The following is a 113,743-nucleotide window of genomic DNA, read 5'->3' as shown; positions in this document are numbered from 1 at the left end:
CGGTTCGAGCCTGCTGTTGGACACGGTCACCGATGTGCTGCGGCTGGCCTGCGGGCTTGCGGGCGGCGACGTGACGCTGCGGGAGCCGACTCGGCTGCGTACGCTGCCCAGGGCGGTGCGCCGGTCGCTGCTCGCGGGTCTTGACGCGGTGGTCGCCGCGGCGCCGGCCAAGCTCGCGGACGTGCACGCACACCGCGAGATGTGGAAGCGGCTCGGCGAGCGACTGCACCCGCACGAGTACCCGCAGTGGCCTTGCGCGGCCGATGTGTTCGCCGTCGCCCGGGGCGAGAAGGCGGCACGCTCTCTGGACGGCCGGGTGGAGGAACTGCTCGGCGTCGGCGACGTCACCGGCGCGGTCGAGTTGCTGAACGCCGCGCCCGGCAAGCTGTTTCGGTGCCTGGACCGGTTGCTGCGCACTGCCCTCACACAGGACGAGCGCGACGCCGTGGTGGCCGCGGCCGAGCGGGTCGTCCCCGACGTTTCCGGTCGGCTCGTGCTGTCGGTGCGCCAGCACCTGCACAACCGTGCGGAGGACACCGGCGAGCGGCGGGTGTTCGTGAACCGCTCCGGTCGGGCGTGGGTCACCGAGGACACCCGGCCGCCGGTGCTGCCGCCCGAGCGTGAGCGGCTGATCGCCGCGTTCGACGAGGAGTTGCGCCGCAGGCTGCCCGCCGTGGACCACCTGTTGATCGATCCCGACGTCCTGGATGTGGCGCTGCCGCTCAGCGGCAGGGCGACCGCGTCCGGGCTCGGTGTGCTGCCGCGTGGCTCGGTGTCCCCGGTCGACGGGGAACTGCTGCGCTTCTTCGTGTACTGGAAGCAGACAGGGCGCAGCACCGACTACGACCTGTCGGCGCTGCTGCTGAACGCGGACTACACGACCGACTCCTGGTTGTCGTACACGAACCTTCGAGCCCTGGAGGGAGAGCACTCCGGTGACATCACCGACGCGCCGGACGGGGCCTCGGAGTTCATCAACCTGCGACTGGGCGCGGTGCGCGGCGACTACGTCGTCCCACAGGTCAACATCTTCTCGGGGGAGGGATTCGAGGAGGTCGAGGAGTCGTTCTTCGGGTTCATGCTGCGCGAGGGCGAGCAGAGGGGACGTCCCTTCGAGCCGCGCACGGTGCGTATGAAGTCGGAGCTGCGCGGTCCGGGCCGGGTGGCGCTGCCGCTGGCGTTCCTGCGCGGGGGTGACGGCAGATGGCGTGCCAAGTGGCTGCACCTGTATCTGACGGGGACCCCGGCGTCGAACCGGGTGGAGGACAACCGGGTGACGGTCGCGACGTTGCTGCGCGGCATTCTCGAGCGCGAGCAGCTCACGGTCCGCCATCTCACCGATCTGATGACCGCCGGCACGACGAACGTCACCATGTGGGACGGGAAGACGGTTCCGGCCGGGCCCGTCACCTACATCGGCCTGGAACGGCCCGACGGGCTGCACCCGGAGTCGCGGATCGTCACTCCGGAAAATCTGCGCGACCTGATCCCCGCCTGACTGCTAACGTGGCCGTGGCGAGGCCATGAAGGGGCTTCCTTCTCCACACTCCTTGAATTAGCCCCTTCGCTTTCCTCGCCGTCAACTTGACCCGGCACCGCGCCGGGCCCGATCAGGGCCGCTCGATCAGGGCCGGGCTTCCAGGATCGACTTGAGGGTGGACAGTTCGGTGTCGACCAAGGCGATCTGGTCGTCGAAGAACTGGTCGCTGAAGGTCGGCGGCTGGTGGAAGGTGATCATGAACTCGGCGCCGTCGCCGTTGGGAACGACGCGGGCGGGTACCCGCCAGGACGCGGTGTCGTCCAGGTAGTCGTGGTCCAGAACGCCGTGTTCGGCGTCGGCGCGCAGGCGCAGCCTGGCCGGACCCATCGGGGTCGTCATGGCCCACCAGTCGGGGTCTTCGGTGGGCTCGATCGACTTGATGTTGACGACGGCCCACTTCGACCAGTTGGCGGGATCGGCGAGGAAGGCGAAGACCTCCTCGACGGGGCGGTCGATGCTGACGGTCTTGGTGAGGGAACGGGCGGTCATGGTGACTCCTCGGAAGGTGCGGGGCGTGGTGGCGCCGAGTCGATTTCCCCCACGAGGCCGCGCATCCACCCTTCCAGCTGATGCCGTCGCGCGGCATCGAGCGAGCCGAAGAAGTGGGCGTCGTTCTGGTCGGCCAGGTCGGCCAGCACGGGAACGAGGGCACGGCCCTCGTCGGTGAGAACCAGCAGTACCGTGCGCCGTGAGGCCGGATCGGGCTCGCGGCGGATCAGGCTCTTGGCGACCAGGCGGTCCACGAGCCGGGATACGGCTCCGGGGTCGATGGCCATGTGGCGCGCCACCGCCTTGGTGGTGACGTGACCGTGGAACACGCTCGCCATCACCCCCCACTGGGAGGCGGTGACGTCGTACTGGCCGATCAAGGCCTCGAAGCGGGCATGGACCTCGTCGGAGAGGCGTCGCAGCCAGTAGCCGAGATGATCGTGCAGTCCGTCTGGTGTGGTCACATGTCGATTATTCTTGCCCAGTCAATCATTGTCAAGGCAACGATGCGCGAAGGGTGCTTTCCTCACGACGCCGAGGAGAGGGGGCGGGGCGGCAGGAGCGCCGATGCGCTTCCGGCGTGCCAGGGCACCCCCGTGACCCTGGCACGCCGTCGGGGCCGAAGCCCGTTGAGCGACCGAGATCAATGATGCGCGGGTGACTGGGGAGGTGTCATTGGCGCAGCGTCCACGGCCCTGTGCACGGCGTCCACGGCCGTCCGGTTCAAGGCCCGCTCCCGCACCTCGCTGGGAGCCATGCCGTGTGCGGTGCGAAAGGCCCGGGTGAAGTCGCCGGGGCGGGAGTAGCCCCAGCGGGCGGCCACGGCCTGGATCGGAAGCGCGCGCAGACCGGGATCGGCGAGGTCCCGGTGGGCACTGGCCAGCCGCTGATCGCGTATGTACGAGGCCACCGTCAGCCCTTCGTCCTGGAAGAGGCGGTAGAGGTGGCTGCGCGAGATGTGATGAGCCTCGGCGACCTTCGCGGGGGTCAGCTCCGGGTCGCCCAGGTGGCGTCGCACGAAGGACTTGATGCGCAGGGTCAGGGTGCGGGCGTGCGTCTCGGGCGACAGCCCGGGCTCCGCGTCGAGTACGTGGGCGAAGACCGCGGTGACGAGATCGGTGACGACCGTGCCGAGCCGCTCCGCATCGGACGCCCGGTAGGCGGAGGTGTCCGAGGTCAGCTGCACGAGGAGCCCCGCGAGCAGGGCGCCCATGCCCTCCCGGCCGGATATCCGGCGTCCGACCACCCGGTCCGCCCGCCCGGCCGGGAGGCTCACGGCGGCACGCGGGATCTCCACGCCGACGATGGTGACCGGGTCGGGTCCGGTGGATATCTCGTAGGACCGGGACGAGCAGTTCACATGGAAGTCGTCCATGCGGTACGCCACTTGCTCCTTGCCCCAGCTCGCCGCGCCGTCACCGCGCCGCAGCAGGGACAGGTGGAACACCTCCGGGTCCGACTGGCGCACGAGCCTCGGCGTCCGATGGAAGACCAGGTGGTCGAAAGTGGCGGGCCACACCGCCACCTCCCCCAACCCGATCACTCGCTGGTGCCCCCGGTAGTCGGCGGTGCGCTCGCTGGTCAGCCGCATCGGCGCGTGGGTGTCCCCCAGGCGCTCCGCCCAAGCCTCGAAGCGGTCACCCACTGGCAGATCCTGGGTGGTGAAGACGGTTTCGGGCAGCACGGCCGTAGTCAATCACAGGGCTGGTCACGGGAACTTGCCAGGAGCGGAAGCTTCGTCTTTAATAAATGAACAGCCATTTATTAATGAGAGGTGGTGTCGGTGGGACGTCCCCGAGGTGTCGCGGACACGGTGATCCTGCGCGCGGCTGCCCAGGTCATGGGCCGAGTGGGCCCTGCGGGGCTCACACTGGCCGCCGTGGCGCGCGAGGTCGGGCTGGTGCCCGGCACCCTCGTGCAGCGTTTCGGGTCCAAGCGCGGTCTGCTTCTGGCACTCGCCGACCAGTCCGCCGAGGACGCGAGCGAGTTGGCTGGACGAGTCCGTCAGGCGTCCGACACGGCGCTCGACGCGCTGACGGCGCTGACGGTGGAATCCGTGGACGCGATGACCACGCCGGAGAGCTTCGCCAATCATCTGGCGTTCCTGTGCATGGACCTCGCCGATCCGCAGCTCCACGAGCGCGCCCTGGCCGTCCACCACGCGCAGACGCGGGCGATCGAAGCACTGCTGGCGGAGGCGGTGGGCGCGGGCGAGCTCCGCGCCGGAACCGATGTCGCGGCGCTGGCCCGCACCGTGCGGGCGATCACCGCCGGTGCGGGCCTGACCTGGGCCCTCGAACGCGAGGGCAGCCTCGGGCAGTGCCTCCGGCGGGAACTCGACGCCGTGCTGTCCCCGCACCTGCCCACCCCCGGATCGCCGCCCCGCAACAACCCTGACCTGGAGGAAGCATGACGACCGACACACGCCCGCTGGCCGGAACGGTGGCCCTGGTCGCCGGCGGTACCCGGGGCGGCGGGCGAGGTGTCGCCGTCGAGCTCGGGGCCGCCGGGGCGACGGTGTATGTGACCGGCCGCAGCAGCACGGGCGGCCGCTACGGTCTGGACCGTCCCGAGACCATCGAGCAGACCGCCGAACAGGTCACCGCCGCCGGGGGCTTCGGCATTCCGGTCCGGACCGATCACAGCAGTCCGGACGAGGTGCGGGCCCTCGTCGACAGGATCGCGGCGGAGCAGGACGGGCGGCTCGACGTCCTCGTCAACTCGGTGTGGGGTGGCGATCCGCTGACCGACTGGGAACACCCCCTGTGGGAGCAGGACCTGGAGACCGGCCTGCGGCTGCTGCGGCAGGCGGTGGAGACCCATGTGATCACCAGCCGGTTCGCGCTTCCGCTGCTGGTCGCCCGCAGGAGCGGTCTGGTCGTGGAGGTCACCGACGGCAACACCGCCCGCTACCGCGGCTCGTTCTTCTACGACCTGGCGAAGTCCGCGGTGATCCGTCTCGCCTTCGCCCAGGCAGCCGAGCTGAAGCCGCACGGTGTCGCGGCCGTGGCGGTCACTCCCGGCTTCCTGCGCTCTGAGGCCATGCTGGAGCACTTCGGCGTCACCGAGTCCAACTGGCGTGACGGCGCGGCCCAGGACCCCAACTTCGCCCACTCAGAGACGCCGGCCTATCTCGGGCGCGCGGTCGCCGCGCTGGCCGCCGACCCGAACGTCATGACCAAGACGGGGCGCGCACTGGCCACATGGGGCTTGTACCAGGAATACGGATTCACCGACACCGACGGCACCCAGCCGGACTTCGCCGCCCACTGGGCGAAGAACCTGGAAGAGGACTACGGCCCCCTTGGCGACCCGCTGTGACAGGACCTGACCGGTCCGGTCCGGTCCGGTGTGACGATGATGCGATGAAGAGCCCTGATCCCTTGCTTCGTCGGCGCCTGTTGCTCGAGTCGCTGACCGTGCTGGCGGCCGACGCACGGGTTCAGGTGGCCTGGCTGACCAAGTACGAGATCGGGACGGATGAAATCGCCCTGGACTTCGAGCACGCCTTCGCCATGGCTGAGGCCCTGGTGGAGGAAGGACGACTCGATCCTGGTGTCCGGCCTGATCTGCGGGAGACCAACGCCCTCCTCAGTACGATGAGCGGGGCCGACAACGCTGAGCGATGGAGCGAGGACGCGTTGTCCGTCGACGAGGGATGGTGCCGGGCACGGCAGGTGGCGTCGTGTGCTCGTCGCTGAGGTGGGTGCATGGCAGCGGCCGCTTCCAGGGATTTGCGTCATCAGGTAGCCGCAGACACGGTCGCTACTCTCCGTGACGACCGGGGTGCCTCACAGGTATCGCCGCGCGGGTTTAGGCCGGCCGTCCAGGGTCACGCGGACTACGGCCACGAGTGGCTCGCCGTGCCGTGCGTGCCGCTGCTTCGTGTCACGAGAGGGAAGGCAGGCTCATGACGGAGATCCCGCGCTTCACCACGACGGATTCCGGCGCCCCGGTCGAGAGTGACGAACACTCGCTCACCGTGGGGCCCGGCGGGCCGATCGTGTTGCAGGACGCCTATCTGATCGAGCAGATGGCACAGTTCAACCGGGAGCGGATCCCCGAGCGGCAGCCGCATGCCAAGGGAAGCGGTGCCTTCGGGCGCTTCGAGGTGACGCACGACGTCAGCGCCTACACCAAGGCGGCCGTCTTCCAGCCGGGCGCCCGCACCGACCTGCTCATTCGCTTCTCGACGGTCGCGGGCGAGCGGGGCAGCCCGGACACCTGGCGTGACCCGCGTGGTTTCGCGGTGAAGTTCTACACCAGCGAGGGCAACTACGACATGGTCGGCAACAACACGCCGGTCTTCTTCGTGAAGGACCCGATGAAGTTCCAGCACTTCATCCGGTCGCAGAAGCGGCGTGCCGACAACAACCTCCGCGACCACGACATGCAGTGGGACTTCTGGACCCTCTCCCCCGAGTCGGCCCACCAGGTCACCTGGCTGATGGGTGACCGCGGCATCCCGCGGACCTGGCGTCACATGAACGGCTACTCCTCCCACACCTACATGTGGATCAACGCCGCGGGTGAGCGGTTCTGGGTGAAGTACCACTTCAAGACCGACCAGGGCATCGAGTTCTTCACCCAGCACGAGGCCGACCAGATGGCCGCGGTGGACACGGACTATCACATGCGTGACCTCTTCGAGCACATCCGGGACGGGGAGTTCCCGAGCTGGACGCTGTACATGCAGGTCATGCCGTACGAGGAAGCGGCGGGCTACCGGTTCAACCCGTTCGACCTGACCAAGGTCTGGCCGCACGCCGACTACCCGCTCATCCCGGTCGGCCGTATGACGCTCGACCGCAACCCGACCGACAACCATGCCGAGATCGAACAGGCGGCCTTCCAGCCCAACAACCTGGTCCCCGGTATCGGGCCGAGCCCGGACCGGATGCTGCTGGCCCGGCTGTTCTCCTACGCGGACGCCCACCGTCACCGGATCGGCGCCAACTACCAGCAGCTGCCGGTGAACGCCCCTGTCGTCGACGTCCGCACGTACTCCAAGGACGGCGCGATGGCCTACCGGAAGACGACCGATCCGGTGTACGCCCCGAACTCGAAGGGCGGCCCGGCGGCCGACACGGCCCGTTTCGGAAGCCCGCCCAGCTGGGAGGCCGACGGCGCCATCACCCGGGCGGCCTACGTCTCCCACCCGGAGGACGACGACTGGGGCCAGGCCGGGACGATGGTGCGTGAGGTGCTGGACGACCAGGCCCGCGACCGGCTGGTCGACAACGTGGTCGGTCACCTCCTCAACGGTGTCGGAGAGCCGGTCCTGGAGCGTGCCTTCGCGTACTGGTCGAACATCGACGAAACCATCGGCAAGCGCATCGCCGACGGGGTGCGGGCGAAGGCCGACGAGAAGGATCCCAAGGCGGGTGAGCAGGGCAACCCCGCACGGCGGTCCATGCAGGACAAGGCCTGACGTCCTCCCCCGTACAGAGACGGTCGTTAGCCCACCCGAGCCTCCTCGGCCGTGGCACCGGACGCGCGGCGGTGCGCCTCGTGGCCGCCGCCGGTCCGATGGGTCATGTTTGCTGACCGTCGACCCGGCCCTCCCTTGCGCCGGCTCGGCCGGACGGCGAAGGAGGGCCCGGTGGGTGAGCTGTACATCGACGTCGAGTGGAAGCGGGTGGCGGCGGGCGTCCGGGTGGTGAACGCGTCGGTGTTCCCGGCGCCGCCGACCGTCGCCCGCCCGGGTCCCGTCGGCCCGGAGGCGGGGCGGTGACCGGCCCGCAGCCCGCCGTACCGGCGGCCGACGGCGCGCAGGGGGAACCCGGTTCGGAGTTCCGCAAGGACATGGGCCCCTGGGCCAACTTCGCCCTCGGTTTCACCTACCTGTCGCCGGTGGTGAGCACGTACACCCTCTTCGGCACCGCGCTGGCCACCGGTGGACCGCCGATGATCTGGGCGTTCCTGCTCGCCGGGTGCGGCCAGTTCCTCGTCTCGCTGGTGTTCGGCGAGATCGTCGCCCAGTATCCGATCGCCGGCGGCGTCTATCCCTGGGCCCGGCGGCTGTGGGGGAAGCGCTGGGCGTGGATGACCGGCTGGGTGTACATGTGGGCGCTGCTGGTCACCATCACCGCGGTCGCCTACGGCGCCGGTCCCTACATCGCCCTTCTCTTCGGCTTCCGGCCCACCGTGCACACCACCGTGCTGTGCGCGGCGGCCCTCATCGCCGTCGCCGTCCTGATCAACTACGCCGGTACCAAGGCGCTTTCCGCCGCCGCGGTGATCGGCTTCGGCGGCGAGCTCATCGGCGCCCTCGTCGTCGGCATCTACCTGCTGTCCTCGCACCGCGCACACGGCATCGGCGTCATCCTCGACAGCTACGGCGCCGAGAAGAACGGCTCCTACCTGCCGGCCTTCCTCGCGGCCGCGATCATCGGCTTCTATCAGTACTACGGTTTCGAGGCCTGCGGGGACACGGCCGAGGAGGTCGCCCACCCGGGCCGGGTCATTCCGCGCGCGATGCGCCGGACCATCTACGTCGGCGGCGCCGCGGCGACGTTCACCTGTCTGTCCCTGCTGCTCGCGGTCACCGACATCCGGGCGGTCATCGAAGGCAGGGACACGGACCCGGTGGTGCGCGTGCTCTACGAGACGATGGGCGAGACCGGCGCCCGACTGGTGATGGCCGTCGTACTGATCTCCTTCCTGTCGTGCACCATCAGCCTCCAGGCCGCCGCCGGACGGCTCATCTACTCCTACGCCCGCGACCAGATGATCGTCGGACACCGACTGCTGCGACGGTTCTCGCACACCCGTGCGGTGCCGGGCTATGCGCTGCTGGTGGCCGCCGTGGTACCGATGCTCATCGCCTTCGGCTCGCTGGTCTCCGCGGACGCGCTCACCAGGATCGTCTCGTTCGCCATCCTCGGCATCTACGGCTCGTTCCAGATGGTGGTCCTGGCCGCGCTGCGCGCCCGGCTGAAGGGGTGGCGCCCGAGCGGTGAGTTCACGCTGGGCCGCTGGGGCCTCGCGGTGAACATCGCGGCGCTGGCCTACGGCGTCTTCGCCATCGTCAACATCTCCTGGCCCCAGGAACCGCAGGAGCCCTGGTACAACGACTGGATCGTCCTGTTGTGCGGAGGCGTGGTGGTGGCCACCGGCTTGTTGTACATGTTCACCACGCATCACTACGGGCGGGGGAACGCGCCCGCCGGAGACGCGGTACCGGCAGGGCGGCCCATCGGCGCGTCCCGCGGCGGCCCGCACCCGTGACCGCGGCGGATGCCCGTCCCCGGATGCGGGGACGGGCATTCGTCAGGGAAGGGATCACCTGTCGGGGGGACCACCTGTCAGGGGTCAGGCCGTTCGTCTGATCAGTTCCTCCAGCGAGGTGTCGGGCCGGGGCAGTTCACCGTTGGGGGTGAGCTTGTCGACGGCCCGCGGCAGCGTCTCGGCGAGCTGGCTGGCGGCCTCCTGAGTGGAGACGCCCGCCTGGTCGGCGGCCTTGCGCAGGGCGTCGTCGGGCAGCGCCTCGGCGATCTGGTCACCGGTCACCGGCTGGTTCTGGCCCGTGCCCACCCAGGACTGGGCCTGCTCCATGAGGCCGCTCTTGGTGAGCATGTCCAGCAGGCCGCTCAGCGGGTTGCCGCCGTTCTGGCCGCCCTTGCCGCTGAGCGCTCCGAGCAGGCCGCCGAGGATGTCGCCGGACGCACCGCTGCCGTTTCCGCTGCCGGTCCCGCTGCCGCCCAGCAACCCGTTGAGCAGCTTGCCGAGGTCGAGGTCCGTCATGGTCGCGCCTTTCGTGAGGGGAGATACGCGAAGATCACGTATCTCCCCTCACGATCACCGCGACCCGCTTCGGCCGCAAACGCGCGGTGAGGCGCCCGCCTGCGGACCCTCGGTCGGCGTCGCGTACGGCGGTGAGGCCGTTGAACACACCCACGTAGGCGGTGCCGTCCGGTCCCAGGGTGATCGGCGCCCAGTTGTTGTCGTAGCCGACGCCGGTTCCCACGAGCTGCCTCCAGCGGGTCCGTCCGGTACGGAAGTCCACTGCGGTCAGGTACCAGGCATCGATGCCGAGGGGGTCGGCGTCCTTGGTGTAGAGGTAGATCAGCCCATTGCCGGTCGACAGCTTCGGCACGGTGGACGGCGAGTGCTCGCCGCTCTGCCACACGGTGTCGCATCCGCTGCCGTCCTCGCGGACGTCGATCCGGGTGACCCCGCCGGGGACGCTGCGTCCGAGGGTGAGCGACGTGATGTTCTCGTAGCCGTAGTTGTTCTCGACCACGAGGCTGTTGCCCCAGCTGATCAGGGAGTTGTCCGTCGTGGACGCGCCGGATCCGAAGACGGGGATCTCGCACACCAGTCGCCGTCCGGCGGGTACGTCGGCGTCCCGCCGGTAGACCAGGACGTGCATGCGGTCGTCGGAGTTGTCGGTGATCGCCGTGTACCGGCCGCCGTCGCCGAAGATGTCCGGCGTGGTCCCGGAGCCCTGGTTGACGGAGCCGGGTTTGGTGCCGGTGCCCCGGTCGTAGGTCTCCCGCCACACCACCTCGGGGGTTCCGTCCGCCGCCGCGGTGAACTCGTAGAGGGCGTGGTCGGAGACGATCGACACACCGTCGGCGGCGACGGCGAAGGAGTTCTGGATCTCCTCCCCGGCGAGCTGGACGGAGCGGATGGTCCCGGTGGCGGGGTCGACGGTGCCGATCCGGCCCTGCCGGGTGACCCACCAGATCCGGCCCCGCCAGTCCGGCATGACGGAGGTGACCGGGTCGCAGGTCCCGGTGGGGTGAAGGTTGGTCCACGTCACGCAGTCGTGGGGTACCTGACCGGTCAGGTCCCAGTCGTCGGTGACGGTGAACTCCCAGTCCCCGTCCGGCTTCTGCCGGTGGGCGAGGCGGATGACGTGCTGGCGGGAGTCCGCGAGCACGAGCCGGTCCTGGTCGTCGAGGTACGAGTACGCGCCGCCCGAGGTGTCCTTGAAGATCCGCGAGAAGTCCAGCCGAGTGATCGCCTCCACCGTGGACGGGCGTTGCGGCAGCTTGTACTCGGCCAGGGTGGTCAGGGTGTGCGGGTCGAGCAGCTTGACCAGGAAGCCGGTGAAGGTCCCGCACACGGTGACGATCCGCCCCGCTCGGTCGAAGGTCACGTTGGCGCACTCCCCTCCCAGGAGCGCCATCCGTTCACTGTCGACCTGCGGGCGGTCGCCGAGCGGCCCGGACCACGGGTAGGTCGCGCTGCCCCAGCCGTCCGCGTGCATCCCCGAGCGTCCGTTCGGCGCGAGGTGGGGATGCTGCGGGGGCTGGGTGCCGGGCAGCGGCAGCGCGGTGGCCGGGGCGCCGGTGTAGGCGTCGACCAGCCGGTGGCCCGGCGCCTTGGGGATCGGGTCGGCCAGGGCGGGCGCGGGTACGGTCATGACCGTACCCGCGGCGATGGCCAGGGCCAGAGCACGGCTGAGTGTCCTGCGGGACATGCGACTCCTCGGGGTGCGTACGGCGGATGGTCGCGCCGCGGCGACCATAGGAGCGCCGGCTCCAGGAGTCCACGAAAACGTGAGGATTGTTCATGATCCTGCAATGACCCGTGCGTGAGCACTGAGTGCCGCCCCCGAGGCGGCTCGGCTCAGCGGACCGTCACGCTGAAGACGGGCGAGACCGTGCTGCCGTTGACGACGCGCAGGTCGTTCTTGCCCTTCAGGCCGAGCTTGACGCCCAGCGAGTAGGAGCCGCTTCGCGCGATGGGCGCGGACGCGGGCAGGCTGACCCACTTGCCGTGCTGCTTCTGCTGAAGAGTCACCTTGCTGCCCGTCTTCAGACCGGTGGTCTTGCCGGTGACCCGGAACAGCTGCCAGGCCCGGACGGACGACACCGAGGGCGTCGCCGTGATGCCGGCCTTCACGGCCGGAGCCTTGTGGGCGGTGACAGCGGGTGACGTCACGTGCGCGGCCGGGGTGGCCGCCATCGCCGTACCCGCGAGGGCGAGAGAGGCCGCGCCCAGGACGCCGACGACGGAGATACGCAGGGAGTGCCGCTTCGAGACCATCACAGATCCGTCCCTTTCCGGGGTGATAACAGCGCTTCGCGCCGAAGATGAGCTACATACCGTTTGGTGTAGTCATTGGTTAGGACGGCACGGTCGGCGGACACGTTCATCGGCACCATGTCGCTGTCTTGTAACAGGCACCGGCACACCCGGGCCGCCTGCGGTCAGCAGTGCACGGTGAGGCGGACCACGTAGGCGTCGGGGTCGAGGTCGTTGAGGTAGGCGTCGGCGAAGGGGTAATAGTCCGCCGGGCCCGACTCCAGGCGGCGGCCGTCGAGGGTCACCAGGATGTTCGACGGGATCACCCGCGCGGCCTCCGCGCGGGCGTAGGCGTCGGGGTCGTCGCCGAAGTGGTCAGCGGGTTCCGCGTGCATGAAGCACAGGCCCTCGGACATGAGGAGATCGTCGAGGGCGCCGATCAGCGGCTGTTCCCGGTGGGCGTGCCAGCGGTCGGGGTGGTCCGCGAACACCTCCACGGGAGCCGCCGGTGGCAGGGTGCGGGCGAGGCGCCGCCACTCGTGCCAGGCGGCCCTGGCGCGGGCGGCGACCTCCGCGCGGGGAGTGTCGAAGTCGAGCAGACCGCGCGGGCCGCCGTCGCAGCGGCCGGGGGGCAGCTCGCGGGGGTCCCCGTTCGGGTGGTGGAGCGTGCGGACGAGGCGGGGGTCGTGGCCGGCACCGGACACGACGAGGAATTCCCAGCCGGAGTCGCGGGAGCTGGGCCACCACCCGTCCCACCACTCGTCCGCGTGCGCCGTCATGGCGGCGTCGATCGCCTGGGGGACCCGGTCCCGGGGTACGGGAGGCAGGCAGAGGGTGACTGTGTCCTTGGCCATGGTGCCGTGGTCGTCTTTCGGTCTTGCGGGTCTCGTCTTGCGGGCGGGGCCGGGGCCCCTCGCGCGGCGAGGGGCCCCGGCCGGGGGTCATGCGCAGTTGACGTTCGGGTCGCAGATCCCGGCTTCGTTGGCGTCGTCGATGGCGTCCTGTTCGTCGAGTCCTGTGAAGTCGAAGGGATCGAAGCTGTCCTTGAACGTCTCCCAAGCACCCCGTTTGAAGCCGTAGTCGCGGATGTTGATGGCTGCCGAAAGACCACCGAAGACGGGTCCGAGCAGGCCCACGGCGCGCACCTTGGGACCCTTGGGTCCCCGGGATCCACCGCGGGCGTCCGTCGATCCGTGCGCCGGCACCAGCGACACGGCGCTGCTCTGGTTGTCGAAGCCTCCGTTGGGCGAGATGACCCGGACACGGCCGTCGTTCTTGTAGTGCTCGGCCACCATCTTGGCCTGTTTGTCGTCGGCGGCAACGAACACGACGTTGTCCGTCTGGTGCTTCTTCGTGCCCATCTTTCCGTCGATGTCGCCGGTGATGTCCTTGAGCGCCTTGTCCGAAGAGGTGGCTTCGACGGCGTCCCAGATCTCCACGGAGACGACCTTGCCCTTCTCCCAGGTCACCTTGATGAGGTCGGCGGTGGTGCCCAGTTTGACGTGCTGCTTGTTGGCGGGGTCGTCCAGATAGCCCTTGGCCAGCTTGTTGTCCTTGCCGAACTTGAAGTAGGTCTCGTCCTGGTAGAAGTAGCGCGCTCCCGTCCGCGTCTTCTCGTCGTAGAACTTGCCGCCCTTCTTCAGATCGCCGTTCAGCTGCTTGTAGGCCGCCCTACTGGACGGGGCGTCCCAGTCGTTGGTCGTCGCGTGCGGGATGCCGTGCTCGTCGTAGAAGATGTGGTGCTCGTTCGACGTGCCCTTGTTCTTCGTGACCTGCGTGTGCGCCTTCTTCTTCTCGATGATGATGTGGCCGCCGATGCACTTGCCCGGGTTCTGCTGGCACCAGGCCATCAGGTCCGGGTCGTACAGGCCCGACGGATCGCTGCGGTTGACCGGGTTGTTGCGCGCGTAGGCGTAGCCGTTCATCTGTAGCGGGTCGCCGATGTCGAAGACCGGGTCGGCGCTGATGAACCGGCCCAGCGCGGAGTCGTACTCACGCGCGCCCAGGTGGGTCAGACCGGTGCTCGCGTCGTCGACGCCGCCGACGAAGCCACGGCGGTCCGGCCAGGCACCCGGTTTGGCGCCGCGCAGTTCACCGAAGGGCTTGAAGGCCCGGCGGGTGACGGTCTGACCGGCGCCCAGTTCGACCGCGATGTCACTGCTGCCGTGCTGGTCGCCCAGCAGCACGCTCAGTTTGTGGCCCGTGGCGGAACCGCTCGTGGTGCGTACGACGGTCGGCGCCGCGTCGTTGCTGTAGGCGCGGGTGGCGCGGACCGCCTTCCCGGTGGCGTCGGTGGTGATCTGGGTTTCGCCCAGGAAGAGGGTGCTGCCGGTCCTGGTGCGTTCCAGCAGGCGGTTGCCCTCGGCGTCGTAGACGTAGTCGGTGTTGCCGCCGACGGTCCAGCGCTGGGCGCTCGTGCCGTTGCAGGTGTAGACCTGGAGGTCGGTGCTCGGCGCGGTGTTGGCGCCGGGGATGTCCAGGCACCGCTGGGCGGCGGTGTTGCGCAGGCTGCCGTCGGCCCCCAGGGTCCACTGCTGGGCCGGATCGGCGGTGTTGCAGGTGGCCAGCTTGACGGGGCTGCGCTCGGTGGTGCCGGATGCGGCCGCGCACTTGCCGACCGCCTTGAGCTGCCCCTTGTCGAAGGTCCACTGCTGTGCGGCGCTGGTGTTGCAGGTGTAGATCTGGATGACGGTGCCGTCGGCCGAGTTGCCGCCCGCCACGTCGAGGCAGACTCCGCCCAGACCGGTGATGTGGTCGGACGTGCCGGTGCCGTCGCTCGTGCTGTCGAGATGGTTGTCGGCGGTCCAGACGAGGGACTGCGGCTGCGCACCGCCCGGGCGGGTGGTGGTGTTGCCGGACGCGTCGTAGCCGTACGCCTCGGTGACGGGCGTCTTGCCCGGCAGGGTGAGGACCGAGGCGGTCAGGGTGTGCGGCTGCGGAGCGGCGGGGTCGTTCGTGCCGTAGCGGTAGGCGCGGGTGGCGGTGACCGCCGCGCCGCCGTCGTGCTGGGTCAGTCCGGCGCGGTTGCCGACCACGTCGAAGGTGTACGCGTCCCAGTACGCGGTGCCGCCCGAGGCGAGCGTGGCCGTGTCCGGGGCGGCGTTCGCCAGTGAGGCGGTGAGCTGCGAGTCCGGCGCGGTCGCGTCGGACACGGCGTCCGGTGCCTCGGCGACCGGGCCGGTCGAGGGCTGGGCGTCGCCGCGGTAGCCCCAGGTGCTGCCGGAGGCGGACCTGCAGCCGGTGCCCGAGCCGTTCGGCGTGATGGAGGAGGTCCAGGCATGGACCATCTCGCCCATCACGTCGTACGTGAAGCACTGGGTGTCCCAGCTGGTGGCCGTGGCCGTGGCGGACTGCGTGGCCAGCGAGGTGATGTTGCCGCCGAGGTCGTAGGCGTAGCGGGTGTCCGCGACGCGGTACGGGCCCGCGGTCTCCCGGTCGCTCACGCTGCGCTGGACGCGCCCGGTGTGCTCGTCGATGAAGTTGGTGGTCCAGACCCGGTACGGCTGAGGGCCGTTGACGGTGCGCAGGACCTCACCGAACGGAGAGTAGCTGACGTCGGCCGTGTACCAGGTCAGGCCCGACGTGGACTCCGGCTTGCCCTCCTTGTCGTAGCGGGTGATGACCCGCTCCTCGGCCAGGCCGCCGGGGGTGGCCGGCATGGTCACGGAGAGCGGCTTTCCGGTACGGGTGTAGTCGTAGCGGTACTTGTAGGTGCCGGCCAGGCCCTTGGTGGCCGTGGTGTCGGGGATGACGGTCTCGGCGCCGGTGATGTGGTACTCGGAGTCGTAGCCGGTGACGCGGTTGACGAAGTCGCCGGTCGGGTCGTGGCGGACGGACTCCGACAGCTTGCCCTTGGCGCCCGGCAGCTTGTCGAACGTCCACTCCTTCACGGGGGCGGCGGTGGGGCTGCCCTCGCGGACCGCGGTGACGCGGTTGCCGGCGTCGTAGTCCGTGTACTGGGTGACGCCGCGTGCGTCGACGGTCTGCACGACCCGGTCGAGGTCGTCGTAGTACTGCTTGACGGTGCCGGCGTCGGGGTCGACGCTTCGGGTGAGGCGGCCGCGGGAGTCGTAGGCGGAGGTCCAGGTGTTGCCGGCCTCGTCGGTGACCCTGTCGCGCTTGCCGCGGACGTCGTAGTGGTAGGTGGTGCTGCGGCTCTTCTTCCCGGCGGTGTCGGTGGCGTGGTCGATGTGCGAGGTGCGGCCGAGCGCGTCGGCGAAGACCGTGACGGTCTCCTTGGCGTCACCCGCCGGGTCGGTACGGACCCAGTCGGGACCGTACTCCACCTTGTCCGACCACTTCTCCACCCCGCTGTGCACGGTGGTGGTCTTCACTGGGCGTTCCTGGCCGTCGTAGAACTTCAGCAGTTCGCTGGGGTAGAGCGTGTCGCTCTTCGCCTTGAACTGGTCCGTCGACGGATCGCCCTTGACCAGGTAGGCGGAACGCTCGCGGGAGGCGAGGCCGTGGTCGTTGTAGAAGGTGTCGGTGATCACGCGGCCCGGTCCGTGGGCCGGGGCCTGGGTCTGGATCTGGCGCAGGAAGCCGTCGTAGAGGACGACGTGCTTGCTGTAGGAGCCGTCGTCCCTGAGGGATTCCGTGGTGACCGCGGTCAGCCGGTTCTTGGCCGCCAGCTGGTAGCTGATCCTGACGTCGGGGTCCTGGGTGCCCGAGGAGTGGGACGGTCCCCACCCCTTGACGAACCGGCCGAAGGCGTCGTACTCCGAACGGGTGACCTTGCCGTTGGCGTCGGTGACGGTCAGCTCGCTGCCACGGCCCGGGTCGAGGGTGGTGAGGGTGCTCAGCCCGAGTTTGTCGGTCACCTTCGTCGCGGTGACGGGGCCGCCGATGTCGCCGGGCGTGTACTCGGTGCTCGCGATCTGGTCGGCGGCGTCCTTGACGGTACGCAGACGGCCGAGCGGGTCGTATGTCTTGACCGCGGTGCGTATCCAGCCGGTGCCGGCGGCGTCGTTGCTCTCGACCGTGGTGGGCAGGCCCCTGGTCGGGGTGTCGCCGTAGGACAGGGTGTCGTAGGTGGTGCGTTCCGCGCTGATCAGTTCGGTGGCGGGGTCCGCGTCGGCGTAGTCGGCGCAGGAGGTACCCGTCTTGCGGACCAGCTTGGGCAGGCCGATCAGGTTCGCGGTCGTGTTGTTCAGGTACTGCGACACCGTGCAGGACTGTTCGCCGAGCTTCTCGCCGCCGGAGCCGTCGGGGTTGACGACGGCGGTCTCCACCTGGCTCGGCAGCCCGTAGGTGTCGTCGAAGTCGGTCACCGTGCGGGTGGCCCGCCAACCGCTGTCGAGCTCGGCGATGTCGTCCTCGCGCCGGACGCCGGAGCGCTGTGCGGTCAGCGGGGCGAGGTCTCCGTCACGGGCCCGGGAGGCGGTCGCCGCGGACGACCAGGGGAAGTTGAGGGTACGGCCCACGACCTTGCCGCCGGCCTTGTCGTACTTGATCGACTCGGCGATCATGCCCGCGTACTCGGGCTTGTCGACGCCGAGGGTGTACATGCCCCTGGAGTCCTTGATCGTTTCGCCGGTGCCGCGGAACCAGTGGGTCTCGGTCTGGGTCTGCGTGCCGTCCCCGGCGGCCGAGCCCTTGCGGGAGATCACCTTCCCGTAGCCGCTCCACACGCTGTACGTGCGCAGTTCGGGCTTGGAGAACTCGTCGCCGTCCTTCGACCAGGCCGGGTCCTCGTAGGTGTAGTGCGTGTTGATCTCGGCGCCGTTCGTCGTCATCTTGTCGTACTCACGGACGGAGTCGACGACGTACTTGTTGAACCAGGCGATCGGCGGGGTCGTCAGCTCGCCGTCCGGCGACCAGTGCACCGGGAAGCAGGTGTTGTGGTTGTCCTTTGGCGCCACGTCCGGCTCGGTCTTGCAGCCGCCGCGGTAGGTGATGTCGATGTCCGCGCCCGCGTCGGTGGTGATGGTGCCGATGCGGGGGCGGGTGAAGCCGGGGCGCTTGTCGGTGCTGCTGCGGCGTACCAGGTTGGGGAGCTGCTTGTCCTTCAGATAGTCGCCGAGCGGGTCGTCGGCGTCGACCGTGTACGGCGCGAACGTGGTCGGGGACGGTTCCTTGACGCCCGTGGAGTCACCGGGGGCGAAGGCACGGTGGGAGATGGCGCTGAGCCACAGGCCGGGACTGGTGTCGTACCAGTCGCGGGGGAAGCGCTGGTCCAGCTCCCAGGAGTCGACCTTGCCGAGTTCGGTCTGGCCCGACCGGGCGGCGTAGGTGGTCACCGCGTCGAGACGGGTGCGGATCCAGAAGGAGGGGAAGGCGGGGCAGCGCTTGGAGGTGGACTTGCAGTTGAGGTTGCCCGGCGAGTCCCACCACTTCTGGTACGACTTCGGGTCCTTGGTCTTCTCGAAGTTGTCGGGATCGCAGACCGTCTCGCTCTCCAGGCAGCGCTCGGCGGTCTCGAAGACCACCTTGGCCGCCGGGGAGGTCAGCGAGGAGGGGCGCAGACCGTACTCGATGGAGACCGGGTAGCCGCCGCGGACGTAGCTCTCGGGCGACTTGGTCTTCTTGTTGACGGCGTAGTGGTTCGTCTCCCGCTTCCAGTTGACGATCATCGCGTTGCCGTGCACGTCGACGACCTTGTCCAGGCCCCAGTGCCAGGCCTGCTGGAGCTTCTTGCCGGAGGAGTCGGTGCAGCGCGAGGCGGCGAAGGTGGCGCCGTGGCAGGGCTCGTCCGGGTGGTTGCCGAAGACGGGCACGGTGAAGACGGAGTTGGTGTCGGCGTGGCCGCCGCCGACCTTGTTCAGGCCGTAGTAGTACTGGGTGCCGTCGGTGGTGGTGACGACCCAGTACTCACCGTTGTCGTCGCCGTTGTCGCCCCCTGTCCTCAACTCCACGCGGGTGCCGTCGTCGTGCTCGGGCTTGTACATGTTGGTGTTTCCGACACGCACCAGCTCGCCGCTCGAACCGCCCAGCGACATCACGGCGTTGTAGGAGACCCAGCACAGGTCGGACGTCTTGTCCTTCTTCGCCGTGTTGTTGGGCGCGCGGTGCTCCGCGTCCTCCTTGGTGTCGTCCTTGCAGGAGCGGTAGCGGCGCTCGATGTGGCCGGGTTCGTAGTCCCAGCCCTCGCCGATCCAGGAGGTCTGCGGGGCGTTGGTGGCGGTGCGGCCGTCCACGGCCTGCGAGGAGTAGGAGAGGCTGACGTCCGGCGCGGGTCCCGCGGGGCTCGGCGGCACCGGCATGGGGTAGCTCCAGCTGAAGCCGCCGGAGGAGTTCCCGGCGGCCCACTTGCCGGCGGCGGACAGCGGGGTGGCTTTGAAGGAGCCGCTCTCGCCGGAGCCGGAGTCGACCGCGCCGACGACGGCCGTGCCGGAGCCCGCGGCGGTCGGCGTCGCCCGGTAGGAGGCCTGCATCACGCCGGAGCCGGAGGTGGCGTGGCGTGTGGCGGAGGCGGACTGGGCGGTGGTGCCGTCGGCGGCCGGGTCGACGGTGGCACTGACGGTGCCGGTCGCGGTGTCGTTGACGGTGTCCAGTTCGGTGTAGGTGCTGCACTCCTCCACGTCGGGGGTGGTGAGGTAGCACTCGGGGAACTGGACGAGTTCGAGCCGGGAGGCCCAGTCGGCGCCGTAGAGGTTGCGGAAGGCGTCGTACTTGAGCTCGACCTGGACCGGGAGTTCGCCGCCCGGTGGTGTGGTGACGGTGATCAGCGCGCCGTCGATGTCGAGGCCCTCGGTGGTGGCGCGGTCCTTGAGGCCGACCTGCCAGGTGCCGGTGGGGGCCGGGGAGTCGGGGGCCTGGCCGATGCTGACCGGCAGCGGTCCGGCCTGCTTCGGCTCGGCCGGCTCGTCCGTCGCGGTGGCGGCCGTGACGGCTTCGGCGGCCCGGGCACCGTCGCCGCCGGAGTAGCGGGCCGGAGTGACCGGCGTTCCGCCGAAGTTCACCGGGTAGGTGCCGCTCTGCGGCGGGACCACGGTGTCCTCCGGCGGTTCCTCCGAGGCCGTGGGGGCCCGGTAGACGAACCCGGACCGGCTCGCTGTGAGGGATTCACCGGAGACGGGGAGGTCTTGCTGGAGGTCCTCCAGCGGCACGCCGTCACGAGTGGTCGGCGGGGGTACGGCGATGGCCTGCGCGGGCAGCAGCGTGACCATCAAGGCGGCGCCGACGGCGGAGCCCGCCAGGGCTCGCAGTCGGCGCCGATGAGAGTGCCGGAACACGGAAGAGGGCCCTCCAGGCCGAAGTGCGTCGCGCCGACATGGGCGGACGCACAGAAGATCCATCAGAACAGGCAGATTCTGTGATCCACGTGTGGAGAAAAGCGAGGTTCCCCGTGTTCAAGTGATCATGATCACGCCAACGTTTGCCCCATGGGGGCAAGTTGCACGCCATATCCCGTCAGGTCCGCCCAGGGCGGGGAGGTTGGAGCCACTGCCTCACCAACTGGACACTGGTCGCCCTTCCGGACGCATCGGCACGTAACGGGGCGCAAAATAGTCCCTGTTGGGGGGCCAGTGTCCGAAATGACGCGTCGTCACCACTGCTGTCGGCCCGCCGGCCTGGCCGACGTGTCCTGCGGCCCCCTACCCGTGCGCACCGCGTGTCACACCTGTCGCCCTGTCCGACGCGGGATGACGGCGACGGTCGGGTGAGCCATGATCTGCTCGCCCGCACCGGGCCGACATACCGCTAGGGGATTCACGCAACATGAGCAGTAGATGGCGACGCCTGCCCTGGCGTCGGGCCACTGCGGGGACCGCGCTGGCCGCCGTGCTGGCGTCCGGACTCGCCGTCGCGGGCTGGTACGCCGACGAGGATCCGCCCGCCGGGGCGAAGCCCGGGGCCAGGTCCGCCACCGCCCGCGGCACGGAGGCCGAGGCCATACGGGCGGCGGCCTCGTCCGGCGAGGCCGTCGAGGCGATGGGCCTGCGCACCGCCTACTCCAGCACCTGGGCCACGCCCGACGGCATCCTGCACCGCCGTACCCACAGCAGTCCGGTCCGGGCCAGGGTGCACGGGCAGTGGAAGGCCATCGACACCCGGCTGGTCCGGGTCGAGGGCGGCTGGTCCCCCAGGGCCACCAACACGGGCATGGTCTTCTCGGCCGGCGCCGACGGCACGCGCGGCGAGCGGGCCTCGCGCCTCGGGTCGGTGCACCGTTCCCTGCTCGCGACCCAAGTGGTGACCGGGCGTGCGGCCGGGGGGTCCGGGGTCCAGGGCAATCCACTGGCGTCGCTGACGGTGGACGGCCACGAGCTGGTGCTGACCTGGCCGTACGCGATACCCGAGCCGATCGTTGACGGATCGCGGGCCCTGTATCCGGAGATCCTGCCGGGCGCCGATCTGGTGCTCAGCGCCGACGACGACGGCTTCGGTCAGGTCCTTGTCGTCAAGAACGCCCAGGCGGCCAAGGACCCGCGGGTGGCCTCGCTCGCGTACGGTCTCTCCTCCCCGGACCTGACCTTCGGCCTCGACGAGCGCAGCCGCGTGGTCCACGCCAGGGACGGCAAGGCCACGGACGTCGCCCTCTCCCCCACCCCGCTGATGTGGGACTCGGCCGGCGCCACCGCCAGGACCGACGGCGGCCTGGAGGTGTCCCCCGCGCCGGGCGGGACGACGGTGCGGCCCACCGGCGACGACACCGAGGACGCCGGGGACGCCGGGGAACCGTCCGCGGCGCCGGACTCCCCCACCACGACCCCGAAGCCCACCGAGACCGCCGGTGAGCCGGGCGACCCGTACCACGACGTGCGTCCGCCCGCCACCGACGAGGCCGCCGACCCCACCCTCGCCCCGCCCGGCCAGGGACTTCCCTCGCGGTCCGCACCGGCCGAACCGTCCCCGCCCGCGCCGCACACCGGCGCCGCGGCCACCCTGGACCTGCCCGGTCTCGCCGGGCCGCAGCCCGACTCGCACGGCACCCTGGTGGGCATCGAACTCGGCGACGGCAGGCTCACGCTGACGCCCGACCAGAAGCTGCTCACGTCCGACGACACGGTCTACCCCGTGTTCATCGACCCCTCGATCAAGAAGCACACCGACGACTGGACGACGGCGTACAACCGTCACCCGGACGCGACCTTCTACAACGGCAAGGGCTTCAACTCCGGGACCCACGAGGCCCGAGTCGGCTTCGAGTCCGACACCTGGGGCACCTCGCGGTCCCTCTTCGCGATCGACTGGGACGCCTCGCTGAAGGGCTCCAAGGTCTACAGCGCCACCCTCACCACCCTGGAGACGTACTCCTGGTCCTGCGACGGCCGGGTCGTCGAGGTGTGGGAGACCGGTCCCATCTCCTCCGGCACCAACTGGTCCCACCAGCCGTCGTGGAAGAGGAAGCTGGACTCCAAGGACGTGGCCCACGGCTGGAAGGCGTCGCGCTGCCCCGACGACTACGTGGGCTTCGACGTCAAGTCGCTGGCACAGGACGCCGTCGACGGCGGCTGGAGCAAGGTCAACATCGGTATGCGGGCCGCCAACGAGAACGACCAGTACGCCTGGAAGAAGTTCCAGGCCGACGGCGGCGACGACCCGTACATCGACCTCGACTACAACCGTCCGCCGAAGGAGCCCACGGGGCTGGACATGGACCCCGAGCTCTACTGCGACACCAGCGAGCCCTACGTCCAGGTCGGCCGGTCGGCGGTGGCGTTCTGGGCGAGCGCCTCCGACCCGGACGGCAACCTGTCCAAGATCCACTTCGACCTGTGGCCGACCGGGGGAAGCGGCAACCTGATCGCCGACCCGGACATCGAGGTCGGCAACACCCACGGCACCAGTGCGCGCGTGCACACCGCGGAGGTCCCCGCGTCGAAGTTCGTCAACGGCAAGACCTACTCCTGGCAGGCGCGAGCCATCGACAAGCGCGGTCAGTCCTCGACGAACGCGCCCAAGGGCGACCTGCCGTGCCGCTTCGTCTACGACGGCGCGCGGCCGACCTCGCCCACGGTGACCTCCAGCGTGTTCCCCGACGCCGACGCCAACCACGACGGCGACCAGGACGACAACGGCGACAGCAGATGGAGCAGCACCAGGTTCGGCACCGCCGGGTCCTTCACCTTCAAGTGCGCCGACTCCGACGTGGTGCGCTACGAGTACGGGTTCAACGGCAACTACACCTTCACCAAGAACCGCACGATGGTGGGGGCCAAGCCCGCCCCGTGCGGCTGGGCCTTCCCGGACTCCGTCTCCGTCAAGCCGCCGCAGGCCGGGCCGAACCTGCTGTACGTCCGTGCGGTGGACGACGCCGGTAACGTGTCGGAGCCGACGAAGTACTTCTTCTACGTCACTCCGAACGAGAAGGCGGACGCGCCGGGCGACATGACCGGTGACAGGCTGCCGGACCTGTTCGTCATCGACGGCAACAACGACCTGCGGCTGTACCCGTCGGCCGGCACGACCGACCTCACCAAGGGCACCGGTGACCTGCACGCCTCCATGGGCGGCGCCTACCGGGAGAACCCCGAGGCGGACCCCGGAGACACCACCCCGGAGGACGAACCGGCCTATCTGCCGGTGGACACCGGTGACTGGTCGGGTGCCCTGATCACCCATCTCGGCGACGTCTACCGCGGTGACGGCCTCCAGGACCTGATCGCCCGCCGCGAGGGCAGGCTCTGGGTCTACCCCGGCGACGGCTACGGCGGCGTCGACGTGGACCGGCGGCAGGAGATCCTGCTGCCCGCCGGGTCACCCGACCCCGCCACGTACACCCAGCTCGTCTCGGCGGGCGACGCCACCGGGGACGGCAAGCCCGACCTGTTCGTACGCGTCGACGGGGCCCTGTGGTTCTTCACCGGCTACAACGGCAGCACCTTCGCCGGAGTCACCAAGCTCGCGTCCACGGCATGGACCGACCGCGACCTGGTGACCGCCCAGGACATCTCCGGTGACGGTGTGACCGACCTGCTCTACCGCAGCGACACCTCGGGCCGGCTGCTGCTGCGCCTCGGCAAGCCCGCGGCGTCCGGCGGTGTGGACATCTCCTCGCTCGCCGCGGCGGTGGACTCCGCCACCGGCGAGGACGGGATCTACGGTTCCGGCGGATGGAGCCGCGCCGCGATACGGATGATCTACGGCACGCCCGACGCCAACGGGGACAAGATCCCCGACATGTGGGCGCTGACCGCCGACGGCGTGGTCCGCTTCTACCCCGGCGGCCGGACCGTGCACGGCACACCCGTCACGGTGATCAGCGGCGGCTGGACGGCCAAGAAGGCGTTCGGCTGAGCGTAGGCGGAACAGCGCGACGGCCCGCTCCGGTTGTTCCGGGGCGGGCCGTCGCCTGTCGTGCCCGCGCTGACCGGTCACCCGTGTGGACCGGTCAGCCGCAGGCGCGGTCGGGCGGCGTCACCTCTTCTCCCGGCGGCACCGGCCCCGGCGGAGTCCCGTCGCCGAACGGGCGGCCGCCCAGTTCGTCCCGGTGATGCGGGGCGAGCCAGGCCGTCAGGTCCGGGCCGAGGGGAACGATGCCGCTCGGGTTGAGGCGGGTGTGGACCAGGTAGTAGTGACGCTTGATGTGGTCGAAGTCGACCGTGTCGCCGAACCCGGGCGTCTGGTAGAGATCACGGGCGTAGGCCCACAGCACCGGGTCCTCGGCGATCTTCCACCGGTTGCACTTGAAGTGGCCGTGGTACACGCAGTCGAACCGCACCAGCGTCGTGAAGAGCCGGATGTCGGCCTCGGTGATCGTGTCCCCGACCAGAAAGCGGCGGTGGGCCAGATGGTCGGAGAGCAGCTCCAGCCGCCGGAACACGTCGCGGTACGCCTCGTCGTACTCCGCCTGGTTCACCGCGAAGCCGGCCCGGTACACACCGTTGTTGACATCCCGGTGGATCCCCGCCATCAGCAGGTCGATCTCGTCGCGCGGCTGCTCCGGGTAGAGATCGGGGGCACCGGCCCGGTGCAGGTCCTTCCACTCGGTGGCGAGATCGAGGGTGATCTGCTTGTAGTCGTTGGTGACCAGCTTCCCGCTCGGTACGTCGACGATCGCGGGCACGCTGACCCCGCCCGGGTATCCGTTCTCGCGGGCGTCGTATGCCTCGCCGAGGTACCGGATGCCGAGCACCGGGTCCCGGCCGTCCGGGTCGAGAGTGAACCGCCAACTGCGGTCGTCCTGAAGCGGATCGACCACCGCCATCGGCAGGGCGTCCTCCAGGCCCAGCAGCCGCCGCGTGATCACCGCGCGGCTCGCCCAGGGGCAGGCCCGGCTGACCACCAGCCGGTAGCGCCCGCGCTCGACCGGCCAGCCGTCCCTGCCGTCGGCGGTGATCCGGTCCGTGAAATGGCTGGCGGAACGCTTGAACGGCTTGCGTCCGTATGCGGCGTTCCCGTTCCCTCCGGCGTCCGAGGCGCCGTCGTCCTGTCCCATGTGGTGCTCCTCACCTGCCTGGGCCGTCCATCGCCCGGAGTTCGGACACCGGCCAAGCATCCATACCGTCAGCCCGACGCGACACGGCGCCCGGACCGGAACGTCACCCACCTGCCGCGCGGGCGTCGCCCGGACGGCGTGCGGCGGTGACGCGGCTCCTCCACGTCGACGGCGAGACCGGCGCCGAGGAGAACCACCGCGAGAAGGAGAACAAGAAGCGGGGGAACCATAGTTGTCAACCTCCTGACCAGCCGGTGCCCCGCTCCTGTGCCGCCACTCACCCCGGCGCCAGGAGACTCGTACCCGGGCCGTCGAGCTTGCGTAGACTGAGGGGAACGGTGCCGCCCCCAAGGGCACCGCCTGATTGCCGCCGGATCGGGAGGCCTGTTCGTGACCGAGTACCCGGGCACCGTCGAGGAACGGAACCGGCGGCTGGCACACGCCGGCGTCGCCCGTGCCGAGACCCTCCTCGCGGCGAACTACGGGATGTCCCGGCAGGAGGCGTTCGATCTGCTGCGCCGCACTTCCCAGCGGTTCAACATCAAATTGCACACCCTCGCCGAAACCGCTGCTCGGATGCCCGCACCGGAGGCGGGCGGCCGGGTGCCGCAGCGTCAGTACGCGGCCGCCCCGCCGGTGCCCGCCGTGCAGGCGCGGGGAGAGCGGCTCGGTAGCGACAGCGCCGTCCTCAAGGCCGCGCTGCACCGCACGCTGGGAATCACCGGTGCGCGGATGGGCAATGTGCAGTTGGTGGAGAACGGCTTGCTGCGCATCGAGAAGCACACCGGGCTGAACCGGCGTTTCACCGACTACTTCGCCTTCATCGAAACCGCCACGACGTCTTGCGGCCAGGCCGCCGAGGAGAGCCGGCAGATCACCGTGAAGGACGTCGCCGCGTCCGACACCTTCGACGAGACGTCCCGGCTGACGATCCTGCAGACCGGCAGCCGCGCCTGCCACAGCGTTCCCCTGGTCGGCCTGGACGGCAGCGTGGTCGGCATGATCTCCTCCCATCACGAACAGACCCTGCACGGCCTCACCGAGGCCCAGTTGACCGCCCTCGAACAGGTCGGCAGCCAGGTCGGACGCTGGCTGAGCTGGCACCGCGACACGGCTGTCCGCATCGCGCTCGACCATCTCCACACCAGCGTCGCCCACCGGAACTGACCCGCCGATCGCGGACGGGCCCGTCCCGCCGTCGCGGCGGAACGGGCCCGGGGAGCGGTCGGGCTCAGTTGGTGCACACGGTGCCGGAGGCCGGCAGCGTCCCGGTGGTCAGGTAGCGGTTGGTGGCGTCCCGGACGCACTGGGAGACCAGGAACATGCTGTAGTCGTCGCCTTCATGTCCGAGGACGACGCTGCCGGGCAGCTGAGCCGCCAGGGCCGAACCCGCCTGGTACGGAGCCAGGGCCTGGTGGGTCGACTGGAGGATCAGCGCGGCCGGAGCACCGTGCACCTTGGCGCCCGCCTTGACGGGCTGTGCCGGAACCGGCCAGCCGAGGCACTCGGTGATGGCCTTGTAGGAGCGCACGGCACCACCGAGGTGCGGGGACACCCGGGCGAGGTCCTTCCGCAGCCGGGTGAGCTGGGCGAAGGTCTGCACCGGGCGTGCGTTGTCCAGGCAGGCGGGAACCTGGACCTGCACCTGGTCGAGGGTGTCGTCCGGGTCGTGGGTGAAGTCGTCGGAGTCGTTGCCGTCCTTGGCCTTGGCGATGGCCCCCGCCAGCTCCGGCCAGGCGGGATACGTCAGGGTCAGGTAGTCCTGCGTGGCCTCACGGATGTCCTCGCCGGTCAGCGGCTGGTGGGCCCGCATCCCGGTGGGGATCGGCGTCCGGTCGGCCTTGGCGATGAGGGCGTCGTACTCGGCCCCGACGTTCTTGCCGTGCAGCGCGCACTTGTCCGACGAGTCGCACCAGGCGGCGAAGCGCTTGAAGGCGGTCTCGGCGGTGGTCGCCTCCTGGACCACTCGGGAGAGCGGCGAGCCGGTGTCGTCCAGGGCGGTGTCGAGGACCATGGTGCGCAGCTTGCCGGGGTAGAGCTTGGCGTAGGTGCGTCCCAGCAGCGTGCTGTAGTGGATGCCGTACCAGTTCAACTGCCGTTCGCCCAGCCCCTTCCGAACCGCCTCGAAGTCCCGTGCGGTGCTGGTCAGGTCGACGTGGGCGGTGAGCCGGCCGTTGCGGCGCAGGCAGTCCTCGGCGAAGGCCCGGTTGTGGGCGACGAGTGCGTCGTAGGCGGCCTGGCTCCGGGGGAAGTGGGTGATTCCCGCGGGCTTGGGGGATTCCCCGCAGACGATGGGCGTGCTGTGTCCGATACCGCGCGGGTCCACCGCGACGAGGTCGAACTTCTTGGCCATGTCACCGGCTTGGCCCGGGAAGAAACCCGCTCGCATCGCCAGCCGGAGCTGCTCGATCGAGGAGCCGCCCGCACCGTCGTTGAGGAGCAGCGAGCCCTGGCGGTGGGCCCGGTCGTCGGCGGGGCGGCGGACCATGGCGAGACTGAGTCTGCCGTCGTGGGGGCGGGACCAGTCGACGGGCACCTGCATCGTGCCGCACTGCATGCCCTTGAAGTCGGCGTCGGCGCAGGCGTGCCACTTGATGCCGTCGGCGGTGTCCTGGTAGCCGGACTCGTCGGCCTGTGCGAGCGCCGGTACGGCGACAGCGGCCACGAGCGTGGAGAAGGCGGCGGCGATCCAGCCGGCGCGCTTGCGGTTCATCGTCATTTCGTGTTCCCAGGTTCTGTCGTTCTGTGCCTGGAGTCGTACGGACTCGAGGCGTGGTGCTTGGTGCGTGTGCAGGGTGCGTTGGGCGCGCTGCTGCGGTAGGGCTGTTGGCGGTGGGTCAGCTCCTTATCTCGTCCTGGTCGTTGTCGGGGATCCAGGAGCCGTGCAGACCCGCGCTCACCCGCTGGGGCAGGTGGACGGTGGCGATCCGGTTGAGGCCGCAGGCGTCGAGGACCAGGAGTTGCGAGGCGTCCTGCTTGAGGTCGGAGACGACGGTCAGGAGGTAGCCGTCGTCCTCGTGGGTGGCTCCGGCGGCGGGGACGAAGACTGCCTCGCTGGGCAGACGGGCGTCGCCGACCTGGTGGATGCGGCGGGCGCCGGTGGTGCGGTCGTACTTGACGATGCCGTAGCCGCCGAAGCCGCGCTCGTCGGGGAAGGAGATGGCGTATTGGTAGCGGTTCTCGACGCCCAGGTAGTCCTCGTTGAGGGTGGGGAACTCCACCGCGAGGTCGTCGATGATCTGCTCGTCGACGGTCCCCTCCGCCATGTCGATCACCCAGCGGCGGGTGTAGGAGCGGGTGACGGGCTCGGTACCGCGTTCGGGGGCGCCGATCCACCAGTTCCAGGAGAGGTGGAAGCCCTCGCGGTCCACGGTGGGGCCCTCCAGGACGATGCGGCCCTGGCCGTCCTCGTAGGCGTTGGAGACGTGCAGCATGTTGCCCGGCTCGATGGAGAACCAGCGGATGTTCCGGGCACCGTCGGCGCCGCGCGGCATGACCCCGATACGGGACGGGTGCTGGTCGCTCCAGCCGTACGGGATGCCCGAGTGCTCGGTCGGGTCGAAGGTGACGTTGCCCTCGACGAAGACCACGTGGTGGCGGGTGATGGCGAAGTCGTGCTTGAGGGAGGCGGTCGCGTCCGGGATCTCGGCGCTGTGGACGATCTCGCCCTTGGCGTCGGAGACGTAGTACGTCAGGAACGGCGGGAACGGCGAGGACCCGAAGAAGTGGAGTTCGCCCGTGGCCGGGTCCTCCTTGGGGTGCGCGGTCATCGCGGTGCGCAGCTTGCCGTTGAAGTCGAAGGCGCCGACCGTCTCCAGCTCAGGGGTGAGCTCGAAGGGGAGGTTCGCCTCGCACAGGGCGAGCAGTCGTCCGGCGTGCTCGATCACATGGGTGCCCGCGGCGCTGGCGGTCAGGTCCGGGCCGCGCTCGGTCATGTAGGGGGCGCCTTCGAGAGCGGGGGTGTGCACCCAGCGGTTGCGGTACCACTCGGCGCGTCCCTCGCGCAGCCGGATGCCGTGGACCATGCCGCTGCCCTTGAACCAGTGCGTCGGGGTGACGCCGGGCTTGGGGTTGTGGCCGTTGCGGAGCAGCCGTCCGGTCAGCTCGGGCGGCAGGTTGCCCTCGACGGTGAGCTCGGTGGCGGTGATCTCGTCGGCGACGGGGGTGAAGTGACCGGTCAGGTACGGCTTCGCGGCGGTCATGGCCAGAACCTCTCTGGTGGGATGGGCGTGGAATTTCCCCGGCTGCGCGAGGCTCGGTCAGGCCGCGTGCTCGGAGCGGGACTTCAGGTGGGAGAGCCAGTTCTCCAAGGAGTCGTGGAGCGCCTTGGTGAGGTGGTCGACCGCGCCTTCGACCGGAGCGCCGCTCCAGGACTCCTCGGTGCGGACGACGACCTGGCCGCCGTTCTCCTCGAACGTCCAGACGTGAATGCCGGTGATGCCGTCGGCGGGGCCGCCCCACACGATCCGCTCGCCGGGGACCAGTTCGCTCACGGTGGAGGTGATCTCCAGACCGTGGGTTCGCCAGCTGAAGGAACTGCCGGGGGCCAGGGGGCCGTTGAGCTCGGCCCGCTCGATGTCCGGGTTCCAGACGGGCCAGGCCGCGATGTTGGTGTGGGCCTCCCACACCGTTGCCAACGGGGCGTCTATCACGGTGCTCAGGCGGACCACGACCGGGGCGGTCTCGTCGATGGTGATCATCTCTGTGTTTCCTTTGTTCGGGACATGAGTCCGTTCAGGACTCGAGTCGGGGGACGGCGGGGAGCCGGGGTGGTACGGCTGATCCGGTGGCTCGGCCGCGCCGAGGTCGGTTCAGACGGTCTGCGGGTCGGCGGCGGGGTGCGCGGAGGCGTCGGTGGTCCGCGAGCCGGAGCGCCGGGTGAGCCACAGCGCGAGGAGGGCTGTCGCGGCCAGAGTCGCGGCCGAGGCCGTGAAGGCGGTCCGGTATCCGGCGGTGAGAGCCTCCAGACGAGACTCGCGGGCGGGGGCGTGGGCGGTGACGGAGCCGGCCAGGGTCGCCAGGGCGGCCAGACCGATCGCGCCGCCGACCTGTCGTGTGGTGTTCACCAGTCCCCCGGCCAGACCGGCGTCCTCTCGCGGGACCCCGTCCACGGCGAGCGCGGTGAGCTGGACGAAGGCGATGCTGAGGCCGAGGCCGACCAGGATGCTCGGGCCGAGGATGTCGGTGAGGTAGCTTCCGTCGGCGCTGATCCGTGACAGCCACAGCAGTCCGGCGGCCTCGGTGAGCAGGGCCGCGGTCACGGTCGCGGTGGCTCCGATGCGCTGGGAGACGCGTGGGGCGAGGGAGGCGCCGAGCATGTTGGCCGCGGCGAGTGGGAGTTGGCCCGCTCCGGTGGCCAAGGGACCGGATCCCAGGACCTGTTGCTGGTAGAGCGGCAGGAAGTAGAACAGGGCGATCCACACGGACCCCAGCAGGGCCATCAGCAGGTTGCCCGCGGCGACCCGTCCGGTGCGGAACAGCCGTCCCGGTATGAGCGCGTTCGGCAGGCGGCGCTCGATCACGGTGAAGGCCGCGAACAGCAGGGCGGCGGCGCCGAGGGCACCCAGCACCCGGCCGTCGGTCCAGCCGGCGCCGCGTGCGGTGGTCAGGCCCCAGACCAGGCAGGTCAGGGCGAGGCTGACGGTCACGGTGCCGAACAGGTCGAACCGTCCGGCCGCACGTCCGGCTGTCCGCGGCACGAGTACCACCACGGCGGCCAGGACCAGCAACGCTCCGAGGGCGACCGAGTGGAAGATCCAGGGCCAGCCCCATGCCTGGGTGAGCACGCCGCCCAGCAGGACGCCGCCCGCTCCCCCCGCGCCGGAGACCGCGCCCCACACACCCAGTGCCCTGCCGCGCCCCGAACCCGACGGGAACTGTTCCATCGCCAGGGCGAGCGCGGCCGGGGCGATGGCGGCGGCGGCGAGACCCTGTACGGCGCGGGTGGCGATCAGCACGCCCGAGGTGGTCGCGAGTCCCGCCGACAGCGAGGCCGCGGCGAACAGCGCGAGGCCGGCGATCAGCACCGCGCGGCGGCCGAGGAGGTCGGCCGCTCTGCCGCCCGCCAGGAGCAGTGCCCCGAACGCCAGGCCGTAGGCATTGACCACCCAGGTGGTTCCGCCGTCCGACAGACCGACTCCGCCGCGGATCTGCGGGAGCGCCACATTGACGATCGATGTGGCGAGCATGACGGTGAACTGGGCCGCGGCGAGGGCCGCGAGCGCTGCTCCCGGCCGGGGGGCGCCGGGTGCCGTCCGCCCTGTCTGCGTGTGTGCGACGTTCATGGGGCACAGACTCGTGCCGGACGGTGTCCACATTCCAGGCCCGGCGGTGCCGGGGACTGTCCACTCCTGTCCACGCCTGCTCAGCGGCCGTCGGCCGGGCGGGGCACGCTCACCGTCGTCGTGACGCGGACCAGGCAGGGTGTGCTGGGCGTCGAACCGAACCCGAACCGCACGGCCGGTTCCACGGGGGCGAGACGGCCGAGGTCGTGCCCCTCGTGACGGGCGCTCACCGCGGTGATCCGGTGCAGGTCGCGTACGCCGTACCACTCGCGACGGCCGCCCCCGGCGGTCCCCCGGGTCCGTACGCCCAGCAGCACGCGAGCGACCGGGTCGGTCACCGCCGTCCACCAGGTCCGGGCGGCCAGCGCGCCCGGGACGGCCCTGAGCAGGAGCCCCGGTACGTTTCTGCGGCCGACCGTCAGGCACAGTTCGAGCAGTGAACCCGCGGTGACGGTCCAGTGGGTGCCGTTGACGCGGACCCGTACCGGCATCACACGTACCTCGTCGAAGGTGTAGGTGCGGGCGATGAAGTCGGCCGTGCGCCGGGTCGGGGCCAGCAGCAGGCGGTGGCCGTCGTTCCGCTCCAGCATGATGTCGGTGAACGGGCCGAAGGGTGAGCGCGGCCAGTGGCCGACCACCAGCCGGGTACCGGATGCCGTGCCGGTGCCGGCGATCCAGCCGTCGAAGCGCAGCCGCTCGGCCCGGGGCGCGCGCCGCCGCGACGGGTTCATCGCCCGGGGGCGGCGCGGTGCCGTGGCGGGTACGGACGATGCCATGGCGGGCACGGGACGTGCGGCCGTGTCAGCCGGCCTGCCCGAAAGGGGAGGACGAGCCCTCGCTGTCCCGGTGCGTACGACACCACACGCACCGACTCCCCCACGGGCAGGCACCGAAACCCGCGGTGCCGATTCGCCGCGCCCTCAGCCGCCCCAGACCGACCAGGACAGCCCTCCGTGCGCGGATGCCAGGACGGCGAGTACGACGAGGTCGGCGATGCCCAGTCCCAGGCCGAGGAGTGCCCGGAACCGGCGTGGTGTGTCCCGGCGCAGCGCCATGACGGCGAGCACGATGGCGATGGGCCCGAGCACGAGGTTCAGGGCCAGCAGCCCGACGAGCCCGAGGACGAAGGAGGCCACGGCCATGCCTTCGGTGTCCTGCCGGCCGGTCGGGCGCGAGGAAGGGGCGGTCATCCGCATGGTCAGGCCCTCCTTGTCCGGTTGCGGCGCCGTCGTTCGCGTCCGGAGAAGACGACGAGCCAGATGGCGATGAGCCCACCGAACACCAGCGTGAGGGGCCAGGGGAGATAGGCGGCCGACCCCACGACGATGCCCAGCAGAAGCAGAGCGACGACCAGGAAGAGCATCCCTACCTCCTCAGCCCGGTGACGACGGTGACGGACTCTGGTTCCCCGTCCCGCCGGTGCGGGGGATTCTGCGCACGGTTATTCGTCAACGTGTTCATGACATCGCCGGTTACCCGGGGACGGCCGTCTCAATGCACCGGACCCGCACGGGACCCCGATCAGACCGGGCTGGACGGATGTGCCGCCGTCGCCGACCTGGGCGGCCAGGCCTGCGGGGAGAGGATGCCGAGGACATAGGCCCGGGCGACCAGTGCCGGGCGGGTCGCGGCTCCGAGGAGTTCGCGCAGACGGCTCAGGTGGTAGTCCACCGTCTGCCGTGAGAGGTGCAGTTCCTCGGCGATGTCCGCGTTGCTGCCGCCGGCCGCGAGCAGGGCGAGTATCCGCACCTGGGCCGCCGTCAGGGCGGGCTGGGCCCGGTCCCGCAGACCCAGGTGGGTGACGACGGCCCATACGCCGGAAACCCTGGACGCCCTGGTCACATGGGGCACCGTGTCGCAGACGGCGGTCAGCTGGATGCGGGCCCGCCGCTGCCAGCCCTCCGCGTCGACGAGTACGGCGGACACACGGGCGCTTCTGCGCCGGCCGGTGATCAGATCGCCCCAGGTCCGTTGCAGGGTGGCTCGTTCGGGCGTATCGGCGAGCAGGGTGTCCGCAGGCAGCCCGATCAGGTCGGACAGGCGCACCCGCAGGACTTCGGCGACCGCGGTACCCGCCTCGCTCACTCGTCCGCCCCGGGTCAGGCGGACGCAGGCCAGTCCGCTGTGGTCCCGCAGTGCGCGTAAGTCCGCCTCGGCCCGGTGTCGTTGGTCCAGCACCTGGGAGTAGTCGGTGACGTCGACGTAGATGCCCGCCACACAGGGTGTCGCGCCCCAACGGACCGGGAAGCGATAGCCCGCCGCGTGCCCGGAGCAGCCGTCGGCGCGCTGGTAGGTGAGCGTGTGGCGAACGGGCCTGCCCTCGGTCATGACCTCCTGGTCCAGGGTGAGGAAGCGGGCGACGTCGGCGGGTCCGTCGAGGTCGGCGAGGTGGCGGCCGATCACGGCGTCGCGTGTCGTGCCGTACAGGTGGGCGTAGGCGTGGTTGGCCCACACGTAGTGGCCGGTGACGTCACGGACGAACGCGGCGGCCGGCGCGAGGTCGGCGAGCGCGGCGTAGGGGTTCCGGTCGGGCGGCCCGCCCGCCTCGGTCGGCAGCGTCCTGAAATCGACCTCGTCCACGGCCCAACTCCTTCAATCCTGTACGACATCACTTTGAGTGACACCTCATGCGTAACCCGTAGCACTCGGGGCAGGCGAGAGAGTCGGGCGCCCCCCTGCTCCACACCGCCCGTTCGCTAGCGCATCACGGCACCTTCACAAGACGCCAATCGTGAGGGCGGGTAGGGCATTTGCCTGAGTGGTTCGCGTAGTACAGCCGCTTGGAGGTGAGTTGGGACTGGTTCGCTTGAAGGAGGCGAATTGACGGGTCGTGGGTGCCCTCGACACAAAGGAGTTGGATTTCCGTGAGCAAGGTGCTCTACGTGCATGCCAAGGGCGGTCCGCCGGTTGGGCACGCTCTGACGCGGGTGGCCGCGAGGTCCGCGGTGCACCTGCTGGCACTGAGCGAACTGCCGCCCGGCGTGGCGGACGGCGCCGCCGGGCTGTGCGCCTCGGCGGTCACCGCGCCGGAAGCGGACGGTCGCGACCTGGTCGAACTCATCACCTCCCGGGCGCGGGAGGTCGGTGCGGACGCCGTCCTCACCTTCTCGGAATACGCGGTGGTCGCGGTCGCCGAGGCGTGCCGGAAACTCGGTCTCAAGGGTGCGGGGGCCGCCGCCGACCTCGCCCGCGACAAGCGGCTGATGCGGGCCACATGGGACCGGCACGGCATACCCCAGCCCCGGTTCCGCGCCGTGACCAGCCTCTCCGAGCTGGAGCAGGCGACCACCGAATTGTCATGCCCGCTACTGCTCAAGGCGGCCTGGAGCGCCGGTTCGACCGCGCACCAGATCATCGACAAGCCGGAGGACGCCCCGCACGCCTGGCGGCGGTCGCGCGAGGTGATGGCGGAGTCTGCGCAACTCGGCTTCGCCGAACTGCATGTCAGCGGCGCGTCGGAGGACTTCATCGTCGAGGAGATCGTCACCGGGTGCGCCGAGGAGTGGTTCGACGGCCCCGGCTGGGGTGACTACGTCAGCGTCGAGGGTGTGGTGGTCGACGGGGTCTTCCGCCCGGTCTGTCTGAGCGGGCGAATGCCGACGGTGGCGCCGTTCACCGAGCGGGCGGGCATCACTCCCGCCGCCCTCGGGAACGGGGCGCAGCGCGGGATCGTGGAGCTGGCCCGGCGTGCCGTGGACGCGCTGGGGCTGGAGAACTGCGGCACCCACACGGAGATCAAGCTGGGCGCGGACGGCCGGATGTGGGTCATCGAGACGGCCGCGCGGTTCGGCGGCGCGATGACCGTGCCGCAGATCGAAGAGGTGTTCGGCCTCGATCTGGTCGGCATGTTCACCGATCAGCTGCTCGGCGGCTCGCCGTCCTGGCCCAAGCGGGCGCTGACACCCGCGGACGCCACGGGCGCGGCCGGTTCCCTGGTGGTTCTCGCCGTCAACGGCGACGGCACCCCGTGGTCGCGCCGCCATCGGTGGGACTCCTCGGTGGTCGTCCGCACGGCTCCCGTCGGGACGGGCAGCACGCTGTCCGTGGTCCGCGAGAGCTCCCTGCCGGACGGCTCCCCGGTACCCGTCTACGACCCGGCCGCAGGCGCCAACACCATGGCGGGACTGTGCCTGTTGTCGGCCGACCGGCCGCAGTCCGTCGTCCGCGACTTCACCGCCCTGGTCGACGCGCTGCCCCGCATCCTGCCCACGGACATCACCGAGGGGGTCCACGCATGACGCTCGCACCGGACGAGGCCCGCGTCCCCGACGCGGCGGCCGACCGAACCGTCGTCGGCGCCAACCTGTCGCTGCCGCTGTTCCGTACGCTGTCCGGCGTACTGGCCGGGCACCCGTATCTGAAGGTCGTGGTGGACCGGACCGAGGACACCTGGCATCTGCTCGACACCCGGGTGCACCCCTTCCACGTCGACTACATCGCGACCCGTGTCCTCGGCATGACGGCGGACGAACTCGACGCGCAGCTCGACGCGTTCAACGCGTCCGTGTACATGGCGCCGGACCGCCGCTTCCTGCTGGGCGTGCTGTCGCTGCACTGCGACGAGGAGACCGACGGCTCCGAACGGCCCTTCCTCGTCCTGGAGACGACCGAGGCGGACACCATGCACGGTGCGCTGCTGGAGGACTTCTACCGCTACGTCCGCCACCGGGTGGACGGGCGTCTCCCGCTGCTGCTGAAACCGGCGAACCACGGGCAGGAACACGAACTGGCCGCGGTGAGCGAGACACGCATCCCGCGCATCCTCAGCCAGGAGCTGTTCGGCAACCGGACCCGGACCTGCCTCAACCCGGGCGTGGCCGAGGGGCGGTTGCGGTACTTCCGCAGCCTGGACGAGTACCGGAGTGCCGCAGCGGAGCTCGGCTGGGCGGACATCGTCGCGATGGCCTGCCTGCCGGACGACGTGCCGCGGGTCGCCGGGTTCGTCAACACCGAGCCCACGACGCCTCTTTCGCACACCAACGTCCTCGCCTCGGGCTGGGGCATCCCGAACGCGATCGTCCGCGACCTGGACGCCCTCGTGGAGCAGGACGGGCTGGCCGACGCCTGGGTCCGCTATCGCGTGCAGGAGGACGCCATCACGCTGGAGCGGCTGGCCGGTGCTCCCGAACTGGAACGACCGGTCTGGCACCAGCAGCGCATCCGCATCGACGCCCCCCTGCTCGGGGACGCGCCGATCATGGCGTTGCACCGGCTGCGCCGCGCCGACCGCGACAGCTACGGCACCAAGGCCGCGAACCTCGGCGAGCTGCACCATGTCCTGGACAGCCGTACCGCCGACCTGACCGCGTTCTACGCCCGACCGCGTCCGCCGCGACCGGATCTGCTTGCCCACCTCGCCTCCCGTCTGGGCGAGCCGGGAGCGCCCGTGGAGCGGCTGCGGGTCGCGGCCGCCGAACGGGTGGCGGAGACCGTCCGGGCCCCCGAGGGCGTGGCGCTGCCGTTCCATCTGCACCATCTGTACCTGACCTCGTCGCCCGCGCTGCAACAGGGCATCGGCAAGCTGAAGATGGCGCTCGAACTCGACGCGCTCGACATGGTCGACTCGCTGTCCCTGGATCTCCAGCATCTGATGCACAGCATGCCGATGCCCGACGAGGTGGCTCGCGCCATCACCGGCTCGGTGCCACGGCTGCTGGCCGACGGGCGTCGTCTCGTGGTGCGGTCGTCCTCCAACGCCGAGGACCTGCCCGGCTTCTCGGCGGCCGGGATCTACGACTCGGTGACGACGGTGCGCGGGGCGGAGCAACTGCTCGACGCCGTCCGGCATGTGTGGGCGTCGCTGCTGTCGCCGCGGAGCGTGCGCCTGCGGCATGAGGTCGGCATCTCCCTGGACGACACCTACATGGGGGTGATCATCCAGGAGTACGCGCCGGCCGATCTCGGGGGTGTGCTCGTCACCTGCAATCCGACGCGCCGCGAGGACTTCCGCAACGTGTACCTCAACTGCACGGCCGGTTCCCCCGAGCGCGTGGTGGACGGCACCGTGCTGCCGCATCAGTACCTGTACAACACGGTCGAGGGCGGCGGCCGCACGGTGGACGTCGGCTCGTCGGGCACGGACCTGTCCGCCGACACGCGTACGTCTCTGTCACAACTCGCCCTCGTGGGGCGCCTGTTGCAGTCCCACTTCAGCGAGGACGACCCCGATGGCGCGCTGGACATCGAGTGGCTGATGACCGCCGAGGGCGCGTTCCGGCTGGTCCAGGTCCGACCCTACGCCCGGTGAGCCGCCGTATGCCTTCCCTGCGGCGCCGCGCTCCACACGCGGACCTGACTCCCGCCGCCCGCCGTATCATCCGCCTCAACAACGGGTTCCAGCTGCTGTTCAACCTGCTGTGGTGGATGCCCGTGTTCTACGCCTACCAGCGGGACGCGGGCCTGTCGGACGGGCAGATCTTCGGCATCCAGAGCATCTACTACATCGCCTTCTGTCTGTTCGAGATCCCCACCGGGCTCGTCGCCGACCGCATCGGCGCCCGGAACTGCCTGCGCGCGGGCGCGGTGGTGATGACGGCGGCGAACATGATGCCGGTGCTGGCGCCCTCGTACACGGGCTTCCTCGTGCACTTCCTCGCCATCGCCGCCGGACGTTCCCTGACCTCGGGCGCGGCGAGCGCCTGTCTGTACGACGGGCTGCGCGCCGAAGGAGCGGGCGCGCACTACCTCCGGGCGGAGGGTACGGCGCGTGCCCTCGGTCTCGCCGCCAAGGTCGTCTGCTGGCCGCTCGTCGGACCGCTGATGACCCTGGCCCCGCAGACCCCGTACGTGCTCAGCGCGGCGAGCGCGGCCGGCTCACTCGGCTGTGCCCTCGCCCTGCCGCGGCTCGCCCCGCCCGACCCCGGTGGCGCACCGCGCGGGACCGGGCGGCGCGGCGGAACCCTGCTGCGCGACACCGGCGCCGCCCTGCGCACGCTGCGGTCCTCACCGTGGCTGGCCCTGCTCATGGTGCAGGGCGTGGCGGTGTTCACGCTGTCGCGGATCTGCCAGGTCAATCTGTTCCAGCCGGTGCTGCTGGGGCACGGCATCGGGGAGAGCACCCACGGAAGTGTGCTCGCGGCGATGACGGTCGCCGAGGCGGTGGCCTCCGCCCGCCCGCAGTGGCTGGGGTCCCGGCTGTCGCCCGCGGCCTGGGTGTCCCTGCTGAGCGTGGCGCTCGCCGCCGCCCTGGCGGGCACGACCGTCGGCGGGCCCTGGGCCGTGGTCGGGCTGCTGTGCGCGTTCGCCGCGCTCACCGGGTTCTGCTACCCGGTGCAGCGCAAGCTCATCAACGACGCCATTCCGCCGGGTGCGCCGCGGGCCACCCTGCTGTCGGTGGAGAGCATCGTGGACCGGGGCGTGTGCGCTCTGGCGGCGGTGGCCGCGGGCGCGTATCTGGCGGCGGGCCGGCTGGACGCGCTGCTGTGGCAGTCCGCCGCGGTCACCTGTGTGCTCATACCGTTGATTCACCTGGTGCTGCGCCGCATGGACCGGGCGACGGCCGAGCCGGGGACACCTGCGGGGACCGCCGTGGGCCCGGGCTCCCGCCAGACCGGCACCCGGCCACCGGAGGAACCCGTTCCGCTGCCCGTCGACGAAGGTGCGGCGCCACGGCCCTGATGACGCCCGGGCTCCATCTGGACGCGATCGCCGCGAGGCCGGATCATTCAGTTCCGGGCATCGCGTGATGCCGGATCACTCGCGGCGAGGCAAGTGACGGAGGCGTGGGCGCATGGGATCCGAGCTGCACTTCGGTCCGCAGGCCGAGGACAAGTGGTATGCGATCAGCCGGCGGAACGCACGGTCCGTGCAGACCACCGTGGGCTGGATCTTCTGGGATCCGGGGGCGGTGGCACGCTATGAGGCATGGGGTCTGGACGGGTTCCTGGCCGGGCCGATCGGGTATGTCGCGTCCCGTGGCGCACCGCTCGCCCCGGCGGGAGCGGAGGCGCTGATCGCCTCGTTCGGCACCATCAGCGCCGCGGGCATCCGGCTGGCGTTCGACCTGGTGAAGAGTCCTGACGCCTTCCGCGACTTCTGGAGTCTGCGCGACGAGGCGGTCGAGGAGGGCCTGCGGTCGCACGCGCCCGGAATCGTCGAGCCTCTGTGCGACACGGGGCCCGCGCTCTGGGCGGTGGTCGAGCGGCTTCCCCTGCTCGGGCGCACGTTGTTCGGAGCGACCCTGTCCATGCCCCGGCCGGAGTCCCCCCTGCTGTCCGGCTGGCACGCGGTCAACCTGCTGCGGGAATGGCGAGGGGACACGCACTGGGCACTGGTGGCGGCGGCGGGTCTCACCTCGTCGGAAGCGTCCATCCTGCACAACGAATGGCTGGGATACGAGGACGACTGGCTGAGCAAGTCCCGAGGGCACACCGGGGACGAGATCGACGCGGGCTGGGAGTCCCTGACACGCAAAGGGCTGGCCGCGGACCGGCGGGCGCTCCCCGAGGGCCTGCGGCTTCGCCAGCGGATCGAGGATCTCACCGACGAGCGGACCGTCCTTCCCTGGCAGCTCCTCGGCGAGCACGCCGCACACGAGTTCGCCGAACGGTTCGAGCCTCCGTGCGAGCTTCTGCTCGCCCGCGTGGACGAGACGGCCGGCCCCCAGTACCAGCCGGCCTCACGTCAACGCGCTGCGGGCTGAGGCCGCGCGGTGGCGCCGGGCAGGTCCTCGCGCACCGTGCGCCGACCGCTCGCCGGGGAGGTTTCCGGTCAGTCGCTGTCGATGCCCGTGACGGCGGGCGGCCCCAGCGGGGCCTCGCCGTCCGGGATTCCCACTTCGCGCAGCGCACCGGCCAGCTGCTCCGTGGCGTCCATCGCGGCCTCGTACCGGTCCGCGGCATCGACTTCGAGGCGTACCGAGAAGGTGTTGTCCTCGTTGACGGTCAGCAGGTCCAGGCCCTCACTCTCGCTGAGACCGGTGTGCTGTGACGACAGCCTCTCCTTCAGCGCCGTGCACGTGGCGGTGGTGATGCCGGTGGTGAAGGTGCCGGGGACTGTGATGACGAAGGTGGTCATGGATGACTCCTCGGAGTGACCTGCCGCATGCCTGACCTGTTCCGACTGCCCACCCCTCCCGCTCCGAACCATGCGGAGCGGAAGGAGGGCCGGGCCGTCCGGGCGCGGGCGTGCCGGGCGACCCTGGGCCCACGCGTCACCCACTCCTCCACACGGTCCATGCCGTACAGCAGCACCCCCACAACCGGCAGCAGCAGACAGGCGATCACGACCACGGCACGGACTCCCTCCTGGCAGGTGGTCATCGATGGGTGCCCTTATCACCGTTGGCCATGGCCTCGCGCATGTGAAGGTATCGTGCCCACATGACCGATGATCAGCACAGGATCCCGGGCCACCCGCTGCTGCGCCGTCCCGCGGAGGGTGAGCTCCTGGACGTCGCCGGTGTCGCGCACTTCTTCCGCCTCACCGGGGAGCACACGGGCGGGCACTTCGCGCTCGAGGAGTTCAGCCTCGCCCCTGGCACCATCGGCGCCCGGCCACATGTGCACGAAGGTCACGACGAGTACTTCTACGTTCTCGAAGGGGAACTGACACTGCACACCGGCGACGGTGAGGTGTCGGCCGGCCCCGGGCATGTGCTCGCCGCGACCCGCGGCACTCCGCACGGCTTCCGCAACGCGGGAACGGTGCTCACCCGCGCCCTGTGCCTCTACACTCCGGCCGGATACGAGAACTACTTCCGCGACGTCCACGCCGCGGTGAGCGCCGGGGCCGTGGCCACCGACGAACTGCTGGCCGAGTTCCGCAGCCGCTACCGGACGAGCTCACACCCGGTCTCCCCCGAGGCGCCATAGCCCCCGGGAGGCGGACCGCAAGCCGTGTCACGAAGTGTCACACCCCCGAGGGGCTCAACTTCATGCGTGCGTGATTGAGGTTCCTCTCCACTCGATCACGCTCGCCTTCGGGGAGCGAACTGTTGCGCAGGAGTTTTTCGCAGCACTCCTGCGCCTCTCCGTACCGGCCGGTCCAGTAGGCGGCGATGGAGAACTCGTCGAGTGCGCGCCAGGTGTACCAACCGGGCTCGACGAAAAGAATGTCGTCCGGTCGACGGATACGGATGGCCGAGCCCGCGAACGCGTACGCCATCTGCCAGTGCCCGGCCTGCCGGCACACGCGAGCGAGCTCACCCGGGGCCTCGGCGCGGACCGACCTGCCCTCATAGGCACGAATGTACCGGTCCATCACACTGCCGAAATCATGCCCCAGCTGCTCCGCGAGGCGCGCGGCGTAGAGGTTGGAGCAGAACACCTCCTCCACCCAGCCACCCATTCTTGCTCGGCGATCGTAGGCTTCGAGGGACTTTTCGGGTTCACCGGCATCGCGCCAGCTCTGGGCGAGATAGAAGACGTACCGTGCGTTGTCCGGCTCCTGCCGCAGCCCCTCGACCAGGATCGCAGCGTCCCGCAGGTACTTGGCACGTTTCCCGTGCTCCTTCAGGCGCGCTCCGCCGCCGAGGGAGCGGATGTTGAACCCCTCAATTTTCGCCCGGTCGTGCTTTCTTTCGCATTCAAGGTACTCGTGCATCACTCCTACGTAGCGCCAGGCGAGTCGGGTGGACACCAAGGCGGGACGCCAGTGAATCATCGGCCCATCATGGAGTGCCACCATGTAGGCGTCGCGGGTAAGTTTCGGCATTCGAAAACCAGGATCGATCTCCATTTCGTCGTCGGCGTCGATGAAAAGGAGGTACATCGCGGAATCCCTGGCCAGTTCGATTGCTTCGGTGCGACTTTCCCCGAAACCCTTCCATGGCCGCTCGTGGAGTTCCCCGGGAATGTCGGAGTACACATCCCGGATAATGTCCTGGGTGCCGTCGGTGGAACCCGTGTCAACGATTACCCACGTATCGATCAAGGGACGAAGCGAGTCAAGGCAACGTTTGATCACGTGAGCTTCGTTCTTGACGATCATGTTGAGGCAAACTCTCGGCTTCATCCGCTTCTCCAGGATTCCGATCCGCCGTGATGTCATTTCTGTGCCGCATCCGGCCTGCTTGCGCAGGGCAGGGGAAAATCAGTTCAGCGAGGCGAGATAGCGGTTGGGGGTGTCAGGGGTGATGACATCACGCTGTACCAGTTCGGCGAGGCAGCGGTGAGCGAGGTCGTTCGAGCCATAGACATGGTGGGCGATCAACGACATGTGCTTGAGCTGCTCGTCGGTCATCGACTCCAGATGCCCGAAGTCACGTACGTACACGACGTCCGCCTCCAGCAGTTGATGCTGTGCCCGGCGGAAGTCTCCGCCGAAGACCACCGGGGCGATCGGCCAGTGCTTGGTGGCTGCGAATGTGTGCGGAATGAATCCCCGGGAGCGCAGTTCCTGATCCACGTCGCCGAATACCGGCTGGTCCTCGTACAGGGGAACGAAGGAAACCTCTGTGTGGACCGCTACCGCCTCGGCCAGCTTCTGGCCGGCCCCCTGGAAGACCATCAGCTCTGCTCCCTGGATGTCGATCTTGAGGAGATCGAAGGCGCCAACCTCCTCGACCTCGTCGAGACGACGGGTGGGGACGGGGATCTCCTCCAGTACCCGTCCCCATTCACCGAAGCCGTTGAAGAGCGCGAGCCGGTTCGGATCGGGCCGGAAGAGACTGGTCATCCCCGAGGCAACGGCGACGCGGAGTGTGTGGGTGTCGCCGTCGCCCAGCGCGTGAGGCAGGTATGTCTCATTGGGTCCTTTGCGGCGTTGCAGTTCGGCGAGCGCCTCCGGCTGGGGCTCGAATCCGGTCACCCGGCACAGGCCGGCCTCCAGCATGCCCTTGTACGGCGGGTCGCCGTCGATGGGGTTGGCTCCGACATCCACGACATGGGTCGGCCTGACTGGTTGCAACAGGTCGCGCAGGGCAAAGGGAGCCTGTGCTCGGGCTGTGACGGTCACGCCTCGGCCACCTTCCATGCCCTCCCCGGCATACGCCGGGCGAGGGCGAAATTCTTGGAGATCCGGTCATGCTGACCGCCGAAATGGGACGCAGGCGACGTTAGGCGAGACGGCAGCCGGTTGTCCTGTGGCACGCCGCCGGGTGCTGTCACGTTGTCGGGTGCGTGAATGTCCGACGGTTTTCCGGAGTGTGGTGGGGCCGAGTCACGGGCCCCGCGTCAGACGGCGGTGGGTCGGCCGGCCGACCACTCGGCGGAGGCACTTCACCCGTTTGCGCCGGCGGGTGGGCCGATGGCTGTTCCCGGCACAGTCCTCTTCCTCTGACCGGCCGTCCGGTCCCAAGGCGAATAGTTCGAAGGACCATCACATGTCTGCCGGGAAGATCACTCGTTCTCCCACAACTCGCGGGGGTTCTCAGGAGATGGATGGAACACCGGCGCTGGCATACTGGGCGATCGGCATTGCGTGTCGCTCAGAAAGGTCCATCATGACCGTCTCCACCACCGATCCCAGCGAATCCGTGCAGTCGGTGCTGGGGAGCGAGACGGACAGCGAAGCGGCCAAGGCCGGCCGACTCCGTATCACCTGGTGGATGTGGACTCTGACGGGGGCGCTGTTCTTCCTCTACACGTCGTTTTCGTTCCGGCTGCATGAGCGTCTGTATACGTTCGGCTTCGACCTGGGGGTATTTGAACAGGCCGTTCGCTCCTATGCTCATGGGCATTGGCCTGTATCGGAAGTCAGGGGAGCGGGATTTCCAGTCCTCGGAGACCACTTCTCTCCGATCCTGGCACTCGTCGCGCCGTTCTACGACCTGTGGCCCACACCCAAGACCCTCATGGTCGTGCAGGCCGCCCTGATCGCGTCGAGCGTGTTGCCCCTGGTCCTGTGGACACGCCGGAGGCTGGGTGACGTCGCGGCCGCGGTCATCGGCGGGGCGTACGGACTCTCCTGGGGTGTCGCGAGCGCTCTGCAGGTCTCGTTCCACGAGGTGGCCTTCGCGGTACCGCTCATCACGTGTTCGCTGATCAGCCTCGTCGAGGGGCGTCTCCGTCGAGCCGCGCTCTGGGCCCTTCCACTGATCCTCGTCAAGGAGGATCTCGGCATGACCGCGGCCGTGATCGGCGGCTTCATCATCTGGCGCGGCAGCCGGAAGCTCGGCGTCATCACGGTCCTGACCGGCCTGGTGGCCACCATCGTGGCCCTGCTGATCGTCATGCCGGCGCTGAACACCGACGGTGGGTACAACCGCGCGGAGTGGTTGATGCCACCCGGTGGTCACGGATTCGGTGATGTTCTCTACCGCTACACCGTGGGTGTGATCACGCCCGAAGTGAAGTCGACCACGCTGCTTCTCGTGCTGGCACCCACACTGGGCCTGGCCATGAGATCTCCGCTGATCCTCATCGCGCTGCCCAACCTGTTGGGGCGGTTCGTCGCCAACTACGACATCGGCTGGGGTTACGGCGCTCACCACTCCCTGGTCCTGATGCCGATCGTCTTCATCGCCTTCGTGGATGCCCTGGAGCGTCGTCGTTCGTCCCGCGGCAGTCTGAACCGGTACCTCATGGGCTGTGCCGCGATCACATTGCTGATCTTCCCCCAGTTCGCGCTCTGGGCGGTCTTCCAGCCGGCCACGTGGAAGGACGATCCTCATGTCGCCGCAGCGCAGCGAATGATGGCCCTGGTCCCCGACAATGTGACGGTGCAGGCCACCAACACCTTGGTGCCCCACCTTTCGAACCGCACAAGCGTGAGCATCTTCGGCTGGGCCCAAAGCCGCCCCAATCCACAGTGGCTCGTGGTCGACACCGCCGTGCCGCTGTTCCAACGCTGGCCGTACGACGTGGCGACCGAGGCGAAGGTGCTGGAAGCGGACCGCCAAGCCGGGTACACCGCAGTGGGCAGCGACGACGGGGTCGTGGTGCTGAAGCGCTCGAACTGAGTGCCACTGCGGTCCGGACGGTACGAACGGAGCAACCGAACCAGCCCCACCGGACCATGGCCACCATCGGCTGCCTACCGTTCCGCCTCCCCCGACATCAGGTACACCGCCCGGCACTGTTCGAAGTGGCTGGGTCTGCCGTCGCTCCGGACCAGACGGCCGAGACGGGCGGCCGTCGCCCGGGGCGCGAGCGTCCAGGTGCCGTCCGTTCGGCGCAGGGCGGCGGAGTGCCAGGGCGTGGTCCAGGCATCCGGCGCGTCGAGGAGGCGGATGCCGAACTTCGGGGCGCCAAGGGGTTGCGGGTGGATCGAGAGGCGTACGGCGCGGGGGTGGTGCCCGGCGATCAGGTCGCCCCAGGCGCGGCTGCGCTGGATGACGCCGTAGGCACGTTGCCGGCAGGCGCGTTGCAGGGCGGAGCGGGTACCGGTCCAGTCCGCGGTGTCCTCGACGAGGAAGCGGGTGATGCCGCGGTAGAGGGCGAGGGCCTGTTCGTCGGATCGGACTTCGGAGCGCAGGGCGTCCAGGGTGGGCGCGTGGCGGTCGTGGACGTGGGCGCGTTTCGCGTCGTACGGCAGATCGCCCAGGACGTCACGGAGGTCGAAGACGGACAGTCTGTCCAGGCCCAGTCGGCCGATCTGGGCGCGCAGGTCGTCGGCGTAGGCGTCGATGTGGCGGTCGGGGACACCGATGAGGTCGCCGAAGACATGGCCGTCCGAACAGATGACGACCCGGGCGCCGGGCGGGTGGATCCGCTCGATGTCGGCGCACAGGGTGTTCAGGAAGCCGAGGGAGAGGCGCTCGCCCTGGTCGGGAAGGTGGCCGAGGACCTTCGCCGGGTTGGGGGACTTGCACGGGAAGCCTGGCAGCGTGAAGACGACGGGCGTGTCCTCGCGTACGAAGTCGGCGATGCGGCGCAGCTGGTGGGGGAACGATTCGGCGGTCGGCCGGTCGGTGAGGGGGCCGCTCGTGCGGTGGTGGGGCAGGAGCAGACCGAGGATCCCGGTGGCGATCCGGGTGGGGTGGGTGTGGGGCGCGGTCGTCGGTGACATGTCGTTGCTCCGGGGGTACGAGGGAGTTTCGGGGCACGCCGGCATGGCGCCGCGGCGGGGTGGTGGCCGGGCGCCGGGGTCAGCGGGCCGGTGTCAGAGGCGTCGGTCGTAGCCGACGGGCAGGTGGTTGGTGCCGCGGCCGAGGACGGCCGGGATCCACTCGATGTCCTCGTCCCTGATGGCGAGATGCAGGCCGGGCAGTCGGGCGAGGAGCGTGCCGAGGGCGATCCGGAGTTCGGTGCGGGCGAGGGCGGCGCCGGGGCAGAAGTGGATGCCGTGGCCGAAGGCGAGGTGGGGGTTGGGGCTGCGGCCGAGGTCGAGGGTGTCCGGTTCGGGGAAGCGGCGCGGGTCGCGGTTGGCGGCGCAGAGCGAGACGATCACGGAGTCGCCCGCCGGGACGCCGGTGCCGTGCAGGTCGCTGTCCCGGTCGAAGAAGCGCCACGTGGTGAGCTCGAAGGCGCTGTCGTAGCGCAGGAGTTCCTCGACCGCGCGGGGCAGCAGGCCCGGTCGGTCGCGCAGCCGGGTGAGTTGGTCCGGGTGGCGGAGGAGGGCGATCAGGGCCGTGGTGATCTGGTTGGTGACCGGTTCCTGGCCCGCGACGAGCAGCTGGAAGATCATCGAATCCAGCTCCTCCTGGGACAGTTCGCGGCGGTCGCGGGCCACGACGAGACGGCTGAGGAGATCGTCCTCCGGGTGCTCCCGCTTGTGGGCGACGACATCGGCGATGTAGCTCTGGAGGCCGTGCAGCCTGGCCTCGTACACCGGGCGTCCCGGGTCGGTGGGGCCGACCGGCTGGACGACCTTGCCCCAGTCCCGGTCGAAGCGGTCTGCCAGCTCACCCGGCAGGCCGATCGTCTCGGCGAGCGCCTGGAAGGGGAAGTGGGCGGCGAATCCGGTGACGAGGTCGGCCGGCCCGGCTTCGGGGAGGGTGTCGATCAGCGCGTCGGCCAGCCGCTGGAAGCGCGGGCGCAGGGCTTCGACACGGCGTGGGGTGAAGGCGTCGGTGACGAAGCGCCGCATGTGGGTGTGCTTGGGCGGGTCCTGGTGCAGCAGGTGGACCTGGAGCTGGGAGTGCTGCGGCTCGGGCATGATCGAGGCGCGGGCCCGCCAGCGGTCGTTGCCGCGGTCGTGGTTCTTGCCCAGCCGGTCGTCGTTCAGCGCGGAGTGCGCGGCGTCGTAGCCGGTGACGAGCCAGGCCCGCACACCGCTGGGGAAGAGCACGCGGTGGACCGGACCGGCCTCGCGCATCCGCTCGTAGAGGGGGTAGGGGTCGCTCTTGTAGGGGCAGCCCAGCAACGGGACGGGGTCGGGCAGATCGTCCGGACCGCTGGCGGACTTGGGCTCCTGGAGGGTCATACGGGGGCTCCTCAGAGGGCGAGTTCGGGCCGGTGGTGGTCGAGCCACAGGGCGAGGTCGACGACGCGTTCCAGACGCAGGCGGTGGCCCCACTCCAGCCGCTCCGGCGGGGTGTCGAGGCAGGGCTTCACGCGGGTCTCGTCGGCGAGGGCGCGTACCTGCTCGTTCGCGAGCGCGTCGCGGGCCATGTTCTGGAGGCCCCGGTTGTAGTCGGGGTGATGGGTGGCCGGGTAGTGGTTCTTGGGGCGGTGCAGGACGGAGTCCGGGGCGAGGCCCGTGCCCGCGGCGCGCAGCAGGCTCTTCTCCCGGCCGTCGAAGCTCTTCAGTGCCCATGGCGTGGAGAAGGCGTACTCGACGAGCCGGTGGTCGCAGTACGGGACGCGCACCTCGAGTCCCTGAGCCATGCTCAGGCGGTCCTTGCGGTGCAGGAGTTGGCGCAGCCATCGGGTCAGGGACATGTACTGCATCTCGCGCTGCCGGTGCTCGGCGGGACTCTCGCCGTCGAGGTGCGGTACGGCGGCCAGTGCGTCGCGGTAGGTGTCGTCGCGGAACTCGCCGATGCGCAGGTTGAGTTCGGGGTTGAGGGGCATGGCCGCCTCGTCGCCGGTGACCAACAGCCAGGGGAAGGTCCCGGCGGCGAGCGCCTTCGGGCTGTGGAACCACGGGTAGCCGCCGAACACCTCGTCGGCCGCCTCGCCGGACAGCGCGACGGTGGAGTGCCGGCGGATCTCGCCGAACAGCAGGTACAGCGAGGTGTCCATGTCGCCCACGCCGATCGGCGAGTCGCGGGCCACGACGACCGCCTTGCGGTGCTCGGGGTCGAGCAGGGCGCGCGGGTCGAGGACCACGGTGCTGTGGTCGGTGCCGATGAAGGCGCCGGCCTCGGTGGCGTACGGGGTGTCGTGACCGGTGCGCAGGACGTCGCCCGTGAAGCGCTCGGCCTGGTCGCTGTAGTCGACGGCGTAGGAGCGGAACCTCGCCTCCGGGCCTTCCCTCAGCCGTAGTTCGTCGGCCAGCAGGGCGGTCAGGACGGTGGAGTCGATGCCGCCGGACAGCAGACTGCACAGCGGGACGTCGGCCTCCAGCTGCCCGCGGGCCGCGGCGCCCACCAGCTCACGGACGCGCTCCACCGTCGTGTCGCGGTCGTCGGTGTGGTGCTCGGCCTCCAGTCGCCAGTAGCGGTGTTCGCGGATGCCGTCACGGTCGAGGACCAGCACTCCCCCGGGCTCGACCTCCCGGATCCCGGACCACACCGTCGGCCCGGTGTTGAACAGTAGGCTGTACGCCTCCCGCAGCCCGTCCGCGTCGACGCGGGGCCGTATCCCGGGGTGTGCGAAGAGGGCCTTGGGCTCGGAGGCGAAGGCGAGGCCGCCGTCGACGGCTGACCAGAACAGGGGTTTGACGCCGAGCCGGTCGCGCACCAGGACCAGCCGCTGTGCCCGCTCGTCCCAGATGGCGAAGGCGAACATGCCGTCCAGGTGATCGGCCACGGCCTCGCCCCACTCCGCGTAGGCCCGCAGTATCACTTCGGTGTCGCTGCGGGTGCGGAACGCATGGCCCCGGCCACGCAGTTCGGTCCTCAGTCGGTGGTGGTTGTAGATCTCGCCGCTGTGGCTGAGCACGATGTCCGGCCGCTCGGGACGGTCGGTCATCGGCTGCGTGCCGCCTTCGAGGTCGATGACGGCCAGTCGGCGATGGCCGATCGCGGCGTGCTCGCCGAGCCAGAGACCCGTGGCGTCGGGGCCGCGCGGTGTGAGGGTGGCCGTCATGGCCTCGATGACCGGTGCCTGGGTCCGGGCGTCACGGTGGAAGGACACCCAGCCGGTGATTCCGCACATGGAGAGCTCCTGGGTCGGAGAGGGCCGAATGAGCCCGAGGGATCAGACGGGTTGAGGGGTCAGGGGGGGGTCAGAGGGACACGGTGTCGGTGGTCCTGTCGGAGCGATGCCGGCCGGGCAGTGCGAGCAGGGGTACGGCGAGACAGGCGGCGGTGGCGGCCAGCGCCAGACCGGCGTGTACGCCGCCGTCGGGTCCGGCGAGTGCCCAGGCGGCGGTGGCGAGGGCGGGGCCCAGGGTGAAGCCGAGGCTGCGGGCCAGTTGGACGGTGGACCCCACGGCGGCGGACTGGCCGGGAGGTGCGGCCCCCATGACGAGCGCCTGCGTCGGACCGCCGGTGAGGCCCATGCCGACACCGGCCAGAGCCAGCCGCCAGGCCACCGTCGACGGTGTCCAGCCGTCACCCAGCGGGACGAGCAGCAGCAGTCCGGCCGCGGTGAGGACGGCGCCGATGGTGGCCACCGGCCGTGCCCCGTACCGGTCCGCGAGGCGTCCGCCGAGGGGGCCGGCCACGCCCATGCCCAGCGGGAAGGCGAGCACGGTGAGCCCGGTGGTCGTGGCGCTGACGCCGTCGTCGCGCTGGAGGTGCAGGGCGACGACGTAGTGCATGGCGGCGAACCCTGCCGCGAGGGACAGCACCGCGCAGTGGGCGCGGAGCAGTCCCGGGATCCGCAGCACTCCGGTCACCGGACGGCCGCCCGGCCCGCGCAGCCACCACCACAGCGGCACGGCGGCCGCCGGTGCGAGGAGCAGCCATGCCGGACGGTCCGCCGCCAGGGTCAGCGCCAGTAGCAGAGCCGCCGTCCCGGTGGCCACCAGGAGGGCGTCCCCGGCCGAGCGCGGCGTGGGACGGCTCAGCCCGCCGTCGTCCGGCATCGCGCGCCGGGCCACCACCAGGGCGAGCAGACAGAAGGGGATCTTGACGAGGAAGACGGAGTGCCAGCCCAGGTGGTCCAGCAGCAGGCCGCCGACGGCCGGGCCGGTCACTGCGCCGAGCGGGCCCAGGGTCGCGGGTACGCTCATCGCCCGGCCCCTGCTGCCGGGTCGTACGGAGCGCATCGCCAGCACCGGCATGAGAACGAAGAGCACGGCGCCGAACGCGCCCTGCGCGATGCGAGCGGCTATCAGCCAGGCGGCCCAGGGGGCGGCGGCCGCCAGCGCCCCGCACACCGCGAAACCGGTGGTGGCGGTGAGCACGGCGGAGCGGATGCCCGCCCCGGCCAGCCATCGCCCGACGGGCAGCAGAAGGGCGACGACGGCGAGTTGGTAGCCGAGGACGGCCCACTGGGCGGTGGCGGCGGAGACGCGCAGGCCGTCGGCGATGTCCGCGAGGGCCACGTTGACGATGTTCATGTCGAGCATCGCCACGAACGACAGCACGCCCGCCACGGCAACGAGCAGCCAGCGGTCCTCCCCGGCGGGTATGTCGCCGGGCTGCCCCGAACCGGAACCCTGGTCCGTCACGTTGCCACCTTCAGGGTCGTGGCCGGCGCCTGGTGGTCGACGGCGATCAGCGGGTCGCCCGTGAGCGGATGGTCGATGACCGCCGCTCGCACCCCGAACACCTCTGCCATCAGCGAGGGTGTGAGGACCGCGCGGGGCGGGCCGGAGGCGACGACCGAACCCTCGTGCAGGACATGGACGCGGTCGCAGACGGAGGCGGCCGCGTTCAGGTCGTGCAGTGACACCAGTGAGGTCCGGCGCTGGGCCCGGAGCAGGGCGAGGAGTTCGACCTGGTGGCGGATGTCGAGGTGGTTGGTCGGCTCGTCGAGGACCAGGACGTCGGGATTCTGGGCGAAGGCCCTTGCGAGCAGGACGCGTTGGCGTTCGCCGCCGGACAGGTCCGTGAACCGGCGCCCGGCCGCGGCCTCCATGCCCACCTCGGTCAGGGCTTTCGCCACGATGCCCCGGTCGATGGCGTCCTCGCCTGCGAAGGCCCGCTTGTAGGGGGTGCGGCCCATGGCGACGACCTCGCGCACGGTCAGCTCGAAGTCGCTTCCCCGCTCCTGCGGGAGGGCCGCCACATGCCGTGCCGACTGGGCCGGAGTGAGCTCGCGCAGGTCTGTGCCGGCCAGGAGCACCCGCCCGGCGGCGGGCTTCAGGTGCCGGTAGACGGTGCGCAGGAGCGTGGACTTGCCGCTGCCGTTCGGCCCGACCAGTCCGGTGATCTCGCCTTCGGCGGCGATCAGTTGGGCGCCCGCGACGACGGTGCGGCCGGCGTAGGCGATGTGCACGTTCTCGATGTCGATCCTCAACTGCCGCTCCCCAGGCGTCGGTCCAGCAGATACAGCAGGGCGGGAGCGCCCAGCAGCGAGGTGACCACGCCCACCGGCAGCTCCTGGGTGTCCATGGCGGTGCGGCAGACGATGTCCACGACGACCAGCAGCACCGCTCCGGACAGTGCGGCGACCGGCAGCAGACGCCGGTGGTCGCCGCCGACGACCAGACGGCAGGCGTGCGGCACCATCAGGGCGACGAAGGCGATCGCGCCGGAGACGGCCACCAGCACGCCGGTCAGCATGCTGGTGACCGTGAACAGTTCACGGCGCAGACGGGTCACGTCGATGCCGAGTCCGGCGGCCGTCTCGTCGCCCATCAGCAGGGCGTTCAGTCCCCGGGCGCGCGCCTGGAGCCAGAGCAGGGCGGCGGGCACGGCGACGGCGGGGGCCGCGAGGAGTTGCCAGTTCGCTCCGCCGAGGCTGCCCATGAGCCAGAACAGCACGCTGTGCGTCTGCTGTTCGTCCCCGGCCCGCAGCACCAGCCAGCTGGTGAAGCCGGACAGGAACTGGCCGATCGCGACTCCGGCGAGCACCAGTCGCAGCGGTGCGAATCCCCCGCCACGCCGGGCCACCGCCCACACCAGCGCGAAGGTGCCCAGCGCACCGGCGAAGGCCGCGCCGGACAGGCCCAGTCCCAGGGCCCCGCCCGCCCCGGCGCCGAGCACGATCGCGGCGACCGCGCCCAGGGAGGCGCCGTTGGAGATGCCCAGCAGATACGGGTCGGCCAGTGGATTGCGGACCAGCGCCTGCACCGCCGTACCCACCAGGCCGAGACCCGCGCCCACGAGGGCGGCGAGCAGGGCGCGCGGTACGCGAAGTTGCCACACGATCAGGTCGTCGGTGCCGGGCCGGGGGGCTTGTCCGGACAGTCTCCGCCACACCACGCCCCATACCTCACCGGGTGCGATGGACGTGGAGCCCCAGGCCACCGCGGCCGTCAGCGCGGCCAGCAGCAGCACCGCCAGGACCGCCGCCAGCGGTACCGCGGGCAGCGTCCGTGACCGGGGCGCGGCGCCGGTGGTCCTTCGGCGCGGCAGTGTGAAGTCCATGGTCAGCCGACCTTGCCCGGGTGGAGGGCCTTGGCGATCTCCTCGACCGTGTCCGCGTTGCGCACTCCCGCGATGGTCGTCGGCTCGGAGCCAACGCGCAGGAGGTGGCCTTCCCGCACCGCTGTGAGGCCCTTGGTCGCCGCGTTGGACTTCAGCCACTGTTCGGCCTCGTCGAACGCCGTCTTGTTCGCCGCCTCGCTCCCCCGGTCGCGGACTCCCAGCTGGATCCAGTCCGGGTTCCTGGCGATCACGTCCTCCCAGCCGACCTGCTTGTAGTCGCCCGCGCAGTCCGCGAAGACGTTGCGGGCTCCGGCCAGGGTGATCACCGCGTTGGCGATCTGACGGTTGCAGACGACGGTGGGCTGTTTGGTACCGGCGTCGTAGTCGAAGAAGAAGTACGTGGGCCGCTCGCTCTCCGCCGTGTCACCGACCGCCTGCCGGACGGCGGCCACCTTCGCCTCCATCCCGGCGACGAGTTCCTTCGCACGCGCGGTCGTGCCGGTGACGGCACCGAGGGAGGCGATGTCGGCCTCCACCGCCGACAGATCGGTGACCGGGGTCCTGCTCTGTGCCGCGCAGGCGGTGGACTTGAGGTAGATGTGGTGGATTCCGGCGGCCTCGAACTCCGGCGCGGTCGGCGCGTCGCCCATGCCCGACCCGCCCATGCCGCCCATGGAGGCGAAGGTGTCGATGTAGAGGTCGGCGCCGGAGCCGAGCAGTTTCTCCTTCGGGATGACGGTCCGGCTGAGCACCTTCACCTGCCGCGCCTGTGCGTCGAGCGCGCCGGGCAGGGTGTGTTCGCCGGGCGGGAAGCCGGTGCCGATCACCTTGTCTCCGACACCGAGGCGCAGAAGCAGCTCCAGGGCGGCGGCATTGCTGGTGACGATCTTCTTCGGGGCGGCGGAGAAGGTGGTCCTGACGCCCGCGCAGTCGGTGACGGACACCGGGTAGGTGCCCGGGGCGGCATCCGCGGAACTGCCGGCGCCCGCGCTCGGGGCATCCTTCTCCCAGTCGCCGCAGCCCACCGCCAGCAGGCTGCCGAGCACTACGGCAGCCGTACCGCTCCACACACGAGAACGCATCGAAACAACTCCTGGATCCAGTCGGCGGGCGGGCGAACTTCCGTCACCCGTCCAGAAGTCGGCGCGGACACCGCGCGAGTTCCCGTGACTTTCCGTGAGTTCCGCCTATGCCGAGTCGAGTTGGCGACACGGGCCATGGGAGGGTGCCGGTGCTGGTTGCCGCACCGGCACCCTCCAAAAACCGTCAGGCCGCGACGGTGGAGCGCGTTTCCGCCTGGGCGAGCAGGTCCATCAGGGTCGCCCGGGCGCGGGCCACGCGGGACCGGACGGTGCCGATCGGGCAGTCGCTGACCGCGGCGGCTTCCGCGTAGGGCAGGCCGAGCAGCTGCGTGAGGACGAAGGCCTCACGCCTGTCGTCGGGCAGTGCGGTCAGCAGATCGAGCAGGGCGACGCCGTCGTCGAAGCCGGGCAGGTCGCGCGGCTGGGTCAGTTCGACGGCCGTCTGCCAGTCCGGTACGTCCGAGCGACGCGGCCGGGCGGCGGCGTGCCGGTAGCTGTCGATCACCGCGCGGCGGGCGATGGACAGCAGCCAGGCCCGGGCCGAGGAACGGCCCTCGAACCGGTGCAGGCTGCCGAGCGCGCGCAGGAACGTGTCCTGGGCCAGGTCGTCCACGGCCTGAGGGTCGCCGCAGAGGTGGGCGACATAGCGCTGGACGTCGCGGTGCAGGGCGCCCACGAACTGTTCGACCGCGTCGGTGTCACCGCCTCGGGCGGCCAGCGCCCACGCGGTGATCGATTCGTCGAGTGCTGCCGTTGTGCCGCTTTTGCCGTGTGAGGTGGGCAGGGCGGAGGTCATCACCTGGTGTCCTTCTCGGGGTCGACCGTGATCCGGACCGGCGGCATGCGAAGGCCTGGTCCGGTGCAATCCGGTGAAATCCAGTGAAATCCAGCGAAAGAGGAGGCAGCCCTACGGCACGGTGGCGCTGCAGCGCGGTGGCGCTACGGCGCCTGTGCGGCCGTACGGCTGTGGCCCGAGGGGCGAAGGAGCGGCCTCGGGAATCCGGCTGTCGTCAGCTGACAGCGGTCCCCTCGGGCGGGCCCCGGGAAGTGATCGCGTGGACGAGAAGGAGAAGCCGCGGTGCCCGGTCGCGGGGGCGGCGGCGCGGATTGAGGCGGGGGCGGTCCGGGGTGACGGGCAGGGCGAACAGGAGTCGCAGGGGCGCGACCAGCCACCCGGCCATCACCCGCAGGATCCGGAAGGCGGCCCGCTCGCCGTGCGCCAGCCACAGACCGCACAGCAGTGCGGCGAGCAGGTGGGCGGCGAGCATGCCGAACGACGACGAGCCATCATGCATGGAGTGCCCCAAATGGGCGTCATGCGCCATGGGGTTCATTTGACCCGTATGACCCATGTGTTCCATATGGCCCGTGTATGCCGTGTGATCCATGTGATCCATGCGGCTCATGTCCATGGAGGCGGCGTTCGCGGATGCCGACTGAGCGTGGGAGAACGCCTCGTGCAGCACGACCTGGGCGCCGACCACAACCGTCACGATCAACGGCAGTCCACGCTCACGCCCCGCCAGGCACCAGCCCACGACACCGGTCAGCGCCGCACCGACGGCCAGCGCCCACGCGGGTACATGGCTCCCGGACATCAGGACGTGACCCAGAGCGGCGAGCAGCACGCAGACGGCCGCGAACACCGCGGCCCGTAACGTGCGAGCACACCGCCCAGCTGTCATGGCGTCTCATCCTCGCACGCCGACCGCGCCGTCCCCGGCGGGGTGACGACCGGATCCGGAGAGCTCCCCCCGACCGTTCTGCCGGGCGCCGCTACGATTCCACTTCATGGACATCGAGGAGCGGGGGACGGCGACGGGGTCGGCCGGCGGCACTTCGACAGCTCAACTACGCGACCAAAACCTAACAAAACGGCCAAACAATTGATATCCAGAACATCACGGGTGTTTTCCCGAATAAACAACAAAATCGCGCTGTGGGGCGCGGTGGGGGCGGTTGCCCTCGCGTTCCTCATCGCGCTGGAGATCGCCGCACGCCACTACGGCCTGCCGGGGCCGATGACCAACCAGGCGCGCGAGGTGGTCTTCCCCCCCAAGTCGGGGCCGCTGCTGTACGCCAGCATGGCCCTGATGATGGTGGTGCTCACCCGGCGGGAGCGGTTCATCGCGGCTGGTGTCGCGATCGGTGTCGACGTCGTCTTCCTGGTGACGCGGTGGGCCGTCAACGGCAAGCCGAACTTCCTCGGGTTCGGCAACGGCGCCCTGTGGGTGGTTCTGGGCTGTGCGGTCATCGCCGTCACGCGCCGCACCGGGCGCGAACGCACCCTGCTGCTCAAGGGTGTCGGACTGGCTCTGCTGCTGGTGACCGGCCGCAAGACCGGTGACACCTGGCTGCTCATCACCTCGAAGACCCGTCCGACGGTGCTCGACCAGTATGTGGCGACCGCCGATCACGCGTTGGGCGACCCCTCGTGGATAGCGGGCCGCATCGTCAACGCCACCGGCACGATCGGCGCCCACGTCCTCGACTACGTCTACATCCAGCTCGCGGTGGCCGCGGTCGTCGTCTCGCTGTACCAGTTGCGCAACGTGGCGGCCGAGCGCAGATTCCCCCGCCACCATCTGGTGCGCACCTTCCTGGTGATCGGCCTCCTCGGGCCGGGCATCTACATGCTCTTCCCGGTGGTCGGACCGATCTTCGCCTACGGTGCCGACGGCGGACACTGGGCGGTGGCCGACCTGTGGCCGAACACGCCGTCGGGCAACTCGCCGCACCACATGGCGTTCAACTCCATCACCCCGCGCAACTGCATGCCCAGCCTGCACACGGCGTGGGCCACCGCGATCTTCATTCATTCCCGCAGGGCTCCGCGGGCGCTGCGCATCGCGGGCACGTTCTGGCTGATCGCCACGCTGGGCGCGACGCTGGGATTCGGCTATCACTACGGTTCGGACATCATTGCCGGTGTGGTGTTCACGCTCACGATAGAGACCGCGCTGCGTTCGCAGGTACGTGGCTGGGACCGGGCCGGCATCCAGCTGGTCGCCTACGGGGCCGCGGTCTTCACCGCGCTCCTGGTGTCGTACCGCTACCTGTCGACGCAGATGGCCGCGCATCCGTGGATCTTCGGTCCCCTTCTGTTGCTGGCGATGGGCTCGGTGATCCAGGGCTACATACGGACCACGAGACTGTGGGAGCCGAAGGCCGTACCCGTACTGCAACCGGAGCCGCAGCCCGAGCCGGTGGCATAGGTCCCGTACCGGTGGCGTCCGCCGCCGGTCACACCCCGCTCACGTCACGAGGAGCATGTACGTGTTCTGAAGCTCGTCCTGTACGACGTGCGCCTCCCCGTCCGCCGTTCGCACCCGCAAGTCCGCCTTCGGGGTGCGCACCTCGTACCGCCAGCCCCGCGGGAGCCGCAGGCGCTCGCCGAGCGTGTCCAGGGAGTCCAGGGTCAGGCTGTCGTCCACGATGTGGGCGTACGCCTGGAGCACGTACACGCGCCCGTCGGAGTCGCGCAGGGAGTAGACCGGCCGGCCCGCGGACAGGACGTACTCGGTGTCCCGCTCGACCGTGGTGTCGATGTAGTACTGCCTGGGCCGAGCTCCGGTCGGATCGGTTTCCGCGGGGATGCGCACCTCGGCCACCAGCCGGGCCCGGACCCCGCCGAAGTCGGTCACTTTCCCGGTGGCGAACGCCGTGAGCTCGTCGATCACCCAGTAGCGCGGTCCGTTCAGCAGCACCAGCGGGACCTGGAACCGCTCGGCCAGCGCCCGGGGGTCGAGGCCGTTCCACCACTGCGCCGGGCAGTCGTTCAGGCCGAGCGTGTTGTACACGGCCGCCTTCAGGCCGCCGGCGCCGTCGGGAGACACGAGCAGGATCTCCCCGTAGCGCTTCCCGCGCAGGTCCGCGATGTGCCGGGGCGCCTGAGTGGTGTGCGTCATGGCTCCTCCTTCGCGTGACGCCCCGTCGTACGCGCGTTTCCTCAGCATCCACCCGGACGAGGGCGCACGCCACCGAAGTGGCCCCGGACCCTGCGGGGGCTATTTGAGACCGCTGAGCATGACGCCGCGGATGTAGTACTTCTGAAGCAGCAGGAAGAGCACCAGCACCGGCAGGACGCTCATCACCAGCCCGGCCATGACGATGGGCATCGTGCGGGTCGGGTCGACATAGTCCTGGAGGAGCTGGATACCGACGGGCAGGGTCATCACGTCCGGGTTGGCGGTCGAGACGAGCAGTGCCCAGATGTACTCGTTCCAGGCGTCGACGAACGTCAGCAGCCCCAGTGTGACCAGGACGGGCTTGGTCTGCGGCACCACGATCCGCCACCACACCGCGAACTCTCCCGCCCCGTCGACACGCGCGGCCTCCAGCACCTCGTCGGGGATCGAGATCATGAACTGGCGTGTCAGGAAGATCCCGAAGCCGTTGACGAGGAACGGCATGGCGAGCGCCATGATGCTGACGGTCAGACCCGCGCCGCCGCGCCCCAACAGGTCGTTGCCGCCCGCCAGCGGCCAGTGCACGAGGATCAGGAAGTGCGGGATGAAGAAGAGGAACGGCGGGAACATCATCGTCGACAGCACGAGACGGAAGACGAAGTCCCGTCCGGGGAAGCGGAGTTTGGCGAGGGCATAGCCGGCCAGTGAGGACGTGAGCAGCACCGAGCCGGTGATCGTGGCGGTGGCGACGACGCTGTTGCGGAACAGCACGGGCAGATCGAGCTGGTCGATCGCGGACCGGTAGTTGGACAGGTCGAAGGCTTCGGGCAGGAACCGGTAGGGCAGCGTGCCTGCCTCGCCGGGACCCTTGAACGAGGTCATCAGCATGTCGAGGAACGGCACCACCGTGAGTGCGGCGCCGGTCACGACCACGAGATACGCGAGCCAGGGGAAGCGTCGGCGGTTCATGCGTCCTCTCCCCTGCGCCGGTAGATCCACAACTGCGCCAGGGTGACCGCGAGGACCACCACGAACAGGACGAAGGCGGCGGCGCTCGCGATGCCCCAGTTTCCGTAGGAGAAGGCCTGCCGGTACATCTCCAGTGCGGCCACGTTGGTCGCGTCGCCGGGGCCGCCCCTGGTCATCACGATGATCAGCGCGAACGACTGGAGGCCGGTGAGGAACTGGGTGACGCACACGAACAGCAGCGAAGGCCGCAGCAGTGGCAGGGTGATCCGCCAGAAGACGGTGGCGGACCCGGCGCCGTCGAGCGCGGCCGCCTCGTAGTAGGACTCGGGGATGGACTTCAGCCCGGCGGTCAGGATGAGGATCGCCGAGCCGACCGACGCCCAGGCCTGGACGACGACCACCGAGGGCAGCGCGGTGTCCGGGTCCTGGAGGAAGGCCACCGAGCCGAGCCCGACCGCGTTCAGGACACCGTTGACGAGGCCGCCTGGCTCGTACATGTACTTCCACACGTTGCCGACGGCGACGACGGTAGTGACGATCGGCAGGAAGTACAGGGTGCGCCAAAGTCCCTGGAACCGCAGCCTGTCGATGCAGGTGGCGACGAGCACCGAGCCGGCCAGCGCGAGGGCCACGGTGCCCAGGGCGAACAGCAGGGTGTTGGTGAGGATCGGCGTCAGGAACGTCGATCCGTCCGCGAGGAGAGCGGCGAAGTTGTCGAAGCCGACCGGTTCGATGCCGCCGAGGTCGAACCCGGTCCAGCGGGACAGGGACAGCAGCAGTGCGAAGCCGAGCGGGAGGATCAGGAAGACGGCGAAGAAGAGCAGTGTCGGCGCCAGGAAGAGGTAGGCGACGACGGTCTGTCGGCGCCGGGTGCGGCCACGGCGACCGGCAGCAGTCACCTCGGGGCGCGAATCACGCACCGCCGGTTCGGCCGCCTCCGGCGCCAGCGCGTTCACCATGACCGGGACACCTCCTGATCGACCTGCCGGCGGGTGGTACGCAGTGACTCGTCGACCGACCGCTGACCGGTCCACAGCGCCTCGATGTTCTTGCGCAGAAGCGACTTGGCCTGCTGGGCGCCCGCGCCGTTCGGTTCCGGCACCGCGTACGCCAGCGCGTCCAGGAAGGGGCGCAGATTGGGGTCGCTGTCCTCGCCGAGGAGTGTCCGCATGTCGTCGGCCCGGCCGGTCATGGAGCCGACCGACGCCTGCAGCAGGCTCATCCGGGTGGCCGTCGCGTTCTTCCCGGCGCTCTTCGCGCTCACCTTCTCGGTGTTGAGCCAGCGCAGGAACTCCCATGCCTCGCGCGGGTGCCGGCCGGCCGCGTTGACGCCCAGCATGAAACTGGTGGAGAGCGTGGCGTGTTGGCCGTCCGCCTCGGGGAGGGGCAGCGGAGCGACGCCGACATCGCCGTAGGCCTTGCCCATCAGGGCCTTCAGGTTGCCGGTCCACCAGCCGGCGCTGATCACCATGGCCACCTGCCCCGACGGGAACGCCTTGTAGACGTTGACTCCGGGGTCGCTCGCGCCCTTGCCGACGAGGCGGTGCTCCAGATCGAACACCGCTCGTCCGGCCGGTGAGTCGATTGCGGTGCTCCGGCCGTCCGCGGAGACGAACCTGCCGCCGGCGGCGTTGAGCAGGGCGAGGGTCTGCCCGACGGTGGTGGAGTCGTCGTAGGTCGACAGCCCGAACCCCTGGACCAGTGTGTTGCCGTACCGGTCCCGTCTGGTGGTGCGGTAGGCCGTCTCCTCCAACTCCCCCCAGGTGCGCGGAGGTCCGCTCACACCGGCCTCGCGCAGCAGTCGCTTGTTGTAGTAGAGGGCGTACGTCTGCACCTCGGTGGGGTAGCCGTAGATCCGGCCGGCCACCGAGGAGGAGCCGACCGCCGCCCTGCCGTAGCCACGCGTGATTTCCTCGGCGTGCGCGCGGGGAGCGGGCCGCAGGACGCCGGCCTGGACGAGCTGGCCGTTCCACAGACAGTACGGGTGGATGATGTCCGCGCCCTGACCGGCGGCCTGCCGGACCATGAACGTGGTCAGCAGGTCGCTGAACTCGACGGCCGTCGTGCGCACTTTGACCCGGTCGTGGGTGGCGTTCCACTCGTCCACCGGGCCCCGGAGGGCCTCCTTGAGCGCGCCGCTCGCGTAGTGGGAGAGCAGGGTGAGGACGATCGGGTCCCCGGGTCGCCCGGTGCCCCGGTGCGGCGCGGCGCATCCGGAGGCGAGCAGCGCCGGGGGGAGCGTGAGCGCGAAGTGACGGCGGCTCAGGCCGCCGGTGAGCCGTGTCGGCGTCATCGGGCGGCCTCCCGGCGCAGCACCTGGAACACCCGGGTCCTGGTGAATCCGGCCTTGCGGTAGAGGTGTCCGGCCGGAGACCGCTCGCCGGTCCACAGGAACCACGCGCAGTGCGCGCCGCACGCCCGCATGCGCTCCAGGGTCAGATGGAGCAGGACATTGCCGAGTCCCGCGCCGCGCGTCTCCGGCAGGACGCCGAACGGGCCGAACCGTTCGACCGCCGACTCGTACGCCCCGTGCATCGCCCACCCGGTGAGTCGGCCGGAGGGGTCCCGTGCGACGACGATCCGGTCGAGCGGCGCACCGGCCGCCAGGCACTCCCGGATCGCGCGCGCCCAGTCGGGGTTGAAGCGGTGTCCGGCGAGCGCGACGAGGTCCACCAGATCGTCGTCGGAGGGAGTGGTGAACCGGTGGCCCCGCGCCGTCAGTTCGGCCAGGCGGAGCGCGGTCTCCTCCGGGAGGCGGTAGCCGACCAGGCTGCGGTCCATCGCCGCCGCCTCGTACAGGGTGCGGAAGCCCAGGGACGCGAGGAGCCCGCCCGCCGCCGGATACGTCGCGGTGTCCAGGCCGGGGAGGATGTAGTTCGGGGTGTACGACGAGAAGTCCACCCGGGTACGGCCGTGGCCGCCCAGCCAGTCCAGGGCTTCGGTCAGCAGCCGTCGGCCGAGGCCACGCCCGCGGGCTGCCGGGTCGACGAAGAAGAACGGGATCCAGCCCTGCCGCGGCTCCAGGTCGGTGCCGGTCATCGGTGTCAGACGGCGCACCGCGTATGCGGCACCGACGACCCGGTCACCGTCCATGGCGACCCGGAGCCCCTCCGGGTCGAAGTTGGCGTCGAGCAGCACCAGGGAGCGGAAGCGGTCCGCGGTGATCGGGTCGGCCGGCGCGCTCCTGCGCCACGACTCCACCAACCGCGGGCCGTCGCCCGCGCGGAAGCCACGAATGGGTTGAGTCGTGGGGGCCAGGCGGATCGTGCCATCGGTCATCGGCGGAGTCGCCCTTCCTTGCGCCGGTGGGGCGGCGGCTGTCGAGTCGTCATGAGCGTCCGCTTCCTTCAGCCGTAGAGCAGCACGTGGTCGCCGGCCCACCGCCCGGGCGGTGCCGGTGGAGCGCACAGCGGCAGCGGGTCGTCGTCCGCGTCGACGAGGCGCCGCAGCCGGTCGGATCCCCAGAGCAGGTCGATGAAGTGACGGTGGCCGGTGCCTTCCGCGCCGCCGTCCGTGGTGCGCCAGGCGAAGTCGTCGGGGTACAGCCGCCGCAGTGTGGCCAGCATGGCGACAGCTGTCCGCACGGGAGCGAACGCCTCGCGGTCGGTGAGGTGGAGCTGGACTCCGCGCAGCGGCCGTCCGGCGTGCTTGTGGAAGGCCGGTACGTACCGCATGTCACGGAAGCGCACTCCGGGCAGGGCGAGTTCGGCGAGCGCGGGCGCGAACCGCGCGTCGATGTACGGTGCTCCGACAATCTCGAAGGGTTGCGTCGTGCCGCGGCCCTCCGAGAGGTTCGTGCCCTCGAACAGGCAGGTGCCGGGGTAGACGGCGGCCGTGGCCGGGGTCGGGATGTTCGGTGAGGGCGCGACCCACGGCAGTCCGGTGCCGTACGCGTCCGTGCCGCGCTTCCAGCCGACGGCCTCGATCACGGTCAACTCGGCGGGGGCGCCGACCGCCTGGGGCACGGCGGAGGCGTTGAGATGGCGGGCGAGTTCGCCGCAGGTGAGGCCGTGCCGGACCGGGATCGCGGTCCGGCCGACGAAACTGGCCCACGCCGGTTCGAGAGACGGGCCCTCACTGACGAGTCCGCCGAGTGGATTCGGGCGGTCGGCGACCACGAACCGCACGCCGGTACGGGCCGCCGACAGCATCAGGTCGAACATGGTCCACACATAGGTGTAGAACCTCGCGCCGATGTCCTGGAGGTCGTACACCAGGGTGTCGACGCCGCTTTCGAGCAGCAGTGTGTCGAGTTCTTCGGCGTCGCACCGGTAGGTGTCGTGGACCGGGAGGCCGGTGGCGGGGTCGGCCCGGACCGTCTCGGCGTTGCTCCGGCCTGCCTGGCCGGTCCCGTGCAGCCCGTGCTCGGGGCCGAACAGGGCGACCAGCCGCGCCCCGGCCTCGATCAGCGCGGGCGCGGCCGGGCGCAGGTCGGCCAGCACGCCGGTGTGGTTGGTCACCAGCCCGAGCCGCCCGGGTCCGGCGAGTCCGGGTGACGCGTGCAGCCGTGCGATGCCGGTCGTCACCGCCGCGCGATCGTCCGTGCTCATCTTTGCACCCGTCTGCCGGTGACATCCCGAAGCGGCGGTCGGAAAACTTGCCTACGTGCCAGCCCCGCAATTTAGCAATGATTTGTCCGAGTTCGCGAGAAGGGCACTGCGAGTTCTCTCATGGGTGCCGCGGGGCCGCGTGGGCGGTGGCGCCGCAGAAGGTGTCGTCCCCGGTGCGGATGTCGGCCGGGTGCAGGACCGTTCTCAGCCGCGCGCCGTGACGTACAGGCTCTGGGTGCCGCGGCCGAGGGGGCCCTTCTCGTCGTGCAGGGCGGACTCGGCGAGGCCGATGCCCGCGCCGTCCACCATCGTCCTGGCGTCCAGGCAGACCCATTCGCCCTCGGGGTGGCGGTGCAGGCTGACGGTGAGGTCGGCGTTGACGAAGACGTAGCGCTGGAAGTCCAGTGTCGCGCTGACGCCGTTGCCCGAGTCGGCGGCGGTCAGCACTCGGCTGAGGGGGGTGATCTCCTCGCCCGCGATCAGGGGAACCCGCATCCGCATCCACGCCGTGGCCGGTCCGGGTTCCAGGAACGAACCGGCGGCGAAGCGTACGTCCATGGCGGTGTGGTAGCCCTGGTCCCAGGGCACCGGGAAGAACTGCTGCGAGGACACGGCGCCGGGTCCGGGCACCCGGGGGCCCGGCGACACCTCCGGCACGGAGTCCGGGGCGGTCTTGATCAGCAGGACCGTGGCCCGCATCACCTCCTGGCCGCCGTCGGGGGTCAGGGCCGCCTCGACGAGTTCGACGCTGCGCCCGGCGCGCAGCACCCGTGTGGTCACGGTCAACGGCCGGATCGGGACCGGGCGCATGATCTCGTAGGTCACTCGCGCCACTCGCATCTGCGGCCGTCCGTCCGGCCGTTGCTCGACGACCCGGCCGAGCAGCGCGGCCGGTGGCCCGGCGTGCTGGGAGCCCGCGTCCCAGGGTCCCCGCGTGTAGCCGGTGGGAAGGAACCGGTCGTCGGCTTCCCGCTCGTAGAAGGCCTCGGCCCCCGACACCGTCATGACTGTCCCTCTCTGCCTCTGCCGCATCTCCGCCACACGGGCCACTCCCCGGACAGTCTACTAAGCGCTTGCTCACATCGCAGGGTTCCTTCGGCGCCCCGGCCCCGGAAGCGCGCTCTCCGGTTGCATACCGGGAATACCCGGTCACCTTCCGTTCACCCGAGTCACCGGGGAACTTGGGATTCCGGGAGGAGGCTCCGACGAGACGGTCCGTCCGCGGCGTGGCCGTGCTCACCACTCTCTGCGCCCTCCTCGCCACCGCCGCGGCCTGCACGAAGGACAAGCACAGGGCCGGCCCGGCCGCCCCGGAACCCGGCACGCTCCGGGTCCTCGCCTCCAGCGAACTCAGCGACATGACCGCCGTCTTCGAGCGGGTGCGCAAGGACACCGGCGTCACCGTCCGCCCCACCTGCATGGGCACGCTGGACGACGTGGAACTGCTCGCGAAGGGCAGGGCCGACGGCGCGTACGACGCGCTCCGGCTGTCGTCGAACGACTATCTGCGGCTGCGCCCCGACGCGGCACGCAAGGTGCCGTCCGAGACACCCGTCATGTCCAGCCCGGTCGCGATCGGTGTCAGGACCCCGACCGTCAAGGCACTCGGCTGGCGGCCGGAACGCGTCACCTGGTCGCAGATCGAGCAGGCCGTCCAGGACGGGAAGCTGACCTACGGCATGACCGACCCGGCCCGTTCCCACTCGGGTTTCTCCACCCTGGTCTCGGTCGCCTCCGCCCTGTCCGGCGCCCAGTCAGCCCTCACGGACGCGGATGTCGCCAAGGCCGCCCCGAGGCTGAAGGAGTTCTTCAAGGGCCAGAAGCTGACGTCGGGTTCGTCCGGCTGGCTGGCCACCGCCCACCGGCGGCGCGGTGACGTCGACGCCCTGCTGAACTACGAGTCCGTCCTCAAGGGCATCGCGGGGCTGACCGTGATCCGGCCCCGGGACGGCGTGGTCACGGCGGACTATCCGCTCTCCTCCCTCACCGCGAGCGACGCCCGCACCCGCGAGGACGTGTACAGGGTGTCCGAGGACCTGCGCACCGCCGCCGTGCAGAAGCTGATCACCAACACCGCGCACCGCCGCCCGGTCGTCACCTCGGTGCCGCCCGCGGCGGGCCCGGACACGAGACGACGGCACGAACTGCCCTCCCCCGGCAGCCGTTGCGTCGCCGACGGGCTCCTCGACTCCTACGAGAACGACCTGCGCCGTCCCTCCCGCACGGTGTATGTCCTCGACACCTCCGGTTCGATGGAGGGCGGCCGGCTGGCCGCCCTGAAGAAGGCGCTCACCAATCTCACGGCCGAGTTCCGCGACCGCGAGGAGGTCACGCTGATGCCCTTCGGCTCGGAGGTGAAGACCGTGCGCACCCATGTCGTGGAGCGCGGTGGTCCGAAGGCCGGTCTGGACGCCATCAGGCGGGACACCGAGGCTCTCGACGCCGACGGCGGCACCCCGATCTACACCTCGCTGGAAGCGGCCTACGACCATCTCGGGGCCGGTCGCGACGCGTTCACCTCGATCGTGCTGATGACCGACGGCGAGAACACCGGCGGAGCCAAGGCCGAGGACTTCGACGGCTTCTACCGCCGACTCACCGGCGCCCGGCGGGAGATCCCCGTCTTCCCGATCCTGTTCGGCGACTTCGACCACTCCGAGCTGTCCCACATCGCCGACCTGACCGGCGGCCGCCTCTTCGACGCCCGGAACGGCTCGCTGGACGGCGCCTTCGAGGAGATCCGTGGCCACCAGTAGGGTTCTCGGCTACCTGGAGTCCCGCAAGAACATCGCGGGCGGTGTCTGCGGGCTGCTCGGCCTGGTGCTGACGTTCACCGGGGCGGCGGGCGCGTACTGGCCCGTCGTGGTGGCCGGGCTCTACGGCGCGGGCGCGCTGGTCGCCCCACCTGAGCGGCCGGAACCGCCCGCATTCCCGGATCCGTCGGCGCAGCTCGACGCGGTGCGGGAAGACTTCGGGAAGCTCGGCGCCTACCTCGCCGACGTCGATCTGCCGCCCGCGCCGCGCGCCCGGCTCACCGAGCTGCTGGCCGCGCTGCTGGAGGCCGGGCTGGGTGGCCGAGCTGCTCGCCCAGGACCCCGGGATGTACACGTCCTGTCGCGGGCCGTACGGCAGGACGTTCCGGAGGCCGTCGACACCTTCGTACGAACCCGGTGGTGGACCCGGCTGAGCCCGGGCACCGAGCCGCCCGACCGGCATCTGGAGCGGCAGTTGACGCTGCTGCGCGAGGAGGCGGAGCGCTTGGCGTCGGCGCTGCACGACACGGAGGCCCGGTGGCAGGAGTCGCACACGCGCTATCTGGAGGACCGGTCGCAGTAGGCGGGTGAGGGCAGCGCCTGAAGGCGGGTGAGGGTGGGCGGGTGAGGGCAGCGCCTGACCGGCTCCTCGCCTCTTCAGCCCCATCAGCCCCATCAGCCCCATCAGCCCCATCAGCCCCATCAGCCCTCATGAGCTTGCTCAGCCTTTTCGGCCCTCTCCGCCGTCCTCGGCCGTCCTCGGTCCGACGAGCCGGCGGATGGCCTCGACGACCGCGGTGCGATGCAGGGCGACCCGCTCCGGCGACCAGGCGCGGCCACCCTCCTCCACGTCGACGCCTCCAGCGGCCCAGAACCATGCCTGCGAGACGGCGAGAACCATGGTGAGGACATCGGCGGGCGCCATGTCCGCGGTGAGGTCACCGCGCTGTTGCGCGTCGGCCACCTCGGCGATCTTGCGGCGGAAGGCGTCCGGTTCGGATCCGGTGGCGGAGGGGCGCTCCAGCAGTTGCCACAGGCGCAGGCGCATCAGGTCCGGCCGGGCCACGAGGTGATCGAAGATCGCACCGGCGTATCCGGGCAGGTCATCGACATCGAACGGCACCGACTCGGCGCCCGCCGTGAGGGCCCGCTCCAGTACGGCATCGAACAGTTGTTCTTTGTTGCCGAAGTAGACATAGATCAGCCGCTTGTTCGCTCCGGCCGCCTCGGCGATCCGGTCCACCCGCGCACCGGCGATGCCATGGGTGGCGAATTCGGCGAAGGCCGCATCGAGCAGCCGGGCCTTGGTGGCGCTGGAGTCGCGTGACATGCCGGCCACCCTACCAAGTAACTATCCAGTTATTGACATCGATGGAGACGAGGTCTACGGTGATGTACCTATCCAGTTAGTTATGAATGAGAGGCACCCTCGTGGAACACCGCGCACTCGGCAGCCAGGGACTCACCGTCAGCACGCAGGGCCTGGGCTGCATGGGCATGACCGCCTTCTACGGCGCCACCGACGAGACGGAATCGCTCGCCACCATCGACCGGGCGCTGGAACTCGGCGTCACCCTGCTCGACACCGCGGAGAGCTACGGCCCCTTCGCCAACGAGCGGCTTGTCGGCAAGGCGCTGACCGGCCGCCGGGACGCCGCCGTGATCGCCACCAAGACCGGCATCGAGATCACCGACGACGGCCAACCGGTCGCCCTCAACGGCCGACCCGAGTATGTGCGACGGGCTCTGGACCGTTCGCTGCGCCACCTGGGCACCGACCACATCGACCTGTACTACCTGCACCGCATCGACCCGCAGGTGCCGATCGAGGAGACCGTCGGAGCCCTGTCGGAGCTGGTCGCCGAGGGCAAGGTGCGGTACATCGGGCTGTGCGAGGCCTCCGAGCGGACCATCCGGCGCGCGCACGCCGTGCACCCGGTCACCGCCGTGCAGAGCGAGTACTCGCTGTTCGAGCGCGGCATCGAACACGATGGGGTGCTCGACGCCCTGCGGGAACTGGGGATCGGCCTGGTCGCCTACTCCCCGCTGGGCCGCGGTTTCCTGTCCGGCGCGATCTCCAGCCCGGACGACTTCGCCGAGGACGACTGGCGCCGGACGGACCCCCGCTTCCAGGGCCGGAACTTCGACCGCAACCTGGACGTCGTCCACGAGGTCCGCCGGATCGCGGCCGCCAAGAACGTCACGCCCTCCCAGCTGGCGCTCGCCTGGGTCCAGCACCAGGGCGCCGTCGCCATCCCGGGCACCAAGCGCCGCCGCTACCTGGAGGAGAACCTCGCCGCCACAGGTGTGACGCTCACCGCCGACGACATCGCCTCCATCGAGGCGGTGGCCCCGCACGGCGCGGTCACCGGCGACCGCTACGCACCCGAGCTGATGGCGATGCTGGGCGGCTGACCGGCGGAAGGCCCACCGGGGCGGGTTACACCCTCAGCGGCCGAGTGCGTTCTTCAGCTGCTCCTTGGTCATCGAGGAGCGGCCGTGGACGTCGCGCTTCCTGGCCTCCTCGTAGAGCTGGTCCTTCGTGGGGCCCTGGGCTCCGGTGTGGGAGCGCTCTCCGCCTCGTTCGTAGGCGGACTTGGGGTCCCGGACGGAGACCTTTCCCGGATGCGCGGCCTCTCCCGAGCGGGCCCGTTCCTTGTTGACGGTGCGCGCCGCGATCTCCTTCGCCCGCTCAGCGGTCTCGCCGCGCCGCTCGGCACTCTCCTTGATGTGCTCGTACTGCCGCTCACGCTTTCTGTTCGAACCTGCCGGCATGACGCGGATCCTTTCTCCTCGGTTCAGGCATGTCCGCCTGCCGGCCGAGTTCCCCCTCAGTCCGTGTCCCTATCCCCAGCGGGGTCGGGTCTGGTCCCCGCTCGGCCTGCTCGGCGCGTTCCCGAGTTCGTGGGGAGTGAGCCGGTCCCGCTCCCCACCGGCCCGGGGCACCTCGTTGGGTTCACGCATCTGCCGCTCCTCGCCCACCGGGCCCGATTTCGGCGGCGTGGGGTGCTGCCCCGGCCCGGGAGGTGCGGGCTCGCGCCCTCGCACCTTGATGCCCAGCCGCACCGCCCACACCAGTGCGGCCGTGATGATTACGCCGCACAGGAGGATGACGACCGTCCCTGTCGCCGAGCCCGCGGCGGCCATGTGTTCCAGTGGCGTGTCCATCCGCGTCGAGTACCCGCCGCCGGACGGTCAAAGCCGGTCGGGGACCGGCTCCTCGGCCGGCAGCAGCGGACGGAGGGCGCCGAGAACCGCGCCGACACAGATGTCGCGCAGCTGGGTGCGGCTGCAGGTCTCCTGGGTGAGCCAGTCGACGCAGATGACCTGGACGAAGACCAGCCAGCTCTTCAGGACGCCGGACACGGCGTCACGGGAGGCCTCGTCCACGAGGGGGAGCACGGCCAGCAGCCGGGTGCGGAGTGCGTCCAGTTCGCTCGTCATGATCGACTGGATCACCGGGTCGCCCGCGAGAACCCGGTTCGCGGCGAGCACGGCGTTGCGGTTGGCCACGAAGTAGTCGAGGTGGACGTCCATGCCCTGAACCAGCTGCTCCGTCAGGGAGTCGCCCGGGTCGAGGCGGGTCTCGGCGAGCAGCCGGTCCGCCGCCTGCTGGTAGACGGCCGCGAACAGGGCGTGCTTGCTGGGGAAGTGACGGTAGAGCAGGGCGCGGGAGACATCGGCCTCCTGGGCGACCTCCTCCATCAGTACGTCGTCGTACGGGCGCGCCGCGAAGAGTCGCGCTCCTACGGAGAGGAGTTGGGCGCGGCGGTCTGCGGGGCTGAGTCGCTGACGGGGAGGCACACCCCCAAGGCTACTTGACATGTGTCTACTAGCACACCCAATCTAGTAGACACATGTCAACTTCACTTCCCTGAGCCGGACTCGGAGGCATCATGGCAAGGACGCTGCGCTTACTCGTACGGCTGATGGGCTGGGCTTGCGTGGTGATCGGCTTGCTCCACGTCCTGCTCGGCAATGCCGCGATCCCCGGGGCGGGTTCCGCCGGCCCGACGATCGACAGCTGGGGCCGCTTCATGGGCGCCGTCTTCGCCGGGTACGGGCTGGCCTGGCTGTGGGCCGCGGAGCAACGGCCCATTCCGGCCCGGGTGGTGCGCCGGCTGGCCGGGGTCTTTCTGCTGGGTGGTGTGGGAAGGCTGCTCTCGCTCGCCGCGCACGGATGGCCCCAGTGGTTCCAGATCGTGCTCGCGGTGCTCGAGCTCGCCCTGCCCCCGGTCTACTTCTGGCTGGCCGACGCGGAGGAGCGAGCGGTGCGCGGCAGCGGCTCACCGGCCGTGCCGGCCAGCCGCTGAAGGAACGCGGGGACTTGAGGAAGGGGCCGTCTCACCGGAGGTCGGCCCACAACGGAAAGGCGATGCGCCGGACCACCCTGGCCGCCGAGGATGGCCGCATGACAGCCACCTCTCAAGCCCGGTCCTTCGACAAGGCCGCCGCTGAGTACGCCGCGAACCGCCCTTCCTATCCGCCCGCACTGCTCGACACGGTCGAAGAGCTGGCCGACCGCCCCCTCAGAGGCGCCCGCGTCGCGGACGTGGGCGCCGGTACCGGACTGGCGACCGCCCTGCTCCAGGCACGTGGCGCACACGTCGTCGCGGTCGAGCCGGGCCCCGGAATGGCCGCGCAGTTCCGCCTCGGGCTGCCCGGGGTTCCGCTGGTACTCGGAGACGGCAACAGCCTGCCTCTCGCCTCCGAGTCCATGGACATCGTCGCCTATGCCCAGGCCTGGCACTGGACCGACCAGCACAGGTCCGTCCCGGAAGCACTGCGGGTACTGCGCCCCGGCGGAGCGCTCGCCCTGTGGTGGAACGACTCGGACAACACGGTCGCCTGGACGGCCGACCAGGACAGCCGCCTGCGCCGCCTCTTCGGCGCCGGTGCGGGCGAAGCCGATCCGATGGCCCGGTTTCGCGGACTGCCGCCCGAACTCGGCTTCACCACACGCCAGATGTCCTGGTCCCGGAAGGTCCCGCTCGACTCGCATCTCGCGAACCTCGCCAGTTACTCCGACTTCCTGATGCTCGGAGAGGAGTCGACGAGGGCGTTCCTCGCGGTGGAGCGGGACCTTCTGGGTGGTGTCTTCCCGGACGGGACGGTCGAGGAGCGCTATGTCGTCAGTCTGGCCGTGGCCCGCCGCTGAGTACGGGGTGCGCCGCTCCCCCGCCGTCCCTGCGGCTATCCGGTGTAGGCCCGCAGCGGATAGTGGTCCGAGAGGTTCGTGTAGGTGTACGACTTCCACCAGCTCGTGACCGTCCAGGGCGCCGTCTGCTCCTTGACGACCTCGTTGCGCCAGCCCGCCGGGCGGGCGTGGCCGGCACGGCCGAGCACGTAGTCGAGGTCCTCGCGCGGATCGTCCGGGTAGCGGTAATGGGCGATCGAGTTCTCCTGGGTGTCGAAGGAGTACGGGTACCCGGTGCGCGCGTCGGCGCCGGCCAGGTCGGCGTCGGCGAGCAGGGACGCGTACTCGCCGCTTCGAGAGTCGACGTTGAGGTCTCCGGCGACCAGGACCTCTTCGTCGGCGGGGATGTTCTTTGCGTCCAGGAAGGCGTCGATGGCCTTGAACTGACGGCTGCGTATCGCCGCCGCCTGGCCCGCGGCGCAGCCGGAGTCGGTGGACTGGGCGTGCGTGCCGATCACGTGCACCTTGGTGCCGTTCACGTCCAGAACGACGTACGCGAAGCCCTTGTTGGACCACCAGTCCGAACCGCAGGCGTCCGGGTACACGTACTGTTCCCTGTGCAGGATCGGCCACTTGCTCAGCACGGTGACCCCGCCGTCCTCGGGCGTGAGGTCCGAGTACGATCCGCCGGTCGCGTCCCAGCCGCTGCGGCTGCGGCCCACCACCGGTGTCTGGTAGGGGTATTCGGCCGCGGCGCCGCTCTTCAGCGCGTCGGAGGAGGAGTTGTCGAAGGCCTCCTCCAGGACGACCACGTCGTTGCCGTGGAAGAAGGACGTCTTCGGGATCTCGGCGGCCCGGTGGTCCTGACCCCAGTTCGGGTACAGGTTCTTGCTCATGAGGAAGACGTTGTACGTCAGGACCTTCAGCGCCGGTGCCGGGGTGGCAGCCGTCGCCGGTGCGGAGCCCACGAGTGCCGCGGCGGGCAGGGCGAGGGCGAGCACGGCCGCCCCGAGGGCACGGCGTGGTGCGAGGAGCGTCACTGGATCTCCCTGTGGATGAAGGGGGTTGAGTGGCGCCGCACATCAAACCACCCGCGACTACCCGTAGGTAACGGGCGTGCGGGCAGCAGATGGATCGCAGTCGACGGGTCCCTCCGCACTTGGCGGGGCCGGACGGGCTCGGACGGGCCCGGACCGGTTCACTGGGGAAGGCGGGTGACCGTTTCGAGGTAGAAGGTGTCGATGCTCTGGACGGCCTGTTCGAAGTCGTCCAGGTTGACGGGCTTGGTGACATACGCGTTGGCGTGCTGCTGGTAGGCGCCGACGACATCGTCCGGGGCCGAGGACGTGGTGAGCACGACGACCGGGATCGTGCGCAGGTCGTCGTCCTCCTTGATGACGGCGAGCAGCTCGCGGCCGTTCATGCGGGGCATGTTGAGATCCAGCACGATCAGGTCGGGGCGGGGGTTGGCCCCGTCCCGAAGGTAGTCGAGGCCCGCGACACCGTCGTGTACCTGGGCGAGGTTGCGGGCACCGCGGGCCAGGAGCGCGTCCTCGATGAGCAGAGCGTCTGCCTCGTCGTCCTCGACGAGCAGTACGTCGTAGGGGCGGGCGGGGGCGGTTGTCATCGGGGGCTCCCGTGCTTGGGGGATGTGCGGGGGGCTTCGGTGGGAACGGTCGCGGCCGGCTGGCCGGCCAGGCCCGGCCAGCGGCGGCGGGCGCCCTGCCGGGTCATGTTGGAGGCGCGGCCGATCTGCGGATAGCCGGCTCCGGCTCCGGCGGCCTGGTGAGCCGCCTCGGCCTCCAGATGCTCCACGGCCTGCTGGAGATAGGTGAGCAGGTGGAGGTGCGCCAGGGCCTGTGCCTGCTCCGGAGAGTGGTCGAGCGGCCCGTGCGAGAACTCGAAGACCTCGGGGACGAGCCGGCGGACGAGGTCTTCGACTTCACGGGCGGTGAGCTCGGAGAGTGCGTCGTCGGCCATCCGCAGGGAGAAATGGACGCCTGGCATGCGCCCACCTTAGAGGGAACCCTCCGGCCGGGACAACACTCGTTGTCGCCGTGCCGGGGGTTCGTGCGGGGTCTCGCGGGGTTCTCGCGACGAATACACGGACGAACGGGAAATCCTCGGTCAGAGCTCGGGTTCCTCGGGCGCGTCGGGCGCGTCCTGGTCCGACTGGGACGCCGTCGGTGGAGGGAACAGGAGATCCTCGTAGGCAACCAGGGCGAACAGCGCGAGCATGACCATCACGGGCACGAGCAGGGCCATCACAACCATGACGCCTCCCGGCACAATTAGTGATCACGGGAACGGCAGTGGATCTGCCTCCAGCTTGAGCCGAACGGGGGAACGCGGCACGCCAGGCAGGCCGGACATACGCCATTCGGGTGAGCGTCCCAGTGAGGCCGGAGGAAAGGAGCCGGCTCGTCGCGACGGCCGCAGCAGAATCGTGTGGATGTCGACTTTCGTTCTCGTCCACGGCGCCATGCACGGAGCGTGGTGCTGGCGGGACGTCCGCGACCGGCTGGCCGACGCCGGGCATCGCGTGTTCACTCCGACACTCACCGGGCAGGGCGAGCGCCGCCGGGCGCTCACGCCCGAGGTCGGCGTGAGCACGCATGTGCTCGACGTCACAGAACTGCTCTGGTTCGAGGACCTGAGCGACGTCCACCTGGTCCTGCACAGCTACGCGGGCATCCTGGCCGGGCCGGTCGCGCGGCGGGCCGGGGAACGGCTGGCGGGGATCGTCTTCCTCGCCGCCTTCCTGGCCGAGCCGGGCCAGTCACTGCTGGACGTGGAGCCGCCGTCGATCGCGTCCCGCTACCGCGAGATCGTGGCCGCCGAGGGCGAGGGCTGGCGGCTCCCGGCCAGTTCCGGCTTCCTCGACCAGTGGGGGGTGACGGACCCGGAGCTGCGCGGCTGGGCCGGCCCGCGGCTGACCGACTTCCCCTTCCGCTGCCAGACCGAGCCCGTCGACTGTCCCGCCGACGCGCTCGACGGAATCCGCAAGGTCTACGTCCGGCACACCGCACCCGCACTGGACAGCCTGGCGCCCTTCCATCGCAGGGCCCGCGCCCTGGGCTGGGAGACCCACGACCTGCGCTGCGGCCACGACACCATGCTCGCCGCCCCCGAGGAGACGGCCGACCTGCTGCATCGCATCGCGACGTCTTGAGCGGCCCGGACGGTATTCACGCTTGGCTCCCGCGTGGCCCGCCTTCCCGGGACCGGCGGGCCGACGGCGCGAACGGCGCCGACGCGGGATGGGCGGAACCTACGCCTTCACAACCGGAAACGGAAGCCCCTATTCCTCTTGACCCTCGACGTGCGCCGAACGCAATCTGAACCTCACGTACCACGAGGGAGCACGCATGAGCAGAGCCACCGCCACGCATCGTGTCGTCGAGTACTGGACGGACCGGAACACCCACGTGATCATTCCCGTCCAGCGGAACGAGGAGGTCGACCGCATGAGCGACGCACAGGTCATCGCCGCCTACGGGGACCCCGAGGACGGCGCTGTCGTACGCATCGCCCCCTGACCATCCGGCGGGCGGGCTCAGGAGCCCGCCCCCCGCCGCGGCGGCGCGCACGTGTACAGGTCGAGGATCTCCGGCCGGGGAGCGACGCCCGGCCCGCCGGCCCGTACCCAGGTGATGATGTCCTCGGTCGCGTCCGGGTCGTTGACGAGCCCCAGCCACACCGGCCGCGCGCCTGCCGCCCGGCCGGCCGCCGACGGCTGTACGACGATGACGTTGGCCTGGTCGCACAGGTCGAGGCAGTCGGAGATCCGCACCGGCACTTCCGCCCGCAGGCGCGCCGTCTGCGCGGCGTGATCCACGCCGGTCACCTTCGGGCTGCCGCAGCAGCAGTCCCGACACACGACCACCCTGCACGGAACCGGCCCGTTCCCCTTCACGCCTCGCCACTCCCATCGGTGAACCGTTGTCGCCGGTCATCATTCCATCGGCGCAACCAGGGTCTGTCGTTTGAGCATGAAGGTGAAGTCGCCGGAGAGCTTGCCACCCAGCCGGGCCGCCGAGACGACCTTCCCCTCAGTCACCAGTCTCTCGACCTCGGCCCGGGGAAGACCGCACCCTTCGGCGATCAAGCGCACCGGCCGGACGGGGATCCGCGCCTCGAAGCGGACCGAGACGTCGATCACCTCACGGTTCAGGTGAGCCGACCCTCCGGTGTCGAGGCGCCAGGCGTTGTCCCAGTCCAGGGCGACGCGATTACGGCGCCGCACGACCGGATCCTGGAGCAACTCGACTGTCAGGCCAGGGTCGTTGTCGTGCAGCCGATCCAGCAGTTCAGGTTGTACGGAGCGCACGTTCATCCGTTCCAGGACCGTGAGCTTCGCGGTCTCCCCGCAAGCGGTACAGAGCACGAGGAGCCAGGCGTCGATGAGTTTGTGGTTGGCGTTGACGCGGAATTTGCCGCTTGACCGGAAGAGTTCGGACGCGCACGTGTGGCAGCGACGGCGAACGAGCGGCAGGCAGGTGGGCGCGACCACCCAGTTTTCGAGCACAGAAGTACACCGGTTTCAGTGAGAAGTCCGCAGCAGGAAGCAGCGCGGCGCACATGCGCGACGCGCTGCGAATCAGCACTCGGGAGGTCTCAAAGGGTGTACAACGGAACGTCCTTGACTGGGCGACTCGGTCCGGCAGCACGGTAGTGGCCCACAGCGGCGCTGTTCCACCGGTTTTCGAGCGCCGCACCGTCAGGGTTCCGGTTCGATGCCGCCACGGCCGGGGACGCGGCGGCATCACGTCACGGATTCAGGCGGACAGCACGGAGTCGTCCTTGGTCCGGGCCCCGGGCAGTTGGTGCCGGGCGGCGACGAGAGCCGTGTCGATGTCGCGGGTGCCGGTGGACACGCACAGCGTGTAGGCGAGGTCGTCCATGCGCCGCCGCACCTCCGGGCTGCCCTCCTCCGCGTGCAGGACGCGCAGCGCGTCGTACTGCTCCAACAGGTTCCGCAGGACGGCGGGATGTGCCATGAGCATCAGGAGACTCCCCATCTGTTCGGCCGCCACATGGGCGTTGCACCGACCCGGCTACCCACCGTCTGCGACGTCATACCTACCGTGAGGTGTCACGGTGTGACGACGGCGAAGCCGGTGTCCGGGGTGTCCAGCACCGCCAACAGCTCGACCAGCAGGGCCGGGTTGCCCTTCATGGCGATGCCGGTGGTGGCGCCCGTGGCCAGCGCGACGAGGAGCTGCGACTTGGACATCGTCATGGTCAGGCCCGCGTCCGGGTCGGCGTCGGCGCTCGTGGTGTGGGTGAGTAGGCCGTTGACGAGGCGGAGGTGCCAGTGGTCGTCGCCGATGTTCCAGTCGATGGCCAGCTTCAGGTCCCAGGCCTTGGGGCCGTTGACGCGGACGGCCATGCCGTCGATGATCTGGCCGACCGTGAGGGCCTGGTACACGTCGAAGCCCATGGTGGCTGCGGTGCCGGCCGTGGTGACGCCCTTGGTGAGTTCCTGGGCACCGGTGAGGTAGAAGTTGCGCCACACGGCGTTCTCCGCGCCCCGGCCGAGCCGGGTGTAGACGTCGGCGAGTTGGCGTTTGGCCTTGCTGTCCTTCGCGTCGTTGAAGACGGCGTGGTTGAGCAGGGTGGCGGCGAACCTGAGGTCGCCCCGCTTCGCGTACTGGTCGGCGCGGGCTCGTACGGCCGCCTGGCCGCCGAGGCACTCCACCCAGCGCCGGGCCTCCTCGACGGGAGGGTGTTCCCACAGATGGGCCGGGTTGCCGTCGAACCACCCCATGTAGCGCTGGTAGATGCCCTTGACGTTGTGACTGACGGATCCGTAGTAGCCCCGGTTGGCCCACGTCTCCTCGATCGCGGGCGGGAGTTCGAGGGTCTCAGCGATCTCGGCCGGGGTCAGTCCCTGGTTGATCAGCCGGACCGTCTGGTCGTGCAGATAGCCGTAGAGGTCACGCTGTCGGGTGAGCAGGGCCACGATCCTCTCGTTGCCCCAGGTCGGCCAGTGGTGGGAGGCGAAGGCGACGTCCGCCTTCCCGGAGTAGAGGCCGATGGCCTCGGTGAGGTAGCCGGCCCAGGCGTGGGCGTCGCGCACCTGGGCACCGCGCAGGGTGATGATGTTGTGCATGGTGTGGGTGGCGTTCTCGGCCATGCACACGGCGCGCAGGTCGGGGAAGAGGAGGTTCATCTCCTCCTGGCACTCGGTCCCCGGGGTCATCTGGAAGCGGATTCGGACCCCGTCGAGCGTGATCTCCTCGCCGGTCCTGCCTATGTACCTGGTCGGCGCGATCAGACCGACGCTGCCCAGGGAGACGGCCAGCCCGAGCCCGCAACCGACCTGTGCACCGGTCTCCTTGGGCAGTGTGGCGCCGTACATGTAGGCGGCCCGTCGGGTCATCGCCGTACCGGCGTAGACGTTCTCACTCACCGCGTGCTCCAGGAAGCCCTCCGGGGCGAGCACGGGTATGTCCCCGGCGCCCTGCGGCAGGACGCCCCGGCAGCCGCCGAAGTGGTCGACGTGCGGGTGGGTGTAGATCACGGCCTTGACCGGGCGTCGGCCGCGCCGGTCGCGGTAGAGCTTCAGCGCGACGGCCGCCGTCTCGGCGGAGGTCAGGGTGTCGATGACGACGATGCCGGTGTCGCCCTCGACGATGGTCATGTTGGCGAGGTCCAGCCCGCGTATCTGGTAGATCCGGTCGGTCACCTTGTACAGACCCTGCCGGGACAGGAGCCGGGCCTGGCGCCAGAGGCTGCGGTCGACGTCGGCGGGGGGCTTGTCGTGGCCCTCCGCGAGGAAGCGGTAGGCGTCCGGGTCCCACACGGTCGTTCCGCCGGTGGTCCTGATCGCACCGCCGGTGTACGTCGCGACGAACCCGCGGTCCGCGTCGGCGAAGTCCGCCGTGTCGGCGTGGTCGAGACCGTCGGTCGGTGTCGGTGACGGGGCCGTGCCCCCGCCGTGGTGCTCGGGGAGTGCCTGGGCGGTCTGCGCGCTGAGTGCCGCGGCCGCCGCGGCGCCTGCCACGGTGACGAAGCCGCGCCGGTCCATCGGGGTCATGGCGTGCGTCCCTTCTCGGATGCCAGAGCCGGTCCTGGCCGAGCGAGCTCGTATTGCAGATGGTCTGCAACACGAAGAGGGCGCCACTATCGCAGTTGGCCTGAAATTAGTGAAGATCCCTGGCGCATACACATGTGGTGCGCGGATACCGGTGGGACGGGCGCGGTCAGAGGGCCGCCGTACCCATCAGCGCACGCAGGGTGCGACCCAACGCCGACCGGGCGGCGGCCTCGTCCAGGCCCCGCCGGGTGCGCAGATGGTCCCAGGCCGCCCAGGACGAGGCGGCCTCCAGGGCGTCGAGCAGCCCTCCGGGGCGACGGGCGCCGCCGGCCTGGCGCAGTTCGGGCTCGAAGGTCCGGGCCAGGTCCTCCCGGAGCCAGGCGTCGCCCTCGCCCATGATCCGGCGCAGGCCGGGCGAGCCCGGTTCAAGGGACAGGCCCACCTTGCGGATCGGCGACATGACCTCGTACATGCGGCCGCGCTGGGCCAGCAGGGCTCGCACCTTGCGGGCCGTCGTCCACTCGGGGGGCACGGGTTCGGCCAGGGCCCGCCAGCGCTCGGCCTGTCGTTCGGCGGCGGTGGCGTACAGCGCCTCGCGGTCGGCGAAGTGCACGAACACGGTCCGCTCCGACACCCCGGCGCGTTCGGCGATCGCCTTGCTCGTCGGGGCCCGCTCCCCCTCGGCGAGGAGGTCCAGCACCGCGTCCACCACCGCCCCGTGGGTGCGTTCCGGATTGCGCCGCCACCGGGGCGTGCGCGCCGAGTCCGCCGCCTGGTCGCCGTGGTCGTCCTGTGCGTTCACGGCACCCATGGTCTCAGTTCCCCTCGACGACCCCGATGGAAGCACCTTGTCACGCCGGGGTCATTCACAGGTTGCGCCGGACGGTTTACAAGCCGCCCGAGCAGTCGTCATATTACTGCAGCCACACTGCAATTCGCCGCCGCAGTCGGCGAGGGACCGGCAGCAACGGACCGAGCTCCCGAGCCACTCCACAGAAGGGCCAGATGTGTCCGGGCAACGCATACACGGCACAAGCGCCATGGTCGTCGTCGGTCTCATGACGGCTGCCACCGCGATGGCCACGACGGTATCCACGGCACACGCCGTCAGCTCCGCGCAGGCGACGAGCGGCACCTTCAGCGTGCTGTCCTACAACGTCGCGGGCCTTCCCGAACCGCTCTCCGGCAGCGAGCCGGCCACCAACACGAAGATCATCTCGAAGCGGATCAACCCGTACGACGTCGTCAACGTCCAGGAGGACTTCGCGTACGACGACGACCTCGACAAGTTCGACGAGCACCCATACCGGACCAAGCCCTCCGTGCCGGGCTGGGTGCCCGGAGTCCCGTTCTCCGACGGCTTGAACACCTTGTCCGCGTTCCCGCTGAAGAACCTGGTCCGGGTCAAGTGGGACAAGTGCACCGGCACCAACTGCCTTACGCCGAAGGGCTTCAGCCGTGTCCGCCTGGAGCTGCCCGGCGGTACCTCGCTCGACCTCTACAACGCCCACATGAACGCCGGTTCCGGAAGCGACAAGGAGCTGAATGCCCGCCGGGACAACACACGGCAGCTGTCGGAGTACATCCAGAAGCACTCCGCCGGCCGCGCGGTCATCGTGATGGGCGACACCAACAGCCGCTACACCCGCTCCGGCGACATCATCCAGGACCGGCGCGACGACAACGGCTTCACGGACGCCTGGGTGCAGTTGGTCAACGGCGGGCGGACCCCGGCGGACGATGACGACGCCGGCACCTGCAAGACCGTCAATTCCTGCGAGGTCATCGACAAGATCTTCTACCGCAGCGGTGGCGGCGTGCAGCTGAACGCGACGTACTACAACAACGAGTACGGCAAGTTCCTCGACTCGGACGGCAGGACGCTGTCCGACCACAACCCGCCGACGGTGCGGTTCTCCTACGCCCTCGGTCAGTGAGGAAGGCCCGGTGCGGCCGCCGACGCTGTCGTCGGCGGCCGCACCGGGCCCGGCTCCGCCCCGGGCCGCTCAGCCTCGACGGTGCAACAGGACATAGCCGTAGTTGTCGGCCACGGTGGTGTAGCCCTGGGCGCGCACCGCGGCGAGCGCGTCCCGTTCCTGCAGGAAGGACTGCGGCCAGCGACGGTTGAGCGGTACGAAGGTGTCAACCATGATCCACTCCGGGTTGGGCGGGCTGGCGTACCAGCCGAACATGCTCACCCTCGTACGGTTGGCGAGCTGCGGCACCAGGAAGTTGGACGCCTGGACCGTGGCATCGTCCGGGATGAGACGCATCACCGAGCGGGCCACACCGATCCGGATGTCGTCCCGCCAGGTGTCGGCCTTCACCAGTTGCCACAACGGGAACTGCGGCAGGAGCATCAGGGTCACGCCCACCGTGGCGGCCAGGTAGCGGCGCAGACTGGAGGGCTGCGGGCGGCGCCGGACCAGCGCGTCGATGAACGCGGCGAAGACGATCGTCATCACCAGCAGGGAGTAGTGGTTACCGGTGCTCCAGTCCGGCGGGTGGTTGGAGGCGAACCGCCAGAGGAAGGTCGGGAACGCGACCCAGATGATCGACGATCGCAGCGCCAGGAACAGCGTGGGCACCAGCGCCAGCAGGAGAGCGCGCACCTTCACCAGTGGTGTGATCATTCCGATGGTGCGGTCGTACAACATCGTGCCCAGTCCGCCGCTGCCGGTGCTGTTCATCCCGAACCAGTACTGGTAGCCACCGGTTTCGCTGAACGCCGGAATGATCACGAACACCGCCAGCAGGGACGCGAGGAGTCCGATTCCCGCGGTGACGAGCCCGGTTCTCCGGTCACCGCGCCGCGCGATGAGCAGACCGATCACACACACCGCAAGGCCCATGTCCTCCTTGACGAGCAGCATCGGCATGGCCCACCACGACGCCGCGCGCAGCCGTCCCTGGCCCAACGCCGCCAGGGAGGCGGCCAGCAGCGGAACCGCGAACGCCCATTCGTGGAAGTCGAAACCCACCGCACTCGCGATGCCCCAGGACAGGCCGTACGCGGAGCCGATGACCAGGGCAGCCGTCTGTCCGAACGCCCTGCGTACCCACAGGGCGAGCGGGATGACGCTCGCGGCCAGCAGCCCCGCCTGGGCGATCAGCAGGGTCTTGGCCGACGACCACACCATGTAGGCCGGGGCCAGCAGGGCGAGGATCGGGGAGAAGTGGTCGCCCAGCAGCGGATGGTTCCGGCCCTTCACCTCGGAGACGGGCAGCATGCCGTGCGCGTAGGAGCGGACGGCCTGTTCGAAGATCGCCAGATCCCAGCAGTTGGACAGCATCCGCTCATGGATGCGCAGCGCCACCAGCATGTAGGCGAAGAACAGGACGGCCACCAGGGTCCAGATCCGCCACCCGATGCCGTGTCCGTCGTCCTGTCGTACGTCCGGCGCCTTCCACCGCGGCAGGCCCGTCCACTTCGACGGTCGCAGCGTTCGCAGGGTGCCGGAGGAAATCGCGTTCATCACCATGCTTGCTCTCTGGTAGTCGGGGGCGGACCGCTACTGGCCGCCGCCGGCCCGACCACGGGGCGCGAGGCGCTTCTCGACGGCGAACACCCGGTTCTTCTTGACCTGTTCACGAACGGCCTCGGGGAGGTCACGAATTGACAGCAACTCGTCGCACGCGCCGATCGACCGGTCGTAGGCGCCCACCCAGTAGGCGGTGATCGAGTACTCGAAGTGCAGCCCCCACTGGTACACCCAGGGTTGGGTGAACAGGATGTCCTCCGCGGGCATGGGGTTGCGGTAGACATCGCGCAGTACCGCGAACGCGGAGTGGTACCGGCCCATCTTCCGTAGCCGCAAGGCGAGTTCGTAGCACGCTTCGAGACGTTGCGGACGGGTCTCCCATGCCCTGACGAAGGCGTCCATGGCGTGCGGCCAGTCCGAGAGGTCCGCCTTGAGGATGCCGAGCTGCAGCAGGGAGAAGTACACCTCCTCCTCCCACCCGCCCATGGTGACGCGGCGCTCGTACAGTTCGATGGCTTCCTGACCGCGGTCCAGGTCCCGCATGGTCTGCGCGAGATAGAACACGGTGCGCGGGTTGTCCGGGTCGCGCAGCAGTTCCATGCTCAGCAGGCGGGCGTCGCGTTCGAACTTGTCCTGCTTGGAACCCCCGTCGCCGTGGTCCCGGATCACCAGGGCGTCCAGGGGCTCCTCACGCACGTCCTGGTCGCAGGTGAGGTACTCGTGGGTCACTCCCTCGTACCGCCAGGGCAGGTCGGCGCGGACCAGCCGCGGGATGCGGTACGAGTTGTCGCAGTCGTGGCGCAACATGTACGCATCAGCCGTGAGAGGGGGCAGCTCACCCGCACGGAGTACTTCGAGATCCGCGTCGACCAGCAGCAGGTAGTCGGCCTTCCCCCGCGCGCGCTCGATGTTCCGCGTTCGGTTGTGCCCGAAGTCGACCCAGGGATCCTCGTGCAGTTCGCCCGGGACTCCGTCGAGGGCCAGGCGGATCATGTCCTGGGTTCCGTCGGTGGAGCCGGTGTCGGTGATCACCCACGTGTCGATCACCTCCTTGACCGCGTTCAGGCAGCGCTCGATGACCTTCGACTCGTTCTTCACGATCATGCACAGGCAGATGGTCGGCTTCATGGGATCTCCTGGGTGTCGGCTGCGGCAGTCGGCTATCGGACGGTCACGGACTTGATGACCACGGACTTCTCCGGCCTGCCGTCGGCCGTCCCCTGCTCGGTTCCGTTCGCCGCGATCTTCTGCAGGACGTCCAGACCGCTGACGACCGTGCCGAAGGGGGTCCACGACGCCGGCATGTGAAGCACGGGGTCGCCGTAGCTGATGAAGAACTGACTGCCGTTGCGGCCGGGTACCACCTTGGACATCGCCACGGTGCCGGCCTTGTAGGAGGCACCCACCAGGTTCTCGTCCGTGAAGAAGTAACCGGGGTCGGTGCTGCCCTCCTCGTCGGCGGGCGCTCCGCACTCCAGGATGAAGATGTTCTTGGTCGTCACACGAGGGCAGACGCGGTCGCTGTAGTAGCCACTGCGGGCAAGATGCACGAAGGAGTTCGTGGCGCAGGGCGCGCCCGAGTTGATCGTCTCGAAGGTGACGGTGCCCATGTTGGTCGCCATCGCCACGGTGTACGGTCGGTCGCTCCGCGGAGCCGCGGTGGGGGGCAGCGGAACCGGCTTGCCGGGATCGCTGAGGGTGTAGGCGCATGACTTCGCCGTCTGGGCCATGGATGTCGCCTTGACGTCCTCCCGGGTGACGGAGAGCGCGGTCCAGGTGAGCACCGCGCACCCGGCGGTGACGGCGACAGCGGTCGCCGCACGACGGATCACGCGGCTCAGCCGGTGCGGTCCGGTCGGGCTCTCCTGTGACGGAACCTCGATGTCCGGTTCCGTCCGCACATCCGTTCGCAGTTCTCCGTCGGACATCCGCGCCCACGCTCCGTTGGCGTCTGGGGCCATGCGCTCGGCCCTGGTGGTCAGTTCGTGCGGCGAAGGCTTCGTGAAGCAGGCCGCGCGGACCACACGGGGCGGCCGCGCACGCGCATACGCCTCGGGACAGCCATCCGCGTACCTCCAAGTCACACCGCGGGCCGCACCACCACACCTGCCGCGCGGCACGGCTTGCAGCTCTCAGCACAAGAGGCGACGAGGACTCACGCGAGCACCGCAGCACAGCCCTCTCACGGGCAGACCGCGGGGCAAACGCGGCGCCCCGCACGACAAGCCCCCACCACCCCAACGGAATACGACACTCACCCCAAACAGCCCAACGAAGGGCGAACGGGTCCAAGGCAGGTGCCATGCGATCGCGCACAGCCTTTGAAGTGGGCTTGCGCCGGGTGGGCCCGGGCCTCACCGCCCGGCCGACACCCCCCTTCGGCGGGCAGTCGGCATCTCCCGGAAGGCGGACGGCCCGCCGGAGAGTAACGATGCGATCATCGCTCCTTACCTGGAGCGACATTCGCACTTCGCAGAGGTGAGGCGATGAGCACACGAGCCAGAGAGTCTTCCAACAGGGCCCGTCGGCGGCGTCTGTGGGGCCTGGTGGGAGGCGGCGTCGGTATTGCGTCCGCCGTTCTGTCCATGCCCGGGTTCACAGGCCTGGCGAACGCCGCAGTCGCCGCGACGGCTCAGGGCACGTGCCTGAGCGCGGAGTCCCGACAGGCTGGACCCGCGGATTGTTCCGATAAGAAATCCGAGGCCACTGGCGCTAAGAAATCCGAGCCCGCAGGTGGCGGCGGTGGGGGCGGGGGTGGTTCCAATGGGGGCCGCGGCCCGACCGGCCACACCGGACATACAGGACCCACCGGCCACACTGGGCCGAAGGGGCCCACTGGACCTACTGGGCCTACTGGACCTACCGGCGCGACCGGTGCGACCGGTGCGACCGGTTCTACTGGTGCCACCGGCGATCCCGGACCTACTGGACCCACCGGACCCACCGGGCCTCAGGGCCTCGACGGAGCCACCGGACCCACCGGACCCACGGGAGCCACCGGAGCGACCGGCGACCCGGGTGCTACCGGAGCGACGGGCGCCACCGGAGCGACGGGCGCCACCGGTGATCCCGGAGCGACCGGCGCCACGGGCGCCACCGGAGCGACTGGCGACACCGGACCTACTGGACCCACCGGAGCCGACGGAGCCACGGGCGCCACGGGCGCCACGGGCGCCACCGGAGCAACCGGCGCCACCGGCGCCACCGGCGCCACCGGCGACCCGGGTGCTACCGGAGCAACCGGAGCCACGGGCGCCACCGGACCCACGGGCGCCACCGGCGACCCGGGTGCTACCGGAGCAACCGGAGCGACCGGAGCGACCGGCGCCACCGGACCTACTGGACCGACTGGACCTGAGGGCCTCGACGGAGCAACCGGAGCAACCGGAGCCACGGGCGCCACCGGACCCACCGGAGCCGACGGAGCCACCGGCGCAACGGGCGCCACGGGCGCCACCGGAGCCGTCGGAGCCACGGGAGCCACGGGAGCCACCGGACCGACCGGACCCACCGGAGCCGACGGAGCCACCGGAGCCACGGGAGCCACCGGAGCCACGGGAGCCACGGGAGCCACGGGAGCCACCGGACCGACCGGACCCACCGGAGCCGACGGAGCCACCGGCGCAACGGGCGCCACCGGAGCCACGGGAGCCACCGGACCGACCGGACCCACCGGAGCCGACGGAGCCACCGGCGCAACGGGCGCCACCGGAGCCGACGGAGCCACGGGCGCCACCGGACCCACCGGACCCACCGGAGCCGACGGAGCAACGGGCGCCACCGGACCCACCGGAGCCGACGGAGCAACGGGCGCCACCGGACCCACCGGAGCAACGGGCGCCACCGGAGCGACGGGTGCGACCGGAGCGACGGGTGCGACGGGTGCGACGGGTGCGACCGGACCCACCGGAACGTTCTCGGGCGTCAGCAACCAGCGAGACGGTGAACCCGCAACGCTCTTCGGCACGGAGAGCGGTATGTCCGTGGCGACCTGCAACGCTGGAGAGATTGCCGTCGCAGGCGGGTACACCCTGACTTCGACCGACCTCGTCGTCACGAGCAGCGCCAAGAGCAATACCCCCCTGTCGGAGGAATGGATCGTGGAAGCCACGAACACGAACACCGACACCACCACGCAGGCCACCTTGACCGCCTGGGTGATCTGCCTGCCCTCCTCGTGACACCAAGGGTGTGCTGAACGAGCACTGAGCAACCGCTCGTCACTCCCCTGCCGGCCCGGGGCATCTCCTGCCCCGGGCCGTTCACGTCATGACGGCCGCCTCCACGGCGTCGGCGTGTGGCGCATCGGACCGCAGAACCGGGTCGACCCCGTCCGGGAGGGCGGGGTCGGCCGTGCGGTCGTCCGGGGTCAGGACTTGGTCTTCTGCGTCAGGTCGTACAGCGTCGTGCCGCCCGCGGTGACCTTCTTGAAGTGGGCCGTCACCCAGGAGGTGATCTGACTGCCGGAGTTGTCGCCGCCGCCCGGTCCGCCGCCCGTGCTGGTTCCGCTGGAGATGAAGTAGTGGATCTTGCCTTGGGCCACCAGCTTCTTGAAGGCGGTCAGCGTGGGAGACGGGTCGGTTCCGTTGAATCCGCCGATCGCCATCACCGGCTTCTGGGTGGCCAGCTGATAGCCGGCGGTGCTGTGCGTGCTGATTCCGGCAGCGACCCAGGTGTACCGGTCCGCATCCTTCTCCATCAGCGCCACGGCCTTGCTGTTGGCAGACAGAGTCTCGTCGACCGGACCGCCCATGCCCCGGCCACCGGTCGCTCCCTGGCCCATGCCTTCACCACCGGGGGCGCCCTGCCCCTGACCCATACCGGTCGGAGGCTGACCCATCCCCGCTCCACCGGGCATGCCCTGCCCCTGACCCATACCGGTCGGGGGCCGCCCCATCTCCGCGCCACCGGGCGGGCCCTGCCCCTGGCCCGTGCCGGACGGGGGACGCATACCACCCTTGGGGCTGACCGACGTGCTCGTCGTGGCCGGTCCGGCGGTCGGCATACCGCCCGTGTGCGCGGCGTTCAGCGTGGTCAGCGTGTAGGCGAACGGCCCGGCCAGCGAAGCGGCGAGACCCAGCCCGGCGATCCCGAGCAGCATGCCGCGGCCGTACCGCGTGATGAACTGGAGGCCCAGGGCCGCGACAAGGCCACCGAGGAGCACCAGCCACTTCAGCGGGCCGTAGTCGCTGGTACGGCCCAGCAGGACGTACCCCCACACGGCGGTCGCGGCGAGTGACGCGCCGAGCACCGGCATGGCCCACTTCGTGGAGCGCTCCCGCCACAGGGCGACCGTGCCCATACCGATCAGGGCCGCGATGTACGGGGCGAGCGCGACGGTGTAGTACGCGTGGAAGATGCCCGACATGTAGCTGAAGACCGCCGCGGTCGTCAGCAGTGCGCCACCCCAGGCGAGGAAGGCGGAGCGGGTGGTGTCGGTCCGGGCCGCCCCGCGGGTGACCACGAGGACCGCGACGAGCATGATCAGCGCGGCGGGGAGCAGCCAGGAGATCTGGCCGCCGAGGCCGTCGTTGAACAGCCTGACGAACGAGGTCGAGCCGGTGCCGCCGATTCCACCACCGCCACCGCCACCACCGCCGCCACCGGGGAGGCCGCTCCCGCTCACCCGGTTCAGGCCGTTGTAGCCGAACGTCAGGTTCAGGAAGGAGTTGTCCGTCGAGCCGCCGATGTACGGGCGGGAGGACTCGGGCCACAGTTCCACGAGCGCGACCCACCAGCCGCCCGCGACGACCATCGCCAGCCCGGACAGCGCCAGTTGCCACAGCCGCTTGGTGAACCTGACCGGCGCGCACACCGCGTAGAGCAGCGCGAGCGGCGGCAGCACCAGGAACGCCTGGAGTTGCTTGGCCAGGAAGGCGAAGCCGACCGCGACACCCGCCCACACCAGCCACTTGGTACGGCCGTCCTCCAGCGCGCGCTGGACGAAATACACGCCGAGCGTGAGCAGCAGCGCGAGGAGCGCGTCGGGGTTGTTGAAGCGGAACATCAGGGCGGCGACCGGGGTCACCGCTAGCACCGCGCCGGCCAGCAGACCGGCCGCCGGGCCGAAGCGGCGCCGGACGGCCGCGTAGAGCACGGCCACGGTGACGACGCCGATCAGCACCTCGGGCACGAGGATCGACCACGAGCTCAGCCCGAAGATCCGCACCGACAGGTCCATCGGCCACAGCGAGGCCGGGGCCTTGTCGACCGTGATGGAGTTCGCGCCGTCCAGCGAACCGAAGAGGAACGCCTTCCAGCTGACGCTGCCGGCCTGCGCCGCCGCGGAGTAGAAGGAGTTCGTGTATCCGGAGACGCTGAGGTTCCAGAGGTAGAGCAGGCCGGTCGCGAGCAGCAGGCCCAGCAGCGAGGGGCGGGCCCACCGCGGGTCCTCGGGCCTGCCCCGCCACAGCCGGGCCGCGCGGGAGCCGTCGCCGGTGCGCCGCCCGGGCGCGCCCGCCTCGCCGTCCAGCGCCGGTCCTGGCGGTGAGCCGGTCACGGCGGTGTGGGGGTGAGGTGTCGTGGTCATGGATGTTCCCTCGAATGCTGATCGTCCGGGTGCGGTCGCGTGGTCGCGACGCGGGCTCCGTGCACATCCCGATGCTCTTGAGGGTTCCTGTCACCCGTGCCTGGCGTGACTGTGCTGGACCTGTGAATCAGCCGGGTCGAGGTGTCACATGCCGACGGTGACCGTGAGCGCGGCCACGATGGTGGCGCAGGCGAGCACGATGAGAGCGGTGCGGACCGGTCGCCGGGCGTCGACACGGGTCCGGTCCGGCCGGGGGCGGTCGAAACAGGAGCAGGGCTGCGGGTGCCAGTACTCGGAGTCCAGCCAGTAGGCACCCAGCAGGTTCGTCATGGTCATCGGCTCGTCGCTCACGCCTGCGACAACCCCTCCCGGTGCCCGACCGATACGCGTCCGGGGCGATCGCGACTGAATCGTGATCCTGCCCGGATCCACGACGGCAAGAGCCGCGTACCGATTCACAGGGAGTTCCTCACTGGCTGACAGCTGACTCCTTGGCCGGTAACCGCCGTGTGAGCCCGTCTTTTCCGGCCCTACATTCAGCTCGCCCCGGGGTCCGTTCGACGGCTCACAAGCACAGAAATGTCATGTACACGCCTGTTTGCCCGCCGACATCGGCGACTCAAGGATGGGACTACGCCATGGACGACTCGCACTCGCACAGCTCCACACCGGAGGCGCGGCAGCCGGCCCCGCCCGCCCGAACGACGCCCACCCGCCGCGGAGTGCTGCGCGGCGGTGCCCTGGCCGCCGCGGTGGCGACCCTGGAGGTACTCAAGAACTCCTCGGTGATCCCGGTCCGCCTGAGATCCACCGCGTCGGCGGCCACCGCCGACGCCGAAGCCGTGCTCCCCGACGTCCAGTTCGACATAGCGGACTACATCGCGCCCGCCACCGATGTCGACGGCGTCGAAGTCCAGTTCGGTCCCGTGCACACGGTCTTCGCCACAGCACGGCTGCTGCGTCCGCCCACGCGCGGCGACCAGGTCAGGCTCAGCTCCGCGCTCGCCTCGATCGAGCGCGCCTACGCCTTTTCACCGTCGGGCGTGTTCACCTTCGTCGCCTACGGGCTGCCGTACTTCAGCAGGCTGCCCGGCGGCCTGCGCGGCCCGCTGGTCTCGGCGTACATGCCACGTCTGAGAGCCGCGACCAGCCGGTACGTGCTGGAGGAGGCCGTGGCGGGACCGACCGACGTGTCTCCGGCGAACCCCGGTGTCACCAAGCGGCGGTTCAACGTCCCGGTCGCCATCGAGGGCAACGACCTGCTGCTCACCCTGCGCAGCGACAACGCCGGCAACATCCAGGACGTGCTCAGATGGCTCGGCGGCAGCAACACGCTCGCCGGACGCTACCTGGCCTCGCCGCACCTCTTCGACCTGCTGACCTTCACCTCCAGCAGGGCGATGTTCACCCAGATCGGACTGCCGCGGAAGGTGGCCGACGCCGGCAAGCTGGTCTACGCGTTCATGGTCAACCCCCGCTCGCCGATGTGGATGGGCTTCGCCGACCAGCAGACCTCCGGCTCCAGTGCCGCGGACGCGGTCACCTTCCGGGCGAACTCGCTGACCACCTCACGGCCCGGCGACTACTTCGACAACGGATCGGTCCAGCACCTGTCGCACGTCATCATGGATCTCCAGCAGTTCTACGACGTCGACGACAACGGCGTCCCCCAGGACGACGCCATGTTCACCGAGCGCGTCCAGTACATGTTCCGCTCCACCCCGCCGCCGTCGGAGGGCAACGCGGACCAGTACACCGACGGCGGGGGCCCGGCCTTCCTGGAGAACACCTTCCAGGGCACGGACGACGCGCTGCGCAGCGCGCAGGGCATCGGGACACCGGAGGGCGAGCATCGGATCGGGCACCTGTCGGGCCTCCAGCGCTCCTCCCGGACCGCGTCCGGGCAGCCCCAGCACGTGCGGATGGACGGGCCGGGCTACGACAGCATGGACGTGCCGGACGGCTCCGCACAGCCGAAGCTCCAGTTCACCGTCTTCGTCCCGACGGCCGAGTTCTTCCGCGTCATGCGCAGGAACCAGGCGTCGGTCGACCTCGCGGACGCGCACGACGTGGACGAGGACGAGAACGGGCTGGAGCGCTTCCTGACCGCCACCCGGCGACAGAACTTCCTGACGCCGCCGCGCCGTCACCGCTCCTTCCCCCTGGTCGAGTTCATCTGACCGGGGGTGGGGCAGGGCGGGCTCCGGGGGCCCGCGGCAGGGCTCCCGGAGCGCCGCGGTATCCCCACCTGGGCCGGACTCCGCCGGCCGAGGACGCCGCGCATCCGTTTCCGGCCACGGGAGTCGGCTTCGACGCCGGATCGGCACCCGTGAACTCAGCCCGCGCGTCCGGTCCGCTGCGGGCGGACGCAGGCGGCGATGGCATCGGCGAGGACCGGTACCTCGTGCGGCGCGAGGGCCGAGACGGTGACCCGGATGCCCGGCGGTGAGCCGAGCCGGAATCGGGATCCGGACGCCACGGCCCAGCCCGACTGCAGGAGCTGGGTGACGGCGAAGGTCTCGTCGGGCACCGGCACCCAGACGTTCATACCGCTGCGGCCGTGCGCCGCGACGCCCCGTTCGGCCAGGGCCCGGACCAGCCCGTCACGGCGTACCGCGTACGCGGCGGCGACGTACCCGGTGTCCACCGCGCCGGTGCGCCACAGGTGGGCGACGGTGTACTGGAGGAGGTGGCTGACCCAGCCGGGGCCGAGGTGATGGCGGCCGTGGACGCGGTCCATGGTCACCACGTCACCCGTCAGGACGGCGAGGCGCAGGTCGGGGCCGTACGCCTTCGCGGTGGAGCGGACGAACATCCAGTGGCGCGTGCTGCCGGCGAGCGGGTGCACGGGCAGTTCGGTGAGGCCGGACACGTGGTCGTCATCGATGACGAGCAGCTGGGGGTGGGCGGCGAGGACGCGGCGCAGTTCGGCGGCGCGGGCGGCCGAGACGCAGGCACCGGTCGGGTTCTGGCCCCGGCAGGTGACGATCAGCGCCCGCGCCCCCTGTTCGAGCGCCCGTCGCACCTCGTCCGGCAGGGGGCCGTCGTCGTCCACGCCGACCGGCGCGGTCCGCAGGCCGAGTGCGGGGACGAGGTCGGCGAGGCTGCCCCAGCCGGGATCTTCCAGCGCCACCAGGTCGCCGGGCCGCAGATGGGCGAGGAGCACGCGCTCGATGGCGTCGAGTGAGCCCGAGGTGAGCCCGATCGGGCCGTCCGGGACGCCGTCGGCGTCGAACGCGGCGCGGGCCAGTTGGGCGAGTTCCTCGTCGACCGGGGCCTGGCCGTAGAGCGTGGGCCGACGGGCGTACCGGGCAGCCGCCTCGGCGAGGGCTGCGCCGAGCGGGGGCAGCAGCGCCGTGTCGGGGTTTCCGCCGGCCAGGTCCCGTACGCCCGGGGGCAGCTCCGGACGGATCGCGTCGCGGGAGGTGGTGGCGGGGCGCGGCCGTACCCGGCTGCCGCGTCGTCCCGCGGTCTCGATCACACCGCGGTCGCGCAGCAGGCGGTAGGCGGCGGCGACGGTGTTGGAGTTCACGCCCAGCTCGGCGGCCAGTTCCCGCAGCGGCGGGAGCGCGGTCCCGGGCTGCAACGAGCCCTGCCCGATGGCCTGTTCCACGCTCGCCGCGATCTCCGCGGCGCGCCGGCCGGTGATGGCGTGTTCTCCTGGCACGTCCCCTGACACATCTCCTGACACACCCGCCATTGTGCACTGGTTCAAAACGGCCCGGTGGCACGCTCTCCTGTGGTGGCGGTGCCCGCGGCTCTTTCGTCCTGCTCGGGCCCCGGCTCGTCGGCGCGGGTCGTCGGGGTGGTGAGGTGGTCCAGGACGTTGGTGACGCGCAGCATGCGTTCCAGACACTCCGGCCGGTTGTCGAGGCGCAGGGTGGCGCCGATGGCCGTGGTACGGCGGTGGATCATCAGCAGGGCGGACAGTCCGGTGGAGTCGATCCAGGTCAGCTGGTCGAAGTCCAGGTGTACGTCGCGAAGCCCCGCGTGTGGGGTCAGTTGGTCGACCACGGCGCGCACCAGGTCGTCACTCGTGTCGTAGTCGAGTTCGCCGGCCACCCGCACGGCCAGCGTGCCGGGCTCGTGGGCGATGCCGACGGTGAACTCGGTGGGGGGCAGCAGGTTGGTCATGCGTGGGTGTCGAGGCCGAGGACGGGACGGTGGGCGCGGTCACGCAGGACTGCGGCGCCCTCGTGGATCGCGTTCAGGGTGCGGGGGAAGTCACGCAGCTGGCCGCCGAGGATGTCCAGGCAGGTCACCATGGAGTGGGCGGGGACCCGCCGGGCCTCCAGCACCCCTGCGGTCCAGGCGAGGAACGCGGTGAAGACGCCGGGGTCGTCGACGTAGAGGGCGGTGGCCAGGAAGTCGACGATGTGGGCGATGTCCTCCGCGGTGCGCTCGCGCTGGAAGTCGCTGTAGCCGGCCATGGCGGCGAAGCGGGACTCGAGGTCGACCAGGGTCTGCTTGACGAGCTGGGGACGTGACTGGACGACCATTGTGTACTCCTGGTCGGCCAGGTGCGGCAGGTCGTCCGCCGCCTGCCGGATGGCCGTCGGCCGGGGCCGGGAGAGTCCCGCCTCCAGTACGGCGGCCGCACCGCGGGCGTCGGCCGCCCACTGGTCGGCGCCCAGGGCCCGGGCGTGCCGGCCGTCCGGGCCGAAGGCGCGGCCGCCGGCCAGGACGGGGACGCCGATCGCCTGGCAGGCGGTGATGGCAGCGTGGGCGGTCGGCAGGTGGGTGGGGATCGATCCGGACAGCAGTACGGCGTCGGGGTTGGTGTGGTGCAGGTGGGCGACCAGGTGGGGGGTCGGCGTCTGGGCGCCGAGGTAGTCGACCTGCCAGCCGCGCAGCCGGAGCACCTCCGCGACGAGCCGGGCGGGGAAGGCGTGCCACTCGCCGTCGATGCAGCTCACCGTCACCGGTCCCCGGCCCGGGAGGCTCGGCGCCCCCGCCGGCCCGCAGCGGTGGGCGAGAGAGGCTATGACCCGCTCGTTGATGGCGGTGGCGGCGTGTTCCTGGGCCACGGTGATGCGGTCGGCGGCCCATTCGTCGCCGACCTTCTCCTGGACCGGGGCGATCACGTCGAGAAGAAGCGTCTCCTCGTCCACGCCGTCGGCCAGGGCCTCGTGTGCGAGGTTGACGGCGGTGGACTCGTCGCCGTCGATCACCGCCTTCCACAGCATGTCCGTCAGATCGGCAGTGGCGGGGTGCCTCACGTGTCGCTCCTCCTGTCCTCGCCGCCCGCGTGCCCGTACTCGGCCGTGAGGGGGCCGGTCCTGGGGGCGCTGATGGCGACGGCGGCCATGTCGTCATGGCGGCCTGTGCCCAGCCACTGGGCGGCCAGCATCTGGACCCGTTCGACGATCGCCTCCGCCGGCATGCCCGCGCATTCGGACAGCGCCCGCTTGAGGCGGTGTTCGCCGTAGAGCTCACCGCCCAGCGGGCCGCCGCGGGCCTCGGTGATCCCGTCGGTGTAGAGCAGGCAGGTCTCGCCGGGCGCGAGCACCGTCTCCACGGTGTGCGCAGTGACCGTCGGCAGCGCGCCGACCAGGGTGCCTTGGGTCGGGACCTCGTCCACCGTGCCGTCGGCGCGGACGATCAGCGGCGGCAGGTGTCCGGCACTGGTCAGCCGTGCCCGCACCCGGCCGCCCCGGTGGCTCACGGAGGCGAGTACGAGGGTGGCGAAGCGCGCGTGGTGGGAGGTGAGCAGGGCGCCGTTGAGCAGGTTGAGTACCCGTTCGTGGTCCTCGGCCAGGGGCAGCAGGGCATGCAGCGTGTTGCGGATCTTGCCGGTGAGTACCGCCGCGTCCAGGCCCTTTCCGGCGACGTCCCCCAGAACGACGAGGGTTTCGTGCTGCGGGTCGGAGCCGGGGTGGACGTCGTAGAAGTCGCCGCCGACCCGTTCCTGGTCCTTGGCGGCGCGGTACCTGCCGGCGTAGTCCACCGCGTGCACGCTGGTGAGCGTCGGGGGCAGCAGGTCACGCATCAGCGTGGCGGTGATGGTGGCCTGTTCGCTGTACAGGTGGGCGGCGGAGAGGGCCGCGCCGGCCCGGGCGGCGAACAGGCGGGCGAAGACCTCCTCGCCCTCGGTGAAGGCCTGTTCGGTGCTGGAGCGCAGCAGCACCAGTGCTCCGGCGGGCACTCCGTGGCCGGGAAGCGGGGTGACGATGACCGAGCCGACCGGTCCGGCGAAGCCGTCCGGGATCAGCCAGTCGGGGATGTCGGCGGGGTTGATCCAGCGGGCCGGTACGGGTGGGAAGCCCTGGAGTGCCTCGGCCAGTCCGGGTACGCCTGCGATGTCGACCGGTCGCGTGGTCTGGGTGACGGGGCCGCCCTGGCGCGCGAAGGTCAGCGGGTAGCGCCGTCCGTGCGACGGGGCGACGAGCACGGCGGCCTCGGCCAGATGTTCCGCGGCCATGGAAGCGGCCACCTCCATGCAGCGCGGCACGTTCAGTGTGGACAGCAGCGCGCTGGAGGCCTCGGCGAGGACCTCGGACCGCGTCCGGGCGTCGCTCAGCGCGGCTTCGGCCAGCCGCCGGTCGGTGTCGTCGACCAGCCACCACACCACGTCACCGTCGCCGCCCGGGGTCGGATGCGCCTCGAACTGACGGCCGTTGATGTCTCCGGTCAGCGGCCTCGTACGGGTGTCGCGCAGCCCGCCGCTGATGCTCCGGTGAGCGGCGGACAGCCAGGACGGCACTCTCTCGTGCAGCCAGTCCCCGCCTTCGGCCTTGGGCAGGAGCAGCTGGGCGGCCCCGTTGATCCGGACGAGGCCCCCGTGCCGGTCGACGACCAGCACGGGGTACGGAGCCTCGGTCCACGTGGCGCCGACCCTGAGGTCGGCATCGGGCGGACGGGCGGAGAAGCCTCGGGAAACTGACACAACGGGAGGCACGCGCCGTGCGCACCCCACCACCTTTCCTCTGTGGAAAACGGATGTCCTCGGCAACCGTCGCTCATCGGGTCCCGGAGTTGCAAGCCACCCCGGAAAGCCACACATGACGGTCACATCTACCGCTCCCGTGCCGGTGACATCGTCGTCCGGGCGAGCGACTGTTCGCCCATGCGTTCGCCTCTTTCACGGCTGTTTCTTTCTTAATCGCCAAGTGAGTTACCGAGTCGGCAAGGGGGCCGCCATGACTGCGCGCATGTTCGATCGGTCGCTCGTACGCGAAATCCGTTCTCCGGACGGTCGAAATCCGGCACCGTGGTGATGATGAACGAAGGTGACGGCCATGGGCTTGTGTCGGACATGTGTTCCGTGCGGGTGGAAACCACCCACGACGGACGTGAAGTGGTGATCAGGCTCAGCGGCGAATTCGACGTCAGTTCCGAGCTCGATCTGGAGCTCGTCCTCGAGACCGCGTCGTCCGTGCGGTCCGTCGCACTCCACGTGGCGGACGTGCGGTTCGCGGACTCGACCCTGCTGAATGTGCTGCTGCGCATGGCGGACAGATGCGACCTGCGGCTGGTCGGACCACTCGGACCGCAGCTGGACCGGCTCATGCGTCTCACCGGCGTCCTGGACCGGTTCCGTATCTGCGGCCAGGAGGAGGGACCCGCATGAGGGCCGACAGCGTGGACCGCCGACGACCACCGAAGCGGAGTGCGGTGAACGCGCAGGGCGGATGCGTCTCCTGCCGCCGTGAGTGGCGCGGCGTCTGGCTCCCCGCCCGGGGAGAGCGTCCCGCGCTGCTGTCGCTGGACAGTTGCACGTCGTCCATCGGTGAGGCCCGCCGTGCCGCGGCGCAGTACGCCGCGGTGTGCGTCCCGTCGGTCGACCGGGGCGATGTCGAACTGCTGGTCTCCGAGTTGTGCACCAACGCCCACCGCCACGCCACCGGCTGGTGGCGGCTGCGCGTGCACTCCCACGAGGGCGAGCTGGTGCTGGACGTGGACGACGCCGCCACGAGCCTGCCCCGGCGCAGAGACCCTGACCTCGTGCACGGCAGAGGCGGCCTGGGACTGCTGCTCGTCGACCGGTTGGCCACCAGGTGCCAGTTCTTCCCGCACTCGGCGGGCAAGACGGTACGCGTCGTGTTGGGGTCCGGTCCCGTGTCGTGAGGCGGGGTGGGCAGGGTTCACCCCGCCTCACGACACGGCTCTCGCGGTCTGTCAGTCGGAGACGGCGGCGTACTGGTAGCGGGTCGGGCCGTTCTCGTCGCCATAGTGCGAGCGGCCGACCATCACCTCGTAGGTGCCGGCGTGCGAGTAGCTGCTGCTCTCCCGCTGGGCGGGCGTCCACCCGTAGTTGGTCAGCGCGACGGGTTGCCCCCACGCGCGCATCGTGGCGTACGCGTACCGTGTCGAACCGGTCGCGTCACCGGTGTGCTGCTGGCCGACCAGGACCCTGTAGGGCGGGGTGGCCGTGAAGGAGCTGCTGCTCTCGGTCTGGGAGTCGCTCCAGGTCGCCGAGCTCACCTTGGCCGGCTGTCCGCCGATGAGGACGAACGCGCAGTAGTACGTGGTGTACCCGTCCGAATCGCCGATGTGCCGTCGGCCGACGAGGACCTGGTTGGTGGGACACAGGACGGCGGTACCCGCCGATTCCTGCACCGTCTCGGTGTAGGCGTCGATGATGGTGATGTCCGCCGTGGGGGCGGGGCTCGCCTCGGCGCCGGTCGCCGTGGCGAGCCCGGCGAGCAGACCGGCGCTCACCAGGGCCAGGGCCCGGCTGGGCAGGTGCGAGATAGGACTCACGAACATCCCTTCAGGTGACATTGCGTGCTGTGCCGGTCGAGTCGGCCCTTGCGGCACCGTTCAGGCCCGCAGGCGCTCCCGGTCGCCCATCACGACCACGGGATGGCGGGCGGGATCGAGGGTGCGCAGCAGGGTCTTCATACCGGTTTCCGGGAGAGTGACGCAGGCCGACGTGCCGTCACCGTGGTCCAGGTGCAGCCAGATGCCGCCGCCCCGCTCGACACCGTCGGGCCGCGTCCAGTCCCAGGGTGCGACGCCCCTGAGCCGGTTGTAGTTGACGGCGATGACGTAGTCGAAGTCGTGCTCGTGTTCCTCGCCCTCCTCCAGCATGGAGTTGTAGGCGTTGTCGTCGTACCAGTACCGGAGCTTGCTGCCGGGGTCCGTGAGTGTTCCGCCCGCGTCGGTCAGGCTGAACGCTCCGACGGGACTGCGCTCGTCGTCCAGCTCATGGTCCGTCGTCCAGCCCATCCTGCCGTTGTGCGCGGGCCAGCTGCCGGCCCGTGCCCAGGTCGTGCCCCGCTTCTCGTAGAGCACGGCGAGACTGTCGGCGGAGTCCCGGTCGTCGCCGTAGACGACGACCAGCTGGCGGGTGCCGGTCGGCACCTTCTGCCATATCCGGCTGCCGATGCCCGGCGGCCGTGTGTTCGATGGCGGGCGGGGCGAGGCGGACACCGCGGGGTTGTTGTTTCCCGGCGCTCCGCCGGGGCTCGTCCGTCGGCCGGTGTCACCGCACCCCATGGCCGTCGCCAGCAGAACGCCGCCGACGAGCACCGCGGATATGGCGTGCCGCGCGCCACCGAGTCGCGTCGACCGGAGAAAGGACCATGCACCAGGAGTTGTCCGCATGATCAGGATCCTGTGGCGCGCGGAACCGGCCTCGCATCCGGGCGCGGGCATCCGGCGTAACCGTCAGGGTGGGCCCAGGGCGCGTTTCGGGAGTCCCGTCTGGTCTGCGGGCGGACGACCTACTTTCGAAACGGGCGCACTAGGGTCTGTCGTTTGGATCAGGTTGCAGGATGTCTACGGTGCCTTGTCGGCGGGGGTGAGCGGGGTCCGGTGCGTGCGGCTGCAAGGCGGAGGAGGGAGTCGACGCGGCGCGTCGGCGACCGACGACAACGCCGCAGCCGTGCGCACCGGACCCCGCGTCCGCAGCCTGATCCAAACGACAGGCCCTAGCCGACCGTGGCGCAGTGGTCGTCCGTCTGGGCCGTCTCACGGGCGTGCTCCACGCGTGCTGCTTCCAGGAGTCTGCGCCAGGAGGTCACCGTGGGCCGACGGCGCAGCAGGGAGCGGCGCTCCCGCTCGGTCATGCCGCCCCATACTCCGTGCTCGATCTGGTGGTCGAGGGCGTGAGCGAGGCATTCGGTGCGCACCGGGCACCCGGTGCACACGGCCTTGGCCGCGTGCTGCGCGGCTCCCTCGACGAACAGCACGTCCGGATCGGAACCCCGGCAGACCGCCCGGCCGACCCATTCCTCGTCCGTGTCCATCCCCATGCCGTCCTCTCCCCCGATGCTCTCCCCGACGCGTTTTCGAGACCGTACGACAACGGCGCCGCCTGGGGGAACAGCCAGGTCCCGACAGCCATCCCATTGGGTGACAGCGCCCGCGTGTCGGGGAGAACTCGGCCTGGATGAACGTCGTACGGCCGGCCGATGGCCTGTCAGGGGCCGGACGGTGGAATCTTGACGGCGAGGATGGCCATGTCGTCGTGGCCGTCGCTGGGATGGTGGTCGACGAGCGCGTCGATCAGCTCGCGCAGCGGCAGGTGGGCGTGTGCCGCGGCCGTCGCGGCCAGACCTGCCATGGTCTGGTCCGGGGACCGGTCGGGGTGCTCGGTGACGCCGTCGGTGTAGAAGACCACCGTGGACGCGGGCGGTACCAGCCGGGTGTGGTCCCGGCGGGGGACGCTGGTGTCGACGCCCAGCGGAAGGTCGGGCTGCGCGACGAGATAGCCGGCCTGCCCGTCGGGGGTGATCAGGAGGGGCGGTGGGTGTCCCGCGTTGCTCCAGCTCAGCCTCCAGTGCGCGGGGTGTCCGCCGACGGCGGCGGGCTCCGGTTCGATGCGGGCCAGGCAGACGGTGGTGACGGGGTTGCCGGTGAGTGCCTCCACCGTGCGGTCCAGGTCGGCCAGGACCGCGGCCGGCCCACCGGTGCTGTTGTGGAGGAGCGCGAGCAGCATGTTGCGGGTCTGCGCCATCGCGGCGGCGGCTTCGAGGTCGTGCCCCACCACGTCACCGATGACCGCCGCGCAGGCCCGGCCAGGCATCAGCAGCGCGTCGTACCAGTCCCCGCCGATGTGCCGGGGTGTGGTGGCGGGCCGGTAGACGGCACCGGCCGTGAACGGCCGCAGGTCCGGCAGCCGCGGCAGCAGCATCCGCTGGAACTGCTCGGCGTCGAGCCGGGTCTGCCGCATCAGCGAGGCGTCGTCGATGGCGAGGCCCGCCGCCTCCGCGAACGAGGCGATCATGGCTTCGTCGTGGGAGTCGAACGGGCGTCCGTCCTCGCGCTCGCACAGGTACAGGTTGCCGTAGACCCGTCCTCGGGTGGTCACGGCGGCTCCCACCATGGTGTGCATCGGAGGGTGACCGGGCGGCAGGCCGACGGAGGCGGGATGCGCGCTGATGTTCTTGACCCGGACCGACTCGGGATGAGTGATCAGATGGCCGAGCAGCCCCCGCCCGGAGGGCAGCGCCACTCCGGCGAGGGCCGCCTTCTCGGCGTCGGAGAGCCCCATGGGAATGAACTCGTGCAGCCGCTCGCCGGCTTCGTCCAGCACCCCGAGAGCGCCGTAGCGGGCGCCGACCAGGTCCATGGCCGTCCGTACGATCAGCTCCAGGACCTCGGACAGGTCCTGGTCCCGGCTGATCACCGCCTCGTACAGCTCGTGGAGCCGGTTCTGGCCGCGTGCGAGCACCACCAGTTGTTCCGCGATCTGCGCCAGCTCGGTGCCCAGCCGCAGCCGCGGCCCCGGCGGCGTGGCGCCCTGCCCGGCCGTCACCGGGAGCCGGCCCGCAGCCTGTGTGGTGATCGAAACACCGCGCCAGCCTGCCGCCCCGCGCCGACCGGAGACGCGGATTAGCCCATCGGCAGCATGTCACGCCGTTGGTGAGGGTGTGTCACATCCGCTCGGGTGCCGAGACGCCGAGCAGCCGCAGTCCGTTGGCGAGCACGACCCGCGCGGCCTCGGTCAGCCACAGCCGGGCCCGGGTGCGGTCGTCCGGGGCCTCGCCCGCCCGGGGCAGGACGCGGCACGCGTCGTAGAAGCGGTGGTAGGTGCCGGCGAGGGCCTCCAGGTAGTGGGCCACCCGATGCGGCTCGCGCAACGTTGCCGCGGTGGCCACCAGTTGAGGGAACTCGGCGAGCATGCCGAGCAGGTCGGCCTCGCGGTCATGGGTGAGCAGGGAGGGATCGAAGTCCTCCGGGGCGCCCTTGTCGATGCCCGCCTGCTCCGCCCGGCGCCGCACGGCGCACAGCCGTGCGTGCGCGTACTGGACGTAGTGGACGGGGTTGTCGTTCGTCTGCCGGGTGAGCAGGTCGATGTCGAGGTCGATCATCGCGTCCGCGCTCGCCCGCGCGAGCGCGTACCGGGCGGCGTCCACACCGACCGCCTCGACCAGGTCGTCCAGGGTGACGACGGTGCCCGCCCGCTTGCTCATCCGGACCGGTTCGCCGTCCTCGACCAGGTTGACCAACTGGCCGATGAGGACTTCCAGATGGGTGTCGGGATCGTCCCCGAAGCAGGCCGCCATGGCCCGCATCCGGCCGACGTAGCCCGCGTGGTCAGCGCCGAGCATGACGACGATCCGTTCGAAGCCACGGGACCGCTTGTCGAGGTAGTACGCACAGTCCGCCGTGAAGTACGTCCAGGTGCCGTCGCGCTTGATCAGGACCCGGTCCTTGTCGTCGCCGAAGTCCGTGGTGCGCAGCCAGACGGCGCCGTCGTCCTCGAAGACGTGGCCGCCCTCCCTCGGCCGGGCGACGGCGGTGTCCAGGTCCCCCCGGTCGTGCAGGTCCTTCTCGTTGAAGTAGACGTCGAAGTGGGTGCCGAACGCGGCGAGCGAGGTCCTGATCTCGTCGAACATCAACGCCGTGCCCTCGGTCCGGAGGGCGTCGAGAGCCGCGGACCGCGGCAGTTCCAGCACACCGGGCCGATCGCGCAGCACCTTCGCGGCGATGTCCACGATGTACGCGCCGCTGTAGCCGTCCTCGGGCACCGGGGCGCCCTGTGCCGCGGCGAGCAGTGAACGGGCGAACCTGTCGATCTGCACGCCGGCGTCGTTGAAGTAGTACTCCCGTGTCACGTCGGCCCCGGCAGCCTCCAGCAGCCGGGCGAGCACGTCGCCGACGACCGCCCATCGGGCGCCGCCGATGTGCACCGGCCCGGTGGGGTTCGCCGAGACGAATTCCAGGTTGAGCCGCAGACCGCCGAGCCGGTCGGTGCGCCCGTAGGCGGCACCGGCCAGGACGATGTCGCGGGCGGGTGCCCCGATCGCCGCGCTCTCCAGCGTGATGTTCAGGAAGCCAGGACCCGCGGTCTCCACCTTGGCGACTCCGTCGGCCGCGCCGATCAGCGGGGCGAGCAGTTCGGCCAGGTCGCGGGCGGGCAGGCCGGTGGACCCGGCCAGTCGCAGGGCGATGTTGGTCGAGTAGTCGCCGTGGCCGCGGTGGCGGGGGCGCTCCACGTGGATCTCTCGCGGCACCTCTCCCGAGAGGTGTCCGGACCGGATGGCTTGGTGTATGCCGTCGGAGATGACGGCCGCGAGATCTGCTGGAGTCACGTCGGCGACGGTATCGGGCAGGTCACCTGCGCCGATACCGAATATCCGGGCGCTGTCGGCCGCTCGTGGCAGTCGCCGCCCCGGCTATGTGCCGGTCGGGGTGACGGCGTACCACGTCCGTTTGTCTCCCTGGCCGTTGAGCTGTCCGGCCTTCGTGTCGCCCGCGTACCGGTAGAGCGGCCAGCCGCCGAGGGTGAGCTGTTTCTCGCCGTCCCGGTGCACGGTACCGAGCAGGCCGCTGTCGACCCCTGTGGTCCGGACGGGGTCCCGCACGATGACGGGGATCCATGTCTTCGCGCACGCTCCGGCGCACGTCCACCTGGACGGGTGCGCCTGATCCTTGGTGGAGCGGTAGAGGGTCATGCCCGTGCCGTCCGTCACCACGCTGCCCACGCCGTCCACGGTCCTGGCCGTCAGGGTGAGGGCCGCCGGGGTGGCGGGGGCCGCCGGGGTGCGGGCCGCCGGGGCGGCGTTGCCGGGATTCGCGGCGGGTGCGGCGTGGTCCGCCGCACTGTCGCAGGCCGCCAGGAGGAACGCCGAGGCGAGTCCTGCGGCCGAGAGGAGAACGATGCGTCGCTGGATCACGGGCCTTCCCTTCGCCGGGTCTGCTGCTCACGGGTGTAGTACGCCGCGCGGCCGCCGCGTGCTCACCGAGCGCGCTCAAGAGAACGGTGAGAAGGCCCATAAGTCCGTGCTGATGGTTCGTCAAACCACCACTTATGGAATGCGGAAGAGTGTGACCTACGTCCTGGCCGAAAACATGAGGCGACGCAAGGCCGTTTCGGATAATGAGATACGCTTCAGCAAGCCGGTCGACGAGACGGTCCTCCATGCCATCGGAGGGACCGCGTCCGCCGCATTTCGCCGTCGCGCCCTATTTTCTCCGCCGACGGTTCACCCTTTCAAGCAGGAATCAATGCCGGTTCAACCACTGGCGGAGCTCGTACGCTTCGCGCGCCGTAATTCACCTTTCTATCGAGACCTTTACTCGCATCTGCCTGACCATGTGGCACATCTCACGGAGCTTCCGGTAGTGCCTCAGGCCGATTTCTGGCGGGCCAACTCCCCCCGGGACAACGCACTGCTCACCGCTCCCCTGCACGAGGCGGTCGTATTCCGCAGCGGCGGCACCACGGGATCTCCGAAATTCTCCTGCTACACGCGTGACGAATGGCGGGAATTCACCACCGCGTTCGGCGCCGGACTCGTGAGCGCCGGTCTGCGGCCAGGTCACCGGGTGGCCGACCTGTTCTACACGGGTGACCTGTACGCGAGTTTCAGCTTCGTTCTGGACTCACTGCACCGCTCTCCCGTGTCCAACGTACGTTTCCCCATCGGCGGTTCCACGCCCTGGGAGTCCACCGTGGCCACCCTGGAGGAATTCCGGGTGCAGGTGGTCGCGGGCACCCCGACCAGCCTGTGCGCGCTGGCCGAGCGTCTGACCGCCGCAGGCCGGACCCTGCCCGACGTGGAACTGCTGTTCTTCGGCGGGGAGTGTCTCTTCGGTGACCAACTCCCGCTTTTGAAAGCGGCGTTCCCCAACGCGAAGGCACGCTCACTCGGTTACGCGAGCGTGGACGCGGGGCTGCTCGGCGAGGCGGTGCCCGGGGACGACCCGCGTGTGCATCGCGCCTTCACCCCGCACACGGTGGTCGAGATCCTCGACGACGAGACCGGCCTCCCCGTCGAAGAGCCGGGGGTGCCGGGCCGACTGGTCGTCACCGATCTGCGCCGACGGCTCATGCCCATTCTCCGCTACCCGGCCGGCGACCGCGCCGAGTGGGTGGACCCGGGCGCCGGTGTCTTCCGCATTCTCGGCCGCGCCGAGGAGGGGGTGCGGGTCGGTCCCGTCACTCTCTACACCGAGGACGTCCATGACCTCGTGCGCGCCGCCGACGGAAAGGGTGAGGTGACCGGGCTCCAGCTCGTGGTGCGCCGCAGCGACGGCCGGGACGGTCTGGTGTTGCGCCTCGCGACCGGTGAACCCGCCCTCGGACAGGGCCCGTTGGGTGACGCCGTCTCCGCAGCCGTGCTCGCGCAGCGTCCCGCATACGGCAGTGCGGCTGCCGCCGGCCATGTGAACCCCCTCGCCGTGGAATGGGTGCGGCACCGCGATCTCGCCGTCAACTCCCGCTCCGGCAAGCTCGTTCGGGTCGTCGACGAACGGCCGCACTCATGACCGCGGTGACGACCCGTGGACGGCGTCTGCCGCTCGTCCTGCGCAACCCGGCCTTCGGCCGTACATGGATCGCCCAGCTCCTCACCCAGGCCGCCGGCCGGATGTTCCAGGTGGGCGCCGTCTGGTGGCTCGTCGGCTTCGCCGGAGGCGAGCGACGGGGTCTGGAGTCGGGTCTGTTCCTCACGGTGAGCACGCTGCCCGCCGTGGCGTTCGCCCCCGTCATCGCGCGCGTCGTGGCACGCTACGCGCGCCGCACGGTCCTGGCCTCGGCGGCGGCAGTGGCGGGCACGGTCGCCGTCCCGGCCGCGCTGTGGTCGTACACGGACACGCTCCCCATGGCCGCGGTGTACGCCGTGGGTCTCGTCCTCGCCTCCTGCCAGGCGGTGTTCGACCCCTGTCTGACGACTTCGGTCCCCGAACTGGTCGAGGACGCCGACATCGAGGCGGCCACCGGGTTCGAGCTGTCCACCCAGTCGCTGGCCGGCATCGGCGGCGGGCTGCTGGGACCCCTGGCGGTCGACGCGGGCGGGCTCACCGCGGCGATGGCCGCCTGCGCCGCGGCCTACCTGCTCGCCGCCCTGCTGGTCGTCTCGACCCGCTTCCCGCACGCCGCGACGTCCGCCGGCGCGGACGGTGGCACCGACGACGCGGGAGACGAGCGGCGGACCCTGCGCCGGGTCCTGTCCGGCCTGCCCTTCATCCGCCGGGTGCTGCTCTGCTTCGCCGCCGCCAACCTGTTCACCACCGCCGTCTACGTCGTCATGCCGCTGTACACGCGCGGGGTGCTGCACTCCACCGGCTCGACGGTCGCCGCACTGGAGACCGCGCTCGGCGTGGGCTCCCTCATCGGCTCCCTCACCGGGGCCCGGGTGCCCGGCAGGCCCGTGGCCGTGGGCAGCGCCTGTCTGGCCCTGATGGCGCTCGCGCTCGGCCTGCCGGGCCTGGTCACCGGGCATGTCCCGGCGCTCGGCTCGATGGCCGTGGCGGGCTGGTGTGCCGGGGTGATCGGCGTCCGGTTCGTCGCGCTGTTCCAGCGGCTCGTCCCCGCATCCGACAAGCCCGGCTTCTTCGCGGTCATGCAGGCGCTGCTCGGCGCCACGTTCCCGGTGTCGTCGCTCGTCTTCGGTACGCTCGGCGACCATCTGACGGCCCGTACGCTCTGCCTGGCGCAGGGCGCGGGTCTGGTGCCCGTCGCGCTGGCCCTGTGGTGGCTCGGCGGCCGGGCGGAACCGGCGGGACGGCGGACGTCCGACGGCGACGCGGCAGCGCACCTCGCTCCGGCGGGAGAACGCTCGTGAGCGTCGTACTCGCCTCCGCGGCCGTGCAGGACATCGCGGATCTGCGCCAGTTGTACTTCGAGGTGTACGGACACGGCTACCCGGTGCCGCTCGGCAGTGATCCTGCGGTGATGCGCGGGCTGATCACCGGAGGTTCCGCGCACTGGCTCACCGCGCGCACGTCCCGTGGGGAGCTGGTGGGGTCGGCCGTCGTGCAGACGGATCCGGGCAGCCGTACCGGCAAGCTCGTCGGACTCGCCGTGCATCCCGGCCACCGGGGCGGCGGCTTGGCCTCCCGGCTCACCGGCGCGGTCTGCGACACGGCGTTCGCCACCGGGCTGCTGGACTCGGTGTACGCCACCGTGCGGGTCGTCACCGAGGGGCCGCAGCACGTCGTGGTGCGCAACGGGTTCCGGCCGCTCGGCCTGCTGCCCAACGCGGTCGAGGTCGAGGGGTGCGAGAGCCTCGCGCTGTTCGCCCGCTACGCCGACGGCGTGCTGGAGCGCCGCACCCCCGTCGCTCACGTACCGGAGCGGCTCGCGGGGCTGCTGGACGCGGCGTCCGCCGGTATCGGCATCGACTGGGCCGGCACCGGCCGGACACCCCTGCGGAGTGCACCGGTCACGGCCCGCGGAACCGAGCCGATCGAGTTGCTCGCCGCCCCGGCCTTCGTGCGCCGCCGCTTCCTGGAACGGTTCCCGCACGCCGACGACCGCTTCTTCCCCCTGCACACCCCCAACACGGTCCTGATCGCCGCCGACGGCGGGTTCGAGGCGTACGCCGATCTCGACCCGGTGGCGGGCAGCTGCGCCCTGGTCGCCGTCCATCCGCGTCCCGCCGCGCTGACCGGCGCGCTGGAGGCGCTGATGGCCGCGGTCACCCGGGCGGGCGCGGACTACGCGGAGACCCTGCTGCCGCTGGCCGACACCGAGGCCCTGGACATCTTCCTCGCCTCCGGTTTCGTGCCGAGCGCGGTCTATCCGGCGATGCGCCGGGTGGGCGACCGGTTCCACGACTACGTGGTGCTCTCCCGCACCAGCCGGCAGATCGACTTCCGCACGATCGCCGTCAGCTCGTTGCTCCAGCCCTATCTCGGCGCCTATCTGAGCGCCTGGGCCTCCACCTATCTGCCCCTTCACGAGGTGTCCCGTTGAACCCCCATCTCGCCCCCGTCGAGGTCCCCGACCCGGCGGTGCTCGCCCATGTGCAACGGCTGTGCGACCTGGCGGAGCCGTACGCGTCCGGTGCGCAAGCCGACGAGTTGTTCGCCGCCGCCATGGCCGAGACGAACGCCTGGCACGCCGCGCGTTCCCCGTTCTTCGGCGCCCTGCTCCAGGACCCGGCCGAGACGCCCGCGCCCACGGTAGGTGCCGATGTGCGCACGCCGCTGGTGCCCGCCGCGTTCTTCAAGCGCCACGAGGTGCTCTCCGTCCCGCGCGACGACGTGTTCCTCCATCTGACGTCGTCGGGTACTACGGGCCAGAAGTCACAGATGTTCTTCGACCGTTGGACGATCCGCTCCGCACAGCGCATGGTGGCCCGGGTCTTCGACCACTACGGCTGGATCACCCCCGGCCAACCGGTCAACTACCTGCTCTACAGCTATGAGCCCGCGCCGTCGCTGAAACTGGGCACCTCGTTCACCGACAACTACCTGTGCGACTTCGCCCCGGCCCGGCACACCACGCACGCACTGCGGCACACCGGTTCCGGCCACGAGTTCGACGTGCACGGCTGCATCGCGGCGCTCCAGCGCTACGCCGAGGACGACGTCCCGGTCCGCATCCTCGGCTTCCCGGCCTTCCTGTACTTCACCCTGGAGCGGATGCGGACGATGGGACTGCCGCCGCTGCGGCTGCCCGAGGGGTCCCTGGTGGTTCTCGGCGGCGGCTGGAAGGGTCACGCCGACCGGCAGATCGCCAAGGACGACTTCTACGCCGAGGTCACCGACCGGCTCGGGATCCCGGGCGACCGCGTCCGGGACACCTTCGGCTCGGTCGAGCACTGTGTGCCGTACGTCGAGTGCGCGCACCACCGGCTGCATGTGCCCGTGTGGTCGCGCGCCGCGGTCCGCGACACGGGCACGCTGCGCCCGTTGCCGTACGGGGAACGGGGCTTTCTGCACCTGGTCAGCCCGTACATCACTTCCGTGCCCGCGCACAGCGTGGTGATGGGCGACCTGGCCTCTCTGCACCCGGGCGAGGAGTGCCCCTGCCCGCTGTCCACCGACTGGTTCACCGTGCACGGCCGTGCCGGGGTGAGCCGCAACCGCAGTTGCGCGGTCGCCGCCGCCGAACTGATGAAGGGAATGTCGTGACCACCTCCGTACTCCACTTCTGGCAGGGCGAGTTCGTCGACGACGCCGAGGCCGGCCGACGGCTCGCCGGGCTGGCGGAGTCGGCCGGGCAGGTCCTGGCGCGCCCGCTGCCCATCGAGGTCGTGCTCGGCGCCTGCGCGGCGGTCGGCCACGAACTGGCCGATCCTGAATCGGACTTGCACGGCCGGCTGGCCGGACAGCTGCCCGCCGGGGAGGCGGACGCCACCCTCGCCGAGCTGGCGGCCGCGCTCGACCGGCAGGCACTGGAGCGCAAGCTGCGCCGGGAACTCGGCGGGCCGCGCCCGGAGCGGCTGACCCGGCCGGACGCCCGTGCGACGGTGTACGAGTCCTGGGCGCCGGTAGGCCTGCTGGTGCACATCGCGCCGGGCAACGCGGCCGCAGTGGCACCGCTGAGCGTGGTCGAGGGACTGCTGGCCGGCAATCTCAACGTCCTGAAGACCAGCAGCTCCGACTCGGCGCTCGCCCTCGACCTGCTGGCGGCGCTCGGAGCGGCCGACCCGAGCGGGCTGATCGCCGAACGCGTCGTCGCCCTGCGTTTCCCGTCGTCGCGCCGGGACTGGCTGGAGGCGCTGTGCGGCCAGGCCGACGCGGTCGCCGTCTGGGGCGGCGAGGACGCCGTGGGCGCGGTGCGCGAACTGGCCTCCCCCGGCTGCCGGGTCGTCGCATGGGGTCACCGGATCTCCTTCGCCTATCTGACCCGGGACGCGGCGCGGGACGGCGGCCTGCTCGACGCCCTCGCCGAGGACGTCTGCCGCTTCGAGCAACAGGCCTGTTCCAGCCCGCAGGTGGTCTATCTCGACACCGATGACGTGGAGGACGACGGCGAGTTGTTCGCGTTCGCCGCCCGGTTCGCCGAGCGGCTCGCGAAGGTCTCCGGCTCCCGGCCCGCGCCACGGCCCGGACCGGCCGAGCAGGCCGAGATCACCACCGTGGAGCGGCTCGCCCGGCTCGAACAACACCTCGGTCTCACCCGGGTGTTCGCCGCCGAGGACGGCTCCTGGCGGGTGCTGGCGGATACCCGGCCCGCGCTGGACGCCTCCCCGCTGCACCGCAGCGTGTGGATCAAGCCGCTGCCCCGGCACCGGGTCACCGAAGTGCTGCGGCCGATGCGCCGCTACCTTCAGACCGCCGCGATCGGCGGCGGCCGCGCGGACGTGGCCGCACTGTCCCGCGCGGTGTTCGCCGCCGGAGTCACCCGGGTCACGCCCGTCGGCTCGATGCTGGACAGCTACGGGGGTGAACCGCACGACGGTGTCTACGCGTTGCAGCGCTACAGCCGCCGGGTGAGCGTACGCGCGGCGGACGCCGACTTCGGCACGGTGGCCTGTCTCGACGACCTGGTCGAGCCCCCGGTGCTGCCCCCGGTGCCGTCGGCGCCGCTGCTCGGCAAGGAGGGCGTGCAGCGTGCGCTCGCCTCGCTGGACCCGCTCCACACGCAGCTGTACTTCCGCAGCGGCGGTTCGACGGGCACCCCGGCGCTGTCGGTGTTCACCGTCGACGACTACGACAACCAGATGCGCGCCGCCGCCGACGGCCTGCTCACCGCGGGCTTCGACCCGGGGCGGGACCGGGCGGCCAATCTGTTCTACTGCGGCGGGATGTACGGGAGTTTCATCAGCTTCTTCTCCATCCTGGAGCGGCTCAACGCCACCCAGCTGCCGATCGCGGCGGGGCCGGACCACGCCGCGGTCGCCGAGGCGCTGGTCGCCCACCGGGCGGACACGGTCTTCGGCATGCCGTCGTACCTGTGGCAGTTGTTCCACGCCGAGGGTGACCGACTGCGCGCCTACGGCGGCATACGGACGGTGTTCTACGGAGGCGAGCACTTCACGGCCGAGCAACGCCGGGTGCTGACCGAGGAGTTCGGCGTCGAGCGAATTCGGTCCGCGGCCTACGGCAGCACCGATCTGGGGCCGCTCGGCTATCAGTGCGCCTCCTCCGACGGCTCGGTCCATCATGTGCTGACCGACCTGCACACCCTGGAGATCCTCGACCCACACGCGGACCGGCCGGCCGGACCGGGCGAGCCGGGACGGCTGGTCTTCACCTCCCGGGCCCGCGCGGGCCAGCGGTTGCACCGCTACGAGATCGGTGACCTCGGCCGCGCCGTCGAGGGTCCGTGCCCGTGCGGCAGCCATGTGCCGAGGCTGGAACTGCTGGGCCGCTACGGCGACGTCGTGCGGGTCGGCACCTACTTCGTCAACTACCGGCGGGTACTGCGAGCGGCACAGGAGCACCTCGGATACCACGGCGAGGTGCAGCTCCTGGTCGAGACCGGTGCGGACCGGGAACGGCTGACGGTCCGCCTCGACCAGGACTACGCCGGTGACGCCCGGTCCGCGCGGAAGGCACTCGCGACGCAGGTGCCGGAGCTGGCCTCGGCGGTGGCGGAGGGCCTGCTGGACCTCACGGTCCAGACCGTCTCCCGGGAGGTGTTCGAGCGCACCCCGACCAGCGGGAAGCTGCGTACGGTCATCGACCTGCGGGCGGGGTAGCCGGGTCCGCGTCCCGCAGGGCCTCGGCCGCGCGCTGCCAGTTGGCCCGCAGCCGGCGGAGATAGGACCGTGCCATGGGGCCCGGCGGGACGCCGTGGGCGAAGGCCCGCATGTTGCGCTCGCCCGTGTTGTAGCCGAGGGCGAGCAGTTCGTCGCGGGTGTAGCGGCGCGGGTACCGGTCCGGCAGCCGGCCGTCCAGGTCCTTCAGGTACAGGGCCGCCGTGCGCACCGCGAAAGCGGGATCGTCGCGCAGGTCCGTCCAGCGGCCCGCGACGCTGTGGGTCCTGCGCACCCGCTCGAACGTCGCCCGGTGCATGTTGGCGAGGCCGAATGACGCGTCGGGCTTCCACCACTGCCACAGCCGTTCCAGCAGCGGATGGTGCGGTTTGTACGCCTCGTTGTAGAGGACCGCCATCAGCAGTACGGGTGACACCCCCGTCTCGTGGGCGCAACGCAGCACGGAGGACGCGTAGTCGGCGGGGTCGTAGCCGCCGGGGCGCAGCGGCGGGGTCCGCACGGACTCGCCCGGGCCGGGCCCGCTTCGCGCACTCCGTTCGCCCGGCTCCGCGATCGCTTCCTCGGTCATGTCGCCCGCCCTCCGTGCTCGCCCGCGCCGTCGTGGGGAGCATGTGCCCGCGAAGCGCGGTCTCATTCCGGGGGTGTCCGTCGTGAGAGGAGTGTCGTCAGGGGAGGATGGAGTCGATGACTCCTCCATCGACGCGTACGGCGGCGCCCGTGGTGGCCGAGGCGAGGTCGGAGCTGAGGTAGACGATCATGTTGGCGATCTCCGCCGGCTGGATCAGCCGCTGCAGCAGGGACTGTGGGCGGTACTCGCGCATGAAGGTGCGCTGTACCTCGTCCCAGGGGAGGTCCCTGCCCACGATTCCGCGAACGAACTCCTCCACGCCCTCGGTGTGGGTGGGGCCGGCCAGCACCGAGTTCACGGTGACGCCGGTTCCCGCGGCGCGCTTCGCGAAGCCCCGGCCGAGGGCGAGCATCGCCGTCTTGGACATCCCGTACTGGATCATCTCCGCGGGAATGGCCACGGCGGACTCGCTGGCGACGTACTGGACGCGCCCCCAGTCCTGTTCGAGCATGCGCGGCATGTACATCCTGGTCAGGCGTACCGCGGACAGGACGTTGACCTCGAAGTAGCGTCGCCACTCGGCGTCGTCGATGTCGAGGGCGTCCCGGGCTCCGAAGATGCCGAGGTTGTTGATGAGGATGTCGACATCCGGCACCGTTTCATAAGCGACGGCCGCTCCGTCCTCGGTGGCCATGTCGGCGCCGATCGCGGTGAAGTCGCCGTCCGGCACGTCGTCGCGCAGTCGCGCGATCGCCTTTTCGACGCGTTCGGGGTCACGCCCGTTGACCGCCACCCGCGCACCGGCCGCCGCCAGTCCGGCGGCGACGGCCGCTCCGATCCCCTGGGTCGAACCGGTCACCAGGGCGGTCCGTCCGGTGAGGCTGATCTGCATGCGCACTCCCTTGGCTGGTCGGGCCGTGGGCGGGCAAACGCCGATACCACTGTGCCTCAGGGGGATTTCCGTCGCATGTCGGACGCGGGCGCGTCGTCCGAGGGGCACGGTCGATGCCGCCTCACCTGCCGACCCTAATTGCCCTCACTTGCCGACGGTGAAGGCGCCCGCCCGGGGGACGAACTTCGTGTCACCGTCCTTCGCGGTGACCAGGACCGCCACATGCCAGGATCCGGCGGGCGTCGTCGCGGCCTCGGCGGCGGTGACCTTGGTGGTGTACCGGCACTTCGACGCGCCGTGCCCGGTCGGCTCGCACGTGGCGGACTCGACGGCGGCCATCTCCTTCGCCGTGGGGGCGGGCTTCATGCTCGCGGGCCAGGCCAGCACCTTCACCTCGCGCACGCCCGAGTCGTCCGACACCCGGGACGTGAAGGTGAAGGAGCCGTCACGGCCGGCGGTCGGGGCCACGTAGGTCGCGGAGCCGTTCTTCACCTCGGGCGACCCGGGTCCGGACTCGGACGCCTGGGCGACGGCGTAGGCGCCGGCCGCTCCCAGGACGGCGACGGCGACGAGCGAGGGAAGAAGGACGCGCCTGGACATGAGAAACCTCCGTGGAAGGGGTCAACCCCGTTGTGCGGGGGCCGCGTTCGCGGCGTTGACCACATGTTCGTCCGGCGGCGGTCCGGGGCACATGAGCGCTCGTACTCATCCGGGATACCCAGACGCTCGACTTGCGGAACACCTTTACCCGGGTTTGGGTGGAAATGACCTGTCGCCGTGCTCAGGGCCGACGGGCCGATCACCCACTTGAGGAGGCCGCGCATGGCGCCCCACCACAAGTCCAACCGAGCTGTCGAGGGCGACCCGGACCAGGGCCACAGCAGGGGCATGCCCCGGCGCCCCGACGAGGACGAGATCGCGGAACGTACGGCGCGCGAGCGACGGGAGGCGGGTCTGCCGAGCGGCCCCGCGGACGACCCGGAGACCGCGTACCAGGAGGAGCGGCGCCAGATCGACCACGAGGTCAACACGGGCGAGATGCCGGCCGGCAAGGGTGACAAGACCACCCGACGTGGCCGCTCCCCCTTCCCTCCGTCCCACTACGAGAGCTGACAGGAGCCGCGATGTCCTCGAAGCGACGCCGCAAGAAGAAGGCACGCCGCAAGCACGGCGCGAACCACGGCCGACGGCCCCAGTGCTAGGTCAGTGCTAGGTCAGTCCTAGGGCGTGCCAGCCCCCGCGAGGCAGGCGGGAATTGTCAGACACGCCCGAGGGCGGACTCGCCTTGTCCCTTTCTCGCGCGGAGCATCCGGAGCACCAGGTCCGAGCGTTCCAGGAGCGTCTTGCGGACCACGGGCGCCGCGTCCTCGGCGGCGGCGCGGGCCGTGTCGATGTACTCGGTGTCGATGGCGCGCACCGGGAAGAGACGGCCGGTGAAGGTCATCGCCGTGATCATGCCCCCTTGGTGCAGCTGAGGAATCAGGTCCAGGTAGCGCTCGGTGTAGGGGGCCAGCAGGGCGTCCTGCGCCGGGCGCCAGAATGCCGTGGCGACCTGCCCGACCGAACTGACGGGGACCGTGCGGTCCACGGCGAGCCGCTGCCAGACCTCTGCCTTCGCGGCCGGGTCCGGCAGTGCGGCTCGTACGGCGAGCGCGCTGGTCCACGCGTCGGGGTCCGGGTCGCGTTCGAGCAGGGCGGCCGCTTCGGAGGTGATGTCGGCGCCCAGCTCCGCCGCGCGGGCCAGGATGCGCCAGCGCAGGTCCACGTCGTCGCCCGCCTGCTCCCGCAGCCACGCCAGGTCGTCGGGGTGGGTCGCGGTGCGGGCCAGACCGCGCAGCGCCACCTGGCGGCGGCCGGGGTCGGCGGCGAGCATGCGGCAGGCCGCTGCCACGGCCGCCGTCAGCTCGGCCCGTTCGGCCTCCGGCGCCCACAGTTCGGCGATGTCCCCGGCGAGTGCCAGATACGGCTCGATCACGGCGTCGGACGTCTCGGCGGACAGGACGGCGGTGACGCACC

At 70.4% G+C, this 113,743-nt stretch carries 102 protein-coding genes (2 of these 102 cut by a window edge); 34 read left to right on the top strand and 68 right to left on the bottom strand.

Translation table 11 applies throughout. The features are described 5' to 3' along the window. On the top strand, window positions 1–1,498 hold the 3' portion of the coding sequence (locus ACIPK3_RS09470) for a TerD family protein (protein ID WP_402567765.1). Its footprint begins 674 nt before the window's first position; 1,498 of the gene's 2,172 nt are visible here — the last part of the coding sequence; its start codon lies off the left edge, out of view; the stop codon is at window positions 1,496–1,498. Between the two features lie 126 nt (window positions 1,499–1,624). Here the strand turns inward: ACIPK3_RS09470 and ACIPK3_RS09465 are convergent, their stop codons facing one another. The 3 genes from ACIPK3_RS09465 to ACIPK3_RS09455 form a co-directional block, all read right to left on the bottom strand. Further along, complete coding sequence (locus tag ACIPK3_RS09465; RefSeq protein ID WP_402567763.1) at window positions 1,625–2,029, bottom strand: SRPBCC family protein; 405 nt, start codon at window positions 2,027–2,029, stop codon at window positions 1,625–1,627. Further along, a complete protein-coding gene (locus ACIPK3_RS09460) occupies window positions 2,026–2,493 on the bottom strand; it encodes a MarR family winged helix-turn-helix transcriptional regulator (protein WP_402567761.1) in 468 nt (155 codons plus the stop codon). The genes ACIPK3_RS09465 and ACIPK3_RS09460 overlap by 4 nt, the downstream gene beginning before the upstream one ends. A 179-nt stretch (window positions 2,494–2,672) precedes the next feature. Beyond that, complete coding sequence (locus ACIPK3_RS09455) at window positions 2,673–3,713, bottom strand: helix-turn-helix domain-containing protein (protein WP_402567760.1); 1,041 nt, start codon at window positions 3,711–3,713, stop codon at window positions 2,673–2,675. A 99-nt stretch (window positions 3,714–3,812) separates the two neighbouring features. Between ACIPK3_RS09455 and ACIPK3_RS09450 the strand changes: the two genes are divergently transcribed. From ACIPK3_RS09450 to ACIPK3_RS09425, 6 genes are all read left to right on the top strand, one after another. Continuing rightward, on the top strand, window positions 3,813–4,442 hold the full coding sequence (locus tag ACIPK3_RS09450; protein ID WP_402567759.1) for a TetR/AcrR family transcriptional regulator: 630 nt from the start codon (window positions 3,813–3,815) through the stop codon (window positions 4,440–4,442). Beyond that, a complete protein-coding gene (locus tag ACIPK3_RS09445; RefSeq protein ID WP_402567757.1) occupies window positions 4,439–5,350 on the top strand; it encodes an SDR family oxidoreductase in 912 nt (303 codons plus the stop codon). The genes ACIPK3_RS09450 and ACIPK3_RS09445 overlap by 4 nt, the downstream gene beginning before the upstream one ends. A gap of 44 nt (window positions 5,351–5,394) precedes the next feature. Further along, entirely contained in the window at window positions 5,395–5,730 is a 336-nt protein-coding gene (locus ACIPK3_RS09440) for a hypothetical protein (protein ID WP_402567756.1), read from the top strand. 209 nt (window positions 5,731–5,939) lie between these two features. Then, window positions 5,940–7,460, top strand: a complete 1,521-nt coding sequence (locus ACIPK3_RS09435; protein WP_402567754.1) for a catalase — start codon at window positions 5,940–5,942, stop codon at window positions 7,458–7,460. Window positions 7,461–7,631: 171 nt separating this feature from the next. Further along, window positions 7,632–7,763: a hypothetical protein gene (locus ACIPK3_RS09430; RefSeq protein WP_402567752.1), complete on the top strand. Its 132-nt coding sequence runs from the start codon at window positions 7,632–7,634 to the stop codon at window positions 7,761–7,763. Then, complete coding sequence (locus ACIPK3_RS09425; protein WP_402567750.1) at window positions 7,760–9,259, top strand: APC family permease; 1,500 nt, start codon at window positions 7,760–7,762, stop codon at window positions 9,257–9,259. The genes ACIPK3_RS09430 and ACIPK3_RS09425 overlap by 4 nt, the downstream gene beginning before the upstream one ends. Window positions 9,260–9,343: 84 nt before the next feature. Here the strand turns inward: ACIPK3_RS09425 and ACIPK3_RS09420 are convergent, their stop codons facing one another. The 5 genes from ACIPK3_RS09420 to ACIPK3_RS09400 form a co-directional block, all read right to left on the bottom strand. Next, window positions 9,344–9,775: a YidB family protein gene (locus ACIPK3_RS09420; protein WP_402567748.1), complete on the bottom strand. Its 432-nt coding sequence runs from the start codon at window positions 9,773–9,775 to the stop codon at window positions 9,344–9,346. A gap of 34 nt (window positions 9,776–9,809) precedes the next feature. Then, window positions 9,810–11,459: a hypothetical protein gene (locus tag ACIPK3_RS09415; protein ID WP_402567747.1), complete on the bottom strand. Its 1,650-nt coding sequence runs from the start codon at window positions 11,457–11,459 to the stop codon at window positions 9,810–9,812. A 149-nt stretch (window positions 11,460–11,608) separates the two neighbouring features. Then, on the bottom strand, window positions 11,609–12,028 hold the full coding sequence (locus tag ACIPK3_RS09410) for a hypothetical protein (protein WP_402567745.1): 420 nt from the start codon (window positions 12,026–12,028) through the stop codon (window positions 11,609–11,611). A gap of 164 nt (window positions 12,029–12,192) precedes the next feature. Then, on the bottom strand, window positions 12,193–12,861 hold the full coding sequence (locus tag ACIPK3_RS09405) for a hypothetical protein (RefSeq protein WP_402567744.1): 669 nt from the start codon (window positions 12,859–12,861) through the stop codon (window positions 12,193–12,195). A gap of 87 nt (window positions 12,862–12,948) precedes the next feature. Then, complete coding sequence (locus tag ACIPK3_RS09400; protein WP_402567743.1) at window positions 12,949–20,181, bottom strand: ricin-type beta-trefoil lectin domain protein; 7,233 nt, start codon at window positions 20,179–20,181, stop codon at window positions 12,949–12,951. Window positions 20,182–20,668: 487 nt separating this feature from the next. Between ACIPK3_RS09400 and ACIPK3_RS09395 the strand changes: the two genes are divergently transcribed. Next, a complete protein-coding gene (locus tag ACIPK3_RS09395; RefSeq protein ID WP_402567741.1) occupies window positions 20,669–24,190 on the top strand; it encodes an FG-GAP-like repeat-containing protein in 3,522 nt (1,173 codons plus the stop codon). A 94-nt stretch (window positions 24,191–24,284) separates the two neighbouring features. Here ACIPK3_RS09395 and ACIPK3_RS09390 read toward each other — a convergent pair whose 3' ends face one another. Then, window positions 24,285–25,331, bottom strand: a complete 1,047-nt coding sequence (locus ACIPK3_RS09390) for a glutathione S-transferase family protein (protein WP_402567739.1) — start codon at window positions 25,329–25,331, stop codon at window positions 24,285–24,287. Window positions 25,332–25,721: 390 nt separating this feature from the next. On the opposite strand from ACIPK3_RS09390, the gene ACIPK3_RS09385 reads away from it, so the two are divergent. After that, a complete protein-coding gene (locus ACIPK3_RS09385; protein ID WP_402567738.1) occupies window positions 25,722–26,498 on the top strand; it encodes a GAF domain-containing protein in 777 nt (258 codons plus the stop codon). 64 nt (window positions 26,499–26,562) lie between these two features. Here ACIPK3_RS09385 and ACIPK3_RS09380 read toward each other — a convergent pair whose 3' ends face one another. The 8 genes from ACIPK3_RS09380 to ACIPK3_RS09345 all read right to left on the bottom strand — a co-directional run bounded on the left by ACIPK3_RS09380 (window position 26,563) and on the right by ACIPK3_RS09345 (window position 34,195). Beyond that, on the bottom strand, window positions 26,563–28,044 hold the full coding sequence (locus ACIPK3_RS09380; protein ID WP_402567736.1) for an alpha/beta fold hydrolase: 1,482 nt from the start codon (window positions 28,042–28,044) through the stop codon (window positions 26,563–26,565). A gap of 124 nt (window positions 28,045–28,168) precedes the next feature. After that, window positions 28,169–29,533 carry a carotenoid oxygenase family protein gene (locus tag ACIPK3_RS09375; protein WP_402567735.1) on the bottom strand — a complete coding sequence of 455 codons (1,365 nt, stop codon included), beginning with the start codon at window positions 29,531–29,533 and terminating at the stop codon, window positions 28,169–28,171. A 57-nt stretch (window positions 29,534–29,590) separates the two neighbouring features. Further along, complete coding sequence (locus ACIPK3_RS09370; protein WP_402567733.1) at window positions 29,591–30,031, bottom strand: SRPBCC family protein; 441 nt, start codon at window positions 30,029–30,031, stop codon at window positions 29,591–29,593. 111 nt (window positions 30,032–30,142) lie between these two features. Next, a complete protein-coding gene (locus tag ACIPK3_RS09365; protein WP_402567731.1) occupies window positions 30,143–31,615 on the bottom strand; it encodes an MFS transporter in 1,473 nt (490 codons plus the stop codon). An 80-nt stretch (window positions 31,616–31,695) separates the two neighbouring features. Next, window positions 31,696–32,346: a hypothetical protein gene (locus ACIPK3_RS09360; RefSeq protein ID WP_402567871.1), complete on the bottom strand. Its 651-nt coding sequence runs from the start codon at window positions 32,344–32,346 to the stop codon at window positions 31,696–31,698. Window positions 32,347–32,535: 189 nt separating this feature from the next. Continuing rightward, window positions 32,536–32,811 (bottom strand): DUF4190 domain-containing protein, encoded by a 276-nt coding sequence (locus tag ACIPK3_RS09355; RefSeq protein WP_402567729.1) that lies wholly within the window; start codon window positions 32,809–32,811, stop codon window positions 32,536–32,538. A gap of 2 nt (window positions 32,812–32,813) precedes the next feature. Further along, complete coding sequence (locus ACIPK3_RS09350) at window positions 32,814–32,978, bottom strand: hypothetical protein (RefSeq protein WP_402567727.1); 165 nt, start codon at window positions 32,976–32,978, stop codon at window positions 32,814–32,816. Between the two features lie 158 nt (window positions 32,979–33,136). Beyond that, window positions 33,137–34,195 (bottom strand): PAS domain-containing protein, encoded by a 1,059-nt coding sequence (locus ACIPK3_RS09345; protein ID WP_402567725.1) that lies wholly within the window; start codon window positions 34,193–34,195, stop codon window positions 33,137–33,139. A 284-nt stretch (window positions 34,196–34,479) separates the two neighbouring features. Between ACIPK3_RS09345 and ACIPK3_RS09340 the strand changes: the two genes are divergently transcribed. From ACIPK3_RS09340 to ACIPK3_RS09325, 4 genes are all read left to right on the top strand, one after another. Beyond that, a complete protein-coding gene (locus tag ACIPK3_RS09340) occupies window positions 34,480–35,853 on the top strand; it encodes an acetyl-CoA carboxylase biotin carboxylase subunit family protein (protein ID WP_402567723.1) in 1,374 nt (457 codons plus the stop codon). Continuing rightward, window positions 35,850–37,862: a PEP/pyruvate-binding domain-containing protein gene (locus ACIPK3_RS09335; RefSeq protein WP_402567721.1), complete on the top strand. Its 2,013-nt coding sequence runs from the start codon at window positions 35,850–35,852 to the stop codon at window positions 37,860–37,862. Before ACIPK3_RS09340 ends, ACIPK3_RS09335 begins: the two co-directional genes overlap by 4 nt. 8 nt (window positions 37,863–37,870) lie before the next feature. Then, the gene (locus tag ACIPK3_RS09330; RefSeq protein WP_402567869.1) at window positions 37,871–39,232 is read left to right on the top strand and encodes an MFS transporter; all 1,362 of its coding nucleotides are present in this window, start codon (window positions 37,871–37,873) and stop codon (window positions 39,230–39,232) included. Window positions 39,233–39,344: 112 nt separating this feature from the next. Next, window positions 39,345–40,256 carry a hypothetical protein gene (locus ACIPK3_RS09325; protein WP_402567719.1) on the top strand — a complete coding sequence of 304 codons (912 nt, stop codon included), beginning with the start codon at window positions 39,345–39,347 and terminating at the stop codon, window positions 40,254–40,256. Between the two features lie 68 nt (window positions 40,257–40,324). Here the strand turns inward: ACIPK3_RS09325 and ACIPK3_RS09320 are convergent, their stop codons facing one another. Further along, window positions 40,325–40,630 carry a hypothetical protein gene (locus tag ACIPK3_RS09320; RefSeq protein ID WP_402567717.1) on the bottom strand — a complete coding sequence of 102 codons (306 nt, stop codon included), beginning with the start codon at window positions 40,628–40,630 and terminating at the stop codon, window positions 40,325–40,327. A gap of 305 nt (window positions 40,631–40,935) precedes the next feature. Between ACIPK3_RS09320 and ACIPK3_RS09315 the strand changes: the two genes are divergently transcribed. Beyond that, window positions 40,936–41,427 (top strand): cupin domain-containing protein, encoded by a 492-nt coding sequence (locus tag ACIPK3_RS09315; RefSeq protein ID WP_402567715.1) that lies wholly within the window; start codon window positions 40,936–40,938, stop codon window positions 41,425–41,427. 37 nt (window positions 41,428–41,464) lie between these two features. On the opposite strand, the gene ACIPK3_RS09310 is transcribed toward ACIPK3_RS09315, so the two are convergent. After that, window positions 41,465–42,544: a glycosyltransferase gene (locus ACIPK3_RS09310; protein ID WP_402567713.1), complete on the bottom strand. Its 1,080-nt coding sequence runs from the start codon at window positions 42,542–42,544 to the stop codon at window positions 41,465–41,467. A gap of 102 nt (window positions 42,545–42,646) precedes the next feature. After that, window positions 42,647–43,510: an FkbM family methyltransferase gene (locus ACIPK3_RS09305; RefSeq protein ID WP_402567711.1), complete on the bottom strand. Its 864-nt coding sequence runs from the start codon at window positions 43,508–43,510 to the stop codon at window positions 42,647–42,649. 487 nt (window positions 43,511–43,997) lie between these two features. Between ACIPK3_RS09305 and ACIPK3_RS09300 the strand changes: the two genes are divergently transcribed. Beyond that, on the top strand, window positions 43,998–45,455 hold the full coding sequence (locus tag ACIPK3_RS09300; RefSeq protein ID WP_402567709.1) for a DUF2079 domain-containing protein: 1,458 nt from the start codon (window positions 43,998–44,000) through the stop codon (window positions 45,453–45,455). A 74-nt stretch (window positions 45,456–45,529) separates the two neighbouring features. Here the strand turns inward: ACIPK3_RS09300 and ACIPK3_RS09295 are convergent, their stop codons facing one another. The 9 genes from ACIPK3_RS09295 to ACIPK3_RS09255 all read right to left on the bottom strand — a co-directional run bounded on the left by ACIPK3_RS09295 (window position 45,530) and on the right by ACIPK3_RS09255 (window position 55,791). Further along, window positions 45,530–46,504, bottom strand: coding sequence for an L-tyrosine/L-tryptophan isonitrile synthase family protein (locus ACIPK3_RS09295; RefSeq protein WP_402567707.1), 975 nt, complete (start codon window positions 46,502–46,504; stop codon window positions 45,530–45,532). Window positions 46,505–46,597: 93 nt separating this feature from the next. After that, window positions 46,598–47,860, bottom strand: a complete 1,263-nt coding sequence (locus ACIPK3_RS09290; RefSeq protein WP_402567705.1) for a cytochrome P450 — start codon at window positions 47,858–47,860, stop codon at window positions 46,598–46,600. Window positions 47,861–47,871: 11 nt separating this feature from the next. Beyond that, window positions 47,872–49,698 (bottom strand): asparagine synthase (glutamine-hydrolyzing), encoded by a 1,827-nt coding sequence (gene asnB, locus ACIPK3_RS09285; RefSeq protein WP_402567703.1) that lies wholly within the window; start codon window positions 49,696–49,698, stop codon window positions 47,872–47,874. 70 nt (window positions 49,699–49,768) lie between these two features. Continuing rightward, window positions 49,769–51,160, bottom strand: coding sequence for an MFS transporter (locus ACIPK3_RS09280; RefSeq protein WP_402567701.1), 1,392 nt, complete (start codon window positions 51,158–51,160; stop codon window positions 49,769–49,771). Then, on the bottom strand, window positions 51,157–51,951 hold the full coding sequence (locus ACIPK3_RS09275) for an ABC transporter ATP-binding protein (RefSeq protein WP_402567699.1): 795 nt from the start codon (window positions 51,949–51,951) through the stop codon (window positions 51,157–51,159). The genes ACIPK3_RS09280 and ACIPK3_RS09275 overlap by 4 nt, the downstream gene beginning before the upstream one ends. Beyond that, window positions 51,948–53,024 carry a FecCD family ABC transporter permease gene (locus ACIPK3_RS09270; protein WP_402567697.1) on the bottom strand — a complete coding sequence of 359 codons (1,077 nt, stop codon included), beginning with the start codon at window positions 53,022–53,024 and terminating at the stop codon, window positions 51,948–51,950. The genes ACIPK3_RS09275 and ACIPK3_RS09270 overlap by 4 nt, the downstream gene beginning before the upstream one ends. A 2-nt stretch (window positions 53,025–53,026) precedes the next feature. Next, window positions 53,027–54,106 carry an ABC transporter substrate-binding protein gene (locus ACIPK3_RS09265; RefSeq protein WP_402567695.1) on the bottom strand — a complete coding sequence of 360 codons (1,080 nt, stop codon included), beginning with the start codon at window positions 54,104–54,106 and terminating at the stop codon, window positions 53,027–53,029. A 184-nt stretch (window positions 54,107–54,290) separates the two neighbouring features. Then, a complete protein-coding gene (locus ACIPK3_RS09260) occupies window positions 54,291–54,905 on the bottom strand; it encodes a sigma-70 family RNA polymerase sigma factor (RefSeq protein WP_402567692.1) in 615 nt (204 codons plus the stop codon). A gap of 211 nt (window positions 54,906–55,116) precedes the next feature. Continuing rightward, window positions 55,117–55,791 carry a hypothetical protein gene (locus tag ACIPK3_RS09255; protein WP_402567690.1) on the bottom strand — a complete coding sequence of 225 codons (675 nt, stop codon included), beginning with the start codon at window positions 55,789–55,791 and terminating at the stop codon, window positions 55,117–55,119. Window positions 55,792–56,013: 222 nt separating this feature from the next. Between ACIPK3_RS09255 and ACIPK3_RS09250 the strand changes: the two genes are divergently transcribed. Further along, window positions 56,014–57,321, top strand: coding sequence for a phosphatase PAP2 family protein (locus ACIPK3_RS09250; protein ID WP_402567688.1), 1,308 nt, complete (start codon window positions 56,014–56,016; stop codon window positions 57,319–57,321). Window positions 57,322–57,360: 39 nt separating this feature from the next. Here ACIPK3_RS09250 and ACIPK3_RS09245 read toward each other — a convergent pair whose 3' ends face one another. The 7 genes from ACIPK3_RS09245 to ACIPK3_RS09215 all read right to left on the bottom strand — a co-directional run bounded on the left by ACIPK3_RS09245 (window position 57,361) and on the right by ACIPK3_RS09215 (window position 64,538). After that, window positions 57,361–58,014, bottom strand: a complete 654-nt coding sequence (locus tag ACIPK3_RS09245; protein WP_402567686.1) for a hypothetical protein — start codon at window positions 58,012–58,014, stop codon at window positions 57,361–57,363. 99 nt (window positions 58,015–58,113) lie between these two features. Further along, on the bottom strand, window positions 58,114–58,983 hold the full coding sequence (locus ACIPK3_RS09240) for a carbohydrate ABC transporter permease (RefSeq protein WP_402567684.1): 870 nt from the start codon (window positions 58,981–58,983) through the stop codon (window positions 58,114–58,116). Next, window positions 58,980–59,942, bottom strand: a complete 963-nt coding sequence (locus tag ACIPK3_RS09235; RefSeq protein WP_402567682.1) for a carbohydrate ABC transporter permease — start codon at window positions 59,940–59,942, stop codon at window positions 58,980–58,982. The genes ACIPK3_RS09240 and ACIPK3_RS09235 overlap by 4 nt, the downstream gene beginning before the upstream one ends. Further along, complete coding sequence (locus ACIPK3_RS09230) at window positions 59,936–61,276, bottom strand: ABC transporter substrate-binding protein (protein WP_402567680.1); 1,341 nt, start codon at window positions 61,274–61,276, stop codon at window positions 59,936–59,938. Before ACIPK3_RS09230 ends, ACIPK3_RS09235 begins: the two co-directional genes overlap by 7 nt. Next, window positions 61,273–62,262, bottom strand: coding sequence for a GNAT family N-acetyltransferase (locus ACIPK3_RS09225; protein WP_402567678.1), 990 nt, complete (start codon window positions 62,260–62,262; stop codon window positions 61,273–61,275). Before ACIPK3_RS09225 ends, ACIPK3_RS09230 begins: the two co-directional genes overlap by 4 nt. A gap of 68 nt (window positions 62,263–62,330) precedes the next feature. Further along, entirely contained in the window at window positions 62,331–63,533 is a 1,203-nt protein-coding gene (locus ACIPK3_RS09220; protein WP_402567676.1) for an exo-beta-N-acetylmuramidase NamZ domain-containing protein, read from the bottom strand. A gap of 204 nt (window positions 63,534–63,737) precedes the next feature. After that, window positions 63,738–64,538 (bottom strand): thioesterase family protein, encoded by an 801-nt coding sequence (locus tag ACIPK3_RS09215; RefSeq protein ID WP_402567674.1) that lies wholly within the window; start codon window positions 64,536–64,538, stop codon window positions 63,738–63,740. A gap of 227 nt (window positions 64,539–64,765) precedes the next feature. On the opposite strand from ACIPK3_RS09215, the gene ACIPK3_RS09210 reads away from it, so the two are divergent. Together ACIPK3_RS09210 and ACIPK3_RS09205 are read left to right on the top strand one after the other, a co-directional pair. Beyond that, complete coding sequence (locus ACIPK3_RS09210) at window positions 64,766–66,289, top strand: VWA domain-containing protein (protein ID WP_402567672.1); 1,524 nt, start codon at window positions 64,766–64,768, stop codon at window positions 66,287–66,289. Beyond that, the gene (locus ACIPK3_RS09205; protein ID WP_402567670.1) at window positions 66,276–66,869 is read left to right on the top strand and encodes a hypothetical protein; all 594 of its coding nucleotides are present in this window, start codon (window positions 66,276–66,278) and stop codon (window positions 66,867–66,869) included. The genes ACIPK3_RS09210 and ACIPK3_RS09205 overlap by 14 nt, the downstream gene beginning before the upstream one ends. A 138-nt stretch (window positions 66,870–67,007) precedes the next feature. Here ACIPK3_RS09205 and ACIPK3_RS09200 read toward each other — a convergent pair whose 3' ends face one another. Then, the gene (locus tag ACIPK3_RS09200; RefSeq protein WP_402567668.1) at window positions 67,008–67,616 is read right to left on the bottom strand and encodes a TetR family transcriptional regulator; all 609 of its coding nucleotides are present in this window, start codon (window positions 67,614–67,616) and stop codon (window positions 67,008–67,010) included. A 101-nt stretch (window positions 67,617–67,717) separates the two neighbouring features. Between ACIPK3_RS09200 and ACIPK3_RS09195 the strand changes: the two genes are divergently transcribed. After that, window positions 67,718–68,701: an aldo/keto reductase gene (locus ACIPK3_RS09195; protein WP_402567666.1), complete on the top strand. Its 984-nt coding sequence runs from the start codon at window positions 67,718–67,720 to the stop codon at window positions 68,699–68,701. A gap of 33 nt (window positions 68,702–68,734) precedes the next feature. Here the strand turns inward: ACIPK3_RS09195 and ACIPK3_RS09190 are convergent, their stop codons facing one another. The 3 genes from ACIPK3_RS09190 to ACIPK3_RS09180 form a co-directional block, all read right to left on the bottom strand. Further along, window positions 68,735–69,061, bottom strand: a complete 327-nt coding sequence (locus ACIPK3_RS09190) for a plasmid stabilization protein (protein WP_402567664.1) — start codon at window positions 69,059–69,061, stop codon at window positions 68,735–68,737. A gap of 69 nt (window positions 69,062–69,130) precedes the next feature. Continuing rightward, complete coding sequence (locus ACIPK3_RS09185) at window positions 69,131–69,454, bottom strand: DUF6479 family protein (protein ID WP_402567662.1); 324 nt, start codon at window positions 69,452–69,454, stop codon at window positions 69,131–69,133. A 27-nt stretch (window positions 69,455–69,481) separates the two neighbouring features. Beyond that, window positions 69,482–70,090 (bottom strand): TetR/AcrR family transcriptional regulator, encoded by a 609-nt coding sequence (locus tag ACIPK3_RS09180; protein WP_402567660.1) that lies wholly within the window; start codon window positions 70,088–70,090, stop codon window positions 69,482–69,484. Between the two features lie 92 nt (window positions 70,091–70,182). Between ACIPK3_RS09180 and ACIPK3_RS09175 the strand changes: the two genes are divergently transcribed. Both ACIPK3_RS09175 and ACIPK3_RS09170 read left to right on the top strand, forming a co-directional pair. Continuing rightward, window positions 70,183–70,599 (top strand): DUF4345 domain-containing protein, encoded by a 417-nt coding sequence (locus ACIPK3_RS09175; RefSeq protein ID WP_402567658.1) that lies wholly within the window; start codon window positions 70,183–70,185, stop codon window positions 70,597–70,599. A 98-nt stretch (window positions 70,600–70,697) separates the two neighbouring features. Beyond that, window positions 70,698–71,444 (top strand): class I SAM-dependent methyltransferase, encoded by a 747-nt coding sequence (locus ACIPK3_RS09170; protein ID WP_402567656.1) that lies wholly within the window; start codon window positions 70,698–70,700, stop codon window positions 71,442–71,444. 35 nt (window positions 71,445–71,479) lie between these two features. Here the strand turns inward: ACIPK3_RS09170 and sph are convergent, their stop codons facing one another. From sph to ACIPK3_RS09150, 4 genes are all read right to left on the bottom strand, one after another. Next, window positions 71,480–72,463: a sphingomyelin phosphodiesterase gene (gene sph / locus ACIPK3_RS09165; RefSeq protein WP_402567654.1), complete on the bottom strand. Its 984-nt coding sequence runs from the start codon at window positions 72,461–72,463 to the stop codon at window positions 71,480–71,482. 158 nt (window positions 72,464–72,621) lie between these two features. Further along, complete coding sequence (locus tag ACIPK3_RS09160; protein WP_402567652.1) at window positions 72,622–73,050, bottom strand: response regulator; 429 nt, start codon at window positions 73,048–73,050, stop codon at window positions 72,622–72,624. Continuing rightward, a complete protein-coding gene (locus ACIPK3_RS09155) occupies window positions 73,047–73,430 on the bottom strand; it encodes a hypothetical protein (RefSeq protein ID WP_402567650.1) in 384 nt (127 codons plus the stop codon). The genes ACIPK3_RS09160 and ACIPK3_RS09155 overlap by 4 nt, the downstream gene beginning before the upstream one ends. A 120-nt stretch (window positions 73,431–73,550) precedes the next feature. Then, window positions 73,551–73,697, bottom strand: a complete 147-nt coding sequence (locus tag ACIPK3_RS09150) for a hypothetical protein (protein WP_402567648.1) — start codon at window positions 73,695–73,697, stop codon at window positions 73,551–73,553. Between the two features lie 178 nt (window positions 73,698–73,875). On the opposite strand from ACIPK3_RS09150, the gene ACIPK3_RS09145 reads away from it, so the two are divergent. Next, the gene (locus tag ACIPK3_RS09145) at window positions 73,876–74,595 is read left to right on the top strand and encodes an alpha/beta fold hydrolase (RefSeq protein ID WP_402567646.1); all 720 of its coding nucleotides are present in this window, start codon (window positions 73,876–73,878) and stop codon (window positions 74,593–74,595) included. A gap of 196 nt (window positions 74,596–74,791) precedes the next feature. After that, entirely contained in the window at window positions 74,792–74,962 is a 171-nt protein-coding gene (locus ACIPK3_RS09140) for a hypothetical protein (RefSeq protein WP_402567644.1), read from the top strand. A gap of 17 nt (window positions 74,963–74,979) precedes the next feature. Here the strand turns inward: ACIPK3_RS09140 and ACIPK3_RS09135 are convergent, their stop codons facing one another. The 5 genes from ACIPK3_RS09135 to ACIPK3_RS09115 all read right to left on the bottom strand — a co-directional run bounded on the left by ACIPK3_RS09135 (window position 74,980) and on the right by ACIPK3_RS09115 (window position 79,267). Continuing rightward, window positions 74,980–75,339: a (2Fe-2S) ferredoxin domain-containing protein gene (locus ACIPK3_RS09135; protein WP_402567642.1), complete on the bottom strand. Its 360-nt coding sequence runs from the start codon at window positions 75,337–75,339 to the stop codon at window positions 74,980–74,982. Window positions 75,340–75,378: 39 nt separating this feature from the next. Next, window positions 75,379–75,951, bottom strand: coding sequence for a DUF1062 domain-containing protein (locus ACIPK3_RS09130; RefSeq protein ID WP_402567640.1), 573 nt, complete (start codon window positions 75,949–75,951; stop codon window positions 75,379–75,381). 250 nt (window positions 75,952–76,201) lie between these two features. Continuing rightward, entirely contained in the window at window positions 76,202–76,429 is a 228-nt protein-coding gene (locus ACIPK3_RS09125) for a DUF5133 domain-containing protein (RefSeq protein ID WP_402567638.1), read from the bottom strand. 89 nt (window positions 76,430–76,518) lie between these two features. After that, window positions 76,519–78,465 carry an alkyl/aryl-sulfatase gene (locus ACIPK3_RS09120; RefSeq protein WP_402567636.1) on the bottom strand — a complete coding sequence of 649 codons (1,947 nt, stop codon included), beginning with the start codon at window positions 78,463–78,465 and terminating at the stop codon, window positions 76,519–76,521. Window positions 78,466–78,631: 166 nt separating this feature from the next. After that, entirely contained in the window at window positions 78,632–79,267 is a 636-nt protein-coding gene (locus tag ACIPK3_RS09115; RefSeq protein ID WP_402567633.1) for a TetR/AcrR family transcriptional regulator, read from the bottom strand. Window positions 79,268–79,523: 256 nt separating this feature from the next. Between ACIPK3_RS09115 and ACIPK3_RS09110 the strand changes: the two genes are divergently transcribed. After that, window positions 79,524–80,402: an endonuclease/exonuclease/phosphatase family protein gene (locus tag ACIPK3_RS09110; RefSeq protein WP_402567631.1), complete on the top strand. Its 879-nt coding sequence runs from the start codon at window positions 79,524–79,526 to the stop codon at window positions 80,400–80,402. 69 nt (window positions 80,403–80,471) lie between these two features. On the opposite strand, the gene ACIPK3_RS09105 is transcribed toward ACIPK3_RS09110, so the two are convergent. Genes ACIPK3_RS09105 through ACIPK3_RS09095 form a run of 3 tightly spaced genes read right to left on the bottom strand, consistent with a single transcriptional unit; the run spans window position 80,472 to window position 83,875 of the window. Next, a complete protein-coding gene (locus tag ACIPK3_RS09105) occupies window positions 80,472–81,941 on the bottom strand; it encodes a DUF2079 domain-containing protein (RefSeq protein WP_402567629.1) in 1,470 nt (489 codons plus the stop codon). Between the two features lie 36 nt (window positions 81,942–81,977). Then, on the bottom strand, window positions 81,978–83,075 hold the full coding sequence (locus tag ACIPK3_RS09100) for a glycosyltransferase (RefSeq protein WP_402567627.1): 1,098 nt from the start codon (window positions 83,073–83,075) through the stop codon (window positions 81,978–81,980). Window positions 83,076–83,107: 32 nt separating this feature from the next. Continuing rightward, the gene (locus ACIPK3_RS09095; protein WP_402567625.1) at window positions 83,108–83,875 is read right to left on the bottom strand and encodes a peptidylprolyl isomerase; all 768 of its coding nucleotides are present in this window, start codon (window positions 83,873–83,875) and stop codon (window positions 83,108–83,110) included. Window positions 83,876–85,924: 2,049 nt separating this feature from the next. On the opposite strand from ACIPK3_RS09095, the gene ACIPK3_RS09090 reads away from it, so the two are divergent. Continuing rightward, window positions 85,925–86,128 carry a hypothetical protein gene (locus ACIPK3_RS09090; RefSeq protein ID WP_402567623.1) on the top strand — a complete coding sequence of 68 codons (204 nt, stop codon included), beginning with the start codon at window positions 85,925–85,927 and terminating at the stop codon, window positions 86,126–86,128. A gap of 188 nt (window positions 86,129–86,316) precedes the next feature. Here the strand turns inward: ACIPK3_RS09090 and ACIPK3_RS09085 are convergent, their stop codons facing one another. Together ACIPK3_RS09085 and ACIPK3_RS09080 are read right to left on the bottom strand one after the other, a co-directional pair. Further along, window positions 86,317–88,476: an ArnT family glycosyltransferase gene (locus tag ACIPK3_RS09085; RefSeq protein WP_402567621.1), complete on the bottom strand. Its 2,160-nt coding sequence runs from the start codon at window positions 88,474–88,476 to the stop codon at window positions 86,317–86,319. 144 nt (window positions 88,477–88,620) lie between these two features. Continuing rightward, window positions 88,621–88,827: a hypothetical protein gene (locus ACIPK3_RS09080; RefSeq protein WP_402567619.1), complete on the bottom strand. Its 207-nt coding sequence runs from the start codon at window positions 88,825–88,827 to the stop codon at window positions 88,621–88,623. Window positions 88,828–89,114: 287 nt separating this feature from the next. Here ACIPK3_RS09080 and ACIPK3_RS09075 point away from each other — a divergent pair, with 287 nt between their 5' ends. Beyond that, a complete protein-coding gene (locus tag ACIPK3_RS09075) occupies window positions 89,115–90,656 on the top strand; it encodes a hypothetical protein (RefSeq protein WP_402567617.1) in 1,542 nt (513 codons plus the stop codon). Between the two features lie 155 nt (window positions 90,657–90,811). On the opposite strand, the gene ACIPK3_RS09070 is transcribed toward ACIPK3_RS09075, so the two are convergent. From ACIPK3_RS09070 to ACIPK3_RS09055, 4 genes are read right to left on the bottom strand one after another with little or no spacing between them, the layout of a single operon-like run. After that, on the bottom strand, window positions 90,812–92,143 hold the full coding sequence (locus ACIPK3_RS09070; RefSeq protein WP_402567615.1) for an aminotransferase class I/II-fold pyridoxal phosphate-dependent enzyme: 1,332 nt from the start codon (window positions 92,141–92,143) through the stop codon (window positions 90,812–90,814). 44 nt (window positions 92,144–92,187) lie between these two features. Continuing rightward, window positions 92,188–92,610 carry an STAS domain-containing protein gene (locus ACIPK3_RS09065; protein ID WP_402567613.1) on the bottom strand — a complete coding sequence of 141 codons (423 nt, stop codon included), beginning with the start codon at window positions 92,608–92,610 and terminating at the stop codon, window positions 92,188–92,190. Beyond that, window positions 92,607–93,662 (bottom strand): B12-binding domain-containing protein, encoded by a 1,056-nt coding sequence (locus ACIPK3_RS09060; protein WP_402567868.1) that lies wholly within the window; start codon window positions 93,660–93,662, stop codon window positions 92,607–92,609. The genes ACIPK3_RS09065 and ACIPK3_RS09060 overlap by 4 nt, the downstream gene beginning before the upstream one ends. A gap of 29 nt (window positions 93,663–93,691) precedes the next feature. After that, the gene (locus ACIPK3_RS09055) at window positions 93,692–95,362 is read right to left on the bottom strand and encodes a PP2C family protein-serine/threonine phosphatase (RefSeq protein WP_402567611.1); all 1,671 of its coding nucleotides are present in this window, start codon (window positions 95,360–95,362) and stop codon (window positions 93,692–93,694) included. A gap of 384 nt (window positions 95,363–95,746) precedes the next feature. On the opposite strand from ACIPK3_RS09055, the gene ACIPK3_RS09050 reads away from it, so the two are divergent. Together ACIPK3_RS09050 and ACIPK3_RS09045 are read left to right on the top strand one after the other, a co-directional pair. Beyond that, window positions 95,747–96,046 (top strand): STAS domain-containing protein, encoded by a 300-nt coding sequence (locus ACIPK3_RS09050; protein WP_402567609.1) that lies wholly within the window; start codon window positions 95,747–95,749, stop codon window positions 96,044–96,046. After that, window positions 96,043–96,543, top strand: coding sequence for an ATP-binding protein (locus ACIPK3_RS09045; protein ID WP_402567607.1), 501 nt, complete (start codon window positions 96,043–96,045; stop codon window positions 96,541–96,543). The genes ACIPK3_RS09050 and ACIPK3_RS09045 overlap by 4 nt, the downstream gene beginning before the upstream one ends. Before the next feature lie 51 nt (window positions 96,544–96,594). Here ACIPK3_RS09045 and ACIPK3_RS09040 read toward each other — a convergent pair whose 3' ends face one another. The 6 genes from ACIPK3_RS09040 to ACIPK3_RS09015 form a co-directional block, all read right to left on the bottom strand. After that, entirely contained in the window at window positions 96,595–97,179 is a 585-nt protein-coding gene (locus tag ACIPK3_RS09040) for a hypothetical protein (RefSeq protein ID WP_402567605.1), read from the bottom strand. Between the two features lie 60 nt (window positions 97,180–97,239). Continuing rightward, complete coding sequence (locus ACIPK3_RS09035; protein ID WP_402567603.1) at window positions 97,240–97,950, bottom strand: hypothetical protein; 711 nt, start codon at window positions 97,948–97,950, stop codon at window positions 97,240–97,242. Window positions 97,951–98,351: 401 nt separating this feature from the next. Then, complete coding sequence (locus ACIPK3_RS09030) at window positions 98,352–98,675, bottom strand: WhiB family transcriptional regulator (protein ID WP_402567601.1); 324 nt, start codon at window positions 98,673–98,675, stop codon at window positions 98,352–98,354. Window positions 98,676–98,842: 167 nt separating this feature from the next. Beyond that, on the bottom strand, window positions 98,843–100,180 hold the full coding sequence (locus ACIPK3_RS09025) for a PP2C family protein-serine/threonine phosphatase (RefSeq protein ID WP_402567599.1): 1,338 nt from the start codon (window positions 100,178–100,180) through the stop codon (window positions 98,843–98,845). Window positions 100,181–100,298: 118 nt separating this feature from the next. After that, a complete protein-coding gene (gene argS, locus ACIPK3_RS09020; RefSeq protein ID WP_402567597.1) occupies window positions 100,299–101,960 on the bottom strand; it encodes an arginine--tRNA ligase in 1,662 nt (553 codons plus the stop codon). Window positions 101,961–102,044: 84 nt separating this feature from the next. Beyond that, the gene (locus ACIPK3_RS09015; RefSeq protein ID WP_402567595.1) at window positions 102,045–102,545 is read right to left on the bottom strand and encodes a hypothetical protein; all 501 of its coding nucleotides are present in this window, start codon (window positions 102,543–102,545) and stop codon (window positions 102,045–102,047) included. 331 nt (window positions 102,546–102,876) lie between these two features. Here ACIPK3_RS09015 and ACIPK3_RS09010 point away from each other — a divergent pair, with 331 nt between their 5' ends. The 5 genes from ACIPK3_RS09010 to ACIPK3_RS08990 are packed head-to-tail and all read left to right on the top strand — an operon-like array spanning window position 102,877 to window position 110,249. Beyond that, the gene (locus ACIPK3_RS09010) at window positions 102,877–104,139 is read left to right on the top strand and encodes a phenylacetate--CoA ligase family protein (RefSeq protein ID WP_402567593.1); all 1,263 of its coding nucleotides are present in this window, start codon (window positions 102,877–102,879) and stop codon (window positions 104,137–104,139) included. Continuing rightward, window positions 104,136–105,437, top strand: coding sequence for an MFS transporter (locus ACIPK3_RS09005; RefSeq protein ID WP_402567591.1), 1,302 nt, complete (start codon window positions 104,136–104,138; stop codon window positions 105,435–105,437). Before ACIPK3_RS09010 ends, ACIPK3_RS09005 begins: the two co-directional genes overlap by 4 nt. Then, entirely contained in the window at window positions 105,434–106,570 is a 1,137-nt protein-coding gene (locus tag ACIPK3_RS09000) for a GNAT family N-acetyltransferase (RefSeq protein ID WP_402567589.1), read from the top strand. The genes ACIPK3_RS09005 and ACIPK3_RS09000 overlap by 4 nt, the downstream gene beginning before the upstream one ends. Next, window positions 106,567–107,733, top strand: a complete 1,167-nt coding sequence (locus ACIPK3_RS08995) for an acyl-protein synthase (protein WP_402567587.1) — start codon at window positions 106,567–106,569, stop codon at window positions 107,731–107,733. Before ACIPK3_RS09000 ends, ACIPK3_RS08995 begins: the two co-directional genes overlap by 4 nt. Further along, a complete protein-coding gene (locus tag ACIPK3_RS08990; RefSeq protein ID WP_402567585.1) occupies window positions 107,730–110,249 on the top strand; it encodes an acyl-CoA reductase in 2,520 nt (839 codons plus the stop codon). The genes ACIPK3_RS08995 and ACIPK3_RS08990 overlap by 4 nt, the downstream gene beginning before the upstream one ends. Here ACIPK3_RS08990 and ACIPK3_RS08985 read toward each other — a convergent pair. The 3 genes from ACIPK3_RS08985 to ACIPK3_RS08975 all read right to left on the bottom strand — a co-directional run bounded on the left by ACIPK3_RS08985 (window position 110,227) and on the right by ACIPK3_RS08975 (window position 112,327). Continuing rightward, the gene (locus tag ACIPK3_RS08985; protein ID WP_402567582.1) at window positions 110,227–110,835 is read right to left on the bottom strand and encodes a transglycosylase SLT domain-containing protein; all 609 of its coding nucleotides are present in this window, start codon (window positions 110,833–110,835) and stop codon (window positions 110,227–110,229) included. The two genes, ACIPK3_RS08990 and ACIPK3_RS08985, sit on opposite strands and share 23 nt — an antisense overlap. Before the next feature lie 97 nt (window positions 110,836–110,932). Then, window positions 110,933–111,727, bottom strand: a complete 795-nt coding sequence (locus ACIPK3_RS08980) for an SDR family NAD(P)-dependent oxidoreductase (protein ID WP_402567580.1) — start codon at window positions 111,725–111,727, stop codon at window positions 110,933–110,935. A 144-nt stretch (window positions 111,728–111,871) separates the two neighbouring features. Then, window positions 111,872–112,327 carry a DUF5707 domain-containing protein gene (locus ACIPK3_RS08975; protein WP_402567578.1) on the bottom strand — a complete coding sequence of 152 codons (456 nt, stop codon included), beginning with the start codon at window positions 112,325–112,327 and terminating at the stop codon, window positions 111,872–111,874. 222 nt (window positions 112,328–112,549) lie between these two features. Here ACIPK3_RS08975 and ACIPK3_RS08970 point away from each other — a divergent pair, with 222 nt between their 5' ends. Next, the gene (locus tag ACIPK3_RS08970) at window positions 112,550–112,840 is read left to right on the top strand and encodes a hypothetical protein (protein ID WP_402567577.1); all 291 of its coding nucleotides are present in this window, start codon (window positions 112,550–112,552) and stop codon (window positions 112,838–112,840) included. Between the two features lie 145 nt (window positions 112,841–112,985). Here ACIPK3_RS08970 and pepN read toward each other — a convergent pair whose 3' ends face one another. After that, window positions 112,986–113,743 carry the 3' portion of an aminopeptidase N gene (pepN, locus tag ACIPK3_RS08965; RefSeq protein WP_402567576.1) on the bottom strand. It continues 1,699 nt past the right edge of the window, so 758 of the gene's 2,457 nt are visible here — the last part of the coding sequence; the start codon falls outside the window, past its right edge; the stop codon is at window positions 112,986–112,988.

Source organism: Streptomyces sp. NPDC086787 (assembly GCF_044745865.1).
GTDB lineage: Bacteria > Actinomycetota > Actinomycetes > Streptomycetales > Streptomycetaceae > Streptomyces.
Note: the sequence above shows the minus strand (reverse complement) of the source record. Positions and strands in the feature narration are given on the sequence as shown.

Excerpts from the sequence above, each read along its gene's own strand:
- ACIPK3_RS09190 (WP_402567664.1), bottom strand. The coding sequence starts at position 69,061 with ATGCCGGCAGGTTCGAACAGAAAGCGTGAGCGGCAGTACGAGCACATC.
- ACIPK3_RS09415 (WP_402567747.1), bottom strand. The coding sequence starts at position 11,459 with ATGTCCCGCAGGACACTCAGCCGTGCTCTGGCCCTGGCCATCGCCGCG.
- ACIPK3_RS09245 (WP_402567686.1), bottom strand. The coding sequence starts at position 58,014 with ATGACGCACACCACTCAGGCGCCCCGGCACATCGCGGACCTGCGCGGG.
- ACIPK3_RS09150 (WP_402567648.1), bottom strand. The coding sequence starts at position 73,697 with ATGGTTGTGATGGCCCTGCTCGTGCCCGTGATGGTCATGCTCGCGCTG.
- ACIPK3_RS09120 (WP_402567636.1), bottom strand. The coding sequence starts at position 78,465 with ATGACCCCGATGGACCGGCGCGGCTTCGTCACCGTGGCAGGCGCCGCG.
- ACIPK3_RS09185 (WP_402567662.1), bottom strand. The coding sequence starts at position 69,454 with ATGGACACGCCACTGGAACACATGGCCGCCGCGGGCTCGGCGACAGGG.
- ACIPK3_RS09410 (WP_402567745.1), bottom strand. The coding sequence starts at position 12,028 with ATGGTCTCGAAGCGGCACTCCCTGCGTATCTCCGTCGTCGGCGTCCTG.
- ACIPK3_RS09360 (WP_402567871.1), bottom strand. The coding sequence starts at position 32,346 with ATGAACCCGTCGCGGCGGCGCGCGCCCCGGGCCGAGCGGCTGCGCTTC.
- ACIPK3_RS09325 (WP_402567719.1), top strand. The coding sequence starts at position 39,345 with ATGGGATCCGAGCTGCACTTCGGTCCGCAGGCCGAGGACAAGTGGTAT.
- ACIPK3_RS09435 (WP_402567754.1), top strand. The coding sequence starts at position 5,940 with ATGACGGAGATCCCGCGCTTCACCACGACGGATTCCGGCGCCCCGGTC.
- ACIPK3_RS09220 (WP_402567676.1), bottom strand. The coding sequence starts at position 63,533 with ATGAGCACGGACGATCGCGCGGCGGTGACGACCGGCATCGCACGGCTG.
- ACIPK3_RS09320 (WP_402567717.1), bottom strand. The coding sequence starts at position 40,630 with ATGACCACCTTCGTCATCACAGTCCCCGGCACCTTCACCACCGGCATC.
- ACIPK3_RS09030 (WP_402567601.1), bottom strand. The coding sequence starts at position 98,675 with ATGGGGATGGACACGGACGAGGAATGGGTCGGCCGGGCGGTCTGCCGG.
- ACIPK3_RS09365 (WP_402567731.1), bottom strand. The coding sequence starts at position 31,615 with ATGAACGTCGCACACACGCAGACAGGGCGGACGGCACCCGGCGCCCCC.
- ACIPK3_RS09405 (WP_402567744.1), bottom strand. The coding sequence starts at position 12,861 with ATGGCCAAGGACACAGTCACCCTCTGCCTGCCTCCCGTACCCCGGGAC.
- ACIPK3_RS09310 (WP_402567713.1), bottom strand. The coding sequence starts at position 42,544 with ATGATCGTCAAGAACGAAGCTCACGTGATCAAACGTTGCCTTGACTCG.
- ACIPK3_RS09315 (WP_402567715.1), top strand. The coding sequence starts at position 40,936 with ATGACCGATGATCAGCACAGGATCCCGGGCCACCCGCTGCTGCGCCGT.
- ACIPK3_RS09440 (WP_402567756.1), top strand. The coding sequence starts at position 5,395 with ATGAAGAGCCCTGATCCCTTGCTTCGTCGGCGCCTGTTGCTCGAGTCG.
- ACIPK3_RS09095 (WP_402567625.1), bottom strand. The coding sequence starts at position 83,875 with ATGTCCGACGGAGAACTGCGAACGGATGTGCGGACGGAACCGGACATC.
- ACIPK3_RS09465 (WP_402567763.1), bottom strand. The coding sequence starts at position 2,029 with ATGACCGCCCGTTCCCTCACCAAGACCGTCAGCATCGACCGCCCCGTC.
- ACIPK3_RS09240 (WP_402567684.1), bottom strand. The coding sequence starts at position 58,983 with ATGAACCGCCGACGCTTCCCCTGGCTCGCGTATCTCGTGGTCGTGACC.
- ACIPK3_RS09105 (WP_402567629.1), bottom strand. The coding sequence starts at position 81,941 with ATGAACGCGATTTCCTCCGGCACCCTGCGAACGCTGCGACCGTCGAAG.
- ACIPK3_RS09090 (WP_402567623.1), top strand. The coding sequence starts at position 85,925 with ATGTCCGTGGCGACCTGCAACGCTGGAGAGATTGCCGTCGCAGGCGGG.
- ACIPK3_RS09060 (WP_402567868.1), bottom strand. The coding sequence starts at position 93,662 with ATGCTGTGGAAGGCGGTGATCGACGGCGACGAGTCCACCGCCGTCAAC.
- ACIPK3_RS09160 (WP_402567652.1), bottom strand. The coding sequence starts at position 73,050 with ATGACAACCGCCCCCGCCCGCCCCTACGACGTACTGCTCGTCGAGGAC.
- ACIPK3_RS09110 (WP_402567631.1), top strand. The coding sequence starts at position 79,524 with ATGACGGCTGCCACCGCGATGGCCACGACGGTATCCACGGCACACGCC.
- ACIPK3_RS09075 (WP_402567617.1), top strand. The coding sequence starts at position 89,115 with ATGGACGACTCGCACTCGCACAGCTCCACACCGGAGGCGCGGCAGCCG.
- ACIPK3_RS09145 (WP_402567646.1), top strand. The coding sequence starts at position 73,876 with ATGTCGACTTTCGTTCTCGTCCACGGCGCCATGCACGGAGCGTGGTGC.
- ACIPK3_RS09200 (WP_402567668.1), bottom strand. The coding sequence starts at position 67,616 with ATGTCACGCGACTCCAGCGCCACCAAGGCCCGGCTGCTCGATGCGGCC.
- ACIPK3_RS09380 (WP_402567736.1), bottom strand. The coding sequence starts at position 28,044 with ATGAACCGCAAGCGCGCCGGCTGGATCGCCGCCGCCTTCTCCACGCTC.
- ACIPK3_RS09395 (WP_402567741.1), top strand. The coding sequence starts at position 20,669 with ATGAGCAGTAGATGGCGACGCCTGCCCTGGCGTCGGGCCACTGCGGGG.
- ACIPK3_RS09140 (WP_402567644.1), top strand. The coding sequence starts at position 74,792 with ATGAGCAGAGCCACCGCCACGCATCGTGTCGTCGAGTACTGGACGGAC.
- ACIPK3_RS09125 (WP_402567638.1), bottom strand. The coding sequence starts at position 76,429 with ATGCTCATGGCACATCCCGCCGTCCTGCGGAACCTGTTGGAGCAGTAC.
- ACIPK3_RS09370 (WP_402567733.1), bottom strand. The coding sequence starts at position 30,031 with ATGATCACCATCGACGAGACCGCCCCGGTCGTGGTCCGCCTGAGCACC.
- ACIPK3_RS09010 (WP_402567593.1), top strand. The coding sequence starts at position 102,877 with ATGCCGGTTCAACCACTGGCGGAGCTCGTACGCTTCGCGCGCCGTAAT.
- ACIPK3_RS09335 (WP_402567721.1), top strand. The coding sequence starts at position 35,850 with ATGACGCTCGCACCGGACGAGGCCCGCGTCCCCGACGCGGCGGCCGAC.
- ACIPK3_RS09300 (WP_402567709.1), top strand. The coding sequence starts at position 43,998 with ATGACCGTCTCCACCACCGATCCCAGCGAATCCGTGCAGTCGGTGCTG.
- ACIPK3_RS09375 (WP_402567735.1), bottom strand. The coding sequence starts at position 29,533 with ATGACCGCCGCGAAGCCGTACCTGACCGGTCACTTCACCCCCGTCGCC.
- ACIPK3_RS09175 (WP_402567658.1), top strand. The coding sequence starts at position 70,183 with ATGGCAAGGACGCTGCGCTTACTCGTACGGCTGATGGGCTGGGCTTGC.
- ACIPK3_RS09265 (WP_402567695.1), bottom strand. The coding sequence starts at position 54,106 with ATGCGTTCTCGTGTGTGGAGCGGTACGGCTGCCGTAGTGCTCGGCAGC.
- ACIPK3_RS09390 (WP_402567739.1), bottom strand. The coding sequence starts at position 25,331 with ATGGGACAGGACGACGGCGCCTCGGACGCCGGAGGGAACGGGAACGCC.
- ACIPK3_RS09355 (WP_402567729.1), bottom strand. The coding sequence starts at position 32,811 with ATGCGGATGACCGCCCCTTCCTCGCGCCCGACCGGCCGGCAGGACACC.
- ACIPK3_RS09235 (WP_402567682.1), bottom strand. The coding sequence starts at position 59,942 with ATGGTGAACGCGCTGGCGCCGGAGGCGGCCGAACCGGCGGTGCGTGAT.
- ACIPK3_RS09155 (WP_402567650.1), bottom strand. The coding sequence starts at position 73,430 with ATGCCAGGCGTCCATTTCTCCCTGCGGATGGCCGACGACGCACTCTCC.
- ACIPK3_RS09170 (WP_402567656.1), top strand. The coding sequence starts at position 70,698 with ATGACAGCCACCTCTCAAGCCCGGTCCTTCGACAAGGCCGCCGCTGAG.
- ACIPK3_RS09445 (WP_402567757.1), top strand. The coding sequence starts at position 4,439 with ATGACGACCGACACACGCCCGCTGGCCGGAACGGTGGCCCTGGTCGCC.
- ACIPK3_RS09290 (WP_402567705.1), bottom strand. The coding sequence starts at position 47,860 with ATGACCCTCCAGGAGCCCAAGTCCGCCAGCGGTCCGGACGATCTGCCC.
- ACIPK3_RS09100 (WP_402567627.1), bottom strand. The coding sequence starts at position 83,075 with ATGAAGCCGACCATCTGCCTGTGCATGATCGTGAAGAACGAGTCGAAG.
- ACIPK3_RS09005 (WP_402567591.1), top strand. The coding sequence starts at position 104,136 with ATGACCGCGGTGACGACCCGTGGACGGCGTCTGCCGCTCGTCCTGCGC.
- ACIPK3_RS09330 (WP_402567869.1), top strand. The coding sequence starts at position 37,871 with ATGCCTTCCCTGCGGCGCCGCGCTCCACACGCGGACCTGACTCCCGCC.
- ACIPK3_RS09215 (WP_402567674.1), bottom strand. The coding sequence starts at position 64,538 with ATGACGGTGTCGGGGGCCGAGGCCTTCTACGAGCGGGAAGCCGACGAC.
- asnB (WP_402567703.1), bottom strand. The coding sequence starts at position 49,698 with ATGTGCGGAATCACCGGCTGGGTGTCCTTCCACCGTGACGCCCGGACC.
- ACIPK3_RS09225 (WP_402567678.1), bottom strand. The coding sequence starts at position 62,262 with ATGACCGATGGCACGATCCGCCTGGCCCCCACGACTCAACCCATTCGT.
- ACIPK3_RS09085 (WP_402567621.1), bottom strand. The coding sequence starts at position 88,476 with ATGACCACGACACCTCACCCCCACACCGCCGTGACCGGCTCACCGCCA.
- ACIPK3_RS09255 (WP_402567690.1), bottom strand. The coding sequence starts at position 55,791 with ATGACAGCTGGGCGGTGTGCTCGCACGTTACGGGCCGCGGTGTTCGCG.
- ACIPK3_RS09270 (WP_402567697.1), bottom strand. The coding sequence starts at position 53,024 with ATGGACTTCACACTGCCGCGCCGAAGGACCACCGGCGCCGCGCCCCGG.
- ACIPK3_RS09045 (WP_402567607.1), top strand. The coding sequence starts at position 96,043 with ATGAGGGCCGACAGCGTGGACCGCCGACGACCACCGAAGCGGAGTGCG.
- ACIPK3_RS08985 (WP_402567582.1), bottom strand. The coding sequence starts at position 110,835 with ATGACCGAGGAAGCGATCGCGGAGCCGGGCGAACGGAGTGCGCGAAGC.
- ACIPK3_RS08980 (WP_402567580.1), bottom strand. The coding sequence starts at position 111,727 with ATGCAGATCAGCCTCACCGGACGGACCGCCCTGGTGACCGGTTCGACC.
- ACIPK3_RS09350 (WP_402567727.1), bottom strand. The coding sequence starts at position 32,978 with ATGCTCTTCCTGGTCGTCGCTCTGCTTCTGCTGGGCATCGTCGTGGGG.
- ACIPK3_RS09295 (WP_402567707.1), bottom strand. The coding sequence starts at position 46,504 with ATGTCACCGACGACCGCGCCCCACACCCACCCCACCCGGATCGCCACC.
- ACIPK3_RS08975 (WP_402567578.1), bottom strand. The coding sequence starts at position 112,327 with ATGTCCAGGCGCGTCCTTCTTCCCTCGCTCGTCGCCGTCGCCGTCCTG.
- ACIPK3_RS09230 (WP_402567680.1), bottom strand. The coding sequence starts at position 61,276 with ATGACGCCGACACGGCTCACCGGCGGCCTGAGCCGCCGTCACTTCGCG.
- ACIPK3_RS09420 (WP_402567748.1), bottom strand. The coding sequence starts at position 9,775 with ATGACGGACCTCGACCTCGGCAAGCTGCTCAACGGGTTGCTGGGCGGC.
- ACIPK3_RS08970 (WP_402567577.1), top strand. The coding sequence starts at position 112,550 with ATGGCGCCCCACCACAAGTCCAACCGAGCTGTCGAGGGCGACCCGGAC.
- ACIPK3_RS09065 (WP_402567613.1), bottom strand. The coding sequence starts at position 92,610 with ATGACCAACCTGCTGCCCCCCACCGAGTTCACCGTCGGCATCGCCCAC.